A 115,343-nucleotide genomic window follows, 5' to 3' on the forward strand; every position below is an offset into this window, starting at 1 on the left:
GGTGCGGGGGTGCCCCTTTGTGGGCGCTTTCGCGGCCTTCTCCGGTGTCTTTCTTGAAAAGACCCAGTTCTGCGCCAGGATCAACCGGAGCCAAGAAGGAGCCATCACCATGGCCATCCCTGTCGTTACTATGAGCCAGATGTTCGAAGCTGGCGTCCATTTCGGTCATCATCCCCGCCGCTGGAATCCCAAAATGGCCCCCTATCTGTTCGGGGTTCGTAATGGCGTCCATCTGATGAATTTGGACCTAAGCTTGCCGATGCTGAATCAGGCCCTGCAAGCCGTGCGCGACGTGGCCGCCAAAGGCGGGCGCGTGTTGTTCGTGGGCACCAAGCACCAGGCGCGTGATCGCGTTGCCGCCGCCGCGCAGCGTTGCGGCCAGTATTATGTGAATGATCGTTGGTTGGGCGGCATGCTGACCAACTGGAAGACCGTCTCGCAATCCATCAAGCGCCTGCGCGACATCGAAGAGCGCCTGGCCAGCGACGATGCACAAAAACTGACCAAGAAAGAGCAGCTGCAAATCAGCCGCGAGCGCGATCGTCTGGAACGTTCCTTGGGCGGAATCAAGGAAATGGGCGGTCTGCCCGATATCATCTTGGTGATGGACACCAATAAAGAAGCCATCGCCCTTGCCGAAGCGCAGCGTTTGGGCATCCCCACCGTGGCCATTTTGGACAGCAATTCGAACCCCGACGGCGTCATCTGGCCGGTGCCGGGCAATGACGACGCCTCGCGCGCGTTGGACCTGTACTGCCAGTTGTTCGCGGATGCGGTGCTCGATGGCTTGCAGGCCGAGATCACGGCCAGCGGCGAGGATATCGGCTCGAACGCCGATCTGCCCGCCACCATGGGCAAGGACGCCTCGCCCAGCGCCGCGTAACTCGTTTTCCCTCTTTGCCGAAAGACATGAATGCCATGACTGAAATCTCAGCCACATTGGTCAAGACTCTGCGCGACCGCACCGGCGCAGGCATGATGGACTGTAAGAAGGCGCTGATCGAAACCAGCGGCGACCTGGAAGCGGCGATTGATTGGCTCCGTAAAAAGGGCCTGTCGGCTGCCGCCAAAAAAGCGGGTCGCGTGGCTGCCGAAGGGCTTGTGGCTCTGGCCGCAAGCGGCAAGGTGGGCGCGGTGATTGAGCTGAACGCCGAAACCGACTTTGTCGCGCGCAACGACCAGTTCCAGGCCTTGGCGCGCCAAGCGGCGCAGGCGGCCTTGGATAAGGGCGAGGATATGGAGGCCCTGCAGGCGGTTCTGGGTCCGGCCCTGACCAATCTGATTGCCACGGTGGGCGAGAACATGGCCTTGCGCCGTGTTCGGCGTCTAAGCGTGACCGAGGGCGTCGTGGCGGCCTATTGCCATGCCGCGATTTCGCCGGGTCTGGGGCGCATCGGCGTGTTGGTGGCTTTGGAGTCTAAGGCCGATCCCGCGCGACTGAACGAGCTGGGCCGTCAAATCGCCATGCACATCGCCGCCACCAAGCCCGAATCCGTCAGCAAAGACGCGATTCCCGCCGATCTGATCGAGCGTGAAAAGCAAATCCTGGCCGACCAGGCCCGCGCCAGCGGCAAGCCCGAAGACGTCATCGCCAAGATGGTCGAGGGTCGCTTGCGTAAGTATTACGAGGAAGTCGCCCTGCTGGAGCAGGTCTGGGTGCATGACGGCGAACGCAAAGTCAGCGTGATGTTGGAGCAACTGGGCAAGGAATGGGGCACTCCGGTCGTCGTGACCGGCTTTGCACGCTTCCATCTGGGCGAAGGCGTCGAAAAGGAACAGACCGACTTCGTGGCCGAAGTCGCCAAGATGGCCGCCGGCTGACATACAGGCAGACCCTGCATGTTGCGGGGAGGTTTAGATATCTTTATCGGGCGGGGGCTGAATGAACCGTGCGTACCGGGCGGCGTGTCTGCGCCGCCAGTCTCCGCCCGCCACGATTTCCATGTGCAGCTAAGCCTATCCCCGCCGCCACATCGTCTCTAGGCCTGAATCCTCCAGCTCCACACCGGCGGCGGCCAGTTGGGCGCGTAGGCGGTCGGCTTCGCCAAAGTCGCGGGCGGCGCGGGCGGCTTGGCGCGCGGCGATCAGGGCTTCGATGGCGGCGTTATCCAAGGCCGCACCACCCACGGGCTGCCAATGGAACCATGTATCGGGGTCTTGGCCCAACAGTCCCAACACCGCGCCGCTGCCCAGCAGCTTGGCCTTGGCGCTTGCCGCCTGGGCGGGGGTTTCGGCCTTATTCAATTCACCCGTCCATTCATGCATCAAGGCGATGGCGCGCGGCGTGTTGAGATCCTCGCCCAACGCGGCCTGCATCTCTTCGGGCAGGATGATCTCCTCCGCCGCGACCTCGATATCGCCGGCCTGGCGCAACGCGCCATACCAACGATCCAGCGACGCTTTGCACTGAGCCAATAGCGCGGCGGTATAGTCCAAGGGCTGGCGGTAATGGGATGACAGCAGGGCCAGGCGCAACGCCTCGCCCGGGGCCTGGGCCAAAATCTCGCGCAAGGTAAAGAAATTGCCCAAGGATTTGGACATTTTCTCGCCATTCACGGTCAGAAAGCCGTTATGCATCCAAAATCGGGCCATCGGCGCGCCGTCATGGGCGCATTGGCTTTGCGCGATCTCATTCTCATGATGCGGGAAGATCAAGTCCAGGCCGCCGGCATGAATGTCGAAAGTCGGACCCAGATGCTCCTGCGCCATGGCCGAGCATTCGATATGCCAACCGGGGCGACCGCGTCCCCACGGGCTGTCCCAACCGGGTTGTTCAGGCGAGCTGGGCTTCCACAGTACGAAATCGGCCGCGTCGCGCTTATACGGGGCCACCTCGACCCGCGCGCCGGCGATCAATTCGTCGCGGCTGTGGCGGGAAAGGCGTCCGTAATCGGGCATCGAGGGCACGTTGAACAACACATGACCTTGGGATTCATAGGCATGGCCCCGTTCGATCAGCTGCGCGATCATGGCCTGCATCTGAGGAATATAGGCCGTGGCCCAAGGCTCGATATCGGGCGGATTGACGCCCAATATCGCCATATCGGCGCGGTAATCGGCCCCGGTGCGGCGGGTGAGATCGGCAATCGACTCGCCGCTTTCTTGCGAACGGGCGATGATCTTGTCTTCGATATCCGTGATGTTGCTGACATGGGTGACGCGCGGAAAACTTGCCCGCAACAACCGCGCCAGAACATCAAACACCACCGCCGGACGAGCATTGCCGATATGCGCCAAGTCATAAACCGTGGGGCCGCACACATAGATGCGGATATTCGTGGGATCAAGAGGCCGAAAAGCTTCAACCTGGCGGGAAAGGGTGTTGTAGAAATGTAAAGTCATGAGCCCCTTGTATCAGAGGCTCGCGCATCTTGCCTAGCGGGAAAAGAAAATGATGCCAAGGCTTGGCTTGGAGGGTGTTTTGAAGGTAGAATGAATTTCAGCCATCCCATTTTTGGAAAGAAGCCCCGATGGATTCGCTGACTCCTCCTTTTATGGTGACATCATATGGCGTCCCTGCGCCATGGATGCCTTTGGGCTGGGCGGGGCTTGTCTTTTCCGTGCCTCTTGTTCTTGCTGTGCTGGCCTTCTTGGCTCTGATGGCCCTTATCCTCAGTGGTCGAACGCGGCGTCATCGGCGGATTTTCCTGTCTTGTCTTGCCGTCATGCTAATCGCGCCCTTATTGTCCCTAACGGCGGTAACATCTTATATGCGCGGGATACTGCTTGGTGGACAACAAGAAGCGCGCATGGCAGTGAACGACAATCTGTTGATCGGCTATGCCCACTTCCTTATAGACAGCATCGCCTATCCTCAGATGAAGGAATCGGGGCAATTGGCGTGCTTTCGAGAACAGTCGCTGCGTCTGGCGTCTTTGTCTTTGGCCGCCGCCGAAAAAACTCAACCGCGCTCGCCCGAACTATCCCGAACCGCCGGCCTTGCTCGAGTAAATGGGGAGATCGATCGCTTTTTTTCTGTGGCCGGTCGAACTTATCGGCATTGGCGCGTGTCGATGGGCATGATGCGCATGGCCTATGTCTTGGCCTTTGTGCGCGGCGCGGCCGGATCGCCAGGCTTAACTGTCCAAACGGTCGATCTGTCGCCGCAAGACACCTACAAATTGCTGCCGCAAATATCGATGTTGCAGGACATCTCCATGCGGATAGACCCGCAAATCATCCGCCTGCGCTTACATGGAGGGATGCTGGGCGAGGACGAATGTTCCGCGATGAACGCCGCGCTGATGGCCCAATTGGCGGTTTATGGATATCGGGCCAATAGCTGCCGCATCGTCAAGGCGTCGGATCAAGCCGCGACTTCCAAGACCGAGGAAGATTCCCAGCACATCGCGGAACTGGATTTCGAGCGCGTCTGGACCGCCCCGCCCGGAACGCACCCACAGGCCGACCCCAACAATATCGGGATCATGGACCTGGCCCAAACCTGCGGGATTTCCATACCAAATCCGGCCCCGCCATCATCTGCCGAGCAAGGACGCGCGCCATGAATGTCTTTGAGATACTCACGAACCAAGTCACACTTCTTTCAGAGATGAAGCCATCTGACGCCATCTGGTTGTTCCTTATTCCAGCGTCTCTGGCCGCATTGGAACTGTTTTTATTGATCTTTTCTAAATCCAAAGAAAAAATGGTGAGAGTAGACTTGGCACTCTCCTTGGTGGTTTTTTTTGTTTGTTATGCGATCCTGCTTTTGTCTGCCGGTCTCTGGCTTTTGGTCACCGATCAAAAGAGTTACGCCATGGAAAAACCGTCTCTGATTGCCGGCGCTGTCAATGGCTTCATAACGAAGCTGATGTATTCGGACGCGATGCAGTTTTCGCAAGCGCCAAACCCGCCCAGCATCTGGCCCGCACCGTGTCAGCCGCTGCTGGAGAATACGTTCCAGATGGCGGCGATGATGGTCATCAAAAACCGGGAGCAGGCCAGGTCCGAGCTGGCCGCCGCCGGTCAAACGCCGCCGACTTCCTTTGATCTTCCCGCCAAGGCCGATGCGTATGAGACGCGCGTTATTCAAAGAATGATCGAATTGTCCGAGCAACAACTGGCCACGCCCCAAGGCCTGGCCGAGCTTTGCGCGAAGTACGCTAAGCTATTATAGAGGCTGTTCATGAATCTAGATGAAACGGCGTCAATGGTTGTGGCTTGGGCGAAGAATCTGAGATTCAGTATCAGCGTAAGCGGCAGGTGATGGATGCCCGCATGCGCGAGCATGACTAAAAGAGAGGGTGGTTTTTATATGAATACGGCATGGCTTGTTGTGCGCCCCCCCCTCTCTTCATGAGTCACTCCCGCGAAGGCGGGAGTCCATCACCTGTCCTGGCCGATGGTGCGGGGGTTTAGAATGAAGCCACACCAGAAAGCATCAAGATTTCGGCGTCTTCCCATCGGCAACCATAATCCATACTTGATCCGGCCATGAGGGCGGGGCACTGTCGGGGCCAGCGTGGGACATCAAGGAACAACGAGTCATGGACAAATTATGCATTGAAGGCGGTGTGGCTTTAACAGGCGTCATTCCCGTCAGCGGAGCCAAGAATGCGGCCTTGCCGCTGCTGGTGGCCGGTTTGATGAGCGACGAGCCGCTGGTGTTAGAGAACGTGCCCGCCGTGGCAGATATCCTGACCATGCGGGCCTTGCTGGAACAGCACGGCGTGGGCGTGGAGCAAGAAGCCCCGGGCATATGGCGGTTACATGCGCGGCAGATCACCAACATCACCGCGCCTTACGACCTGGTGCGCAAAATGCGGGCCAGCATCTGGGTGCTGGGCGCGTTGATGGCCCGCTGCGGCAAGGCGCGGGTGTCCTTGCCCGGCGGCTGCTCGATCGGAACACGTCCCGTCGATTTGCATTTGCAGGGCCTGCGCGCCATGGGTGCCCAAATCGAGCTGAAAGACGGCTATATCGAGGCCCAGGCCCCCCAGGGACTGCGCGGGGCCGAGATCGTCTTCCCCTTCGTCTCGGTGGGCGCGACCATCAATCTGCTGATGGCCGCCAGCCTGGCCAAAGGCGAAACCACACTGATCAATGCCGCGCGTGAACCCGAAGTGTGCAATCTGGCCGAATGTCTGGTCGCCATGGGTGCCCAAATCACCGGCATCGGCGGCGACCGTTTGCATATCGTGGGCGTGGATCGGCTGCATGGCGCGCGCCATGGCGTGATCCCTGACCGCATTGAGGCCGGGACCTGGGCCGTGGCGGCGGCCATCACGGGCGGCGATTTGTTGCTGCAAGGCGCGCGCGCGGACCATCTGGAGGCCTTTACGCGCATCTTGAACTGCGCCGGCGTTCTGGTCACCGAAGAGGAAGGCGGTCTGCGCGTGCGTCGGGCCAATGGCGCGCTGACGGGCGCGGATGTGATGACCGAGCCTTATCCGGGCTATCCCACGGACTTGCAAGCGCAGATGATGGCCTTGATGACGGTGGCCCAGGGCGCGGCCTTGATCACCGAGACGATCTTTGAAAACCGCTTTATGCATGTGCCCGAACTGGCCCGCATGGGCGCGAACATCACCGTGCATACCGCCTCGGCCTTGGTGCGCGGCGTGCCGGTGCTAAAGGGCGCGCCCGTGATGGCGACCGATCTTCGCGCTTCGGTGTCTTTGGTATTAGCAGGGTTGGCGGCCCAGGGCCGCACCACGGTGCGGCGCGTCTATCACCTGGATCGGGGCTATGAACGCATCGAAGAAAAGCTCGTGGCTTGCGGTGCGCGTATCGAGCGTCTCAAAGGCGACGACGAGGAATAAAAGAACCCCGGACGGGGAAACACGGCCCCGCCCGGGATATCTTTGGGCCATCGCCCTACCTTACTGGCCCGCCGAAACGGTATGGATGTGTCCAGGCGGGCTGCCAGGGACCGACTCGAAGGCCTGATACGCCAAGTCGCGCACAAAGGCCCCCATATCGTCGCGGTACTCCGGCCCAATGGCATGAAAGCCATGGCTTTCAAAGAAAGACACACAGGGCAACCGCGAACGCACCAGTAGCCGCGCGGCATGATCCGTCAAGTCTTTCGTAATAAACGCCATCAGCGCCGTTCCGACACCATGGCCGCGATATTCGGGTAAGACCACCACACGCTCGATCTCGATCTCACCATTGGCCATATGACGCGCACGCGCCGTGCCCACCGGCTTACGGCCCCAGAATGCCAGATAGTGCCAGCAATCTTCATCGTCCAGACGATCCAGCTCTCGCCGGGCGGATAATCCGCCGCCATGGACCAGAACGTCCCGTCGGATATTGTAGGCGCTTTCCCGGTCCTCATCGCAACAGACGCACCGCACGGTGATGGCAGAAACCGCTTCATCCGCATGCGGCATTTTTTGACGGATATTCATATCGCACCCCCTTCTGGCGGACGAAAGCGTCCGCCAATCAATCTTGTTGGCCCTATGGAGGATGTAAGTTCGGCGTGGGGCTTTGCACAGGGGGTGCGTCAGAATGTCGCGGCATAAATTCATTAATAAATAACGATCGTTTTTAATATGGCTACATTCAGCAGGGATGTGGGGTCATATGCCCTGCGACAAGCGATCCGGGGGTATGTTCCACCCCAATAACGCCCATCCGCCGTTTTGCCAACGCAGATGCGCGGCATGACCTGTTTTGACCTTCAACAGGCTTTGTTCGATGGCGTTTTGAAAAGCGCCGGGAACAAGGCGCAAGAAAAAACGCAACGTGCCCGCGCTGCTGACGCCGATAACAGGGCCGTCCCCGGGCAAAGTGGCGACATATTCGGCGAAGGCGCGCGTGCGCGCGGCGACGATATCTTCCGACTCGCCCCATCCGTCTTGCAGTGGCCACAAGCCGCGCTTGTTCCACCCTTCCAGATGATCCGCGCCGAAACGCTGCGCGATTTGGGGATCCGTCAGGCCCGACCATGCGCCGTAATCCAGCTCGATCAGGCGGTCATCGGGCTGCGGGGCCAAATTCAACGCCTCGCCCAAAATCTGCGCGAAACGCCATGTCCGCTTCAGATGCGGGGCGTAAAGAGCCTGGGGCCTTTGCGCCAGTGCCACCAAAGCCTGCGCGCCAGCCTGGGCCTGGACCTCGCCCGAGGGAGTCATCGGCAGATCGTTGCGGCAGCCCAGCCGCGTGGGTTCTTGTCCGGCGTCAAAGGTGTTGCCGTGGCGGAAAAGGATAAGGTCACGCATGAGGGATCAATTCCCCTTCGCGGGCGATGATGGCTTCGACGATGCCGATATCTTCGGGATTGTCGATGGACCAATGGGTGCGGCCACGATAATCCACCTCGACCACGCGGATGGGGATGCCAGCCTCTAAGGCGCGCAATTGTTCCAAGGATTCGCTGCGCTCCAACGCGCTCATCGGTAAGGCCGCCAGGCGCATCAACGCCTCGCGCCGATAGCCGTATAGGCCGATATGGCGCATGATCTTGGGAAAGAAGACATCCGGCTCGCGCACGAAAGGCAGAACGGTCTTTGAGAAATACAGGGCGCGCCCTTGGGCGTCGCACACCACCGTCGTGCCGCTGGAGGGGGCCTGTTTCTTGGATTCGATGAATTCAAGCCAGCGCGCGCGATCCAGACATACGGCGGGAGTCACCATGGGTGAAATATCGTCGGCATGCATGGCATCGACCAAAGCCTGCACCACCCAAGGCGGGGTCAGCACCGCGTCGCCTTGAACATTGACGGCGGCGTCAATGCCGCTGCCCAGCGCCGTCAGCGCCGCCGCCGTGCGCTCGGTGCCGTTCTGGCAATCGACCGGCGTCATCACCACCTGCGCGCCAAAGCTGCGGGCATGATCGGCCACGCGCTCGTCATCGGTCGCCACCCATACCCCGGCGACATTCGAGATGCTTTGGCACATGCCCCATACGCGGTGCAAGAGAGAGCGCCCCGCGATCATCGCCATCGGTTTCGCCGGCACGCGCTTTGACCCATAGCGGGCAGGAATGATGATGGCTAGGCGTAAGGCGGAGGAAGTCATAGGCGCATCCCAAAAGAGTGAGACAGGATTTGCCCGATGCTATAGCCCCGGCCCCGTGCGCTGTCACGCGAAAAGAAAAGGGGCGGCCCCCGAACCGGCGACCGCCCCTTTCCCGATAAATGAAGACAGACTAGCGCTTACCAGCGGCCTTTTTTGCCGTCGGGATCGAGCCGCGCAGCTCTTCAATGCTATCGCTGACGCGCGCGCTGATCACTTCCACCGCCTCGTAATTCGACTTGGCCACCATCTCGGCCAATTCCTTCATGTTGGACAAGGCCTTTTCGAACGCCATCTTGCTCAAAGCCGCCGATTTGGCGACTTTCTCTTCGGGCGTGGTGACGGTCATCATCTGGCCCAGCATATCCGAGGCCTCTTGCACCGTCTGGCGCATGATCTCGCCTTGGCGGTGCCACACGGCTTGCAGGCCTTCGAAGGCCAATTGATTGGCGGCGCTGACGGCCTCGATATTGCGGCGCTGCGCGGCGACCAAAGTCTCCACATCCACGCCGGGCATTTTGTATTGGCTGAATGTCTTGGCGAAATCGCCGAATTGGGGAAATTCAGGGAAGAGAGGGTTGGTCTTGGTCATGACGGTCGGGTCCTTTCCGGTTGGCAGTGACGAAGGGCGGCATGTGTTTCGCTGCATTGCAGCATAATCCACTCTGCCGAACATAGCAAGGGGCAGCGGACAGTCTTCATTTTGGTTCCTGCCTCTCTCATTGACACCCGCGCCTCCGAATATAATTCGACAAGGCAACGAGAAAACCCGTAACGACAGGCACAACGAACACGCCGCACTATCTGACATGCAAGACGTGAAAGAAGACATAGGAGCCAACGGGTATTCGAGGATCAGCGTCGCTTACCCCGATTTTTGTACAGCACGTATGTTTGCCCTGATTATTGCTGCCGCAAGTATGATGATAACCATTGCCACCTGATGAATAGTAATCATATCCCTTCATTGCTAAAGGATTCCATCCAATAGGAGCATCCCCACTTTCCATTGTTACATCCACCATATCATTTATCTTTAAGCATAGTTCCTTCTTGATTCCAGGCAAAACAATAATGAGATCTCTACCTGTATTATCCCCAATAACCGTTTTTCCCATTCCATAGATCTCACTATATGTATGTATAAAATAATGCCTTATTCCTGCTGGCACTTCTGTTAAATCTACATCTGGTGGTGGCTCTTTGAATAGAATACCGCCGCCATTCACATCAAAGACATGACAGGACTTATCAGCAGGAGCGAGGGGATTTTCCGCATAACCACTATCAACGGAATTGGCGAGGCTGAATTCCGTATCCGGGCAGCGTGACATCACTCTATCCACGCCGATTTGCAATTCATTGACATAACCGAGAATGGCCGTTGCTTGGGCTTTGAGTTTAACCGCCGAAGTATCGCCATTGAACGAACCCGACGCCGCCGCAATGGCAGAGGCCAAGACGGCCAGAATCGCCACAACCCACAGGATCGGCCCAATGGCTATGCCTGATTCAGACGCCGATGACCAGCGGGGGGGGGGCGGTTTCAGTGCACACATCTGGCCTCTGTAGGCATCGATTCGATTCTAAGTCCTCAATCTATTCCACCTGATCTATGAGATCAATATGACCTTCTCGAACATGAGAGACAGACGCGAATTTGGTCCGCCCAAATTCCGGTTCATAGAAGTACCCTCGAAATGCCCACAACGAACACTCAGCCGATGGGCATGATTGCTTTCTCTGTGTGAATTGGTTCGCGCATCACATAAATGGCCGGAATCACCAAGACGGTTAGCGCCGTGGACGAGGCCAAGCCAAAGAGCAGGGAAATGGCCAGGCCTTGAAAGATGGGGTCGGCCAAGATGAAGGCCGCGCCGATCATGGCGGCCAGGGCCGTCAGCAGGATGGGCTTGAAACGCACGGAACCGGCTTGTAACAGCACATCGCGCAAATCTTGCCCCGAGTCTTGACGGTGGCGGATAAAGTCGATCAGCAAGATGGAGTTACGCACGATGATCCCGGCCAAAGCGATAAAGCCGATCATTGACGTGGCGGTAAACGGCGCGCCAAACAAAGCATGCCCCAGGACGATGCCGATAAGGGTAAGGGGCACCGGCACCAGCACCAATAAGGGCAGGCGGAATTCGCGGAACTGCGCGACGACAAGCAGATAGATTCCCAGCAAGGCGACGGCAAAGGCCGCGCCCATATCGCGGAAAGTCACATAGGTGATCTCCCATTCGCCGTCCCATAGCAGGAAAGGTTTGGACTCGTCGCGTGGTTGGCCGTGCAGGCCGATGGCGGGAGGTCCCGCCGCGCCCCAATCCTGTTTCCCGAGGGCCTTCTCGACATCGCGCATGGCGTAGATGGGGGCTTCGTAATCTCCGGCCAATTCGGCCATGACCATATGCGCGAAGCGTCCGTCACGACGGAAGATCGGCACCGAAGCCGCCTCGCGCGACACATGCACCACATCGCCCAGCTCCACGAATCCCTCGCGCGCGGGAACCGGCGTGGACAGAAGACGCTCGGTCGATCCCAAAGCCTCGCGCGGCAGGCGCAGCGCGATTTCGATCGGATGCACTTGCGGCCCTCGATGCGAATAACCGACAGATACGCCGCCCAATAATGTGGCCAAGGTGTCATACACATGCCCCTCCTCGACGCCGTAGAATTCCAGGCCGTCGTGATCCAGCACAAAGCGCAGACGCTGGCCGGGGGATGGCAAGGTGTCGTCCAGGTCTTTCACGGCATCGACTTGGGAAAAGGCCGCGCGAACCTTCCGAGCCGTTTGTTCGCGTGTGGCGGCGTCGGGGCCATAGATTTCCGCCAGCAAGGTCGCCAAGACGGGCGGCCCCGGCGGGACTTCAGCAACGCGCAAACGCGCGTTCTGGGGCAAGGCCAGATCGCGCAGACGCGAACGAATGTCTTGCGCGATGGCATGACTGCTGCGGTGACGCACGTCTTTGGGTTTCAGGTTGATCAGCAGATCGCCTTGGTGAGGCTGTTGACGCAGATAATAGTGGCGCACCAATCCATTAAAATTGAAAGGCGCGGCCGTGCCGATATAGGCCTGAATGGCCGTGATTTCCTGAATTCCGGCCAATGCCTGCGCGGCGGCAAGGAGCACGCGATCGGTCGTCTCCAGGCTGGCGCTGGGCGGCAGGTCCACAACCACTTGAATCTCGGACTTGTTATCGAAAGGCAGCAGCTTGACCGTCACCAATCCTAAGGGAAACAGCAGGCACGCGGCCACCGTTGCGCCTACCACGCTCCACACGAAACGTCGCGCCGCCTTGCGCGAGGCCAAGACGGGTCCCGCGACACGCCGATACAATCGGCCCAGCGCGCCGCCATCGGATTCTTCATGCCCCGCTTTCGCGCCCGCGCCATGTAATTTGACCATCAGCCATGGCGTCACGGCCACCGCGACCATGAACGAGAACAGCATCGCCGCCGAGGCATTGGCCGGAATGGGACTCATATAAGGTCCCATCAGGCCCGAGACGAACATCATCGGCAGCAAGGCCGCGACCACCGTCAATGTGGCGACCACCGTGGGGTTGCCGACCTCGGCCACCGCCTCGATGGCGGCTTGCATGCGGGTCCGTCCGTCCGGCATGGACCAATGACGGGTGATGTTCTCGATCACCACGATGGCGTCGTCCACCAGGATGCCGATGGAAAAGATAAGGGCGAATAGGCTGACGCGGTTCAACGTAAAGCCCATCAACCACGCCGCGAACAGGGTCAATAAGATCGTCACCGGTACCACCACCAGCACAACGACCCCGGCGCGCCAGCCCAGCGCCCAGGCGATCAAGACGGCGATGCTCAGCGCCGCGATGGCCAGATGCGCCAAAAGTTCATTGGACTTTTCAAGTGCGGAAGCGCCGTCGTTGCGCGTCACCGCCACCTCGATATCCTCGGGCAAGACATGGGCGCGGGCGATTTTCAACTGAGCGAGCAAGTCTTTTGAAACTGTCACCGCGTTCGCGCCTTGACGCTTGGCAAAGGCCATCGTCACGGCGGGGAGGCGGGAAAACCCTTTGCCTCCGTCGGGCAACATCTGCCAGACGCGCTTTTCATCCGTCCGCGCGCCCATCACCACGCGCGCGACATCCTTGACATAAACAGGCCGCCCGTCTTGCGTGGTCAGCAGCAGCATGCCGATATCGGGGATGCCTTGCATGGTGTGACCGGCGGCCACGGATAGGCTCTGGTTGTCTTGTGTTATCTGGCCCGCCAGGAACGAGCGATTGGCGGATTGCACTTTCTCCACCAGGTATTTCAAGGTCACGCCGTATAGAGATAAAAGTTCGGGGTCAGGCTCGACGCGAATTTGGTCGGGCGCGCCGCCGACGATATAGGTCAGCCCCACATTCTCAACTTTGCTCAGCTCGTGATGCAAGCGGTCGGCCAAAAGTCCCAGATCGTGGTCGCTCCAGCGCGAGGCGGCCTCTGGCTTTGGGTGCAATGTCAGAGTCAAGACGGCGACATCGTTGATGCCGCGCTTGACGATCAAAGGCTCGGGGACGCCGATGGGCATGCGGCTATAATTGGCGCGGACGCGCTCATGCACGCGCAAGATGGCGTCATCCTCGCGCGTGCCGACCACGAAACGCGCTGTGACCATGGCTTGGTCATCACTGGTTTGCGAATAGACATGCTCGACGCCGTCAATGCCGCGCAGAATGGATTCCAGGGGGCGAGTCACCAGCTCCACCGCGTCATCGGCCTTGAGGCCATTGGCGGTGACGTGGATATCGACCATCGGCACGCTGATTTGCGGTTCTTCCTCGCGCGGCAACGCCACCAGGCCCAATATTCCCACGGCCAGCGCCGCGACCAGCAGCAACGGTGTTAGGGGCGAGGCGATGAACGCGCGCGCCAGCCAACCGGATAACCCCAGCCGCGCGGTCATGGCTTCACCAGAATATCGCCAGCCTTTAGCCCGGATAGAATCTCGATACCCCCAGGCATGTCTTGGCCGGGCTGCACCACCACCTCGCCGATGGCCTTAACGCGCAGCAATGTCACTCCCATGCGCCGGACCAGGTAATCCCTTGGCACGACAAGACTCATGCGCGATCCCGTGTTGAGATAGACCTTTGCGCGTTCGCCGACAAAGAAATCGCCCAGTCCATCGGCCTCGACATCGGCGATCACGCGGCCTTGCTGCAATTCGGGATAGACCAGACGGATCACGCCGTCTCGATGCGCCGTATCGGCAGAGTCTTCTTGCGCGCCGCGCGCCCCTATCTTGACCGTGTCGCCGAGTTTGACGAAACGCGCGTGACGTTCGGGCAGACGCAAGCGCAAGATATAATTCTCGGTCGCGATCTCGGCCACGGTTTCGCCCGGACGCACCACAGAGCCGTTCACGGCCAACATCTTCAGGATGCGCCCCGAGGCCGGGGCCAAGACATCCGACTCGCTGTTTTGCTGGGCGATTACGCCGCGCTCGGCCTGCGCGGCGTCAAGCCCGCCCGAGACCTGTTCATAAGCGCTTTTCGCCTTGTCCAGGGCGGCTTGCGATACGGTGCCGCCGCCGCGCAGCTCTTGCATGCGTTTGAGTTCCGTACGCGCCAAGTCTTGGTCCGCGCGTAAGGATCGAATGCGCGCGTCCAACGCCTGCAATCGCAAAGACAGCTTGGCATCATAGATCTTTGCGATGGCCTGTCCGGCTTGGACATGGGCACCTTCGGCCAAGGCCAGACTCTCGATGGTGCCCTCCACCCGCGCGCGCGCAGGCGTGGTCTTGACGCTCTCCACCGTGCCGAACACGGCTTTCATGTCCTGCACCACCACCGGCTGCACGGTTATCTCTTCCGCCCAAGCCGCCATCGGCAGGCTCAGAAAGATCAGACATATTCCCCATCGCAACATGTTGTTCTTCCTTTTTGATCGCGGACTTGATCTTTATATCATGATTCTATAAATTAGCAATTATGAATATAAAGACGCAAGAACTCCACCATCTCGATGCCGCCGCGCAATCCGCAGCGCGCTTGTTAAAGGCCATGGCGCATCCCTGCCGTTTGCGGGTTCTGTGCGCCTTGGCCGAGCGGGAGTATTGCGTGGGCGATCTGCAAACGCGTGCCGGATTGTCCCAATCCGCTTTGTCGCAGCATTTAGCGCGTTTGCGTGCCCAGGGGTTGGTGACGACGCGCCGAGAATCGCAAACCGTCTATTATCGCATCCACAGCGCCGAGGCGTCCGCGATCGTCGCCGTCTTGGCGCGCCTGTTTTGTCCTTCCCCTTCGTCCTCCTCGAATTAGCCTTGCCGCGTACACATACACACATGGCATAGCGCTTTAAGCTGCCCAGACATGTCTATCAAACGGTCCTTTCGTCATGACGGTCATATCCTTTCCGGCTGACAGTCACGAAGAAGGATAGATGCATTGCTGCATAACCCAATCTTTCATCCGAGGCGCGTATCTGCCAGTTGGCCATAAAGGCACCGAGAAAAGCCTGATGCTTAGATAAAAGAAAAGGGGGCGGATGTCTCCGCCCCCTCGCTTGTCATTGAACGCGATCGCCGTCAGGTTAGAAGCGATAGACCGCGCTGGCCTGCATACGGTGACCGTAGCCATCCTGGCCGCTGTTCACTTCGCGGTGGCCATAGATGTACTCCGAACCGACATCCACGCTGGGCACCGGGCTCCAGATCAAGTTGACATGGACCGAGTCCAGTTCCTTGGTCGTTGTCACGCCGGGCAGGAAGGTGTGCGGACGAATGGTCGTGTGGCCATAGACCAACGAAGACCGCACGGTGTCTGTCCAGAAGTGCTGGCCACCCACATAACCGCCCCATGTGGCCTGCGTGCGCAAGTCGCCGGTGACGAGGTTAAGAGCCGTACCCAGATTGACGGCATCCGACAGATAACGGCCCATGCCCTCGCCGCCTTGGAACAGACCGAACACGCTGTCCTTGGCATGGAAAGGACCATTGGTGAAGTACGTCGCCGGGACAAAGCGGCCCGACAGAGCCAACCCATAGCCCCAAACATCATCACTTGCCCCGCCGAGGCTGCTGGGCACCTTGACGGCGACATTACGCAGCACGCCGCGCAGGCCGACATGACCCCATGTCGACTGGTACTTGTACGCCGCAGCCATATCGGGAACTTGGTTGATGCTGTTGGTGTTGGTCAGGCCAGCCGAAGTGGTGAAATCCGATTCGGGATTTTCCACAGACGCTGCCAGGGTGTGGCCGTTCTTGAAGTCATGCATGTAGCGGACCTGGGCCTGACGAACATTCGTCCAGCCGGTGGGGCCGTTGGCATCCAGGGTTTCGGGCACGATGGCCATGTCCTGGAACAAGGTGTTGGTTTGACCGGCCAGCCAGCCGCCGATGGTGCCATAGGCGTGACGCAGGCGAGGCTCATACGAGTTGGACAGCAAGCCGTTACCCGTCGGGGTACCGGACATAAAATCAAACTCGATCAATGTCGACACCAAGCCGTAGGAAGACGGCGTCGTGGTCGCCACGTTGATGCGCGACTGGCGCGCATGCAGACGGGTCTGGTTCTTGCGGTTATTCGCGCCGCCTGCCGAGTCGATGGGCAAAGCGGTGAAGTTAAACGAATCGGCGTTCGACGGCGTGGACGGCTTGCTGCCGAAATCATGGATCAAGTCCAGCTTGGCATAGCCACCCAGCTTGATGGTGGTGTCGGTGCCGGGAATGACGAACGCGCCTTTGTCATTCACCGTCACGGCCTTGTTGGCCTTGGCGGCGGCGACATCCGCCTTTTGAGACACAGTCGCGCCTTGGGCCTCGACGGCGTTCAAACGCGCGCTAAGGGCGGCGATCTGTTCGCGCAGCAACTGGACTTCGGTCTTGACGGGCTTGGCTGACGCCTTCTTGCTGGCTGCCAAAGCGGGCGAGGCCGCCAGCGGTATAGCCGCCAGAATGGTCGTCGCCAACAGGAACTTACGGAACGTCATGATGTGCCTCCAAAGTGACGGTTGCTTCGAACATCGACGCAACCTTGCGGTGCGCGAACGCTCACAAATCTGTCTTAATTGATGGTTAAAATCCACCCAATCCTACACCTAGATATCACACATGCCCGTCGTTATGACTTTTACGCAACAGTACATTTTGTATTTGGAATGAATGCCGTGTTGCCCCCCCCTGTGCTCCCCAAGGATATTTGCAACAGGATAACACCGGGGCGCGGCTCTCAAGGGGGCCGCGCTTTCGCATTTTAAGAGATAGTTAAGATGTGAAAGATAGAGCTATAATGAATTGACCTGCTTCCTCTCGCGATAAGGAATGGACGCCATGCTGAAAAAGACGATCATCGGTTTCATGCTGGCTTTGTTCGCAGGGCCTCTCTCCGCTCATGCAGAACTGCCCGGGCAACCCTGCACCGCCGCGCAAATCGGCACGACTAAAATGGCCGATGACAAGCAAAACATCATCGCTTGCCTCCTTACAGGCAAAACCAAGCCAGCAAACGTCCAGGAATGGAAGTCATTCACCAAAGGCAGTTTTGAGGAGACTTCATTGCAGGGAGGAATTTATACGGTCAATTTTTGGGATGGTAACACTTGCAGAAGTCTCAATCCATTAACAGGGGGATGTTCTTGTCCGAAGGGGTTCACGAGCTCTGTGACTTCTGAATTTTATAATCCTGCATGCTTAAATGGCTACTATGACGATAACGGATCACGTACTGTAAATTGCGGGGTTGTGCAGTATCAATGTGTCAACAGCAAACAAGTGGTGAGAGTGAAAGTAAATCCATAAGTGATCGGTCAATTTATTTAGTTCTGCATGGTAACTCTCAAGGCCGCATTCTCAGACCGCAAGACGGCTATCTCTCACCGTAGACCTTCGATTAACTCGCGCAACTCCAGGGAAATCTCCATCCCCCTTTGACTCATATCCAGCCTTCTAACACCAGAAAAATCAGCTCATTATCCGCTTGATCTTTAAACCTGTTGCCTTCCGGACTCACTCGGGGGCTTGGGAGTTACATATTTCCTTACCTCCTCCATTCTCGTGTCATGCCGATACATACGCGCCGCACGCGGCACGCCGCTCGTCACGACCCGGGGGCGGGGCTTAAAGCTGCCTTCTTCAATCCATTGAAAGCGCGCAGCATCCCGCGGGGAACAAAGATAGATTTCGGAGCCTGGGGATTATTATTATTTATTGTGTAAGCCCCGATGGCTTGATCCGCTATTGCGGCGTCTTCGATCCTTTGCCGAATGTTTTTGAAATGGCCGAACAGGGCATCGCCCACGCCCAACAAGGCACCGCCAAATGTCATAAACATAACCGACTCGGAACCCGTGACGGCGCACACGCCACCCACTACCCCGGCATATATCATGGCCTTACCCGCCATACGCAACAGAGACGGCCCATTTTCTTTTTCTCTCTTAACGGTCGCCCGGGCCTGGTCTCTGAACGCCATGGCCTTCTCACACGAATACCCATTCCTGACGGGGTTACGCATCTTTGTTTGTTTCTTAGATGGCGCGTTCCGATGCGTGCTGACTTGGATCATCGAGTGTGCATGGCTCATGCTTAATCCCTTTCTTATCTGTCATGTGGCCCACCCACATCATACAGTTACATTAGTGAAACTATTTAGCTTTACTTCTCACTTACAGCGGTGTCGTCCCCAGCCCTTCCGGTCCTTGGAAACATGGCCTAATCTCTCCCGACACTCCACGGGGCAGGCAACGGAAAAGGTGGCATCTTCCCTGCCAGGGCGGGAATATGCTAAACAGCGCGTCGCAAAAGCCACAAAAACCTATCGTCACAATAAGGAGTCTGGAGCATGACCGTGCGGGTTGCGATTAACGGCTTTGGCCGCATTGGGCGGTTGGTGTTGCGGGCGGCGGCGGAAGCCGGGCGCAAGGACGTGGAGTTCGTGGCCATCAACGACCTGACAGGCCCCGAGACTCATGCCTTTATGCTGGCTTACGACTCGGTGCATGGCCGCTTTCCCGGCACGGTCAGCCATGACGCCGACTCTTTGACCGTCAATGGCCAAAAGATCAAGACTCTGGCCGTGACCGATCCTGCCAGCCTGCCTTGGGGCGAGATGGGCGTGGATGTGGTCATGGAATGCTCGGGCCGCTTCACCAAGGCCCAGGACGCGCGCAAGCATCTGGATGCGGGCGCAAAGAAGGTATTGATCTCGGCCCCCGCCACGGATGAAGACATCACCGTGGTCTATGGCGTCAATCATGGCCAGCTTAAGCCCGAACATCGGATCATCTCCAACGCCTCATGCACCACGAATTGCTTGGCTCCCGTGGCCGCCGTGCTGCATGGATCGGTCGGGATCGTGCATGGCTTTATGACGACCATTCATTCCTACACGGGAGATCAGCGTCTTGTGGACGCCATCCATAGCGATCTACACCGTGCCCGCGCCGCCGCGCTGAATATGATCCCGACATCGACGGGTGCCGCCAAGGCCGTGGGCAAGGTGCTGCCCGAGCTGAAAGGTAAGCTGGACGGCACGGCCATCCGCGTGCCCACGCCCAATGTCTCGGTCGTGGACTTTAAGTTCACCGCCGCACGCGACACCAGCGTCGAAGAAATCAACGCCGCCATCAGCCAGGCGGCGGCTGCCGGTCCGCTTCAAGGCATTCTTGGCACTTACGAGCTGCCTTTGGTCTCGGGCGACTTCAACCATGATCCGCGTTCGTCGATCTTCGCCCTGAAGGAAACCAAGGTCATCGACAAGCGTTTCGTGCGCATCCTCAGCTGGTACGACAACGAATGGGGCTTCTCGAACCGTATGTCGGACACGGCTGTGGCGGCATGTGCCGCATAGGTCCTTTGCGGGAAGACAGCGACCGCCGCGCATGGGAAGGCCTGTGGCGGCCCTATCACGAGGGGTAGGCTTTGGTGGTTGGTTCTCAATCAGTGGGGGTGGCTGCTGTGGCCAGATCATGGGAAGGATTTGTCTTACCGGGCTTGCTTTGGAAAAAGTCATGAATAATTTTTCTTGTTTGAGGGGATATATTCAATTCTTTGAATTCATTTGAAAAAGGCGACACCATGAAATAGGCGTCATGCTCTTGCGGGGCCAAAGTCACATCGCTCGAATCCGACAAGACGGCAAAGTTCAGTTGGCGCGTTCTTTTTCCCGAGCCAGAAATATAATCGAAGCAGCCTATGTAGCTTTCTATGCTTGTAACACTCAATCCCGTTTCTTCTTTGCACTCCCTGATTAGGGCATCAAGAAACCCTTCATGGGCGTCAACGGTGCCGCTGGGCAGCTCAACCAGTCCACCCATAAAATCATCCGATACCCGACGCAAAAGTAACACCTTATCTTCAAAATAGAATAAAGCCCCCATGACAACCTTTTGAATGCCATCATTCATGATGGACTGCTTTAGATCTGCGGCAATCTTTTGTTGAGAGGCGTTTCTCATTTTGTCTCCGCAGATCTTGCGCATGATCCCAAGCGCCGAGTCTCCCCCTCGAGGATCCATCCCTTGTCCAGATATTGGCCTTGCAACACATCAAGGCGTTGATCCTGGGTACCTTGCGTCTAGGCTTTTTGGCCGATCAGGGACTGGGCCAGCTCCATCACCCCGGGTGCGGCATCGACGGCCATCATGCCGACGCTGTGATACCCGGCATCGATATGCAGCACTTCGCCCGTCACGCCGCCGCCCAGATCGCTCAGCAGATACAATGCGCCGCCGCCGACATCTTGCAGGCTGACATTGCGGCGTAAGGGGGCGTTCAGCTCGTTCCAGCGCATGATATAGCGGAAATCGCCGATGCCGCTGGCGGCCAAAGTACGGATGGGACCGGCCGAGATGGCGTTGACGCGAATGCCCTTTGGCCCCATATCCGCCGCCAGATAGCGCACGCTGGCCTCCAGCGCCGCCTTGGCCACGCCCATCACGTTGTAATGGGGCATAACGCGCTCGGCACCCAGATAGGTCAGCGTCAACAGACTGCCGCCCTCGCTCATCAGCGGCGCGGCATGGCGCGCCAGAGCGGTGAAGGAATAGCAAGAAATGTCCATCGTTCGCAGGAAATTGGCGCGGCTGGTGTTCAGATATTCGCCGTCCAATTCGTTCTTGTCGGAAAAGGCGATGGCATGCACCAGAAAGTCCAACCCGCCCCACACATTCTTAATCTCACCGAACAAGGCGTCCAGGCTGGCTTCGTCCGTGACGTCGCAAGGTTGGATCAGCTTGGCATCCACCGATTGCGCCAGGGGGATGACGCGCTTGGCCAAAGGCTCGCCCTGATAGGTAAAGGCCAATTGCGCGCCTTGCGCCGCCACCGCCTGAGCAATGCCCCAAGCGATCGAGCGATCATTGGCCACGCCCATAATCAAGCCGCGCTTGCCCGCCATCAGCGGCTTGCCAGTGGCATAGGGGGATTCGGACTCGGTCGGGACGGAAGATACGGTCGCATCAGTCATGGGTATGTCGGCTCTCTAAGTGTAGTCAGATAGGCCCACACTGTGCCGAAAACTGGGCTTGGGATCAAGCAGTGCCGTTCGCGGGGTGGTCTTATGAAGGGGTGTAGATGCTTCGCAGCTGTCCCAACGGTCCCACTTCGCCGATGACGGGGCGCAGTAGAACTTTCTTGTCCCGTTTGATCATCTGTGAGAGCGGGACTTTCAGGCCGCGCCTGGAGCCGTCTTGCGGCTGTGCCCATAGAATGAAACGGGGATCGTATCCTTCCGGGCCGTCATCAAGGATCACGCGATCCTCGCCCAGGGTTTCCGTAACGTTATCCAGTATGCGAAGGCGCACGCACGAGGTCAGTATGCTGTCGCGCGGCATGATGACGGCCAATGTATGGCTCTTGTTCTGGCCTTGGGGATGTTCAATGCTGCTTGTCGTGTCGCGCAGCATGACGCCGGACAGAACACTATAGCCGTAGTTCATAGTCTCATACGGACCTTGCCATAACTCATCGGCTAGACGGTAGATGCGGCCGACTTCATCGGCATTGGCGCGAAAACGGAACATCGGGCAATGCAATAAGCTTTGATGCTCTTTGGCAACTTTCTGGAGGCCATTGCTCAACGCCACCACCTGATACAGCGAGGCGCTTTGTTTATTCAGCCGACCGGACAGTCCCACCGCTCTGTGCTGAAACTGTGTGCCATTCGCACCGGGATTCTGTGTGAGGACCCAAGAGAATCCGTAGGGTTCAAGCTGCTGGCTCATGTTTCTTTCCTGTGTTTGTCATGGATACATGGATACGGATCATCATGGTCCGATGGAGGGCAGTCAATGCTTAATGCCAAAGGGATAGGCTAAGCGACCTGGCAGGCTTCCTCGAAGGTCAGGCGCGGCAGGCGCGGATGCAGGGTATCGCCGCCCTTCCCATAGCCCAGATTGCACAGGAAATTGGCCTTGATCCCGCCTTGCGGGAAAAAGGCGACCTCGGCTTTGTCCGCGTCAAAGCCCGACATGGGACCGCAATCCAGCCCCAAGGCGCGCGCGGCCAGCATCAAATAAGCGCCCTGCAGGCCGCCGTTGCGAAAGGCGGTGTCGGAGATCAGCGTGTCTTGCCCGACAAACCATGCGCGGGCGTCTGTATGCGGGAACAGGCGCGGCAGATTCTCGTAAAACGCCATATCGTGGCCGATCAGAACCGTGACGGGTGCCGTCATGGTCTTGTCCAGATTGCCCGGTGCCAAGCATGGCTTGAGGCGCTCTTTAGCCTCGGGCGTGCGAATAAAGACAAAGCGTCCCGGCTGACAATTGGCGCTGGTCGCGCCCAGGCATGCCAAATCATAGACCTGGCGCAAGGTGTCTTCCGTCACCGCCTTGTCCGTCCATACCGAATGCGTTCGCGCTTGCCGGAATAAAGTGTCGAGAGCGGCGGAGTTCAAAGGAGCGTTCATGATGCGGACCTCACTTCTTGGATTTCGGGGATGAAGTGGCGCAACAGATTCTCGATGCCTCCCTTGAGGGTGGCTTGAGAGCTGGGGCAACCGGCACAGGCTCCGCGCATATGCAGATACACCACGCCGTCTTGAAAGGATTGAAACTGAACGTCGCCGCCGTCTTGCGCGACGACGGGACGCACGCGCTGATCTAGAATCTCTTGGATTCTTTGAATGATGGGATCGTCCGAGCCATCTGCCGCTTGGGCCATCGGCGCGGACGCGTCGGCAAACAGTACAGGGGCGTCTTCCACGAAGTGATCCATGATCGCCGCCAGAACCACCGCTTTCATGGCAGGCCAGGCCATGTCGGGTGACTTGCTGACCGAGATGAAATCCGCGCCCAAGAACACGCCCTCGACCCCCTCGACCGCGAACAGGCGCGCGGCCAAGGGCGAGACTTCCGCCGCCGTCTGCGCATCGCGCAGATCAATCCCCGCCCGATCCCCCGCGACCATGCGGCCAGGAAGGAACTTTATGGTCGCCGGATTGGGAGTCTCTTCGGTTTGGATGAACATGATGGTTTCCTGGAAGCTGCCCTCTTGCCCAATATAGACGCTCTGGCGGCAATGCCAAGGGTGCTTTGGTGCGCTGACCTGATCCTTTAAAATCCAGGTTTCAAGAAATGTCCTTATGGATGACCAAAATGGTGCGGTCGAGAAGACTTGAACTTCCACGGGGTTTCCCCCACAGCGACCTCAACGCTGCGCGTCTACCGTTCCGCCACGACCGCGCCCGGTGTGAGACCTTAGCAAAGCCTGAACGCCTCCTGCAAGCAGAACCGGGATATGTGCGAGAGTTTCGGTCCGCAGGCGGCGCTTCGCTCCTTGGAGGCATGAAGGCGCAGGCCTGGTTCCTAAGCTGTCCGAGGGCCTTGAAACCCGTCCTCGCTTGCGCGGCCTGTGTGCGCTAAGATATTGGTATGAGAATTCTTATCGTCACCGATGCGTGGCATCCGCAAGTCAACGGCGTGGTCCGTAGTCTTGAGCGATTGCAGGATGAATTGGCCGCCTTAGGGCATGAGGTCGAGGTGTTTGGCCCGCGCCAGAGGCGTCTGTTGAGCTTTCCGATGCCAGGATACCCCGAAATTACCTTGGATTTTGGCGCACATAACGATCTGGCCGAGATTCTTGGCCGGTTTCGTCCCGCCATCATTCATGTAGCGACCGAAGGGCCCTTAGGCTGGACGGCGCGGCGGTTGGCGCGGCGATGGGGATTGCGCTTTACGACATGCTGGCATACGCGCTTCCCCGATTATCTGGCCTCGCGCGTGCCAGGATTCCTTGCGGGAATAGCCACGAAGGTCTCTTGGGCCGTGTTGCGGTACTTTCACCGGCCCAGCTCGGCGGTTCTGGTGCCCACGGCCAGTTTGGAAAAGGAGCTGGCCTTCCATGGATTTACCCATTTGCGACGCTGGGGGCGCGGGGTGGATACGGCCCTGTTCTCGCCCATTCATGGCCGCGATAGCTTGGACCTGCCGCGCCCGATTTTCTTATGTGTCGGCCGCGTGGCGGTGGAAAAGAACTTGCCCGCCTTTCTTGAACTGGATCTGCCCGGCAGCAAGGTCGTGGTGGGCGACGGGCCGGATATAGAACGTCTGAAGGCGCGCTTTCCACAGGCACATTTTCTGGGACAGAAAGAGGGCGTCGAGCTGGCGCGATGCTATGCGGCGGCCGATGTCTTCGTCTTTCCTTCGCGCACGGACACCTTCGGTTTGGTTTTGCTGGAATCCTTGGCCAGCGGCGTTCCGGTGGCGGCGTTTCGCGTTCCCGGTCCCGAAGACGTGTTGGCCGGATCGCATGGGATCGCCTGTTTGCATCAGGACTTGCGCCGCGCCGCACTGGCGGCTTTGGATCTGGCGGGCCAGCCGGAAACGGCGGCGCGCTGCCGGGAATTCGCCCAGCAACATTCTTGGAAAGCCAGCGCCCAGGTGTTTTGGGACCATCACGCCTTGATTCTACAAAAGCCCCGTAAGCCATGACGCTTTCGGCCTTTTTGTATCGCCATGCATTGATCGCGGCAACGCCGTTGATGCGCGTGGGATTGGCCTGGAGAATGTCCAAGGGCAAAGAAGACGGCACGCGCCTGGCCGAGCGACGCGGGATTGCCAGTCGCGCGCGTCCCGCGCAGCGTCCATTCATTTGGTGCCATGGTGCCAGCGTGGGCGAGTCGATGGCGCTGTTAAAGCTGATCCAGGCATTGACCGAGCGCGGTGCTTTCGTGCTGCTGACGACGGGCACGGTGACTTCGGCGCGTTTGGTGGCGGCGCGTCTGCCGCCCAATGCCATGCATCAATATCGGCCCAGCGATAACCCGCTTTGGGTGCGCCGTTTCCTCGATTATTGGCGTCCGGATTTGGTGATCGGCTCCGAGTCGGATTTCTGGCCCAATATGATGGCGGCGATTCATGCGCGCAGCATCCCGATGGTGATGGTCAATGCGCGTATCTCGCCGCGTTCTTGCCATCGGTGGCAACGCTTTGCCCGCAATTGGGCGCGCGAATTGTTGGCCCCCATCAAGATGACCTTGGCGCAAAGCCAAGAGGATGCCCGCCGTCTGCAAAGCCTGGGCGCGTCGCCGGTTCTGTGCGTGGGGAATCTGAAATTCGCCGCCGATCCGCCCTCGGCCGATCCGGCGGTGCTGGGCGAATTATCCGGCTTGATCGGTACGCGGCCCGTCTGGCTGATGGCTTCGACCCATCCGGGCGAGGACCAACTGGCCCTGCAGGCGCATCAGGCCTTGGTTCAGGAATTTCCCGATCTGTTGACGGTGATCGCGCCGCGCCATGCCGCGCGCGGCGGCGATATCGCGGTCCAGGCGACGCGCCAGGGTCTGTCTTGGGCGCGGCGCAGTCAGCAAGGCATGCCGCAATCGGGATGCTCCGTCTATATCGCCGACAGCATGGGCGAAATGGGCATTTGGTACCGCTTGGCCCCGGTCGCGTGCATCGGCGGGTCTTTCGTTCCCATGGGCGGACATAATCCGCTGGAGGCCGCAAGGCTGGGCTGCGCCATTTTGCACGGCCCGGATATGAGCAACGCCGTCGAGGCCACGGCGGCCTTGCATCAAGCAGGATCGGCGATGCGCGTGGAAGATGAACGCGGCTTGGCCCAGGCCTTGCGCGGCCTGTTGACCCAGCCTGCCCGCGCCCGTCAAATGGGTCAGGCGGCGCATGACGCAGCCTTGGCCCAGGCTGGCGTAGGGGATCGCGTGATGCAGGCTTTGGCCCCGATCTTGTCGCAGATCGGCCTGCCCCCCGCTCGGGGAGCGTTCGAACCGTGAGCCTGTCTTTGCATGCGCCGCGTTTTTGGTTCGGCCCGCCTTCTTGGCAATCCGCGCTGCTGACTCCGGCCAGTTGGATATGGCGCGCGGTCAGCGCATGGCGCGCACGAAGCGCACAGCCATGCCGGTTGGGCGCAAAAATGGTGGTCGTGGGCAATGCGGTGGCGGGCGGCGCGGGGAAAACCCCCATCGCCATGGCCGTGGCGGCGGCACTACGCGCGCGTGGGGTGAAGGCGCATATGGTCAGTGGCGGCTATGGCGGCACCTCGCGCGGGCCGCTGTTGGTCGATCCCGCCTATCACGGTTTTGATCGGGTAGGTGACGAAGCCCTCTTATTGGCCAAGGTCGCGCCCAGTTGGATCGCGCGCAAACGCGGCCAAGCGGCGCGCGCGGCCTGGGGCTGCGGGGCGCAAGCGGTGGTGTTGGACGATGGCTTGCAGCATCCCGGCTTGCGGCCCGATCTGGCCTTGATGGTCGTGGATGCGCGCCAGGGCTTGGGCAATGATCGCGTGATTCCGGCAGGTCCCTTGCGTGAGCCTTTCGACCAGGCATTGGCCCGTTGCCACGGCGTGGTTTTGCTGGGCGGCGACGCCACGCCCGCCTTGATGCGCCGCTTATCGGCGCGTCCCGTCCTTCGCGCGCATCTGGTCCCGTCCCATGACGCGCCCGATCTGCACGGATTGCGCGTGGTGGCCTTTGCCGGCATCGGGCGGCCCCAGAAATTCTTTGATACATGTCGTCAGATGGGCGCGGAGGTGGTCAAGGAATGTCCCTATCCCGACCATCACCCCTACACCGCGCATGATACTTTTGATCTGGCCAATCTGGCGGCGGATTTGGACGCGCAGCTTGTCACCACCGAGAAAGACGGCATACGCCTGACGCCAGATTTGCTCGACCAAGCCCTTGTCTTACCGATGACCGTCCGTTGGGAAGAACCGGAGGCCCTGGATCGTCTGTTGGATAGCCTGAGCCTTACTCGGTAATCCGTGCGCGGCGTGTGCCGTCATGGAAGGAGAGGGTCAGGGCATATTTGATCTCGTAGAATGGATAGAATAGATTGAGGACATCGAATGATGTTGATGGCCAGAGAGATCAGATGTGTCGGTTGAAACCGCCCCCCCCCGCTGGGTATCGTCACCTGAATCGGGCCTAGCTATTGGGCCGATTTTGTTCGTGGTAGCGATTCTGGCCGTATTGGCCTCTGCCATTGCGGCGGGGTCGAGCGCATTCAATGGCGATACTTCGGCCATCAGCGCCAAAGCCCAAGCGACAACGATCCTTGAACAAGCCGAAAGCATGAAGTTCGCCGTGGATAGGGTATTGGGACATGGTTGCACGGATACTCAAGTCAACTTTGATAATCCCATCGTCAGCGGCTATACCAATGCCACAGCTCCATCAGACCATAGTTGCGATGTGTTCCATCCCGATGGTGGGGGGCTGAGTTGGATAACCCCACCTGCCAATGCCTCGGGATTTGCCGATGGATATATTTATTCCGGCCATCTTGGTCTCGTAGGCACATCATCGCCCACTGGAGGGGTTAATCCCACACAGGACCTAGTCGCATTTCTTCCCGATGTATCTAAAAAACTGTGTGAGGAAATCAATCGACTGATTTTTTCAAGTCCTTCCATTCAAAGTCTAGATTCGTCGCAGACTTTTGGTTTTGTAGATGGCGTCAGATTTAGAGGTACCTATTGGTATGGATATACTATTATGAATTACCTCCCATTTTCAGCTTGTGTGAAGCTGGAACATACTCAATACAATCCACTAGGTAATCCTAGAGTAGAACTAAACCAATACCATTTCTATAAAGTTCTAATTAGTCACTAGAACCGATTGGACTATATCCTGTGTTCCTGAGAATGCGAGAAAAGCCCTTGTCTTACCGATGGCCGTCCGTTGGGAAGAACCGGAGGCCCTGGATCGTCTGTTGGATAGCCTGAGCCTTACTCGGTAATCCGTGCGCGGCGTGTGCCATCATGGAAAGTCAGGCTTAGGGCATCTCCTGCACAGGTTTCGGCGGCGCGGGTCACGACCTTGCCGCTGGAGTCGCGGGCCAGGACGAAGCCACGTTCCAAGACGCCTTGATAGGACAAGGATCCCAATAGACGCGCACAAGAATCGTAGCTTTGCCGCGAAATATGCAGGCGGTGGCGCGTGGCGCGGGTTAGGCGCGCGTGCTGGTCGTGCAGCCTTTGCCGTTCCAATGCGAGGTTACGGTTTAATAAACTGGGCGAGGGACGCCAGCGATCCAAGCGCGTGCGCGCCTGACGCCACGCGCCGGTCAAGCCCGTCGTAAGGCGTTGTCCCAGCGCGGCCAGATGCTCGGCGCGGGCGGGGGTGAAGCGGCGCAAGGCGGTGGCCAGACGCTCGGCCCAATCATCGACGCGGCGCTGCGATTCTTCGATACGTCGTCGCCAAACGCGCTGCATCTGCGCATTCGCGCCATGCAGCATGGCCAGCAATTCGGCGCGTACCGGCACGGCGCGTTCGGCGGCGGCGGTGGGGGTGGGGGCGCGGTGGTCGCTGGCGAAGTCGATCAGCGTCACATCGGTTTCGTGACCTACGGCGGAAATCAGGGGGATGAAGCTGGCAGCGGCGGCGCGCACCACGTTTTCCTCGTTAAAGGCCATCAGGTCCTCGACCGAGCCGCCGCCGCGCGCCACGATCAGAAGGTCCGGGCGTGGAATGCGGCCACCGGAAGGCAGGGCGTTGAAACCCTGGATCGCCGCCGCGATCTCTTGCGCCGCGCCCTCGCCTTGCACGCGCACCGGCCATAACAGGACATGGCAAGGGCAGCGTTCGTCCAGGCGATGCAAGATATCGTGCAAGACCGCGCCGGTGGGCGAGGTGATCACGCCGATCACGCGCGGCAAGAACGGCAAAGGCCTTTTACGATCCGGGTCGAACAGGCCCTCGGCGGCCAGACGGGCCTTGCGCTCTTGCAGCATCTTCAGCAAGGCACCCAGCCCCGCCGGTTCCATGCGTTCGAGAACCAATTGATATTGCGAGCGCGGCGCATAGGTGGTCAGGCGTCCGGTGGCGATGACCTCAAGCCCCTCTTCGGGCTTGAGGCCCAATTTGGCCACCTGGCCGCGCCAGCACACGGCCTCGACCACCGCCTCGCTATCTTTCAGGCTTAGATATAAATGGCCCGATGAGTGCAGCTTTGGCCGCGATATCTCGCCCCGCACACGCACGCGGCCAAAGGCTGTCTCTAGATTGGCCTTGATGGCGCGGGCCAGCTCGGCCACCTTCAATTCGGCGGAGGACGTGCCGGTGTCGTTTTCGGGCGCATCGGTCATGGACGCATCAATTCGTGGGCAAGTTGGCCGCCGTGCAGGACACGACCGCCTTTTGCTCATTCAAAAAGCAATAGCGGATGGCTCCCGTCTCGGTGTTCAGATGGAAGACGCCCGCGACGGCGTTGGTGTTGCTGTGCTGCATGATGATAAAGGGCGTGGATGACAGACGTTGCGCCTGTGCGCTCGGTCCGGCCAGCACGGCCAGGGCAACAACGGCGGATGTGGCCACGGACAAAGCGGCCACGGCCAAAAGACGGGGAAGGCGGATCATAGACGGACTCCTTGGTGCGAGAGAGGCAAGACGCAGAATCACTCTCAGTTTACCTCAGTCCAAGCGTTAGCCAAGATGGCGGCGCGGCCAGCAGGCATAAAAGATAGATCAAGGCCACGCCCAGCGGCAGCGCATAATCCAGCCACCCGCGCGGCGCACGGATCCGACGGGGCAGTTTCAAGCCGGGCAAAGCCTTATACAGCCGCCAAGTGGTCACTTTGGCCAGGGCCAAGACGGCCCCGCCCTCTAACACCCCCAGCAGCACCAGATCGACCAGCAAGCGCACAAATCCGGGCCAGTCCAGGGCCGAACGCGCCTCCATGGTAAACCAGCCGATGCCGATCAACCCCGTCGCCAGCCAAGCCGTCACGGCGGCTAAAAGCTGGACGCGCTGTGTCATGCGGCGCAGAGCCGCTTTCATTCCGTCCATAATCTCTTGCGCGACGGGCAAAGATAAGGCGGGCGCATAGGGGCGGCGTAAGGTCGTCGCCGTGCCGCCGCACAGGCTGATCCGCAAGGCGTCATGCATCACCCGTGCCGACAAGGCGCTTTCGATGGATGCCTGGCCGCGCGCGGCGGCGGCCAGTTTCTCTTGCGCGGGCTTGATAGCCTCGTCCAGGAAAGAGGGAATGTCCAACGGCACGGCATGCAGACCAAAGGCATAGGCCGTGACCTCGCGCTTGGCCAGGCGCAGATTCAGTTGCGCAAAGGGCAGTCGGGCGATGAAGGGCAAGACGGCCATGCCACCGCCGCGATCCTCGATCTCGCCCGCCTCGATCACGGCGTGGTTTTGTCGCGCCAGAGTCTCGGGGCCAAAGCGCTGTAGGGCTTGCTTCACGCGGCGCGGCAGCTCGACGCCCTCGCTGAGTTCACTGACAAAGCGGAATCCGACCTCGACGAAAACGCGAACGCCCACGCGCAGCCTGTGCGTGCCATGGCCTTTGCACAGATCGCACGATGTGCGGCCCTTGCCCTGACAGGCGCGACACAGGATTTGCCCGGTCGCCTTGCACAGACGGCAAGGCTCTCGGCCCTTGCCCTGGCAGTGCGGACAGGGTTCTTGCGGATTGCCGTTGGCGTGGCGCGTGCCGTGGCACCAGGTGCATTGTTCCTCTTTTTGGCCATGGCAGTCGGTACACAGCACATAGCGGCGACCTTGGCAAACGGGGCATGTTTGTCCGCCTTGGCCGCCACAGCGCGGACAAACCTCGTCGGCTTCGAACCAGGCGGCGGCCTCGTCCAGCGGCAGGGTGGCTTTTTGCGTGCCAAAGCCCATGCCCCAGCCATGCCCCGGCAAGGCGCGCAGGGCCGTTTGCGCGGCGGGTTGCCAGCGCGTGCCGACACGCCACTGGGCGGTATGGGCGGCAAGGGCCGCATCCATCTCGGCTCGATTGCGGAAATGTTCGGCGGAAGCCAGATTTTTGCTTTTTCGGTCGTCCGGCGCGGCTTCTATACGCAGCGCCAAGCTCAATTCGCCCCGCACGCGGCAAGGCATGTCCTTGACATCCAACACAAGAATTTGATCCGGCTCTAGGCCGTTTCCGTGCGCGATGCGGCGCAACCGATCTTGCAGCTTCTGGGCCATATCCGTGCCCGTAGGCAATTCAGCGGTCATGGGCTTTGTTGTCCTGGCAAGGCATGGGTTAAGCTGTTGTTAATGTCCTCCAGGCTAAGCCTGGAACCTTCAGGCATCTACTCTAGCAAGAGCGAAGGGAAATACCATGACCGATGTTGTCATCGTCTCGGCCGCCCGCACGGCCATCGGCACCTTCAACGGCACGCTGGCTCCCTTGGCCGCGCATGAACTGGGCGATGTGGTGATGCGCGAGGCGCTGACCCGCGCCAAGCTGTCCCCCGCCGATGTGGACGATGTGATCTTCGGTCAAGTGCTGACCGCCGGATGCGGCCAAAACCCCGCGCGCCAAGCCGCCATTCGCGCCGGGATTCCCGCCGAAAAGACGGCCATGACGATCAACCATGTCTGCGGTTCGGGCTTGCGCACGGTGATGCTGGCGGCCCAGGCGATCAAGGCGGGCGATGCCCGCGTCGTGATGGCGGGCGGACAGGAAAGCATGAGCCAATCGCCGCATGTCATCCATCTACGCAACGGCGTACGCATGGGATCGGGCGAATTGCGCGACACGATGATCTATGACGGCCTGACCGACATCTTCAACAACTACCATATGGGCGTCACGGCCGAGAACGTCGCCAAGCAATGGGGCATCACGCGCGAGGCGCAAGACGAATTGGCCCTGGCCTCGCAAAACAAGGCCGAAGCCGCGCAAAAGGAAGGCCGCTTTAAGGCCGAGATCGTGCCGGTGACCATCAAGACCCGCAAGGGCGACGTGGTTTTCGATGCGGACGAATTCATTCGCCTGGGCGCGACGCTCGACATGCTGCAAAAACTGAAGCCAGCCTTTAGCAAGGACGGCACGGTGACGGCGGGCAACGCATCGGGCATCAATGACGGCGCGGCGGCCTTGGTGGTGATGGCGGCGGACGAGGCGCAACGTCGGGGCTTGACGCCTCTGGCGCGTCTGGCCTCGGCGGCCATTGCCGGGGTAGACCCGGCCATCATGGGCAGCGGCCCCATTCCCGCCAGTCGCAAGGCTTTGGAAAAAGCGGGCTGGAAGGCCACCGATCTGGACTTAATCGAGGCCAACGAGGCCTTCGCGGCCCAGGCCTGCGCCGTCAATAAGGATATGGGTTGGGACATGGCGAAGGTGAACGTGAATGGCGGCGCCATCGCCTTGGGCCATCCCATCGGCGCATCGGGCGCACGCGTCTTGGTGACCTTGCTGCATGAAATGACCCGCCGCGACGTCAAAAAAGGGCTAGCCACCTTGTGCATCGGCGGCGGCATGGGCATCGCCCTATGCGTCGAACGCGGGTAAACGACGCGCATACGGGGCGATCGTTCTTGCAATATGCCAAGATCTATTCTTCCGTATGACGTCACTTCATCTTCCGCTCCTTATTGCCTCTCTAGGGGGGGCTGTGCGGACTCGACTTCATCTCGGATGGATTCTTAGTGAGCATGTCAAATTGGTAGCAGCGGAGGGATTTGAACCCCCGACCAAGGGATTATGATTCCCCTGCTCTACCGCTGAGCTACGCTGCCACCCATGGGGGTGCAGAATATCCAGATCGGGGGACCGTGCCAAGGGCTTCTCGCATTATCTTGCTACATCACGTAGGCATGGACGCGGTGGCCAAGCTTTTAAATTGACGTATGTGTCCAGTTACAACGATATGGCTTTGCTTTTTCGGCATCTCCGTTTGAACATGCGGCCTTTGTTCTCATATAGATACGGATCCTCGGCTTCTTGAACAACCGGAAGCCATGCCTGCGCCCAAGCCTTCGTTTTTCCTTACCCTTTAAGAACCATGGGGGAGGAAAAGCGATTCCAGTTGAAAATGGTGGAAAATGCCCCATACTTTACCGATAGGTCGCTCATGGTTCAACTTGGAGGTCGAAAAACATGACTGAGTCCCCCTTTGGTCGTTCAGCCGCGCAAACCGCGGGCACGCAGGTCACGTTTGACGAAGGTCTGCGCCGCCATATGCTGCGCGTGTACAATTACATGGCGGTCGGCCTGGGCGTCACCGGACTTATCGCCATGCTGGTCGCGTCCACGCCTGCTTTATACGGCGTGTTCTTTGCCGAGGCGGGCAAACCGACGCTTCTGGGCATCCTGGCCATGCTGGCTCCGCTGGGCTTTGTGTTCTTCATGAGCTTTAAGGCGAACAGCGTATCGGCCGCGCGGTTGCAAACGCTGTTCTGGGCCTTTTGCGCGATCATGGGCCTGTCGATGGCCAATATCTTCGCCGTCTTCACAGCCGACAGCATCGCGCGGGTGTTCTTTATCACCGGCGCGACCTTTGCAGGTGCGTCCTTGTGGGGCTACACGACCAAGCGGGACCTGACAGGCTTCGGCTCGTTCCTGTTTATGGGACTGATCGGCATCATCATCGCCTCGGTAGTGAATATCTTCCTAGGGTCCAGCATGCTGCAATTCATCGTCTCGATCGCGGGCGTGCTGATCTTCACGGGACTGACCGCCTGGGACTCGCAGCAAATCAAAGAGTCTTACGCCGAATCCTGGGGGGCGGAAGCCAACCAGAAGCTGGCCGTGATGGGCGCTTTGAGCCTCTATCTGAACTTCATCAATCTATTCCAAATGCTGCTGAGCTTGATGGGTAACCGGGAATAAGCCTAGGCTGGCACTTGCTGGGTCACAAACACAACGGCGTCCGCTATCAAAGCGGACGCCGTTTTCTGTTAAGGCAACTGGGCCATGCGAACTCCAGATATATGCTCGGTTTCGCTGAATTGGCGAGGAAAGCTTGTTGACAGGTTGGGGCGTGGTGGATTCGACGGTGTGCCATGGTTCCGCCGCCACTTTCTGGACAACGTCCACGATCACCATGCCCGTACTCTTTCTTTCGGGTTCTCTAGGGACAAGGGCATATCAGCGCGTTCCCCGTGACGCCTTATGACGGGAAGAGCCTTTAGCCCTGGGGCACGATCACGCCTGCCGCCGCCAAGTCTCAGAATCCCGCAAAACGCTTTGAAGCGATGATCGTGGAGGATGAATGATGAGATTCGAATGGAGGCATGCCTCGGAAATCGTGATGCAGGAATCCCAGGTGCGCGATTATATTCATCACGTCACTTTGGAGAGAATTAGGCCATGAGTCTTGTTGTTTTTGTTGGAGGAGTGCCAAATGCGGGGAAATCGACGATAGCAGCTGGTTTGGCCGGCGCTATTCCTCATACTGAATTTATTGATGGTGATTTTGTTTTCTCTGAGTCTGAAGAAGAAGCTTTTAAAGATTTTTCTCTACGCGATCAGTGGACGAAACAACTTGAAAAGATTGTCGTTGTTATCAATCAAAAGGTCGCCCTTAATCGGAATGTCGCTGTTGCATGGCCCCTGCTACAAAGCGGTTACGATTATGTCAAAAGCAACATTACCGACAAAGCGAGGATTTATTGTGTTTTTCTAAACCCTGACCTTGCGAGTCTTGGAAAAAATCGCTTAGCGCGACCCTTGAAAGAAAGTGATAAAGAGCGTGGGTATGACATGCATGCGGAAGGCTATCCAAAACAAAAATTTTGGGACCTTGTGTTGGACACGACAGAAATGCTTCCATTCGATACGGTACGCGTAATAACACAAGCAATAGAATGAGCTGTCTTTCAATATACCCTCGAAGATGCCTTTATTCGCTTGCGACTTCAATCAAAAGTAGAATATTTGACATATTCCAGCCTACGATATCGTTTATACTGCCGGACGAAGCCAAATCAAGAAAGGACACGACATGAACTACACAGGCAGTTGCCATTGCGGCCAGGTGCGCTTTGCGGTGGAGGCGGAGATTAAGGATGTCATGGCGTGCAATTGCTCGATTTGCTCGAAGAGAGGGTATTTGCTGATCTTCGTGCCCGAGGCGCAGTTTGCTTTGCATAGCGGCGATGCGGCTTTGAGCGATTATCAGTTTGGCGAACGGAGCATTCATCACCTTTTTTGCAAAACCTGCGGCGTGGGGGCGTTCGGCAAAGGCGCGGGGCCGGATGGCGCGGTGATGGTGGCTGTCAATGTCCGTTGTTTGGACGATGTGGATATCAGCGCGTTCCCCGTGACGCCTTTTGACGGGAAGAGCCTTTAGCCTTGGGGCACGATCGCGCCTTTGGGGCCGGCAAAGCAGGGCAAGGTGCTGGCGATCTTGGTCATGTTCAAGACCAGCGGCGTGGCACGGAGGATGGCCTCTTGCACATGCGGTAATTCCAGCGAGGCCAAATGGCTTTCCTGTTTGTCCCAAACTTCGCAGACCCAGATCATATCCGGCTCCACAATATCCAGCGCGATGACAAAGCTGATGCAGCCGGGCAGATCATGATTGCTTTGCTTCATGATCTCGATCAGCACGTCACGCTTGTCTGGCGCGGCTTGAAATTTAGCGATGAATCCATGCATGCGCGTTACTCTGCCTGGCTCGATTGTTTGCCAACACAGGAAAGATCATAGCCAGGGATGCTTAACAGATAAAAAATATCATATTTTATAATAGGCTATGATGATTCTGGCCGCTTTGGTCGGGGCTTGATACGTTCGAAAGATCATGACAACTCAAACGCAAGATTCGCCGATCCCGCAGTCTATCGGCACGGCCCGACCTTAGCTGGCAACCTACGGCACGCATGTTTCCCCTTGTGGAAGAGGGAAGCGGCCCCTTACTTCTCGTGCGATTCCAGCATCCAGGCGGCTTTGTCATGGGCGTGGATGCGGCCATTCATCAGGTCGCCGGTGGCGGTGTCGCCGTGCTCGTCGGCCAGAACGCGCAGCTCGGACGCCAAGGCCGCCATGGCGCGGTGGCCTTTGGCCAATAGGGCGATCATGCCGCTTTCGTCCAAAGCCGTCGTGGGGGCGTCCTCTATCGTCGAAAGCTTGGTGAATTCGGCGAAGCTGCCCGGTGCCAATTGGCCCAGAGCGCGCATACGTTCGGCGATCTCGTCAATGGCGGCTTGCAGTTCCTGATATTGCGCGCCGAACATTTCATGCAGAAAGTAAAAGCGCGGCCCGCGCACATTCCAATGACAGTTCTGGGTCTTCAAATACAGCGTATAGGTCGAAGCCAAAACACCGCCCAGTTTGGTGGCGACTTCGGATCGGGCATTGTGGTGCGGATGGGACATGTTTTGGTCTCCTGGAGGGGCATGGATAAGGAAAGATGAAAATTGATATAGGGCCCATATGCGGTGTTCCAAGCCCCTTTGCGGCTTCCCTGGCATTCGCGTGCGCCATGTGATAGAATGGCCTCGCCGCTCTCGGGCGGCTATGGCGATAAACGCACTGTGAAATAGACGCTACGGACCCGGGGGCAGTACCCGGCGCCTCCACCAAATCTCAGTCTTAGGGGGGCGATTCAGGCTCGACGTGCGTGATAAAGACAGACGCTTTTGCTCGGCATGGTACCACCGCATCGGGCCATACTCACAAATGCCAACGACAACGTTGAGCACGAGGTCCGCATGGCCGCCTAACCCTTCGAATGAAGGTAGTAAGTGGTAAGCGTAACTCGCGGTTCGGGGGGCACCGGGCAACAGAAGCCCCCCACTTTCTATCCCCGCCGCATCTGGCGGTTTTTTTATGACCGGGACGGCGGCGTATCCATGTGACCGATATCCGTGCAACCGGCGGCCTTGTGATGGCGAATGACCTCCGCGATCACGAATTTCAGGAATTGAGCGGCGAATTCGGGGTCCAGCCCGGATTCTTGGGCCAGTCGCTGGATGCGCTGGAATTGTTGGGCTTCCCGGTTCAGATCCGCCGGTGGCAGGTTCCTACAAGCCTTTAATGCCCCCACACGCTGAGTGCATTTAAAACGCTCGGCCAGCAGATGGATGATGGCCGCATCAATATTATCGATGCTTTGACGTAACTCCACCAATTCAGGGGGAATATCGGATGGATCAGCCATGGCTATATCCTTGGTTATAGGGGCTCTAAGCGGCCAGGAATCTCGGACAAGTGGTTCAAGACCACATGCGCCCCCGCCGCGCGTAGGCGTTGGGCATGGGAATCGCGGATATCGGGATAGGCGCATGTCACGCCCCAGACCTGCATCCCCGCCGCGCGGGCGGCTTGAACCCCGGCCACGCTGTCTTCGACGACCAAGCATGCGGCGGGAGCGTGGCCCATCTGTCGAGAGGCATGCAAGAAGACATCGGGGGCCGGCTTGGGATGCGCGACGTCATGCGCGGAGAAGATATGCTTTTGGTCAAATATGTCGAGCAATCCGGCACCGCGCAGGATGTTGGCCAGATAGTCGCGCGGCGAGTTCGACGCGATGCAGCGCGGTAGACGGATCGCGGCCAGCATCTCTGCGGCGCCTTCCAACAAAGGGACGTTCGCAACGCCATCTTCCAGCGCCTGGACCACGCGCGCAATGCATCGGGTGCCGAAATCATCGGGCAGAGGTCCACCGATGAGAGACTCGGTATCCGCACGCCAGTCTTTGAAATGCTTGCCAGAGGCTAAGCGCTGCATGTCGGCCAGGCTGATATTCAGCCCGTATTCATGGATCAAGTCGCGTTCATGGCGCGCCCAAAAAATCTCACTATCCACCAACGTGCCGTCGCAATCGAAAATAACAAGTTCCGTCATAAGAAATCTTTCAGGCCAAAACGATGGAAGCCGCATAACGGTGGGGAAATGCGGATGGCACGGCGCTGGATGCGGCCTCATCTTGCGGGATGCGCCAAGCGGCGGGTTGGGCGAACAGGGCGCGCAGCAAGCGGTTGTTCAGGGCATGGCCCGCGCGTTCGCCGCGATACAGGCCACGGATCGGCACACCCGCAAGCGCCAGATCACCCACGGCGTCGAGCAATTTGTGGCGGGCGAATTCATTGGGATAGCGCAGCCCTTCGGGATTCATGATCGCGCCTTGCGGACCGATGGCGATGGCGTTGTTCAGCGAGGCCCCAAGGGCCAGGCCGCGACCGCGCATGGCTTCGAGCTGTTCGAAAAAACCAAAGGTGCGGGCCGGGGCGACGGCTTCGCAAAAAGCGGCGTTGTCTTCCAAATTCAGCGTATGGCTTTGCGGGGCGATGGCCGCGCCATAGGCCACATGGACCTCGAAACGCGGCGCGTCTGCGGGCAGTAACGTGGCGCGCGCGCCGTGTTGATCCTCGACGTCAATGGGAGCCAAAATTTCCAGGCTCTTTCGAGCGGCGGCCTGGGCGCGGCGGCCGCCTTGGGCGATCAGTTCCACAAAAGGCGCGGCGCTGCCGTCCATGATCGGCACTTCGCCCGCGTCCAATTCGATCAAGGCGTTGTCGATGCCGCAGCCGGACAAAGCCGCCATCAGATGTTCGACCGTGGCCACGCCCGCGCCTTCCTCATTGGCCAGCACGGTGCATAATTCGGTGCGCGTCACCTTGTCCCACAAGGCCGGAACGATACGATCCCCGCGACGCAAATCGGTGCGTAAAAAGCGGATGCCATGATCGGCGGGGGCCGGACATAGGCGCAGACCCACCACCGTGCCGCCATGCAATCCGATGCCGCTGCAGGCCACTTCATGCGCCATGGTTTGTTGTGGATGCGAACCGGAGGCGGCCAGTTGCCGTTTTTTGAAGAAATCGGGAAAGATCACGCGCGGGCCTTGCAAGGTGACGAATCGGATTCTCGAGACTTTCAGAATAGGTCGAGGGACAAAAGGATGGGAATCATCTTTTGTTACCTCTTGTTACAAGGCGTCAGACGCTATAGGTACTAGGAACATGTCTGCATCCTCTTCCTCCGCCGCGATTCCCGCTTTCGATCGTCTGCACGATCTGGTGGCCCTTGCCCGTCGCCAAGGGGCGGACGAGGCCGAGGTCGTTTTGGATCATGGCGTTTCCCTGGACGTGTCCTGCCGGGGCGGCGTGCGCGAGAATCTGGAACAGGCCGATGGTCTGGATATCGGCCTGCGCGTCTTCATCGGTCGCCGCCAAGCGATGGTCACGGCGTCCCATCTGGATGCCGACAGCGTGCCGGCACTGGTCGGGCGGGCGCTGGACATGGCGCGTGTCGCGCCCGAAAACCCGCATTGCGGTTTGGCCGATCCGGAACAATTGGTGGGCACCCATCGACCGGATTTGGATATGTTCGATTCTGTGCCGGTGAATGTGGACGTCTTGACCCAAAGGGCGCGGCAGGCCGAAACGGCGGCGATGGCGGTGCGCGGCGTCACTCAGTGTGACAAGGCGCAGGCTTCGTGGTCGCATGGCGTTCGGCGCATCGTCTCCAGCAACGGCTTTGTGGGCGAGGTGCGACGCTCGATGCACCAATTGCGCGTGTCGGCGGTGGCCGGTATCGGCGGCGCGATGCAGCGCGATTACGCCTATGCCCAGGCCGTCTATGGCCGTGATTTGGAACGTCCCGAGATTACCGGCGCGCGTGCCGGAGGCCGCGCCATGCGCCGCCTGGGCGCGCGTGCCGTGGCCAATGCGCAATTGCCGGTGATGCTGGACCCGCGCGTTGGGCGCAGCTTGTTGGGACATCTGGCTTCGGCGATCAACGGTTCAGCCGTTGCACGAGAGGTCAGTTTCCTGCGCGAGGCGATGGGACAGCCCGTCTTTGCGCCCTCCATCACCATTCTCGACGATCCGCATCGGGCGCGGGGCATGCGTTCGCGTCCCTTTGATGCCGAAGGATTGGCCACCCATGCCATGCCGTTGATCGAGGCCGGGGTGCTGAAAAGCTGGATGCTAGACCTGGCCAGCGCCCGCCAATTGGGCCTATCGCCCACGGGGCACGCGGCACGCGCGGCGGGAGGGTTGCCGCATCCGGCAGCTTCCAATCTGTTCATCAAGCCGGGCGTGGCCTCGCCCACCGATATGATGGCGGATATCAAACAGGGCCTGTATGTCACGGATTTCCTGGGTTCGGGCGTCGATCTGGTCAGCGGCCATTTCAGCCAAGGATGCAGCGGTTTGTGGATCGAGAACGGCGTGGCCGCTTATCCGGTCGAGGGCCTGACCATCGCCGGGCATCTGCGCGACGTGTTTCGCGTCATGCAAGCGGCAAGCGATCTGGATTTGCGCTATGGTATCGACTCGCCGACTTTGCATATCGGCACCCTAACAATTGCCGGGAACGCCGCCTCATGACGCAACCGCCCCCTTTGCCGCCTCTTGATCCATCCTCGACGATCTCTCCCGTTGTGCTGCCTCAGGATGTGCGCGTCTATCGCACGATATGGATTTCCGATATCCATCTGGGCACGCGCGGTTGCCAGGCCGAGATGCTTTTGGATTTCCTGGCGCATACGCGCTCGGAATATCTGTATTTGGTGGGCGATATCGTCGATGGCTGGCGATTGAAGCGCCGTTGGTATTGGCCCGCCACGCATAACGAGGTCATGCATGCCATCTTGCGCCGCGTGCAAGATGGCACCCGAGTCTTCTATCTGCCCGGCAATCATGACGAGGCCGCCCGCGATTATCTGAATCTACGCTTTGGCGGCGTGTTGGTGATCGACAGCCTGACCCACGAAACCATGGACGGCAAACGCCTACTGGTTATTCATGGCGACCAATTCGACGCCGTGATGGGCTACAGCAAATGGCTGGGACATTTGGGAGATATTCTCTATACGCTGATCTTGTCGATCAACGGCGTGTTTAACAAGGCGCGGCGGCGGATGGGCTTTTCCTATTGGTCGTTGTCGGCCTATCTGAAGCGCAAAGTCAAAAACGCCGTGCAACTTATCACGGCCTACAAAAAGTTCTTGGTCTTAGAGGCGCGGCGTTCAGGGGCCGACGGCATCGTATGCGGCCATATCCATTTTGCCGAGATGAAGCAGATGGGCGCGCCAGGCGGGCCGGATATCTTGTACTGTAACGACGGCGATTGGGTCGAATCCTGCACGGCGCTGGTCGAACATGCCGATGGCCGGTTAGAGATATTGCGCTGGGGCGACGAGATGGCCAAGCGCGAGGGGCTTGTGGCCAAGCCACCGCGCCGCCGCCGCTGGCGCAAGGCACCGCCGCCCGAACAGAACGGGGCCTGACGGCCATGACCTACAGCTTGCGCCCGGCACGCTTGGCCGACTCACGCGCCATCTTGCAATGTCTGCACGAATCCGTTCATGGGGCCGATGGTGCCGCAGCGGCCTATGCGACCGAAATCCTTGATGCCTGGGCGCCGTCCGTGACCGACGAGACGGTGGCCAATTTCGAAGGCGCGGCGCGTTCCAGCCTGGGATCGGAGTGGCACGAGATTTGGGTGGCCGAGGCCTCCGGTCGAGTGATCGGCTTTTCCGAATTATGGCATAACGAATTGCTGGCCCTGTATGTCGCCCAAGGATTCGGCAAACAGGGCATCGGAACCGCCTTGCTGTCCGCCGCCGAGCACCGGGCGCGTGAGCGCGGGTTCCACGATATCGATACGCAATCCTCGCTCAATGCCCGGCCTTTCTATGCCGGCCACGGCTTCCATGTCATTCAGGAACAGGCCGAACTGGTTTGGTCCGAAGGCGTTCGCATGACCTGCGTGGTCATGCGCAAGCATCTGGGCGGGGCTGGCGGATAGATACTAACTCGTATTGGCTGGACGATCATGATTCAAGCGCAGTCCTATGAAACCGGCCATGAAGGCCCTAAACTTGCGTTTATGGGGGCTGTGCACGGCAACGAAATTTGCGGCACGCAAGCTATCCACCAGCTGATGACCGATATAGAGAACGGCGCAGTCAAACTGGCGCGCGGATCCCTTCTTCTTATTCCCGTGGCCAATCCCGAAGCGTGCCGCATGAATAGGCGTTTTGTGGACGAGAATCTCAATCGCGTATTCCTGAAATCCTCTCATCCAAAGTCCTATGAATCCCATATCGCCAACGAATTAACGGATATGCTTTCTTCTTGCGACATACTGGTCGATTTTCATTCAAACCATATGGCAGGCTGGCCATTCGCCCTGCATTTCGATTTCTTCTCAAAGCAGGAAGAAGACATGATCCGCGCGATGGGACTGGCTCATGTCGTTCAAGGTTGGGAAAGTGCCTATGCGCGTTCGTTTCCCCAGATGAATATGGGGCAAACAAGCCACAGTTCCGCTTTCATGCACAGCCAAGGCAAGATAGGAATGGGCGTTGAATGTGGCCAGCATGCCGACACCCAGTCGGTTGTCGTCGCGCGAAACATCATGGACCGAATGCTTGTCCATTCTGGAATCGTCAAAGGGGGTATTGACTATCCAGACGCACAAGCAATGATCGAGATACGAAGGGTCTATTTAAGGCGATCCGAGCATGACGGCTTTGAAAGTGAATTCACGCACGGACAACCCATTCAGAAAGGTCAGCAGATTGCCCGTTACGGCGATGGTGGGACCGTTCAGGCCGAAGAAGATGGCCTTATTTTGTTTCCTAGGCCCGACTGCCCCATTGGAGAAGAGTGGTTTTATACGGGAAGGAATTGTAAAATATCGCCCACAGGCTGATTTGATCATTCGGTGCATAATATTGTATAGGGATCTTTCCAGCCTGTTATTTGTGGATCCTGTTTATACGAAAGGAAATATGTGTCATGATTATATTCATGCGTCATGGGAAAATGCTTCCTCCATATGATAACTATGAATCTTTAACCTTGTTTGATCTTGATTCTTTGGGATTGCGCAGCGTTGACCCTGATGTGGACTCAGATTTTGTATGGTATGGTCTAAAACAGCAACCTGCAATGCGCCCATTGATAGAGAATTGTGATAGATTTATCTGTTCGGAATCGCGCAGGACAAGGCAAAGCTGTGAAATTATCATGAAGTGGGCTGGAATTAATGAAGCCGTAGCGCAAGATAGTCGATTGAACGAGATCATGTTCTTGCCAAGTGCATGGTGTGGCGATTATGTGGAAAGGCCATTGGAGAATTTGCGGCAAAATTTATACCAAGCGGTTGAATCAGAAAATCACAATGCCGAGCCCAGAAGTTCTGTTCTTGCTCGTCTTCAGGACTTTTTTAAAGAAAACGCACAGAGAAATGTATTCTGTGTCACGCATGGATTCTTAATGAACTATATGAAATTATATCTTAGCGATGTGCTGGGTATTAGCGTCAGTTCATGTTTATCTGCGGATGATCATGTCCCATACCTTGGAATTATGAATATCAACGTCGATAACCCTCGCAAGCCGAGTCCTGCAAGATCGCAGGACATTATGCCTCGGTTATCCGTAACTGGTCCTGCAGTGTCGTGATATCTTGTAGGGTCCCGCTGGCGCCGGATCGACCTATGCGACCGAAATTCTGGACGCTTGGGCGCCCGCCGTCACCGATATGACGGTGGCGACTTTCCAGGGCGCGGCGCGTTCCAGCCTGGGATCGGAGTGGCACGAGATATGGGTGGCCGAGGCGAAGGGGCGCGTGATCGGCTTTTCCGAATTATGGCATAACGAGCTGTTGGCCCTTTATGTCGCCCAAGGCTTTGGCAAGCAGGGCATCGGAACGGCGTTGCTGTCCGCCGCCCAACAACGGGCGCGTGAGCGCGGTTTTCACGATATCGACACGCAATCCTTGCTCAATGCCCGTTCCTTTTATGCCGCTCACGGGTTCCAGACCATCCAGGAACAGGCCGAACTGGTCTGGTCCGAAGGCGTTCGCATGAACTGCGTGGTCATGCGCAAGCATTTGGTGTCTATAGGGATATTCTGAAATTTTTGTAACTCCCACGCCGTTATTTTAGGCCGATAGGGCTTGGGTGAGGTTTTCTTGGGGTTTGGCGAGGGTTCTCAGGATAATTCCAACCCTGTTTTCTGGCGGTTGCTGCGCAATGTGCGCAGGTCGCCGCTCTATGTGTTTTGATGATGTCCGGCGTTTCCGTCCGCCTCTACGCTGCTCTTTTATCTAGACCGTGCCTTTGGGGACTCACTCGGGGGCTTGGGAGTTACGAATAAACTTGGGTCAAGTTCGCTGCCAAATAACGCCCACTTCGCCATTGATCCAAATGGGAAGGGCTGGCCTAGATAGTAAGGAACACTATGTAGGCCAGCCCTAGAAACATACGAGTTGGGCTTAGGCGTGTGCCTCTTCCGGGCTGGTCGATAGACCGGCGGCGATTTGACGGTTGATCTCGATCAGGCTGGTCAGCAGATCGGGGTTGTACTCGGCCGAGGCGCGCAGGCTGACCTTGTCCACGAACTTGCTTAGATTCAGCAAGGTGATCTTCAGATCCACCGGCAGCTGGTTGGTGGTTTCGGTGATCGTGCTTTGGAACAGGGTCCAAAGCTGCTGATTATGCCGGATGGCGTCGATATATTCATCGAAGTTGCCCTTGTCCTCTTGGGCCTTGCGCAGACGGTTGGCGCAGTTGGTCAACGCGCGCGCTTCGGTCTGACGGGGGCTTTCGCCATTTTGCTGGCTGAGCGAATAGGCTGATGTCCCCGAACGTTCAGTGGCTTTCTTGCTCATGATGTCCTGCTCCTTTGGGTGAGATGTTCTTGTCCTGTTTGATCTGTTCTTCCATCAGCCGGTGACCCAGCCTCAGGGCCTTGAAGGATTCCCCCGCCTCCAGGTGTTGGAGCATTTGACGCACCGTGCCATCAAGCTCCGGGAAGATCATGGCGAAGGAGCGCACTGTCTCCATCACCAATTTGTCCAATGGTTGACCTTTAGCCTTGAACAGGTAAAGAATCTGTAAAAGGAAATAGAGATGAGAGGCCTCGGAGTCATTTTGCCGATCAATATTCATCAAGTAGTTGTCGCGCAACACCGGGCTATCGGACAAAACAAGAAGATCGGCCGGGCGCGTGCCGACATTCTTCAGCACAGTATTGCCGATGGCTAATTTTTCTTCCGGCCGGACTCGTATTTTCAAAGGCATAGGTTTAGCTCCCCGCGACCTTGGTTAAGGATGCAAGGATCATGCCATGTCTGGTTTCGTGTCAGAAGAAATGACGTCAGGGCAAAAAGAAAGGCGGGGTGGTTGCCCACCCCGCCCATTTTTCATCAGACGAAGGATGATTAGAACAAACGCAGGATAGACTGGGCCTGCTGACCCGAGATACTCAAGCTGACCACGCCGAGCTGTTGGCGAGCCTGCAAGGCCTGCATGTTCGCGCCTTCTTCGTTGGTGTCTGCCAGGGTCAGATTGTCTGACGCCGTTTGCAGCGTGTTGACCAGCGAATTGGTGAAGGTCTGGCGCGTCTGGATCAGGGTTGAGTTGGTACCCAGCGTCGAGGCTGTCGAACGCAAGGTATTCAACGCAGCGCTTAGGGCCGTTGCCGAGGTGGTGATGTCAGCAGCGTCCGCCCAAGAACCGACGGCTCCGGCGACGCTCAGACCTGTTGACGTGGTGTCGATGCTCGAGATGGTCAGCGTGCTGGTGCTGCTCTCGTTAAAGTTCACCACGAGGTTCTGCGCCGTCGAGCTGAGCAAGTTCGTGCCGTTGAACACCGCGTCATCGACCATCGAGTCGATCTGGCTGCGCAAGTTGTCGAACTGCGTCGCGTAACTGCTGCGCAAAGCCGTGTCCGTGGTCTGCAGGGCCGATGTCGTCAAACCTTGCATCTGGCTGACGAGGTCGGTGATGCTGTCAATGGCGTTGGTCGCCGCCTTCACCGTCTGCAGGGCCGTCGCCATACTGTCTTTCAGGCGCGACAAGTCCGAAGCGCGGTTCAAGAAGCCTTGGCTGGCAAAGAAGGCGGTAGCGTTGTCAAGCGCCGAGTTGACCTTTTTACCAGACGCCAGTCGAGACTGGGTCGTGGCGAGCAGATCGGCCGTGTTTTGCAGCGAGGATAGATTCGCTCTCGCTGAAGATGTCAGTGATATTTTGGAAACCATAGGATGAACTCCTTTCCTAGGCGACGCGGACTCCTTCCGCAGAGGGGTATCAGTGACCCCGACACTACGCTGCAAAGGTAAACAATGGCTTAAGCCAACGAAATTTTTTCTTGATTCGATGGCAAAGCCTTATCCACCAACAGTTTGTGCCTGGAATTTCTTTTTCTTGGGGGGCTGTGGATGATGGGAACGAAAGGGGATAAGCCGACAAGATAAAGCCCGTCCTTCCCCTTGACAAGGTGCGTGGGCCTGGGACAATCGCTCTTGTTTCGCACGCGGTCTTTCCACATTTTTCTGCCTTGCTATACTATATATAGTGTGTTCTAATTCATTAACCACATCATATAGTGTCTTTAGGGGCGGGCCGATGCCGCGTTCTTGAAAGATGCTCTATCTCTATTCCTCTTGCCGCCGATTGGGGGTCCAACACTGATGAAGATCGAACGCCACTTTACCCATCCCGATGAATATCCCTATCCGACATTTTTTTCAACAAGTGGGCAGCGATATCCGAAGCCCGGATGGGCCGTTGGTGCTCTCTCGCCGGATTTTCCTACATAGGTAACGCTGCTTTGAGGCGCGGCTGGAAATGCCCGTCTTGTCCGCCGCGCGGTGTCTGAGTCAACTGAGTAAGGAGGAAAGCTAAACGACTAAAAAGAATTTCCCGTTGGGCCAGATGGGGCTTGCTGACGGGATATCCTGAGACGGAATTGGCAGTGGCAGTGGAGTGTAGACAAACATCTAGTGCCACGATTCGCCAATTTTGTCCAGGTGCCTTCGCCCCAGAAAGGTAGCCCATGAAAAGGCCACCATTAACACCGCTGCCTTCTGGCCAGAGGTACATATTCCGTCCATGGCGGATATGTCCGAAGACTGGAGAGCGGCTTTATGCCAAGGCCTATGGCCTGAAGGCATGGCCAATCGTTGTGTCGACTGAATAGGCGCGGCGATCTGGAGGCGGGGCATGGTGCCCTGCCTCCAGAGGCTATTTACTCAAATCACTCAGGAGAAAAAATATGGCAAGAAAAAGAAACGGTAACTCGACCATCGGAAGGAACGCGAGTAGTGGTCGGTTTATCACCGTTAAAGAGGCAAAGGCTCACCCGAGAACAACGGTGATTGAAACAATAAAGCCGGGCCCCAAGAAAGGGAAATGATCGGCCAAAAGTTTATGGGGCAGCGAGGTATTGCGCCTTGCTGCCCCTGAATGACGCCTTGCATATCAAACCTTTCGTGGCACAGTTTTGTCATACTGCTTGCCGTGCCTATGTCAGAGAGTTTCTTTAACGCAGCATTATTTTTGGGGATCCCCGGACCTGTGGATCATGGCGGCGAATGGGGATAAAGGGACAAGATAAAGTTCGCTCTTCCCCTTGACAGGGGGTATGGGCCTAGGAGAATCGCTCTTGTTGCATAGGCGGTCCTTCCACATTTTGTATGCTTGCCATACTATATATGGTGTGTTCTAATCCAAAAAACCACATCATATAGCGTTTTAGAGGGCAGGCCAAAGCCAAGCCATTGAAAGACGCTTCTTTTTCCGTCCCTCTTGCCGCCGATTGGGGGTCTCCACCCGATGAAGATTGAACGCCTCTTTACCCGTCCCGATGAGGATCCCTACGCTGATATTCCCTTTCATCAGGTGGACAGCGAGATCCGAAACCCCGATGGGTCGGTGGTGTTCTCTCATAAGGGAATCGAGGTTCCGCAAAGCTGGAGCCAGGTGGCCGTGGACGTCCTGGCGCAAAAATATTTCCGCAGAGCCGGCGTTCCTGTGGCTTTGAAAGCTGTAGAAGAGAACACGGTTCCCAGTTGGCTGTGGCGGCATACGGCAGATGACAAGAAGCTTGCCGGTCTGCCCGAAGGGCAGCGCCTCGGGCGCGAGACCAGCACCAAGCAGGTGATGGATCGTCTGGCGGGGACATGGACCTATTGGGGTTGGAAGGGTCGCTATTTCGACTCGGAATCCGATGCGCGCGCCTTCTTTGACGAGATGCGCTATATGCTGACCCAACAGATGGGTGCGCCCAATAGTCCGCAATGGTTCAATACCGGTTTGCATTGGGCCTATGGCATCGAAGGTCCGCCCCAGGGGCATTACTATGTTGATCCGGGCACGGATGAGGTGCGCCTCTCCGAAAACGCCTATGAACGTCCGCAGCCGCATGCCTGCTTTATCCAAAGCGTCGCCGATGATTTGGTCGGCGAAGGCGGCATCATGGATTTGTGGGTGCGGGAAGCGCGTCTGTTCAAATTCGGTTCGGGCACAGGCAGCAATTTTTCGAATCTGCGCGGCGATGGAGAAAAGCTTTCGGGCGGAGGACGTTCTTCCGGCCTGATGAGTTTCTTGAAGATCGGCGATCGCGCGGCCGGGGCCATTAAATCGGGCGGCACCACGCGCCGCGCGGCCAAGATGGTGATCGTGGATGTGGACCATCCCGATATCGAAGCCTTTGTCGAATGGAAAACGCTGGAAGAGCAGAAGGTGGCCGCCCTGGTCGCCGGCTCCAAGCTGATGAAAAAGCATCTGGAAGCCATCGTGGCCGCCTGCGCCGTCGAAGGCGTGGCGGATGCGCAGCGTCTTGATCCCGCGCATAATATGGTCTTGAAAAAGGCCATTCGTGACGCGCGGCGTTCGATGATCCCGGATTCCTACATCAAGCGCGTCTTGCAGATGGCGGCGCAAGGGACGCGCGTGATTGATGTGCGTACCTACACCACCGACTGGGATTCAGAAGCCTATTTGACCGTATCGGGCCAAAATTCCAACAATTCCGTGCGCGTTTCGGACGATTTTATGCGCGCCGTGGAGAATGACGAAGATTGGAATCTCATCCGCCGCACGGATGGTAAGTCGATCAAGACGTTGAAGGCCCGCGATCTGTGGGAAAAGATTACCAGCGCGGCTTGGGCCTGCGCGGATCCGGGCATTCAGTTCGACACCACGATCAATGATTGGCACACCTGCCCGGAATCGGGACGCATCAACGCCTCGAATCCGTGTTCGGAATACATGTTCCTGGACGACACGGCCTGCAATTTGGCTTCGCTGAATCTGATGCGCTTCCGTCGGGCCGATGGCAGCATCGACGTGGCCAGCTATACGCATGCCTGCCGTTTGTGGACCATGGTGTTGGAAATCTCGGTGGCGATGGCGCAGTTCCCTTCGCGTGAGATCGCCAAGCTGTCTTACGAGTTCCGCACCCTGGGGCTTGGCTATGCCAATCTGGGCGGTTTGTTGATGGCCTCGGGCATTCCGTATGACAGCGTGCAAGGCCGCGCTATCAGCGGGGCGTTGACGGCCATCATGACCGGCGTTTCCTATGCCACCTCGGCCGAGATGGCGGCAGAGCTTGGCGCGTTCCCGGGCTTTGCGCCCAATCGCGAGTCGATGCTGCGCGTCATTCGCAATCATCGCCGCGCCGCCTATGGCGAGACGGAAGGTTATGAGAAGCTTGCCACCTTGCCGGTGCCGTTGGTGATGGAGGAATGCCCGGATCTGCGCTTGGTCTCGGCCGCCCGCGCGGCGTGGGATCGCGCGCTGGAACTGGGCCATGCCTATGGCTATCGCAACGCCCAAACCACCGTGGTCGCGCCTACCGGCACGATCGGCCTGGTGATGGATTGCGAAACCACGGGTATCGAGCCTGACTTCGCCTTGGTCAAGTTCAAGAAGCTGGCAGGCGGCGGTTATTTCAAGATCATCAATGGCTGCGTGGCCGAGGCTTTGACCCGTCTTGGCTATGACGCCGAGCAGGTCGAGGCCATCAGCCGCCATGCCACGGGTCATGCCACCTTGCGCGGCGCGCCTTGCGTCAACCACGCCACCTTGCGGGCCAAGGGCTTTGACGATGCGTCGCTGACCAAGCTGGAATCTGCCTTGGCGGGGGCTTTTGACATCCGCTTTGCCTTCAACAAATGGACCTTGGGCGAGGAGTTTTGCGTCAAGACCTTGCGCGTGCCCGAGGATAAATTGAACGCCGTGGGGTTCGATCTGCTGGCCCATATGGGATTCAATAAGGCGGAGATCGAGGCGGCCAACACCTTCTGTTGTGGCGCGATGACCGTCGAGGGCGCGCCGCATTTGCAAGCCCAGCATTTGTCGGTCTTCGATTGCGCCAGCGTGTGCGGACGCACGGGGACGCGCTCGCTCTCTCCCGAAAGCCATGTGCGGATGTTGGCGGCGGCGCAGCCCTTTATCTCGGGCGCCATCTCCAAGACCGTCAACATGCCCAATAATTCGGCGGTCGAGGATTGCGCGAGACTCTATCAATTGTCATGGCGTTTGGGCGTCAAAGCCAACGCGCTGTATCGGGACGGTTCGAAACTAAGCCAGCCATTGGCCGCCCAATTGCTGGCAGATGATGAGGAGGAGGCCGAGGACGTGGCCGAGACCCTGGCCACCGCCCCCGCGCCAGAGCGCGTGGCGGTGGTCACCGAACGTGTGGTCGAGCGGATCGTCGAGCGCATCGCGCGCCAACGCATGCCGCATCGCCGCAAGGGCTATACCCAAAAAGCCAAGATCGGCGGCCACACCGTCTATCTGCGCACGGGCGAGTATGAAGACGGCCATCTGGGCGAAATGTTCATCGACATGCAAAAGGAAGGCGCGTCCTTCCGGTCGCTGATGAACTCCTTTGCCATCTCGGTCTCGATCGGCCTGCAATATGGCGTGCCGCTGGAAGAATATGTGGACGCCTTCACCTTCACCCGCTTCGAGCCTTCGGGCATGGTGCAAGGCAATGACGTGATCCGCATGGCCACCTCGGTGTTGGATTATATTTTCCGCGAATTGGCCATCTCTTATCTGGGGCGGCATGATTTGGCGCATGTCTCGCAACAGGACCTGTTGCCCGACACCATCGGCTCGGCCTCGCGCGAGGAACTGCCGCGCCATGCCAGCCGTGGCTATGTGCGCGGAAGCCTGCGTGTCCTGTCGGGCGGCGAAACACATGGCCGCGACCATGACCCTGAATTGGACTCGGATGCCGGCCTTCCCTTGCTGAATGCGCAACCTGCCGCCTCACGCGGTCATGCGGCGGTAGCCCAAACACCGTCGGTTGTGGCCGCACGTGGCATGTCGTCGGTCGCGGCGACGGGCGTTTCCTCCATGGCTATCATGGCGCGTGCCGCCACCGATGGTGCCAATGCGCTGAAACTGGTGCCTCAAGAGGAAGAAGAGGCACAGCCTCTGACTCAAGCCGATCGTCGAACGGAAGCGCGGTTAAAGGGCTTCGAGGCCGATTCCTGCCCCGAATGCGGCCATCTGACCCTAGTCCGTAACGGCACTTGCCTGAAATGCACCACCTGTGGATCGACCACCGGCTGCAGCTAAAGGGGACCTCTAACCCGCGCGGAGGCTTGCGTCGCCGCGCGGAGTTTTGCTGGCCGTGTAAGGCATATTGTCTTTAAATATGTGAATTGACACGGAACGTTCCAGACGCTATCTCTTCCGTCTCTTGATACGAGTGGGAGCAGGTCATGTTGGACGGCACGGTTACAAGCATGAAATCCAAGACGGAGAGAGACGTTCACCTCGATCTTCTAGACGAATATTGTATGCAAGTCGCCGCCATGCTCGATCTTCTAGACGAATATTGTATGCAAGTCGCCGCCATGCTCGGTCACAAAGCGGGACGGATGCCCCAAGAGGAAATTAAAGTTAAAGGGAGACCTGTTCCGGCCTTCTTTTTCGACTCGCCACACCCGCAGGTCCCTGCCGATTGGGCAAGCAACTGCATGATCGAGATTGCGCCCGCGTATAACGATCATCCCGATGTCGTGGTGCTGCGTTTTGGCGCGAACCAGTGGATGCTGGATCATAAGAAAACATCGATTCACACGGTGCATGATGATCGTGTGGCGATGTATTTCACGCGGCCCTGCCTGGAGGGACTGGGTATAACCCGTTTTCAAACCAATAGGTTGCCCCTGTTGACTGGACTGGAATCCGAGGATACCTGCCGCATCGTTCTGCCTCACCCGGCGCAGAAATATCGGGATTGCTCATCAATTGCCTTGTGGAAGCGGAGTGTTCTGGCGGCAATGCGTCGCCCAGCCTTTGAACGTGCGACCGGGATCAGGCTTCCTCCACACCCTTAATGGGGTTTGCCGATTTCTAAGGATATGATGAGACGGAAACGCACTTTGCTGCCTCCGCCCTTAAAACATTACCCATAGCCCGTTTGACCCTCAATCCTCTTTGCCGCCATGGGCGCGGGACCAGGTGATGGGGTCGCGCAGAAAGGACTCCACGGCGTCCAAGGTGGCAAGGTCAAAGCGTTTGTCCTCACGCGCCACGGCCAGCATGTCCCACCAGGTGGCCAGCGCATGCAAGCGCACGCCCAGTTCGTCCATGGTCTGCTGGCTTTTGGCAAAAATGCCGTAATGGAAGACCACGAAGATATGTTCGACGATGGCCCCGGCATCCCGTAGAGCCTGGCAAAAACGCACTTTGCTGCCGCCATCGGTGGCCAGGTCCTCGACCAACAAGACGCGCTGGCCTTCGCGCAATTCGCCCTCGATCTGGGCGTTGCGGCCATGGCCCTTGGGCTGTTTGCGCACATAGATCATCGGCAGGTCCATCTGTTCGGCCAAAAAGGCGGCATAGGGGATGCCCGCCGTCTCGCCGCCCGCCACAACGTCAAAAGCCTCGGCCCCGGCCTGGTCCAACAACATCTGCGCGCCCATCTCCATGATGGCGCGGCGCGTCCGCACGAAAGAGGGAATGCGCCGACAATCCACATAGACCGGGCTGGCGCGACCCGAGGTGAAGATAAAGGGCTTGTCCGCGTTGAACAAAACGGCGTTGATCTCGAACAACAACCGCGCGGTGCGGCGGGCATGGGGGGTCAATTCGGTCATCGGGGCAGTCCTATCCAAAAGGGCGGATGGCCCCGTATCTAGCACAGCCCGTCGCCTAAGGCTAACGCCCCCATTAGGCACGGTTCACAAAGGCCTATGAGGCGGCGTCAACCACTGTGATTGAGATGAAGAATCTGCGATTCAGCACAGGCACGAATGACAGGTGATGAATGCTCGCCTGCGCGAGCATGACCCGTCGAGAGAATGGGTTTCATATGAATAGGGCATGCCTTGTCGTGAGCCTCCCTCTCCATATGAGTCACTCCCGCGAAGGCGGGAGTCCATCTCCTAACCTGGCCGATGGTGCTGGATTCCAGAAAGGAGTCTGCGATTCAGCGTCAGCGCGAATGGCGGGTGGTAAGCTAACGCCCCAGAGGGTCTAGCCTCTCTTTTTCAGGATTGAGGCAAACCACCGATCGCCGTAAGGATGGGGAAAGATCATCTGCTCGCTGACGACCTTGTCTTTAAGCACCTCGGCCACGGCCATGCGTTGGCCTTGAGGCTGCCAGAACTCCAACCGACCTTGGCTGGCATCCATGTTCCACTGATGCAGGCCGTGATATTGGGCATGCTGGCCTTCGTTGATGCAACCGATCACCAAAACGTTCTTGCCGGGCTTGACCACGCTCAGCATCGAATCGACATAGGACAACGGATCATAGGAATGGTCGATGGAATTGCTGCTGGTGACCAGATCAAAGCTGTCGGGGGGAAAGCGGTCTTGAAGTCTTTCGCCCTCTGCAAAGCGGGTGCGGATCGTCGGGATGATTTTGCGTTCGTCGAGCAATTCGTTATAGGCATCGGCCAACGGATCAACCGCGACCAGGCGGATGCGCCTGCCATTCAAGGATTTGCCGACCGGGGTCAGCGGTCCGGCGCCGACATCCAGCACGCTGGGTATCTGGCCGGCATCCACGGGCCCCAGGGCCTGTTGATGCGCGTTATCCAGCTCGGTGGCCGGATCAAGCCGCCAATTGATTTCTCCGCTCAGCCTTTCCTTGCCGTCTAAAACGTCGCGCCAATACGAGACTTCTTCATCGATATTCTGCATCCAGACCAGCCGATTACGCTGGGCATCCGACTCGGTGGCGGCGTAGGTCTTGACAGTCATGGCATGCCCTCTCTTGATTTTCTCGGCCGATGTCGCGACACGCAGGCGCGGACACACGTCCTAAGCAATGGGTTGGCCAAGTAAAGAAAGGGTTAATGCTGGGGGCATTCGGTCGGTACGAAAGCATGTGAAACGTGTCATTAAACCCCAAAACCCGCCGATCCACGACGCGCGCGCTGGCGCAGTCTATCAGCCGCGAACATGGCTTTGTCCCGCACCGTCTGGCCGGCCTTGCGCCGAAGGCGCGTGAAGGAGGCCAGGTTTTGCAAACGCTGATCCAGGAAGCGCCATGTGGCATCGTGGTCGTCTGATGAATCGCGCAGCCAATACAGATGTGTCGCGGCGTAAATGCCCGCCAGAGATAGGCGTTTGGTGTAATAGCTGAAATCGACCGACTCGTCCCCTACCGCGCGCCAGATGGCGTTCACGGTGCGGTTGATTAAACGCAGCCCCAAAAAGGGATGAGGCGGCAGAGCCAGGAAATTCAGGGCCAGACGCTCGGCCTCGCGGTGCGGCGCAAGGGCCTCAAGCCGTAGGCGAACGGCCAGGGCGACACGCTCGCCCAGTTTCAACTTGGCCAAATTTTTGGTTTTCTCAAAGGCATGGGCCATGGATTCATCAGCCCAAGCGGCATAGGCGTCCAGCAGATCGGGCGCGCCGGCGGGGAAGGCCTCCATCGCCTCGGCCAAAGACACGCCGCATTCCGTCGCCGCCGCCATCAACGAGGCATGCGACCATCCTTCGAACGGCACCTGACGAAGCGCCGATTGAAGCAATCGGGCACGGATATCTTGCTCGGTCACGGGCGTTGCGGGGCTGGCCGGACGCGCCGCCTTTTTGCGGGGCTTGGCGGCAGCGGCTTTGGCGGCTTTCGGGCGGGTGGATTTGGCCATCTGTGATCCTCATCAACACGATATGTCCATGCTCGACCGAATCCCGCGACAGGTCAAGACACCGATCAACGCCGCGCCAGGGCGGTGCCAGGCTATTGGTTCATCGAGTCGAAGAAATCGCCGTTGGTCTTGGTGTGCTTCAGCTTGTCCATCAGGAATTCCACGGCGTCCGTGACGCCCATGGGCATCAGGATGCGGCGCAGGACCCACATCTTCGACAATGTGCCCTTATCCACCAGCAATTCCTCGCGCCGTGTGCCGGACTTGGTGATGTCGATGGCCGGGAAGATGCGCTTGTCGGAAATCTTGCGGTCTAGGATGATTTCGGAATTGCCGGTGCCCTTGAACTCTTCGAAGATCACCTCGTCCATGCGGCTGCCGGTATCGACAAGGGCGGTGGCGATGATGGTCAGACTGCCGCCTTCCTCGATATTACGCGCCGCGCCGAAAAAGCGTTTGGGACGCTGCAAGGCGTTGGCGTCCACGCCGCCGGTCAGCACCTTGCCCGAGCTGGGCACCACCGTGTTATAGGCGCGCGCCAGCCGCGTGATGCTGTCCAACAAGATCACCACGTCGCGCTTGTGTTCCACCAGGCGTTTGGCCTTTTCGATCACCATTTCCGCGACTTGGACATGACGCACCGCCGGTTCGTCAAAAGTCGAGCTGATCACCTCGCCCTTGACCGAGCGCGACATGTCGGTGACTTCCTCGGGGCGTTCATCGATCAGCAGGACGATCAGATAAATCTCGGGATGGTTCGAGGTGATGGAATGGGCGATGTTTTGCAGCATCACCGTCTTACCCGTGCGCGGCGGGGCGACGACCAGGCCGCGCTGGCCCTTACCTTGCGGGCAGATCAGATCGACGATCCGGCTGGTGAAGTTCTTTTTGGTGGGGTCCTCGACCTCAAGCTTGAGCATCTTGTCTGGATGCAGCGGGGTCAGATTGTCGAAATTGATGCGGTGGCGCAGGTTTTCTGGCTCTTCGAAATTCACGGTGTTGATTTTAAGCAGGCCAAAATAACGCTCGCCCTCCTTGGGAGCGCGAATCTGGCCCTCCACCGTGTCGCCGGTGCGCAACCCCAAGCGTCGCACTTGAACCGGCGAGACATAGATATCGTCAGGACCCGGCAGATAATTGGCCTCGGGCGAACGCAAAAATCCAAACCCGTCCATCTGGACCGAAAGCACGCCGCTGCCGGTGATGTCCGAACCGCGTTCGGCCAGGGTCTTTAAAATGCTGAACATCATGTCTTGCCGACGCAGCGCGCTGGCGTTCTCGATGCCCAGTTCCTCGGCTTGCGCCAAAAGCGCGGCGGGCGTCTTGGATTTCAGTTCCTGAAGATTCATTGTGTTGTGCGTCCTGAGGTGTTGGTGGGTAGGTTGCGTCTCGCTCGGGGAAAAACCCCATGCCGTTTTTTTACAAGATGTATCGGCGGGGGGAGCGGGCGTTTGCGCCAGAGAAGTCGGTGCGGAACAAACGGGCAAGATCAAAGCGACTGCCGCGATTCTATCGAATCCGTCTCGCGTTCGCCAGTCGTTTTTTCATGCCGTCCAATTGACCGCAATTGTTAACGGATTCGCGGCTTCGCGTCAAGCCATGGGGCCGCCCTGCGGCGGATTCCGCTCAAGAGCCGGAGCCGAGACCTTCGCCGCCCTCCGTTCTATAAAATCTCAACCGCCAGGAAACACGGCTGGAATAACCTGAGAAGCCTCGCCAAACCCCAAGGAAACCTTACCCAAACCCTATCGGCCTAAAATAACAGCTTGGAAGTTACGATTTTTTTTGGCTATTTATAATTCGTTTGTGAGGCACCGAACGCCACCATCGCCTATATTGCGACATTTAAAACCTGGTGTGAGCGGTCCTGTGTACGATGGCGCATTCACCACAATTCCATCTGCCGACAATCTATCTCTACAGCCTTTATCACAATGTGACATGAAGACAACAGGTCCGATCGATATTAAATTTGTCATGAGGTGTTCGAATGAATCATGACCACTGACCGTAATGACCCGGTTGCTTTGATCTTTTCTGAATCGAAGATTCAATCTATCGGTGGATCCGATACATCTTTTTAAGCTTTCGTATCCCTCATATAGTCCACCGCCATCACGTCCTAAAGTACAAGATACAAAAAAATGATTATTTGGTAACATCGGTGACATTCCGATATCCAAATGGCCGTAACGACGGCCATCCCGTTCTATCGGCACAACCTTATATTCCATTCCGGTGTGTTGATAAATCGCATCCTTCATGTCTTGGCGATCTTCTTCACTCGGGTAATAACGATAGCCCCAGAATAAATAATTCTCGACCGGATCAGTGATAATATCTCCCCCCTCAAAATCGATCTCGTTCAAAATGACGGGAGTGATTCCAGCAGCAGTTACAACTTTTACAATATCCTGATGGGCTTCTTTTATCTTCTGACGCAACTCATCGTTCATGAAATAATGATCTGCCATGACATCCGGGTCAGGGAAGAAAGCATGATTGCCAATTTTGAAGTAGAAATCACGCGGCCATACGCCGCGCGATCCGACTGAGCTCGGTAACATATGCGTATGTACTGGCACACCGCTACGTGTAAAACTTTCCCGCAATGCTGACCATTTCATGTAGTCGCGCAAGGACGATGTGGTGATGGCATATGCATCATTCCCTTCTCCGCGCCTCCCTGTATTGTAACTCATCAGCAATGGCCGTACATTTTCTCCAGGAACTGACGTGACAATGATAGGCGACGCATCGTACACTTCAACATGTTTGATGGCGCGGTCAATTGCCCGTTCGAGATCACTGCCTTTTGTAACCTGATTAAGATTAACCAAAGCTTGGTAAGCAATCTTACGATTCAAACGAACAACATCATCACCAACGCACAGGAAAGACGGGTCAACGTGAATTTTTAATTTAACTTCTGTTTCAATTTGTTCAGACATGCGCCACCCAATATTTTTATATGAAAAATATAATCAATTTTATCGGGTTATGCAATACAAGAATCCCCCCAAACCCTATCGGCCTAAAATAACGGCTTGGGGATTACGGTTTTTTTATTCGGTGGTGTGGGTAGGATAAAGAAGCGAACAATCAAATCATTTATAAACAATGGTATAATATGCATATATGGCGGTGGACACGAAACTCGCACGAGAATTGCTATACACCCAACAAGCTGATTATGCAGGAAATTTTCCCGTCGCGCGAATTGCTGGTTCGAATCCCATTTTCTCATTCGAATTGGTGGGGTTGAATTACATGGCTTGAGTTACGATCTTCTTTGTTAGGGGAAAGCAGAAAAATCCATCTGTCCCAAGGAAGGTCGTCTCATATGACAAAGGCTGTAAAGCTGCTAAAGCCATTATTCCTTGCTGCGCTTATGGCTGTCACTGGGTGCGCCCAGGGGCCTGTTGGCAGTCCTGCTGTGCCAGAACCGGCAAAGGCTGTTGATCTACAAAAATATCTTGGACGCTGGTATGAGATCGCCCGCTATGAAGCCAGCTTCCAAAAGGGCTGCGAGGCCGTTACGGCTGATTACAGCTTGCGCCCGGACGGCAAAATCAAAGTTCTCAATTCTTGTCGCAGAGAGCGGCTTGATGCTCCTGTTGAATCGGCAGAAGCCCAAGCCTACGTCGTGGACGGCAGCCAAAACGCAAAGCTGCGCGTGTCGTTCTTCTGGCCTTTCTATGGGAACTATTGGATTCTTGATCACGGCGAAGCTTACGATTGGTCGATTGTAGGCGAACCGTCCGGGCGTTATCTTTGGCTGCTCTTCAGGACGCCGCATCCAACCGACGCGATGGAGAAAACGGTCAAAGCCCGTGCGGCGGATATGGGATACGACCTTGGGCTGCTAAGATCGACAAAGCAGTAAGGTCGTCATTTAGGCCTGATCGGGCCTGACCGCTCGTTTTCGGCCACAAAAAGAAGGAAAATGGTTAATCCTTTCTTTCTAGGAATCACAAAGAAAGGAAGGCCATGTCCGGCAATCAAAGCCGCCTCGGCTCTTATGTACGGTGCAGTGTGGCAGCGGGAGAAAGCTATCAAGCCTTTTTGCCGCCTGCATTGCCGCCGCAACCGCCGCTGAACCTGTTGACTCAACAGTGCCGTACCGAGTCAACAGCTACCATAACTTTTAGAGAGTTTTGGCCTATCTGGCAATCAGATGGAGCCTAATTCTCACCAAAACCGCTTATTGGCAAAAGCCTTGCCGGAACCGGATTTGAGATAGTATTCGAATTCCTGTGCTTTGCGTTTATTGGCAAAGGCGTGATAGCTGACTAAATGCCAAGGCTTGTATTTTGACGTATGAACGGAGCCGCCGGCGTTGTGCGTTTTCAAGCGTTCTTTTAGATCGGTTGTGTATCCGACATAGCGTTGATCGGGAAAAGCATCGCTTTGAATGAGGTAGACGTAGAACATAGGATTGCCTGTCCTAACCAGCCCTCCTACGCCAAGGCTTCGAAGGGCAGCCTTCCCTTTTTTGTTTTGCTCCGTCTGGCGTAAGCCAGCCGAAGCCCTTCTTAGGGCGAAGGCTGGCGGTGTGCTGGCCATCAACACCTTGAGTCTTCTCTCGCAGAAGCCTGAAGTAGCCAGAACAAGCCCTGAACTCAGGCATTAATGCTACGGCATCCGCAGACGATCATCCAGACAGTTTTATGCGCCGCTCCATTCTGGTGGACTTTCCGCGAACATGAAGCATTCATACCATGAAAAGGAGAATAGTCATGGCAAGTACAATCCTGATGACTCAATCCCAGCTTGGCGAACGCTGGCACCTCAGTCCGCGCACCTTGGAGCGTTGGCGGTGGGAAGGCATTGGGCCTGTCCACCTCAAGATCGGCGGGCGGGTTCTTTACAGGCTTGAAGACATTGAAGCGTATGAGCGCGGGCAGATGAGAACCGAAACCACCAAGGACGAAGGCACCCTCTTGGGAGAAGAGATGAGGTTATGACTGAAGATGCCTTTTTAACCTCAATGCAGCTCAGTCAACGTTGGTGTATAAGCTCAAGCACACTGGAGCGTTGGCGGTGGCTGGGTGTTGGCCTCCCCTATATCAAAGTCGGAGGACGAATTCGTTACAGGCTCGCGGACATCAAGGCTTACGAGCAAAAGGAGTTAAGGTTGGCTCCCATCAAAACGGGCGAATTGCGGGGCTGATTGGCCGGAAACGGGTGTAAATGGGTGTGTTTTTGGATCTTGTTGAAAAATGCCTCCCCACCTGAATAAGGGCTTTCATATTAAGGCATCTTAGCCTAAACCTAAACAACGCTTTCTTGTATTCAGGGTAGGATTTGCCTGAAAGCGGGGCTTTTGGGAGCGGACGAGAATGGCAAAAACGGCCACGAATACACGACTTGGAACCTACGTTTCCCGCAGCACGGCTGGAGAGGCTTACAAGTCCTATGTTCCGGCGGCGCTTCCCCCGCAGCCTGCCATCGACATGGATCGCCTTTATAAGCCCCTTGACCAGGCCATGAAAGCCTTGGGCGGGATCGACGCGTTGGTCAAACTGCTGCCGGACATCAGCCTGTTCCTTTATATGTACGTCCGCAAAGAGGCGTTAGTTTCCTCCCAGATCGAGGGGACGCAATCCTCGCTATCCGACCTTCTGCTGTTCGAGAACGAAGAAAACCCCTCCGTCCCCGTGGATGATGTGGAGGAAGTTTCTAATTACATCGCCGCCCTGAACCATGGGCTGGAGCGCATGCGGAAAGGCTTTCCGCTTTCCATGCGCCTGATCCGCGAGATGCACAAAATTCTGCTGCGCGGCGGGCGCGGTGCCAACAAAGACCCAGGCGAGTTTCGCCGCTCACAGAACTGGATCGGCGGCATCCGTCCTGGCAAGGCGCGGTATGTTCCGCCGCCGCCGGAAATGGTCGGAGACCTCATGAGCGATCTGGAGAAATTCGCGCATGACGAAGACCAGAAACTCCCCGCGCTGGTCAAAGCTGCGCTGATCCACGTCCAGTTTGAGACCATCCACCCGTTCCTCGATGGCAATGGCCGTCTGGGTCGTTTGCTGATCACGCTTCTGCTGTGCGCCGATGGCGTGCTGGTGCAGCCGATCCTTTATCTCAGCTTGCATTTCAAGGAACACCGTCAGCTTTACTACGATCTGCTGCAGGACGTTCGGCTCAAAGGCGACTGGGAACGCTGGTGTGACTTCTTCCTTGATGGTGTGACGGCGACGGCCACGCAGGCCGCCGATGATGCCAAAAAAATCATTGACCTTCTGGAGCGCGACCGTGTGCGTATCAGCCAGATCGGAAAGGCATCAAAAAGCGCGCTCAAAATCCACGAGTACCTGCTCAAAAAGCCTTACCTTTCGATCACGAAGGTCGCGGCGGAGCTGGATATCTCTGTACCAAGCACAACCAGCACAGTGCAGAAGCTGGTTGATATCGGCGTGTTGAAAGAAATGACCGGAAAATCCCGCAACCGTATTTTCGCATACGAAGCTTATCTGGACATTCTGGCTGCGGGAACGGAGCCGATAAGATGAACATCATCGACAATATAAACGCCCTGCTTGGCGATGATCTTAAGACATCGATTATACCTAAGTCCAAGGTCAAGATCGCGGCATCGTGTTTTTCGATCTATGCCTATGAAGCCTTGAAGGCCGAATTGTCCAAAGTTAAATCTTTCGAATTCATTTTCACCGCACCAACCTTTGTTGCCGACGAGGTCACGGACAAGGTTCGCAAGGAACGTCGTGAATTTTTTATCCCTAGAGCAAACCGTGAGAGCAGCCTTTATGGTTCCGAGTTTGAAATCCAGCTTCGCAACAAGCTGACCCAACGGGCGATTGCCAGGGAATGCGCGGAGTGGATACGCGAAAAAGCTGCCTTCCGCTCGAACAAAACAAAATTCCAGATGCAGCAATTTATCGGCATCGCCGATGATGCCCAACAAACAGCCTATGCGCCCCTGCATGGATTTACCGCCGTGGATTTAGGTTACCAGCCAGGCGATGCTGTTTCCAATATCGTCAACCGTTTTGGCGACAGCGCACACACCGCCACATACCTCCAGCTTTTCGACCGGATTTGGAATGACCCTGCCAAATTACAGGACGTCACCAATGCTATCTGCGACCATATCGAGTCAGTGTACCAAGAGAACGCGCCAGAGCGCATTTACTTCCTGATGCTCTACAACATCTTCAAGGAATTTCTTGAGGACATTAACGAGGACGTTCTTCCGAACGACCGCACAGGGTATCAAGACAGTTTGGTCTGGAAAAAGTTGTTCAATTACCAGCGTGATGCTGCTGTTGGCATCATCAACAAGCTGGAAACCTATAATGGGTGCATCCTCGCCGACAGCGTGGGGTTGGGTAAAACCTTCACGGCCCTGGCAGTCGTCAAATATTACGAGCTTCGCAACAAGTCTGTGCTGGTGTTGTGTCCGAAAAAGCTGGCGGACAACTGGCTCAATTACAACAAGAACCTCAAGACCAATATCTTCGCCCAGGATCGCTTCGGCTATGAGGTGCTATGCCATACCGACCTGTCACGCACATCGGGAGAATCTTTCGGTACTCCGCTCAATCGCGTGAATTGGGGCAATTACGATTTGGTGGTCATCGACGAATCCCATAACTTCCGAAACAACGAGGTCTTTAAGGAACGAGAGACCCGTTACCAGAAACTGATGAACAAGGTTATCCGCGAAGGCGTGAAGACCAAAGTGTTGATGCTTTCGGCCACCCCCGTCAATAACCGCTTCAACGATCTGAAGAACCAGCTTGCGCTGGCCTATGAAGGCGAGTCCAACCACCTAAACGAAAAGCTGAAAACCAAGCGCAGTATTGAGGATATTTTCCGCCGCGCACAATCTGCTTTTAACGCCTGGTCGGAATTGCCACCTGAAGAGCGCACGGCACGCGCCATTCTTGACAAGCTGGACTTCGACTTCTTTGAAGTGTTGGACAGTGTAACCATCGCCCGCTCGCGCAAGCATATCGAGACGTTCTACGATACAACAGACATCGGCAAATTCCCCGAACGCCGCAAGCCCATCTCTATCCATTGCCCGCTAACCCAGCGCACAGACGTGATGGGCTTCAACGATATTTTTGGCCAGCTCTCGCTGCTAAAACTCGCCGTCTACGCGCCGATCAGTTATATCCTGCCCAGCCGTCTCAAGAAATATGAGGAAATTTATGATACGGAATTGACGCGCGGGAAATTCCGCCAGGCCGACCGCGAAAGTGCGTTGCAAGCGCTCATGACCACCAATCTGCTCAAGCGGCTGGAAAGCTCGGTGGAATCCTTCCGCCTGACGCTGGAGATGCTGGAAGGCAAACTCACCAATACGCTGACTACCATCGCCAGATTTGAATCGGGACAGGATATCAGCGTTACCGACTTCACCGAAGGGATGGAAGAACGTCTGGAAGGTGATGAGGACAATATCGATGAGTTGGACGACGGCAATAGCGTCGGCGGCAAGGTCAGAATTAGCCTGTCCGACATGGACGTGCCGCGCTGGAAAGGCGACCTTAACGGTGACCTGCACCTGATCCAAGCGCTGCTGGAATCCATGCGCAAAATCACGCCAGAGGACGATGCCAAGCTCCAAGACCTTAAAACGCGGATCGCGGGCAAGATCGCCAACCCTATCAACAGCGGTAACAAGAAGATTTTGATTTTTACAGCCTTCGCCGATACCGCTCAGTACCTCTATAAAAACATCGCGGGTATCCAAGGCGGCATCAATGTTGCCATGGTAACGGGGCAAGGCTCGCCGAAATCAACACTGGGTACGGGATATGACTTCCAGGCTGTCCTGACGCTCTTTTCTCCGCGCGCGAAGGAAAAGGCGTTGATCATGCCCGAAGTAAAGGGCGAATTGGACATTCTGATCGGCACGGATTGCATCTCCGAAGGCCAGAACCTTCAGGACTGCGATTATTTGATCAACTACGACATTCACTGGAACCCCGTGCGGATTATCCAGCGTTTTGGGCGTATTGACCGTATCGGCTCCCCCAACGCCAGCATCCAGCTGGTCAATTACTGGCCGGATATCTCGCTCGACGAATATATCAACCTGAAAGAGCGCGTCGAAAACCGCATGATTATTGCCGACGTGACGGCCACGGGCGACGATAACGTCCTGACCGCCAAGAGCAGCGAAGTCGCTTACCGCAAGGAACAGCTCCGCCGCCTGCAGGAAGAAGTGATCGAGCTGGAAGACCTGAAAACAGGTGTTTCCATCACCGACCTTGGCCTCAACGACTTCCGTATGGATTTGATCAACTACGTCAAACAGCACGGCGATCTGGAAGATGCTCCCAAGGGCATGCACGCCGTTGTGCCTGCGCAGCCCGATCTTGGTCTCAGTCCTGGCGTCATTTTTGCGCTGCGCAACCGCAATGACGGCGTGAATATCAACCAGCAGAACCGTCTGCATCCGTATTATCTGGTTTATATCGCCAAGGATGGTCAGATCATTGCCAACCATACCGAGGCCAAAAAGCTGCTCGACCTCGTGCGTAGCAGCAGCAAGGGGTATGACGAGCCTATCGCCGCCGTATGCCGTCTGTTCAACAAGGAAACGGACGACGGGCGGAACATGAAGCCGTATTCTGACCTTTTGGGAATGGCGATCCGCTCGATGATCGAAGTGAAGGAAGAAAAAGACCTCGACAGCCTTTTCAGTGGTGGCAAGACGACTGCCCTCGTCAATGCCATTTCCGGCCTTGATGATTTTGAGCTGATCGCCTTTCTGGTTATTCAGGGGGGCAAGACATGACGCTCTTCGCTTATCCGCAGAAAGCCGCCTTTGGGCGCGTTCTGCCTAAAACAAAAATCTACCAATATGCTGGCCCCAGCACAGCGATGAAGGATTTGTTTGTTCGTCAGGTGGATCAAATCGCATGGGCGTATAAGCTGGCACCGGAGACGATCAACATCAAAGCCACAAAGGCCGTACCGGAAATTCAGGTTTTTACCATCGCCCTCAAGACGGGAGAGCTGAAAGAAGATGTTCTGCGCTGTATCGACAAAGCCATACCGTTTCCCATCCTCTTCGAGCTTGCCTATGACGGCAAGGTCAAAGCCGTGGCGTGCTACAAACGACCGAATGAGGCCGACAGCGCGAAATGGGTTTTAAGCGGTTATTTTGAAACGCCGTGGCTGGCGGCAGATGCGCCGCGCGCGGCTCTGCCCATCATGCTTGATCTGGCCGCCCTGTATGCCGAATTGCTGCGAGCGATCATTCCCCATCCGGCAAAACACGGGGAAAGCCTATCCGATCATATCGCGCGGGTCGATACGATCCGCACACGCCAGCAAGAAGTCGCCAAGGCCGAGGCGCGACTGGGCAAGGAAAAACAGTTTAACCGCAAGGTTGAAATCAATGCCAATATCCGCACGATACAGCAAGAAATCGCGGATTTGACGGGCAAGACATTAAGGAGCGAATGAACCCATGGAAAAACTGAAAATGCACACGCCAGACCTGACGCAGGATCATATTGCCCGTATCCGCGAACTCTTCCCCAATTGCGTGACCGAGGCACGGGATGAAAGCGGCAAGCTGAAACTGGCCGTGGATTTTGACCAGCTCAAGCAGGAGCTGAGCGATTCCATCGTGGAAGGGTCGCAGGAACGCTATCATCTCAATTGGCCAGGCAAGCGCGAAGCCTTGCTGACCGCCAACGCGCCTATCGCCAAAACGCTTCGCCCCGCGCGCGACGAAAGCGTCAATTTCGATACCACCAAGAACCTGTTCATCGAGGGCGATAACCTCGAAGCCCTCAAGCTTTTGCAGGAAACCTATCTCGGTAAGATCAAGATGATCTATATCGACCCGCCGTATAATACGGGGAACGATTTTATCTATGAAGACGATTTTTCTGATGATGTTGAATCATATTTAATAAAATCAAATCAGAAAAGTGATGAAGGGCTTCCACTAGTTGCAAATCCTGAATCAAATGGTCGGTTTCACTCCGACTGGTTATCATTTCTATATCCAAGACTTAAACTTTGCAAAAACTTACTCTCCGAAGATGGTCTAATCTTTATTTCTATAGACCAAGGAGAAACGCATAATCTACGTTCAATTTGTAATGAAATTTTTGGTTCTGAAAATTTTATTTCTCAAATTGCACTTATAACTGGAGCAAATCAATCCGGAGATGGGGTTAGGATTCAAAGCAATGCGGAATATTGTTTGGTTTACTCTAAAGATAAACTGAAAGTCGTCGTAAACAGGGTTGATGAAGTCGAAGACAGTCTAAGAAATTTGAATGATGCGCCAACTCCGTTAGAAACCCGCACCGATATGGGATATACGATATATTTCAATCCCAAGAGCAAAGATCTCATTCCCTTGGCCGACTATGATAAATCCAGAATACATCTTAACGAAGTCGAGCAAGTATACGAAGACAACAAAGAACTCTTGCATAAAGGCTATATACCTATAAGGCCGGGCTTCAGAAACAAAAAGCTACATCGTTGGCGCTGGGGCCTTGATATGTTCTTGGCTCGCAAATCAGAGGTCGTTGCTGTTCCTAATAAGGATGGAACTTATACTCTTAAATTCCAACAAAGCGGCTATAACGCCCCTAAAAACGTTATGAATTTTGGTGGCGGAGCCGCTGAGCTGAAAGAAATATTTGATGGGGATAAACTTTTTGAGTTTCCCAAATCAACTGCGTACATAAGAAGACTTCTAATGCTTGGGTCAAACCGAGACTCTACTATATTAGATTTTTTCTCTGGCTCAGCGACAACCGCGCACGCTGTTTTGGCGCAGAACTCTGAGGATGGCGGGAACCGTAAATTCATCATGGTTCAGTTGCCGGAAGAATGTGACCCTAAGTCTGAGGCATTCAAGGCGGGATACAAAACCATTGCCGAAATTTCTAAAGAACGAATCCGCCGCGCTGGAAGAAAAATTGCTGAACAACAGTATGTAAATTGCATATCAAATACACTTGTCGACCGGCTTGGGGGCGGCGATAAAGTGCCTGAACACCCAACCCTCGACATCGGCTTCCGCGTGTTGAAAATCGACACCTCGAACATGGCTGACATTTATTATGTGCCGGATGCCGTGAAGCAGAGCGATCTGCTGAAGTCCGTGGACAACATCAAACCCGACCGCGCCAATGCCGAAGACCTTCTGTTCCAGGTATTGCTGGACTGGGGCGTGGATTTGACCTTGCCCATCGCCCGCGAAAAACTGGCGGGTAAGCAGGTCTATTTTGTGGATGGCAACGCGCTGGCCGCCTGTTTTGATACGGATATCTCCGAAGACTTTGTGAAGGAGCTGGCCTCGCGCAAGCCGCTGCGGGTGGTTTTCCGCGACAACGGCTTTACCAGCGATGCTGTGAAGATCAATGTCGATCAAATCTTCAAGCAGCTTTCCTCCGCCACCGAAGTGAAATCGATTTAAGGAGGAAGCATGGATCAGGCAGCGCTACAAAACTTACTTAACACCTTGATTGCCACATGGGAAAACGAAGTGGTGGAATTCAAGGAGGTTGGCAATGATTATGATACCGATAAAATCGGGAAATATTTTTCTGCCTTGTCGAACGAAGCCAATTTGCGAGGCCTTAAAAATGCGTGGCTTGTTTTTGGTATTGATGATGAAACTCGCCAAGTTATAGGCACGGAATATCGTACGGACATTGACCGCTTACAAAGCACTAAAGTACAAATAGCAAATGAGGTTGACCCCAGAGGCACTACATTCACAAATATTTATGAATTAATATCGCCTGATGGTCGCGTTGTTCTGTTTGAAATTCCGGCCGGGCCACGGGGAATTATTATAGGATGGAAAGGATTTAATTATTCTAGAGCTGGTGAGAGTTTAATGCCTCTTGCGCGTGATAAAGAAGATGCCATCCGTAACCAGACACTTACTACAGATTGGTCTGCACAAATTGTTCCTAATGCGACAATGAACGATCTGGATGAAACCGCCGTTCAGAAAGCTCGTGAGTCTTTTGCCAAAAAATACGCCAATCGTCCCTTCGCCGAGGAAATGGAGCATTGGTCGCTGCAAACTTTTCTGGATCGCGCAAAAATCACGCAAGGCGGCAAGATTACACGCGCGGCCCTTTTGCTTCTTGGCAAGTCGGAGTCGGCCTATCTGCTTTCCCCCCATCCGGCGCAAATGATCTGGAAGCTGGAAGGCACTGAGAACGCCTATGAGCATTTTGGTACACCATTCTTGTTCACAACCACACAGCTTTACCAAAAGATCCGCAATATCCAGATTCGTCTGCTTCCCAGCTGGCAGCTGGTACCATATGAAATATCGAAGTACGACCAGAAGATTGTTCTGGAAGCTTTGCATAACTGTATTGCCCATCAGGACTACATCCGAAACGGACGCATCAACGTCATCGAGCGTTCCGACAAGCTGATTTTCGAGAATGAGGGGGCTTTCTACGAAGGCCAACCTGACGACTATGTTCTTGGAGAGAAAACCCCGCGTCGCTACCGCAATCCGTTTCTTGTGCAGGCGATGGTTGAACTGGGCATGATCGACACGATGGGGTCTGGCATTCACAGAATGAACAAGGGCCAGGCCAAACGCTATTTTCCTCTCCCTGATTATGATCTTTCAGAACAGACTGCGGTTCGGATGACCATCTATGGCGGCGTTGTCGATCCCGCCTATAGCCAGATGTTGATGCAAAAGACAGATCTATCGCTCGCGGATGTGTTGGCACTGGACAGGGTTCAGAAGAAGCTTCCAATTCGAGATGAAGAAATCCGACACTTGAAGCAATCAAAACTGATTGAAGGGCGGAAGCCTCACTTTCACGTCTCAGCTGTCGTGGCGGCTGCAACGAATAAGAAGCTCGAGTACATTCGCACGAGGGCAGTGGATACAGCCTTCATGGAAGAGCGCGTTATCCATTGGCTCACCAAGTTTGGAGAGGCCTCGCGTAAGGATATTGACGAGATGCTGCTGCCAAATATGGGTGAAGCTTTAAGCGAAGAGCAAAAAAGGAATAAGGTTGGCAATATTCTTAGTCAGATGAGAATAAAGAGAATAATACATAATGCCGGATCAAGAATGTCTCCTATATGGAGAATAACAAGCACAGACAGCGAACATTCTAAGAAAGAAAATAAGAAAGCTAAGAAAGCTTTTAAAGAAAGAGAAGGATGATATACCTTGAATGTCAATAGGTTAAGCGCCGCATGCCGTGCAAGGAAAGATCTCTATGAAGCTCAAATTTAAAGTCCAGCCCTATCAGACCAATGCCGTGGAATCCGTGGTGGATTGCTTTGCGGGGCAGCCCCTTGTGACAGTCGCGTCCTATCGCATTGACCCAGGCATCATAAAGAAAGGCGAGCATTACCGGCCAGAGTCCGAATATGAAGGCTTTCGCAACGCCGATCTGCGTTTGACCGATACGCAACTGATCCAGAACATCCATGCCGTGCAGAAACGCCAGAATCTGCCTCTGTCCGACCAGCTTGCGGTCAGTGCCGGATGCAAGATCAATCTGGACGTCGAAATGGAGACAGGCACAGGCAAAACTTACTGCTACATCAAATCCATCTTTGAGATGAACAAGCGGTATGGCTGGAACAAATTCATTATCATGGTTCCCAGCATCGCTATCCGCGAAGGGGTTTATAAATCATTCGAGATTACCGCCGATCACTTCACGGAAAGCTACGGCAAGAAGGCGCGGTTCTTTATCTATAATTCCAAGCAGCTGCACCATCTGGAGAGTTTCTCTTCCGATGCGGGCATCAATGTCATGATCATCAATATTCAGGCTTTTGCCGCGCGCGGGGCAGATAACCGCCGTATTTATGAGGAATTGGACGACTTCCAATCCCGCAAGCCGATTGACGTTATTTCCAGCAACCGCCCGATCCTGATCCTTGACGAACCGCAGAAGATGGGCGGTGCGGCAACCATGGAGGCTCTGCCGAAATTCAAACCGCTCATGATCCTGCGCTATTCCGCTACGCATAAGGTTGCCCACAACAAGGTGCATCGCCTGGACGCGCTCGATGCCTATAACCAGAAGCTGGTCAAGAAAATCGCGGTGCGGGGTATTACCGTGAAGGGGTTGGCAGGGACGAAAGCGTTCCTTTATCTGGAATCCATCCAAATCTCTAAAAACGCGCCGCCTGTCGCCAAGGTGGAAATGGAAATTAAGCAGGCAAGCGGTATCAAGCGGGTCGTCAAACGCCTGAACAAGGGCGACAACCTTTACGACCTCTCAGGCGGCCTTGACCAATATAGAGGCTTTGTCATCTCGCAAATCGACTACACGCAAGACACTGTTGAATTTACAAACGGCGAAGTCCTGACGGTTGGCGATGCTACGGGCGACGTAACCGAAGCTGCCATCCGCCGCATTCAAATCCGCGAAACGATTAAAGCGCACCTTGAGAAAGAAGCCGCGCTGTTCGCGCAGGGGATCAAGGTTTTGTCGCTGTTTTTCATCGACGAAGTTGTGAAATACCGCGACTACAGCCGCGAGGATGAAAAAGGCGAATACGCCCGCATTTTCGAGGAAGAATACGAAAACGCAAAACAGGAATATCTGGGTACGCTGGCGCTGGATCATCACGATTGGCGCAAGCATCTTGAGGGTATCGACCCAGCATCAACGCATGCGGGATATTTTTCTATCGATAAGAAAACCAAGCGCGATGTTGATCCTGATGTTGAAACCCGTGGCGAAAACGCAGGCTTGTCCAGCGATGTGGATGCCTATGACCTTATCTTGAAGAAAAAAGAGCAGCTCTTATCGTTTGAAGAGCCTGTGCGCTTTATCTTCTCTCACTCCGCCCTGCGGGAGGGCTGGGATAACCCTAACGTTTTTGTCATGTGCATGCTTAAGCACAGCGACAACACCATCTCCCGCCGTCAGGAAGTCGGGCGCGGGCTGCGCCTTTCCGTGAACCAGAACGGCGACCGCATGGATCATCCGGTCACCGTCCACGATATTAACATTCTTACCGTTGTGGCCAGCGAGAGCTACAAGGACTTCGTGGGCAATCTTCAGAAGGAAATCAGCGACTCTCTCTCAGCTCGCCCGCACAAGGCCGACGAGGACTATTTCATTGGCAAGGTTATTCCGACCACCGACGGAGGCACGCTGGAAATCACGCCTGCGCTGGCGAAGCAGATTTATCGCTACCTTGTTAAAAACGACTACACGGACGACAGCGACAAGATCAGCGATACCTACCACAAGGCCAAGGAAGAAGGCACGCTGGCTGCATTGCCGGAGGAGATAGCCCCCCATGCCGATGGTATTTACCGCCTGATCGACAGCGTGTTCAGCGAATCCCAGTTGCCCCAGCCTGGCGATGACCGCAAACCGAAGCCCAACCCGCTCAACGACAATTTCAATAAGAAAGAATTTCAGGAGTTGTGGGCGCGGATCAACAAGCGCGCCGTCTACCGTGTTGATTTTGACTCCGCCGAGCTTATCGGGAAATGCATCTCCACCCTGAACAGCGAGCTTAAGGTCTCGCCGCTTCAATACACCATCCATGCGGGTATTCAGGGCGACCAGATCACTGACACGCAGCTGGCCGATGGCGAGGGCTTTACGCTGAAAAATACAGAGACGGGCGTGTTAAACGCCTCTATCGCTTCATCGGTTAAATATGACCTACTGGGCAAAATCGCCGAGAATGTTCACCTGACCAGAAAAACGCTGGCGGATATTCTGGGCGGCATAGAAAAGGTTGTTTTTGACCAGTTCAAACAGAACCCCGAACATTTTATCGCCGAAGCCTCGCGTCTGATCAACGAGCAAAAGGCGACGATCATCATCGAGAAGCTCGCCTATGACGAGGTGGCGGGAACCTATGACGCCAGCATCTTTACGGCAGGGCAAAGCCGTCAGGACTTCACCAAGGCCAGCGAAAAGCTCAAGAAGCACATCTACGACTACGTCATCACAGATTCCAAAAACGAACGCACCTTTGTGCGCGAATTGGATACCAGTGCCGAGGTCGTCGTCTATGCCAAACTCCCGCGCGGCTTCCTGATCCCCACGCCCGTGGGTGACTATAACCCCGACTGGGCCATTTCCTTTACTGAGGGCAAGGTCAAATACATCTACTTCGTCGCCGAGACGAAGGGCAGCATGTCGTCCATGGAGTTGCGTGAGATTGAAAAAAGAAAGATCGAATGCGCCCGCAAATTCTTCGACAAGATCAACGTGAAGATTGAGAAGGAAAAGGTTAAGTACGACGTGGTCGACAGCTTCAGCAAGCTGATGGACGTGGTTGGAATCAAGGTGAAGTCTTAACCTTTCTAGAAAAATAAGGAGGGAAGTTCTTCAACGGCCATCCTGCCTATGCGACCTGTAACTCAGAATCCGGTGCGCGTCTGGGCGTGCAGGATCGGTTGGTTCGCAGCAAATACTGCCGCATGGGTGTATGGTGCTGCCAATGCCCGACAATATCAAAGCCGATGCGGGCCGCGCGCAATGCGAACACTCCAAGTTGACAGCTTCTCTTCAGGCCCTACACTGCACGAGTGGATCTCACCTCCGCTCTGGATTCTGCCATGCACACATCCGATCCCATCGATGATCTTGCTCTGCATTTGGGAGCGGCGGTCGATCTGCCGGGCATTCCACGCTCGACGGTGGTGGGGGTAGACAGTTACCGTCTGCAGAACTTCGCTGACCAGATATTGGAGTGGAAGAGCTTCACATTGACGTCCGACGCGAACGGAGATTTCGCCCGTTGGTGGATAACCGATCTCGCCCCCGATGGCCTGCGGGCATGGATTGACCTGGGGGCAAGGCCGATACCGCCAGATACATCCTTGGTGGAGGAGCGCAGCGGCATCGCCACCATCGCCTTCGAAGGCAATTCCGGTCCCTCCACTCCAAGCGCGGCGTTGGTGGTGTTGCAAGGGAAGGATGGGCAGTTCTATGGGCTGGAAAAATTCAGCGACGGCGTCACGATGCGCTTCTGGTCATGCGCACTCGGGCTATTGCCGACATGCGCCGGTTCTCAAAAGCCCTGAACCGAACAAATCAGCCCTCTGTCCCGCTGCGGCTTTCTTCGCTGATTCTCATGGTGTCTGTCGGCTCTGGTGGCACGGTCGCGCGATCCCAAACAAAATTAAACAGACGCCTGTAGCTTTCGGCGTAATGAGGATTGTCGATGACGATGATCTTGTCGGCTGGCTTGCGGGTAACCATCGCCAGCTTGGAACCGTAGAGCTTGATCGGGAAAGGATTAAAGTATTTGGGCTTGATCCAGCGGTGCCAAAACCAGGGGGCTATGAAATGGTCGTCGCCTTCTTTGAGGAGCACCCGCTCACGAATTCCCGCCTTGATGAGACGGCGAATATGCGTTCGAACGACATCAATCTCGGCCAGACTGAGTTGAGCGCCGTCCTCGACTCCAGCAATCAGAACCTCGCCTCCCTGATCACGCAAGGTCCGGTAGATATCCTCGGCCAGCTGCGCTTGCGCATCAGGTCCTTGCCAAACATGCAAGGTCGCGTCCCGTATCCGAACACCGTTGCCGGAAGTGAACTCAATCCCGGCCTTTTCCAGCGCAGCCTGAAGATCGGTGATTGTTTTTAGGCGCGGCGATGTGAGGCTGGTTTCAATATTTTTGATTGCAGCTTTGGAGACACTGGCGACCTTGGAGAGATCGTCCTGACTCCACTCCAGCAAGGCGCGTGCGGCGCGGATCTGCTTTGCTGTGATCATCGTCGTTTTATGCCGTTCCAGCTGCTTGATTGCAAAAACATTCAATTGCCTCGCCGAGAGCGGAGCAAAGGACGACCGCCATCCGCATCACGAACCGTGGCGGGCAGGTTTATGTGAGACAGCGGATGATACCGGATGTCGATGGAGCACAAAGGATAACTATGGGCGGGCTTAAATTTACGTTTGAACCAATCCAACCCGGAGGTTTCCGAGCCTCCGAGATTAAGCAATCCCACGCCTTGTCGGGCAAGAGTCGCGCACATTTTGTTGTATTGATAATCAGATAACCCAGATATCGCTGGATTATGAAGTGTTGCCAGGCCCGTTGCCATGCCCCGGCTGTTTTTCGGAGGGTCCCAAACACAGAAAGCTTCGACCTTGCCGTCAATAAGAACGGCCTGTCCTTGCAGACCCAAGCTTTGGTCAAAGACCATAGTCGCCAATTTTTGATATGGATCGATCAACTCTTCGATCCTGTGCGGATCGCGCATATACGCCCAGCGCCTGGCCAGATGTATCAGCATGTCGGGATGGCCGATATTCTGCAAACCAACCACTTCAGGCTTGAGTGAGGCCAATCGATTGACGTTATTGCGCACCCCTTTAAGGCAACTTCGCTTTGCTTCAGCCACAAGGCGCGTGTCAATGACATGGGCCGGATAAAGCCAATCCAGAATATCTTCGGGCTGTAGACTGGCTTTGCCTTTCCACACTGGGAGCGCATCGCTGAGAAAGCGTATAGCGTCGGGCGCGTTCTGAGGCTTGATCCGCGCGAGCTGCGCTCCCGCTGGAGGAGGAGGCATCTCTTGCACCAAAGACTCAATCAGATTGGGTTGCTGATTCCCCAGTTGCGGGAAGATAAGAATCCGCCCGCGCAAGTTAGGATGCCAGCTTACCAAAACCAACGATTCCACTCCTCCATATCCCCATAATCCATCTCTCCCGGTAAAAAGGTAATAAGCAAGCGATGTAAGATAACTGTCTTCTTCATCCTTGGCAGACTCCAGAATCTCCTTTACGTACCGGATATCTGGTGAAAAGCGATTAACACGAAAGACATTGGGGAGATTCTCGAATTCCTCCTCCCATGACAAAAGCGATGCGTCATGAGTTTTATTTTTCTTAGAACGACTGATCATGGGGATAGTGTTGTTCATCGGATTCAAACCTCGGATGGAGGTCTTGGAGTTTCAGCGTGATCCCACACAAAATTAAATAAGCAGCGATAGCTTTCTGCTAATGCCTCATTTTGAATAATGATGGCTTTATCAGGCGTCTCCCAGCCAATCATCGCAACCTTATCGGCATAGATCAGAAAGCCAAAAGGATTGAAATATTGATCCGATATATGTCGGTATTTTGTGATTGGAGAGTCAAGTTGACTTGCCCCTTCGCAGATCAAAATGCGCTCACTGATATTTGCCTGCGCAAGACGCTCTAAATGGTCTTTGACAAATGATTCGTCAATTTCAGCGCCAGCCTTATCTTCATCAACACCTGTGATAAGAACATCGCCCCCTTGATCGCGCATTGTCTGATATACGTCATCCAACAATTTTTGACCGGCATCTTTCCCTTCAATTATCATTAGGTTTTCATCACGCAGACGAACGCCTGGGCCCGCCAAGAATTCAATTCCCGCGCGACAGAAAGTATCTTCAAGAGCGGCCAGTATGTCGGAGCGCGGCGTTGCCTTGCCGCCCTCAATGTTTTTGAGAGAATGGCGGCTGACGCCTGATAAGCCGCTAAGCACGGCGACATCCCAGCCGAGCAGCCCCCGAGCAGCGCGAATCTGACGAGCTTCGATCATGGTTAAATTCATAATGAAGATAAACTAAAACATCAATATATGATTTGCATCACCATAAAGAATACTAACAAGCCCATAGGGCTTCTTTATGCATTTTTTTAACGGTTTATTAACTTCCATCTGCCATTCTGCATACACGCCAAAGCATCCGGATTGCGCTTACAGGCACAGCGGAAACGCCTTTGGACACGAAAAACAGGAAGAGGGTCATCCGATGCGCACAGCTCAAACGATTAGAAATTCCCTGCAAGCGTGGTCTTTTGAGGACTACGGCAACGGATTTCACCGACCGAAAGTTGACTGCAATAAGCGGTCTTCTTTTGTTTCGGACAGCGGTGACGCATTGCTCCGTTTCTACCCGATTCTGGCCGAAGGGCTGGGCAGCGCGATGGCTGCGCGGTTGCATGTGACCATAGGCGAGCACGATGCCAAACCGGCATCGATCACTGGCTTGCTCACCTTCCTGGAATCTCTGGCAGAGAGGGCGCGGCGCGAATGGTGGCTGCGGATCGACAACAGCTATGTCAACCGCGAGATGGGGCCGGCGCGCGAGGATTACATCCAAATTCTGAAGCGGCGTTTCGACGATGCCGACGCGCTGTTCCAATCCGTTCTGTCCTTGGCCGAAGAGCTGGAACATGGCCGGGCGAAGGACACCACGAGCATGCAAATCCCCCCCTTAAAAACAGCCGCCAGCGCGGCACGCTGATTCCGCATCACGACCCCTTGCACAAGAAAGGTTTCGAGATATGAAGATGGAAACGCTGCAAACCCAATACGGCCCTTCCCTTGCCAGCTTGCTGGCGCGGCATTTGACGCCAAGCGAACAGGCGGCGCTGGGTCCCAAGACCTTGCTGCCTTATCTGCAAGCGCGAACCAAGATCGCGCAGAATCGTTGGCAAATGGCGGTGCAAGACGCCTGTTATGCGTGCGAGACTGTGGGTAAGACTCCCGCGCGCTTGCCCGATGCGCCGTGCCCGAGCGCGACGGAGTCTCGCGTTGAAACCGGCCTTGCCATAGCCACACAGGCCATCGGCGAGATTCTAACCTCGCTTCAAGAATCCAGCGATCCCGTCCATGCCGATATCGCCTGGTTGCGCGCGGCGTATCTGGAATGCGAATTGCTGTATGTGCTGGTGCGGCATATGACCCCCGCCGCCGATGTGATGGACATCTTCCCCCAAGATCGAGCGGCGACATCGGATCAGCCCAACGCACAGGGTCACCGTCACCTCAATGAGCTGTTGGACTGGGCCGGCGGCGCGCAGAATCTGATGCAGGCCAGCGATGAAAGCCTGGCCGATATGTGTCTGCATATGCGCGCCGAAATGGCGCGACTGGCAGGTGAAGGGGACTCAAAGCGCGACGCCCTCGAATCCCTGGCCGCACCCAGCCTGGAATGGCCCGTCATGCGCCGGTTTCAATCTTAGAAAGACCGCAGAAGATCATTTTAAGGGGAAACATCATGAACGCTATTCCATTCATGCCCAGGACCGTTTTTGAAGATGGTGACGATGAAGAGATGCAGGAGGTTCTGGAATCCCGCCTATGCGCAGGTATCGCGGAATTGGCGGCTCATGGTCACGCCTGGCCGGAATTGCGCCGCGCATTGATGGCCGTGACGGCCAAAGCGGCCATCTTGGGCTTCCCAAGCCCATCGGACGAATCCCGCGCGCCCGATATCGCGTCACCTGATATCGCGCAGGGGTTCGGCGATCTGGTCCTCATCGGAGTCTTATGCGCCGTGGGCAGGAAAACCGGCACAGAAAGAGATATCGACGACGACCTTATCACAGACGCCGCAACCCTGATGCGCCACCGCCAAATCACCCAGATGGCCCAAGCCCTGATGGACCGCATCCCCGAGATCGGCAACCTGACCGGCACCGACGCCGCGATCTGGTATGACGCCTTCGTCGATCGCTCTCTGGAAGCCCTGCTGGCCGAATACGGAATCGAATGGATGCACCGGCACCTTGACCTGCTGCGTGCGGAGATCAGCGAGAAAGTGAGGGAAAACGCCGTTAACCATAGATTGTGCTTGACTCGTCGATAACCCAGATTTATATCGATGCCAGAAAAACATCGGGGGCAGACTGTAGTGAAGAGGCAAGAACTCTCAACTTGTGCGACCTGTATACATGTTTGCCTCGGGTGCCCTTAAGCAACAAGACCGGGTACAAGCCACAGTATCCGAGCAAATGGCTCGGCTTTATGAGAAATTCACGTCATAGAAGGAGGAGAAGCAAGAATGAAAAATATTTGGACCATTGCTGAGCTTGATCCGAGCAAGCTTTTTGAAGTAATTCGAAACCGTGACCCGGAAACATCCATGCGTTTCAGTCTGCCAATACCTAACTGGCTTGATGAAGCTGGCGGCATGAAATTCGAACATCCCCAAATTGCCGATGTTCCTCAGAAAGGAAAGCGTTTTGGCTTTCATAATGGTGAGGACGATTGTTATCAATATGCAAAAATTGATGGCAACGGTGTCATTATATTTACGTCGCCAACTCCTGGCCAAGTCATCGCATTACGATCAATCATTCAGGAATATGCTGAGAATGTCGCCAATTTAAAACCTGAAGACGTACACAATATCATGCTGCGTGCCTATGATGAACTTGGCATTATGGATGTATTTAATGGCAATAGAGATGAGATAGTATCTGGCATGGATTTGATCGGGCAACAGGATGTCGATCCAGCTTATGGATCATTTGTATACAAACCTGATGTTTCTTCCTGCATTTTCCTTGCTGGGAATGGTGAGTTTCTTGACGGCCCAGCAGCGACGCCACAGATCATAGAAAACGGCGGCTTTGTAACATTCTCTGGACAGTCCAAAGAAAATGTTGCGGCATTCATTGAGGAGACGATTACAGGAAATGTATCAAAGAAGCTGAAGGGAAAAATTGTCTCAAAGGTTCAGTTCCTTAAATCACGCCGTCTCGCGAACGGCCATCCCATAAGTTTATCGAAGATTCCCGTCCAAGAAGCCCCTCTTAAGAGGATATACACGCCAAAACCTATTAGCGGCTTTCCCGAGTGGACACCAGAAATCCGGGATATTGAGCGCCAATGGCTAGAGGCTGTCGCCGAAATCTTCGAGCGTTATGGATTTGTGAATATCGAAACTCCTGCGGCTGAAGAAATTGCCGTTCTTGCAGATAAGGGTGAGGAGATCGAAAGAGACGTTTATGAAATGAAGCGCATGAATGCTGAGGATGATAAAGATCCCAAGATAGCACTGCATTATGATCTTACCGTTCCGATGGCGAGATACGTTGCACAACATTACAATGAGTTATCTTTTCCATTCAAGCGCTACCAGATACAAAAAGTATGGCGCGGGAGCCGTCCGCAAAAAGGAAAGTTCAGGGAGTTCATACAGTGCGATATCGATGTGGTTGACCACTGCCCCTTGTCAATGGAATTTGATGCGGACTTTCCCGTCATTTTATACAATCTCGTCAAGAGACTCGACATCGGCAATATTGCCATTAGCGTGAATAACCGTAAAATCCTTGAGGGATTCTATCGAGGACTGGGTATTGACGACCCGCAGATACTCAGAGCTATTCATGTGGTCGACAAGATCCAAAAGGTTGGGGAAGAAGGTGTTCGCGCACGCCTTTCTGAAGAGCTTGGATTGTCCACTCCAAAAATCAGTAAGTGCATTGCTTTAGCAGAAATAAGATCGACAGATGCATGCATCAAAGATCGGGTTATGGAGCTCGGCATCGATACGCCTTTGTTGCGAGAAGGTATTAAAGAGCTTGATTTTGTAATGAATAGACTTCGTTGTTTGCCTGAAGGCGCAGTTGTCGCGGATTTGTCTATTGCCCGTGGTTTTGACTATTACACCGGCACAGTTTACGAGGGGCGTTTTGTCGATTATCCGGATCATCCCCCCATACTGGTTGGTGGTCGTTATGACAATCTTGTTGGCAAATTTATGGAGCAACAGTTGCCTGGGGTAGGGATATCTTTGGAACTCACCTCCATTTTTACCAAACTGGTGAAAGAAGGTCAGATTCAACCTGGCCGGAAAACTCCGACCCAGGCACTTGTCGCCATGCCGGACATGTCTTCTAGAGAGATCGCGCGTCAGATTGCTGATCAACTGAGAGAACGTGGCCTCTCTGTTGAGGTTTATCATGAACCAATTGACATTGATAAGCAGAAAGCTTACGCGATAGAAAAAGGTATCCCGTATCTTATCACGCCGAGCGCAGGAAACACTCGCGAGCATTGCGTGCGAGATATGAGATCAGGGATACAAAAGAAAATCCCCTCATTGAGGCATTGGCAGCCCAATTAATCTGAAAGGAAAACAAATGTCGAAAAAGAAAATAGGTTCCGTCAGTGGTTTCCCGGAATGGCTGCCTCAGCAGCGCGAGGTCGAGCTTGAATGGCTGCGTAAGATCGAAAGGGTCTATCGCAGCTATGGATACGCATCTCTTGAAACGCGAGCCATCGAACCTGTATCTGTTCTTCTGAAACAAGGGGACACGGATAAAGAAATATATGCCATCAACCGTCTCGCAGCTGATCCACAAGCAAGAGACGAAGAAGGTCTGGCGCTACATTACGATCTGACCGTTCCTTTCGCTCGTTATACTGCGCAGAACCTCAATGAATTGACACTTCCATTCAAGCGCTACCAAATGCAAAAGGTCTGGCGCGGAGAGCGTCCGCAAGGTGGAAGATTTCGTGAGTTCTATCAATGCGATATCGATGTAGTCGATCGCGAGAAAATTTCTCTCTTTTACGATTATGAAGTGGCTTCAGCCGCATTGGAAGCTTTATCTGCTTTGGATATTGGCCCTCTTGTTCTTAGAGTCAATAATCGAAAAATTCTTGAAGGTTTCTATCGTGGGCTTGGAACCGAAGACACAGTGAATGTGCTTCGGATCATGGATAAAACCGAGAAGATTGGCGTAGATGGTGTTTCCACAATGTTGCGTGACGAAATACATCTTAGCGATGACGCCATTGCTAAATGCATTGATATTAGTAAAGTGAATGGAGTTGGCGAAGACGTTCTTCGTCAAGTGCAAGCCTTGGGCGTCAAGCATGTTCTGCTGGATGAAGGGCTTGAGGAATTAGCGCAGCTTAGTCGTAATTTGGGTGACGTTCCGGCCAACACACGTGTCCATTTGGACATGTCCATCACGCGCGGATTAGCTTACTATACTGGCAACGTTTTTGAGACGGAATTGGAACGCGGCACAATTAAGGCCAGCGTTTGCTCCGGCGGACGTTATGAGAATCTTGTTGGCGATATGGTAAATGCGAAGCTTCCCGGCGTTGGCATCTCAATTGGCTTATCTCGACTTATGGCCATCATGATCGCCGCCGACCTCTTGCCTAAACGCGCCCCAACGCCAACACAGGTGATGGTCGCCTACACGCCCGGCATTACCCAGCAGATGCAGATTGCCGCATCTCAAATGCTGCGTCGCCAAGGCATGAACGCTGAGATATATCCAGAACCCGTAAAGCTAGCCAAGCAAATGCAGTATGCTAGCAAGAAGGGAATCCCCTATGTCTATTTCATCGGCACAGATGGGTCAGAGGACGCAGTTAAGGATATGCGTAACTCCGTACAGGTTCCTGCATCAAGCATGAGATGGGGGCCAGCTTAAGGAATAACCTTATTGACTTGGGAAACTGTTTCATCGTATTAGAACAGTATGATTGCGCATGTGGCATCCACCAGCCTTAAAAAGGCAAAAGCGAACGCGACGAAAGACAGCCTCTTTCCGCTGGAGAATGCTTTTCTGACTCTGCGTAAGCCGGACGATGTTACGCGGTTTCTGCTTGATCTGTGCACCCCTGCAGAGATCAATGCTTTCCGAGAGAGGTGGGAAATCGCACAGCTGGTCGATCAGGGGCTCTCGTACCGTGAGGTTGCCGTGATCACAGGCGCAAGCACAACAACAGTAACGCGTGTTGCGCGCTTTTTACAGCTTGAGCGACATTGTGGATATCGGCGTGCTCTGGAAGAGCTCGGTGATGGGAAAAAGTGAACTTGTATTTTTTAGAAGAGGAGAAATCATGCTTACGAATGGCAAACGTCAAAAGGAAATGGTTGACCAGCCCCCTTACGTCGTCTCTTCAGATTTGGCTGCAATATTTTGCGAGTGGGGAGAAGCCTGTAATATCTTAGTCCCAGATCCCGGGTACTTCTCAGATAGAGTCAAAGATATAGTTGGTGTGCTTGGAACTATTTTCTCTGATGTTCGCATCCCAGATAATCACAGTATCACAAGCCTATTTCGTCAGGTCAGTGAGGAGGCCACTTCGCCGATCCTTTCGATTGATAAAATCTATATGTCGAGTGTCTTGGACCAAGGTTTCTCTGGATATCTAAGCATCACGCGTGCTGTTGATCCTGAAATGAATGCGGTTGGGCTGGTATCCCGACCTGTAAGCTGGGATGCAGAGAACGTGCCGCTTTATTCCCTCGAGAATGCCGTATCGAAGATCGCACAAGAATATCGTCAGAAAAATATTACGCTTGTCGATGATGTTATTTTCTCTGGGGGCACAATATCACAAATTGTGGACGTTCTTCAGGAGCATGAAATTGAGGTCAATTCGGTTGTAGCCGGAATATCTATAGGCGAAGCTAAGGAAAAATTGGCATCAAGAGGTATTCAGTTGCGCTCGGCCCATCACTATCCTGACGTCATCGACGAAATATGCTGTCGTGATTTTATCATAGGATCTCCCTATGGTGGACGCACGGTGATAGCAAGTTACCAGGTAAATGGCGCGGAAGGCACTTTATCCAGCATACAATATGCGCCCTACATTCTTTCTCTAGGCAATCCAGTAAAATGGGCAACCATCCCAAAGGAAAGGGTTAGAGATTTTTCAATCTGCATGATGGACATTTCCACTAAAATCTGGAGCGATATTCAGGATCTAAACCATAGATATTTCTCAACCAGTGATCTAGGCTGCCGCGTTTACCGCCTTCCCGAAAGACCATCAGTTGTCGATGCCATTCAAGATGTAAGGGGAAGATTGTCTCCATGAAACTGATGTCTAGAAAACTGATCCACGATTGCGACCCGGGGCAGGACGATGCTATTGCTCTAATGTCAACTCTCGCCTCTCCCGATTGGAATATCATCGGCGTGACCGTTGTCGGTGGCAATGTTGATGTTAAGAAGTGTGCCGTTAACGCACGTAGAATTCTTTCTTTGTGTGGGAAGCCCGACATTCCTGTTTATGAGGGGGCACCCCAGCCACTCAAAAGGAAGCTTGTGACCCTTGAACATGTGTTTGGCGAATCTGGGCTGGCTGGGGGGGATGATTTACCCGACACAGGCATATCGTCACCTAAACACGCTGTTGATTTTCTCGTTGAAACTTTGTCAACCGCACAAGATCGCATTTATATCTGCGCCACAGCGCCGCTGACCAACTTGGCTTTGGCTTTGCAGCGTTGTCCAAGCATTGCTGATTCTATTGAGCATCTTGTGATCATGGGTGGTTCTGTCTTCCCTGAGCCTATTCGCGGAGAAATGGGAAACATTGCTGTCAAAGGCACAAATGGCAAGGCTGAATATAACTTCGCGATGGATCCAGAAGCAGCGTCAATTGTTTTTTCCTCCGACATCAAAAGAATTTCGATGATCGGCCTGAATGTCACCAGGAAGGTTTTGTTTAACGCCAAATGGCAAAAAACGTTTTACGGATTGCCCAATAAAGTAGCCCACAAAGCGGCAGATATCCTGTCTGTTGTTGGCGAGGAAGATAAAGAAGAGTATGGGCATCTTCGCCAGACACCGGATGACCCCGTCCGCGCCGTTCACGATGTTGTGGCGTCTCTTTATATGGATACCCCGGGGCTTTTCAAATCACAAAAGATCTATGTCAAAATTGTCACGGACGCCCCCCCATCTGTCGCTGGACAAAGCCTAAAATCAGAACAGGGAGAAAATGGAGCAAGTGCTTATCCCATTAATGTTATTACAGACTGTGACTCACATGAGGTTTTCTCACTGCTCACACGGAAGCTAGCAATGTTTGGAGGCTAGATATGCCAATGAATATCTCTGATATGGATGTCGTACGCGCTATGAAGTTGGCCGCTTTTGAGGCCGGAAAATATTTAAGCGGCGTCTTTACCCATCAAAGGTCTCTTAGACTATCTGGAACGGTGGTTTTTGAGGCTACAGAGAAAGGTCATGACGATGTTCCGGATTTCGTAACACAGCATGATGTATATGCAGAAAAACTTGTGCGCGATATCATCCGTACTTATGCTCCGAACTTAGAAGTTGTTGGCGAAGAGGGAGAAAAGAACTCGAGCCAGAACACATTCGTTCTTGTTGATCCTTGTGATGGAACAAAGAATTTTGCCCTCGGAATACCTTACTTTGCCGTATCTATCGCCTATATCAAGGATGGGCAAATCGTTTCCGGTGTTGTATGCGATCCCATGAATGGGGATATTTATTGGGCGGCAAAAGGGCAAGGTGCTTTTCTGGAACGAATAGAAATACAGGAAAAGGTTCAGATCAAAGCAGCGCAGGGAATCAATCCAAGAAATATTCTCCTTGTTACGGAGGAATCGTACGGAGAGGCTATGACACAGAGTGACGCTGTGGACAGGTTGGTCGCGCTTTCTCCCATTTTCGCGGGCATCAGAAAATTTGGTTCTACTGCGCTTGATCTGACAAGATTGGCATCGGGGCAACTGATTGCTGTCGTCTCTTCCGGAATCAAGAGTTGGGATTTTGCTGCTGGGGGCATTATTGCCCAAGAGGCGGGGGCTTGCCTGTCTGATCTCAGGGGGAGGCCTGTTGTCTTGACTTCCGGCAATCTGATAGCCTCGCCAACATGGCTGATACAAGACGCCATCCTATCTTGTACATGTGGTGAAGTCAGTCGTAAAAAGCAAAATGAGGAGGGACACAAAGATGAGTAACGTTTGGGTTCTTGGCAGCATTAACGCCGATTTGGTCGTAGTGTCGGATCGCTTCCCAACAAAAGGCGAAACTGTACTAGGAAAGACGTTCTCCCAGAATCCGGGAGGAAAGGGAGCCAATCAAGCAGTTGCTGCTGCGCGACTGGGGGCAAACGTTTTTCTGATAGGCGCTGTTGGTCAAGATGCACAAGGCGTTGAGCTTAGGAAATTTCTGGAAGATCAAGGTGTTTGTGTCGACAATGTGTGTGAGAAAACGAACTTTGCTACTGGCGTTGCATTGATTGCCGTCGCAGAAAAAGACAATATGATCATTGTTGTCCCGGGCGCGAATATGGCCATCACTCCGGCATCTTTGGAGAATCTTGACATTAAGAAAGGAGATATCTGCGTTGCACAGATGGAGGTTCCATCTGATGTTATTCAGGCATTCTTCCTTAAGGCGAGGAAGCTTGGGGCTACCTCTATTTTAAATCTATCGCCGGCATCTTTGCAGGCGGCAGATATTATTAAGAGTGCAGATATACTTATTCTGAATGAAACAGAGCTTGGACTTCTTGTTTCGAAAAGACTGGAGGAATTTGCTTCTTTGGACCAATTATCGGCCCATGTTTCCGATCTTAACATCCTGCCACAACAGACGTTAATCCTGACACTAGGAAAAAGGGGAGCAGTTAGTTACAACGGAAGCAGTCCAGAATATTGCGAGGTTCCAGCCGTTAAGATAGATGCCGTTATTGATACGACCGGAGCTGGCGATTGCTTCTGTGGGGCTTTTGCTTGTTTTATGAGCCAGGGAGTAACGATTGAGGAGGCTTTGCATAGTGCTAATTGTGCCGCGTCACTATCGGTACAGAAATTCGGCGCAGCAAGTTCGATGCCTACAATTTCTGAATTGCGTCGGCATATTTTAGGTGCCGAGCAATGACTGCGTGCACCGCCGCTATCATCTGCACAAATTTCTGGAAATCAACAGGAGAGAACCATGGAAGACCCCTTGAATAAATTTCTCGAACAAAAATTTCTGTCCTATGCAGACCTAACTTCTGTCAATGTATGCGAGAATGGTGAGCCAATGGTTTGCCTTGGAGATGATCACGGCGTTTCTGTTTATGCTTTCGATGAACGAATGGAGCCATACACAGGAAAGTCCATTTATGTCCGAGAAGGGGTAGCGCATAAACTGCAAGGAGCGCAGAAGTTTCTTGCATCCATACTGCCTCATGGGCAACTGGAAATTGTTTATGGATATCGGCATCTCAACATTCAGAAGACAATTTATGACAAAATTCATGCAGAGGTTTGCGCAAAACACCCGCATCTTCCTGAAGAAGAAGTCAAAGAAAGAGTCCATTTCTACATAGCGGTCCCAGAAGTGTCCGGTCATCCAACGGGTGGAGCCGTGGACGTCAGGGTTCGCATTGGCGAACGCCTCGTGGACATGGGAACAGAAGCGCACGACTTTGTTCCTGAGAGCTACGCCTTGTCTCCGTTTATCAGCAAGGATGCTTGGCATAATCGACAGTTGCTCAGGATTGCGATGACAAGTGTTGGTTTTGCCCCTTTTGATGGAGAATGGTGGCACTTCTCATACGGAGATCGCGAATGGGCAAAATATTATGGCCGTTCACATGCCATATATAGTCAGATTGCTTTCAGCTCGACACCTTCGCCCTGTCGCCCTGATTCTAGTCGAACGCAATCACGTCTGGTACCTTCCCCAACACCTGCGAAAGGCATAGGATAAGAACGCAGGAGCGTAGCCAAGGGGGGATCTCACCCCAAGTTTCCTTGTCGGGCGGCTCTCCCATCACGATGGGGAAGAACTTCTGCGTCGAGGGGTAGCAAAAGGCTTTGCGCCTTTACTGCAGACGGCTTCACAGCCCATAAAGTCCCGGGCCCCTATCCGCCGTTATGTGGCCTATACAGATCAATTCTTTGGGGTGCAAGTACCTACAGCAGCTCTGATACTCCGCCTAGATATAGGTTCTGGACGAACGCTACGCGAGGTAGTTTCTCCCAAAAGAAAGGCTTCTGCGCCAATAATGTCGCGGTCATGAGCGAAGAGGATAAAGCTTTCCCGCTCAGTTGAGAGAAGTTCATTCCCATCAGTTCCGATCTCCGTGTTCGCAGGGAGAACCTCAAAATTCGCAAACTCACGACACAATGTAAATTTATCAGTCTTGGTCAAATATGCCTGATACATTTTCATGTGCGTTTGTGCTTGTGGCTCTAAGTCATTGGGTAAGTGTCCGAGCGCCTTAAGAAACGCTATAGCCCCCAATTCAGCAGCCTGTGTTGACTTCGGATCGCGGAAATAGCCGCACTCGATGCAAATACCAGGTTTCCCTAGACTGTTCATGTAATAATCGGTTCCTCCTGGCTCCAAAGTATCAAAACCAGAAATTACGGTATCGAATGGAAGATATTGGACGATGGAATGCGAAATTGGCTCACAAATGACAAAAGGACGACTATCCTTTACCGTGCTGGCGTGTATATCAAGCAAAGCATCGGCCTGATGCAAATAGGGCTTCAGAAATTGCGCACGCGCATATTCATAACTGCCGCGTTCTTTGTCACTTAGCATATTGTCGGGCTTGAACATCCGATTCAAATTAGCCTCAGTAAATCGGACATTGGCTTCAATAGCCCGAGGATTTGCATATACGAAGACGACACGTCCAGCATCGATTTCGATCTGAGGCAATATCTTGTTGAAAAGCTCAACGCCGCAAACCTCATTCCCATGCACGCCTGCAAAAATAACACTGGACGGGCCAGTCCTTTTGCCTAAGATTTCTATAACTTCCTGCATATTCTTATTTCCTCCATGATAGTTGTTTAGGGGATTATTTGGGTGATGGTGATGTTCTTTCTGTGCTGCCGTCAAACGGCTAACAACATCTGGCCTTGCCAGCGAACTCAACATACATGGCACCATTCGCCTTAAAGGTATCTTCGATCATCTCGATTAAAGGCACTGTGAGGTATTGCGGCGTGGTATCGACAGATACAATACGCTCCAAGATCTGAATTGCTCTGTTAAGTGGGCTTACCATTTCTCTTCCTTTCTTAGTTCTAAATCTGCCTTCCGGCATTCCTACGGAAACGGGTTACATTGAGCTGAGCCCCCCCAAAATGTGGTGTCATATTAGACTCATGTCGCACCTGGATTCAAGATTCAGAATGGAGAATTTTACTTCCAGTCAATTTTCAAGGTTATTCATAGGGATCGTGTTAACAAGACAGAGTCGGGAGAATCTTGGGAATAGCCGTACCAACATAGCCAGCCAGTTATGATCTCTATCACACGCTTCCCCCGGCACAGTTTGACCTTATTTTGTTCAAGCTCTTGCAAATAGGCGGTTGTCAGGGCCGTTTTTCCTACCTTGCGACTTTTTTGATTTTCTCGAAGGTGCGCAGGCCGCCAAGGCCGAGCATGGCCAGGACGAGTTCGAAGAGATTGTCTGTGGGCAGATGCGGTAGGGACGTGCCGGGAGACCAGAGGGTCAGGGTCCAGGCTAGAAGCGGGACGAGGAGATAGGTATAGGCCAGGGCCGCGCCGCACACCCAGCCGATGAAGGGCCGCCAGCCGGAGACGAAGCGGTCGGGGGATTGGGCCTCGATTTTATCGATCTCGACCTGCTGGGCGTCTTGAATTTGCGCGGCGGCGAGCAGTTGGGAGATGGCCTCGGCGCGCGCTTTTTCCCGGGCCTGCGGGTCCGGGATCATGGCCACCAGCTTCTCGACCACGGGACCGAGGATAGGGAGCAGGGCTTGCAGCATCAGCGAGTCTCCTGAAGCTTCGAGGGATCGGAGGCGGGATCGCGCGAGATGTCGGGCGTCTTCCACAGATCGGCCTCGGCCCGGCGGCGGGCCACGAGGCCGGGCATGTCCTTGCCAGCCGCCTTGGTCCAGCGCAGCAATTGGGCGGGGACCTGTTCATACCAGCCGCGATTGAGATGCTTGAGCAGCGTGGAGTCGGCGAAGGCCCCGGCACCGATATTGAACACGAAGCATGCCAGGGCGGCGCATTGATTGCCGGTCAGAGAAACCCTCACCCGCTTCCCGACAGTCTCCATCGCCTGGCGCAGATCGGCTTCCAGCAGAGCTTCGGCCTGCGCGGCGGTGACGGCCTTCCCTTCCCACACATCCGCGCCGGTATGGCCATAGCCGATGGTCCATTGACCTGCGGGGCAGCGATAGGCGCGAAGGCGCAACCCCTCGTATCGGCGCAACAATGCCAGAGCGGCTTCGGGCGGGATGGTCATATCTGCCTCCATTGTTTGGAATCAAAAAAGCCGCTGACGTTTTGCGGCAGCGGCTTGGTGGTGGGAAGTTTGGGCGATTACCCGGGATCGAGCATGCCAAAGAGTCTCAACTTCTTTCCCTCGGCCTCGAAGATGCCAATCCACTGCTCGGCCCCGGCATGGGGGTATTTCTCCATGGTGAGGGTGAAGGCACCGAGGTCGCGCTTCTTGGCGTAGTCCGAATCCTCCAGGTGGTACCAGCCCTTGCGCAGCGAGGTGCAGGCCATTTCCCGCATGCGGCTCTCGAAAATATCGCACAGCATCTCCACCTCGCTTTCGTCGCAGCCCTCGTTCTGGAGGTCGTCGATGCCGGGTTTCCAGTCCCATTTGCTTCTCATTTCCGTCTCCGCTTGCCTGTTGCCCATGTGTCCATGAACGCTCTTCTTGTGGAACTTATCCAGGGAATAACGATCATGAGCCGCGCTTTTCTCGCGGGACGTTTTGTCGCGCGGCGGGGCCGTCGGCGGACAGATGGGCCTCGATGCGGATCAGCACCTGCATCTGCGCCTCGGCCCGCTCCTCGATGCGCGCGAGGCGGTCGATGACCTTGATCTGGGCATCGGCGGATTTGGCGATGCCGTCCTCCAGCGCGGCGATGCGGCGGTCGCGGTGACGGTCCTCGGCGTCCTTGGTCGAGGCCCACCACACGGCCCCCGCCGCCTGCAGCAGCAAGGTAACGATCAGGGCAATGGGCACGCGCTTGTCCAGATGCCATTGGCCCTGGCGCTTGAGGATGGCCGGATCGTTCAAGGGACAGTCTTCGGGAAGCTGGGTCATGGGCATAACCTTTCGTCTGGGTCTGGGATGTTTCAGCACGACACCACGAACACAAAGCCCTGCGCCGTGGCGGCGGGACCGTTGCGGCGCAAGGCCTCGATCACCGTCTGACTGGTCAGAATGCGGGACGTGGCGGGGCGGCGCAGGACCTCGGCGGTGGTCTGGGTCAGGCGAAGCCCCGGCGCGGCGGGACGGTGCAGAACCTCGCCAGTCTGCTGGGTAAGGAATATCTCGGTCACAAGGCGGTCTCCCTAGGCGGTGATCTTGCACCCGGCTTCCAGGGCATTGATCTGGCCCTGAGTCCAGGCGGTGCCGGTTGCGGGGTTGGTCTCCCAAATCTGGCGATGGAAACGATAATCGGTGCCCGGGGCCAGAAGGGCCGCGCCCTCGTCATCCGCGCCGCCGCTGCGCAGCAAGCCCCTCATCATTCTTGATCCGGCATCGTCCTTGCGTGCGCATAGGGACAGCTGCAGGCCAAAGACGGGACCGGCGACGGCGGGGCATGCCAAGATCACCAAACGCCTCATCGACGACGCCGTGCCACGGGCATCGGAATACTTCCTGTGGGATGACGAGTTGCGCGGCTTCGGGGTGCGGGTACCGCCCAGCGGACGTAAGGTCTATGTCGTCCAAATACCGGGTTGGTCGGCGTCCCCGGCGCATGAGCCTGGGACCGCACGGCGTGCTGACCCCGGAAGAGGCCCTCCACCGCCATCTGCTGGCGCGTTACATCCTGCCCCGCTTCGGGCGCATGGCCATCACCGAGATCACCCACGCCGACATCGCCTATGGCGCTGAGGGTGGGCCGCAACCGCCGCCTCGCCAAAGACTGGGAAAAAACCATCGCCTCATCACAGGCATGGCCCCTCCTCGCCTCTATACGCCGTTCCCTTCGTTTCATAAAAAAACACACAATATCAAAAACTTGGCTTTGAGTCAGGCTCTAAGTGATTACTCCTGGGGAATCTCCCTAATAGCGCTTTTTCAAGTCTTCCCAGAAATGTTCTATGGTTTTAATCCTAGGATTAAACCAAGCTCCTTTATAATCGTCAGTGCGAAGATCCTCATAATAGTTCAAGACATCCCGGAATGCCTCACGGAAACGTTTTTCATTAGGATTAAAAGGGTCTGAAGGTCTGTTTTTGTCCGCAAGCACCATGGAACGGGCTTTGCTTTCACCTTTATATACAAAGCCGTCTCGAACAAGATCACCAAGGAAAACCCAAGTTAGTTTGGGGAGGCCTCTAGCGGATTTGGTCCGTTCCCAAGTTAGAACCCAACGCCCTATGGAAAGATGTCTCTCATCTTCTTTTCCTTCGACTTCAATTGAATTCTCGACACTCCATTCATCGTAAACGCCAACCGCCCTTTTGATCGCCTTCTTATCCGCTTCCCAATCCGAATTGCCGTACCATGTCACAAGAGGCATGTCGTCAAATGACTCCCATCTGAAATCCGCAAATGATACCGATGGCTTGCCGCGCTTGTGCTTCTTCCAATTCTCTTTAGCTTCTCGGATATCCTTATCCGTTATCTCCCGGGCCTCCTCCCATTCTTTCTTAAACCATTCGGTTACGATCTTGTCGACGGGATCCAAAAGTACGCCTGCCTCGACCCACTTGGCTTGCTCACTGCCTTCCAGGCCCAGACCATTTGCGGATGCGTTGGCAGAGGCCACAACGGCACGATCTTTGCCGATGTACACCTTCGCGTGCAGCGTATCACACTGCTTGACATCAAGCCCTTTCCGCTTCCTCAAGACATCAATGACAGCGGGATTCGTGCCGCCCGATTTGAGGTTGCAGATGATCCGCGCTTCTTGGGTGGCTTCGAACATTTTCTCGGCACCAAAGCCCCAAAAGGCAACAGCGCAGCGAATCTGCGGCTCTTTCAGAAGGGTTTTGATGGCCTCATCAAGGTGGGGCCGGGTCAGAAAGAGGCTTTGGGGTTTGAGGGTTTGAGCCATTTCCGATCCTCCTGAGATTATTCATTGTGAGGTTGCGCCGTCTTGATTGATTCGGCAATACCATGCCCAAGCCCAGAAAGAAAAGGGAGGTGAAGATGATCGCTCCCTGCCTCTCTCACCCGCCTTCCGTCACCCACCGCCACAACTCGGCCCACAAGAGTGCGTCGGCTTCGGCGCGGTGGCGGCGGGCGTGTTCGGCCTGTTCGCGGGCCTGGCGGTAGCGGTCAAGGTCCAGACCGCGAGCTGCCACCATCTGGGCAAGCAGGATGTCGGCGTCCATGCGCCGGAAGACAAAGGCGGGTTCCACATCGGCCGCCTCGAAAATCTGCCGCGCCCACGCCTCGTCGTAGGGGCTGTCGGAGAAAAGCTCCCGCCCCTCCAGTTCCCGGTTCATGCGCGCGGCGATTGTCTCCACCGCAAGGCCTTGGTGGCGGACCTGCTCCAGCGAAAGGCCGTGCAGCTCCTCGGCGTTGGTGTCCCAGCTGTCCTCGATCTCCCAAGCGGCCGGGGGTCGCACGAGGCAGGCGGCGGAGACGATCTGCGGCTGCTGGGGACGAACGAACGCCCAACCGATCTCGATGACGTAGCCGTCCAGACCCGAGGCTTCGCAGTCGTAAAAGACGGGGGCGGTAGGGATCATGGCGGGCTTGTTCTCCTTCTTGTGTTGGCGGAGGCCTTCGGCTGCGCTTGCATTCTTCCTTTATCCCTTCGGTCGCTTTCAGTCCATCTCGTAAGGAAGCTCCCGATTCCACACTTGCCATACCATGATGTGCAACGATGCGTGCTTAGACGCGTGCTTACGGCTTCGGTCTGGGTCAGGCGAAGCCCCGGCGCGGCGGGACGGTGCAGAATCTCGCCAGTCTGCTGGGTGAGGAGTATCTCGGTCACAAGGCAATCTCCTTAGGCGGTGATCTTGCACCCGGCTTCGAGGGCATTGATCTGGCCCTGAGTCCAGGCGGTGCCGGTTGCGGGGTTGGTCTCCCAAATCTGGCGGTGGAAACGATAATCGGTGCCCGGGGCCAGAATGGCCGCGCCCTCGTCATCCGCGCCGCCGCTGCGCAGCAAGCCCCTCATCATTCTTGATCCAGCATCGTCCTTGCGCGCGCATAGGGACAGCTGCAGGCCAAAGACGGGACCGGCGACGGCGGGAAGGTCCGCCAGCGCGTAACTGTCCCGCGCGCCGATGGCGGCGGCGTGGTTATAGGTGGCGTCGCTATCGGGCGCGGCATCGTTGACATTGTCCCAATTGGCGGCCACGCCCTGGGGCGTCCATTCGGCATAGGTCCCAGGACCGGTGGGCAACAGGGCGTCCACACGGCAATCGCCCAGATAGGCATTATTGGCCGCGCCCGTGCCGTCGCAGATATACAGATCGTCGAAGGCGATCTTGCCGCTGCGGCCTTGCAGCTGGATGCGGCTGACACCGGCTTGGCCGGTCTGTTTGGTATCGCCGGTGAAGCTGGCGATCACCTGTTCATTGAGCCGCGCCTCGAACACGCCGCCGGCATCGGCCACGCTCAGGCGGAACTCCAGATAGTTCCACGAGCCCGTGGGCACCGGGGACGCGGCGGCGGCGACGGGCGTCGCGCCCCGATACAGGCGGATCATCCCCGAACTATTGAGATCGGCGGCGGCCTGCAACGCGCCGTCGCCGTCATAAAAGCGGATCACGTCTTGGGTGTCGTTGCCCGAGAGCTGACAGGCGAAGCCCAGGATCCAAATCGGCTGGCTGTCGAGGGTCAAGGAGACGTAATCCGTGTAATAGCGGATCCACAAGGCGTTGGACCCTGCCCTGCGCCCCGATGTCAGCGTCATGCCCGATGCGCTGCCGATGTCGTTATGGGCGGTCCATTTCTTGCCGATATCGGCGGGGATGGCGTAGTGGTCAAAGCCGTCCAGGAAGCGTAGAGCCATGGTTTCCTCCTTAAAGTCTGATGCCCGCCAGCGCAAAGCCGATATCGGCCAGACTGCTGTCGGCGGGGTTTGGGGCGATGATGGTCAGCACGTCGCCCGCCGCGAAATCCGTGGCCGTGACTGCCGTGAAAGTCGGCGTGGTCACGCCAGCGGCAAATTGCATGCTGGCGAATGACGTGCCGTTTTTGCGGAGAGAGAATGTGGCGGTCGCGCCGGAGGCCGTTCCCGCCACGCCGCGACTATTGGCCATGCCAGTGGGAAAGCGCACCGCGCGCGGCACGGGATAGCGCAAGACGACCGATCCGCCCGTGGGAACACCCGCCAGCGTCCCGCCGATATCGTAGGGAATGGTCGCGCCCATAGCGGTCTCGGCCACGATCTGGAAGGTCGTGCCGTCGCAATAAAGCAATTTGCGCTCGCCCGCATTGATCGTGATGGTCGTGCCGGAGGGCGTCTTCACCAGAAGCGTAAACCCGCCCATGGTGGCGTTCTCCACCATCAACAGCTTCGGCTTGGCGGGGATAGTGATGGTGCGTCCCGCCGTCAACATGCCTGTGAATGTCATCGACAAGGAACCGAGCATCTGCGCGTCGGTCAGCGTGGCGTCCACATCCGCGATGGCGATGCTGGTCAGCTGGCACAAAGCCTTGTCCAGCGCGTCGAAGGCAGCGTTGGCCGTGACTTCCTTCTGCGCCTGATTAGCGGCGATATGGTTGATGAGCAGGTTTGGGGTTGTTGGCATGGCTTTGTTCTTAAATCGTGGCTTGTTGAGGCTGACCGCGTCCGACCACGGCGTTGAGCTGATAAACGGCGACCGTCACCGCGCTTTGCGCCGCGCCGAAATCCACCACCTGTTCGGCGGCGGGATAAACGATGCTCGGCGTGTTGGCTGTCAGCGTGCGTTTCACCGTGGTGACAGACAGGATGTCAATCTCGTAATTCTCGCTGGCCTCGAACAAAGGCACCTCCGTGCCATCCTGCCATTCGCCGTACCAGCGCGTGCGCCGTTTCCATGTCACGGTCAGGTTGCCGGAGCCGTCGCGGGTGCCAGCGACCTGCACGGGCGAGAAGCAGCGCAGACTGTTGCCATTGAACACGAAGGGATTGGACGGCGCATCGTCCCAGTTGCCGCCATCTGGAATGCCTTTGTAATAGGCCGTTCGGTTGATCTCCGTCATCGGCAGCGGCGCGCGATACACGCCGTCATGGGTCAGCAGGATGAAACGCTCCCCCGTCGCATGCGAGGTCATGGCGCTTTCCGTGCCGCGCCGACCGCGCAACAGGCCGGACAATTCATAAATCCCGCTGGCCAACACATTGGCGTTGCGCCATTGGATGATCTCGTCTCCCAGCAACGCCACATTCGCCCAATTCAGGACTTCCAGCGCCGTCTTGCTGTCGAGGCTGCCTTGCGTGAGGGCAACCTGAACCTTGCTGGTTTCATCCCATGTCCACGGGCTGGCAACGTTGGGCAGAACGGTGGCCGCCCAGCCGAAGCTGGGGCCGTCATTGCCCGTGCCGAGGACTTCCCAAGCCAGCTCGTCCGGTGAGCGATACATAGACGCGCCCGTGACGCTGCCGTCGCGGAAGCCGAAAGCGTAATACATGCCCAGCGTGTCGTCCTCATAGCGCAGCATGGGCAAATCCATGAGGAAGAGCGGCGTTGGCCCCGCAAGGCCGATGGGTTTGGGTGGGAGATTGCCGCCGGAACCCGTGGCCGTGGAGAGATAAACAATCTCGTCTTCCGCCACCGCTTCGCAAGACACGACGTTGTTGCCGCCGAAATCCACCTTGTTCAGGCGGAGTTTCAGCGACACATCATCAATATTGACGGTCACCACATCGGACGGATCGAGCCGCAGCCATTTGGGTGGCAGGCTGAATGTATACTGGTTGCGCTCGACCCAGGCGTTATAGAGCGTGCGCTCCGCGATCTGCTTGGCCTCGTCCGGTGTGAGCGAGATCGATATCTCTCTGGTCTGCTTTTCCCGTGTGATGATCGCGTCGGTGATGCGAGAAGCGTGCTGGGTGTTGGGCTGGTGGTCGCGGGTCGGATCGACATGCACGATATCGAGGCGTTGCGGCAATTCCACATCCTGCACACGGGTTTCCGAAAGTCTGGTCTGGCTGTCCGTGCCGCCGCTATCGTCCGCGCCGAGGTCGTCCTTGCCGATGCTGGCCACGCTCGACCCGCCGCGCGGGATAAAGCGCAACACGCCGTCCGTCTCCACCGCATCGATGAAGAAAGAACCCAAGAGCGGCTCCAGCGCCTCGCGGGCAGCCATGCGCCGACTGACGACATAGCCGCGCAAGGGCTGGCTGACGGCGCTTGTCACGATGTTGGTCGGCACCATGCCCGCCTTCTGGCAAATGTCGGACAGCACATGCGCCAGCGGCACTGTATCCGCGCCATAGCGTTCAAGGGGATATTTGATCTGGCCCGCATCGGTCATGATGACGACGCTGTGCGTGAGCTTTTCATAGCATCCGCCAAAATGCGTGGCCGTCACCGGCAGGAACGGCGCAAGATCGACGGTCTTTTCCAGCCGCATGGGAACCAGATCAATCAGCGTCGCGGTGACGCCCGCCGCCGCCCATAACTTGCCATGGACCGGCATGTTGCCGTCCGACTGAATGCCAGAACCCGCCGGAATGGCAACGCCGTCCACATATCCGGCGAAGCCGTCATCGGGATGCCATTTGACGATCCGGCCTGCCAGCCCCAGCGTGAAATAAAGATGGCCGGTGGTGTCGTCCCAGAATAGGGCGCGAGGGGACTCGCCGCCCGTCCATGCCGAGACGGTCCATTCCGTAAGCTTGCCATCGTAGCGGCGGATTTCACTGGAATCCACCTGCCAGTAGTTGCCGAACGGATCATCGCATAGGGGCGATCCGGGCGCGCCGTGCGACGGGAACACGGCGGATAGATCGGCAATCTCGACAAGATCGGAATTGTAGACGCGCCGCGAGTAGTGGCAGAACAGCTTGTCCCGCCGCACCGCGCCGCCGGGGCTGAACGGCACGTTGACCGGTGTTTGCGCCACGATCGCCAGCGAATCCGGATGCCGCTTCACGAGAGTCATGCCAACGCCGAGAATATCGGCGGCATGGTAGTAATAGCCTCGGCTGTCGATGCCGCACAGGGTTCCATACAGATGATAGGACGGCACCGCCACATTCAGCAGCAGCCGGTTGTTGACGAGATCATATTTGAAGATGTGGTTCGCGCCTTGGCCGATCAGAACGCCCCGCGCCGGATCGACCCAACCGCCTTCGCGGAACATGTCCTCGAGAGGTGGAAGGATGACGGCTTCGCAGCGCAGCCCGCCCGCGCCCACCACCTCGGCACTGATATTCGGGATGCGGTTGGCAAAGTCGGCCAGTTGCAGATCGGTCAAGACCAGAATGCACCGCCCCCGATAGGCCGGAACATTGCCAACGCCCAGAGCCATTTCGATGGTGCTGTCGGGAAGCTGGTTCTCGTCGCCCGTGTAAATCCGCACCACGCCGGGATATCTCTCCATCGCCTGCGTGTTGCTGGAGGCGGCGTCATAGATCAGTTTGGTGTCCGCCCAGATGCGCCGCACGGTCGAAACCGGCCCGACGCAAAGCCCGACCGCGAAGGACACGGAATAGCTGTAGGTGGTCTGCGATGACTTCTTGCCACCGCCTTTACCACCGCTGCTTTTCTTGACATTGCGGGTTTCCTTGAGCGGTGTCGACCAGATCACGTTGCCGGAAATCCGCATAGTGCCATAGAGCAGCGGGATCGGCGCGCCGTAGGTGGAGGTCTGCACGGACAAATCGTCAATGCGCGGCCCTTCGATATTTTGCCCTTTGCCGCCACCGAACAACAGATTGCCGAGCAGCACCCCGCCCAGCCATCCAGCGGACGCGCCGATCCCGATGGCCGAGGTCAGTCCCGCGCCAGCAAGTCCAAGAGCCAGAATGGCCATTAAGCGTCCTTAAAAGCCGGATAACGATAAGCCGCCGCGATGCGTTGCCGCCAGCGATCATCAAGGCTGTGTTCCACGACTTTGCCGACGCCCGAATAGCTGTGAATGATCCCGTGGTCGGTGATCAGCGCGACATGCTGCGGTTCACGGCCCCAGGCCATGAACAGGATGTCGGCGGGCAAGGCAGAGTCCACGGGGATCGGCACCAGCCACCTCGCCAGCCCTTGGCGCATGCGCTTGCTGTCCGGCATCATCGAATAATTGGCGTAGGACAGCGCTTCCGGTGAGACCGGATCGTAATCCACCAGCCCAAGCGCCATCCCCACGCCTTTGACAAGGCCGATGCAATCGCAAGCCACGCCCTTGAGCGCGCCTTGGTGCAGAAATGGCGTGCCGAGCCAGGTGCGGGCTTCGGTCACAGCGTCATCACGGGTTACGTTCACATGCATGATGCTCTCTGAATAAAAAAAGCCGCCCAGAATTTCTCTGGGCGGCAAAAAAGTGTGAGGTTGGAATTTTTAGGTCTTGCTTTTTGCTGGCTTCAGTAATTCGGCAATTGTGGCCTTCGTGGCTTTTCTGTATCCATTCATAACGTCACTTTCGATTACGGAGTAGCCATCTTCAAGTTCAGTCACAATTAATCCTTCCTCGTACGCACCATTGATAATTTCCGTTTTTATGCTGTCCTCGATTCGTTTCCTTCCTGCTATATCCTTGAATAATTCCGTCGAAATAAAGTATCGACTGTTCTTTTTTCCACCGAATTCCTTCGAATACAGTATTTTCAATAGATCAATAATTTCTTTCACACTTCTCATCACAGCCTCCTGTGTTATGATGATATGGCCGCTATTGGCATTTGCATCAAACAACTTTTTCACATCTCCAGTCAATACTTTTATTTCTATGGCTAATGAATACGCATCTATAGGTAAATATCGTTTATTTGCCATCGGGATAAGCCAGAACCTGATCACTGCCAGGGACGTTCGGTTCGCCCCTGAAGTTACGCAGGTTGCTGTACCTGTCTTTGCAGGTGGAGAATTTCTTGTCGCAGCCAGGGCGCAAGCTGTAATTGTCGCCCACCGCCACTTCGCTCGGCATCGGCAAAAACAGCGTGAACGCGCCGCCGCTGGCGAAGGCTTTGACCTCCATCTTGCGACCAACATTTGCGCCACTCGTCCAGGTCAGCAAACCGCCATTCCAATGGTTGACGGATTCCCCACGCGCGTTGTCGGCAAAGCTCCGCCGATCTGTCACCGCCGTGATTGCACCCGTGACAGTGAGTGTTGCCAGATTGACCTTGCAGCGGGTATCGCCCAGATCAGCACGGCAATCCGGCGTATAAAGCTCGACGATCTGCTGGGAAAGCGCTTGCGACAGGCCACGCAATTCGGCGCGGAACACCGTGTCCTTCAACTCCACGTCGCCGATGGTGCCGCGCTTGAGGATGATCTTGCCGTTGGCAAGGTTCGCCCAATTGACGAGAAAAATCTCTACCATCGCACCATCCCACACACCCGCACGCAAATCGGCGGCGCTTAGGGTTTCGCTGTCAATCGCGCTTTCGATGTCGAGATTGTCCACCGCGAGGTTGGCGATGGTGTGAATGGCCGAGCGCGTATAGCCGGAGCGCGCCTGATACAGCAGACTGTCCACCGTCAAATCCTTGTCGAAATCCGTGAAGCCGAAGATCGCGCCATCGCGGCGCGTGACATTCCAGCATGTCGCAAGAGTGGTCGTTTCCCCTGCGATATGCGTGGCCAGCGGTGAACCTGCGGTCTTCATACGCGGATCTCCACAATCGGAATGCCCGACCATTGGTGAAGGTTGATGTGTTCGATGGTGACGGCCATGCGGTCGGTGTCGAACCGGACAGGCACGTCGAATTCATAATCAGCCGACACAGCCACGCCGTTAGCGGGCGGGGTCGAAAAGGTAATCACGCCCGTGGTCGTATTCACCGACCAGCCGGACGCCTGCAACACACCCGCGAGATAGACCTTCACCGTTCCAGCCACGGGCTTGGTGATCGTCCGCAGGTCCACGCTGCCGCCCGATGAATAGGTGCGGATCATCTGGAACGTGGTGACCGTACCGTTGCCCGTACCCAGCGCCTGCGCACTCGCCTTGTAATCCGTCCAGTCCTTGAACCGGAACCCATGGGCGCGACCTTTGCGCGCACGGAAGAAGGCGATCAGCGTATCGAGCTGCGTTTGCTTTTTAAGACCGGACGCCACATCCCACCGCCCGCGCGCCGCCGACCAGTTGATATTGCGCTGCTCGTAGCCGGATGCCGTGGCGACGACGGACGTGGCAAACTCCGGCCCGCCCGTCGCCCCATAGGCGATGTCGGGCGGGAACTGGATTTCGTGGAAGGCCATTACAGATTTCTTCAGGTTTTTGGATTGATCGGGCGGGATCAGCCGCCGATGATTTCTTCGTATTGATCCGCGAGGCGATAGGTGCGGGATTTGCGGGATAGATCGGCGATCTCAAGGAAGCCTTCGTCCACCCACTTCCGACACAACGCCGCCGCCGACCGCGCCTTGAAGCCGAACAGTTCGCCGATGTCCTTGGCGGTTACTTCACGCGATGTCTCGAACAAAATGAGGGCTTTTCGCTGCCTTGCATCAAGATCGCGCAAGGCTTTCGACCGGTCTTTGCCGCCCTGTCCCGCTTCGGCCAAGGCTTGATCACGCACCTTCTCGAAGGAATGCGCCATGCCGTCGATGAAGTAGGCAACCCATTTCGTGATGTCGGATTCCGCACGGCCTTCGTAGTAGTTATGCGAAGGGCCGATGGTCAGCGCCTCGTAATAATCGCTAAGATTGCGGGCGTAGTATTCTTCCAGCGCATACAGCCCTTTAAGGTCGTATCCTCCAAGGTGCAGAACCAGCGTGGTCAAAAGCCGTGCTGTGCGCCCGTTGCCGTCGTAATAAGGATGGATCGTCGCGTATTGATAATGCGCGATGGCGGCGCGGATCGGGACAGGCCAGTCCCTCTCGTTATTGACCCAGGCGACCAGCGCCTTCATCAGCTTCGGCACGTCCTTCGCCTCCGGAGGCATATAGACGATGCCTTTGGAGCGGCTGTCGCGGATGACGTTCTGCCCATCTCGATAAGGTGTTGGCTTGGCGCGTGTCTTTCCACCCGCCATGACCAGAGCGTGGAGTTTTTGAACCTGCGCCTCGGCAATTTTCTCCTTGGCTTTGACGAGGCGTTCCACCTCGTCCAGCGCGGCATAATATCCCTTCACCTCGGCCTGATCGCGCTCCCGCCCTGGGAAGTGTTGATCGGCCTCGATCACCTGCGCGACCTGATCTTGCGTCAGGCGGTTACCCTCGATCTGCGTGGAATAGTGTGTAGAAAACAGCCGTGCCGTTTCCCGCAGATGCGCCAGCACGCGGGGCGTGATGGGTAGACGGATCATCGTCTCCTTCACGGCTTCGATCCGCATCAACGCCTTGGCAATGTCCGGCGTGACGGTAAAGCGGGGCTGGAAGGTCTGGGTCATGGAAAATGCCGATATTCTGTTTTTAACATGTCTTTATTATGCCGATAAACTGCCGATAAAGCAAGAGCCGACCTCACGGTTTCCCATTGATAAATCATAAATTCCTCGTCGCGTGCTGGATGCCGCGCGCCGCTTCCGCCGCGATTTGCGACTGGCTTTTGCGGAAACTGCTGGCATCCGGCGTGCTGATATTCATGACGACGTTGACGGGTGATCCCATGCGGGTGCCGTCCTTGGGCAGAACAACCTCGCCACGCTCCAGAATGGCAGGAATTTCCCCAGGTTTGAGACCCGCCACGCCGCCCGTGTGATAACGGGGCGCGCTGGCATAGACGTAAGCCGGAAGCCTTCGCGTCGGCGCGGAACCGCCGACTTCGCCGCCCTCATGAAAGATGCTGCCGAAAATGCTGTCCAGAAACCCGCCGCCGCTTCCGCCAAGACTGCTGCCGAGCATGTCGAATAACGGTCCCGTGACGGATTTCTGCACCGCCATGCGGGTGATGTCGGCCACGATGGAATTGGCGAGATCACCCAGCGATTGCAGGCTTTTGCCGCCGGAGGTGACGAAATCCACAATCGCGTCTTCGGTCGCCTTCATGCCCTCGGTGAAGGCTTTCTCGACCGCCGATGCCGCATCCTCGGCCTGTTCGCGGTAGTTGCGGAAGGCGCGCAAGGCTCCGGCCTCGGCATCCTTACGCGCATCAAGCTGCTGCTTTTCAGCATTAGCGACCGCGCGGTTGTAGGTGTCCTGACTGATCGCGCCCGCATCAAGCATGTTTTTAAGACGCTCTAATTCTGCAGCATAGGATTCCGTCGCCGTGCGCGTGGCACCCGTGACTTGTTCGCCTTCCTGTTTGAGCTTGTTCAGTTTTTGCTGGGCTTCGCCCTGATCGTAGAGGGCGGCGGCCAGTTTCTCGACTTCGGCGCGCTGTGCGGAGGTGGCGTTATCCGACAAGCGGTGGGCGGCATCCTGAATAAACGCAGATCGTTTGTCGGTCAGGCGTTCAAGCTGTTTATTCAAATCCTCAACGACCTTCTGCGCCTCGGAATACGCCTGACTGTCGAAAAGCTGCGCCGCCAGCTTGCGCGTCTGGTCGCGTTGCGCGTCGCTGGAAAGACGACCCACCGCTTGTTCGATGAAGGCTTGGCGCTTATCGGCCAGACCCAGCATCTGACGTTGGAGGTCTTCAACGACCTTGGTATTGGCCTCCATGACACGCGTGGCGGCTTCGCGCGCGGGCTTTTCAATCGCATCGATTTGACGGCGGGCGAGTTCTTCCGCTTGTTTCAGCGCTGCATCCACCGCGCCCGCATTGCTGCCGTCTTTTTCGCGTAAGGCTTCAATTCTTGTGCGTGTGGTCTCCAGATCCTTGTTGACTCTTGCTATGCGGTCGGCAGGATCGGTCGCCAGTTTATCGACGGCATCGTCCAGTTTTTTGCGCTGTTCGCTCAAGAGATCGGCGCGGCGGTCGCGTGCGGCTTGTTCCTGCGCCGCCTGCAGCTTTTTCTGTTCTGCTTCGTATTCCTGCGCTTCCTGGCGGGCCTGCGCTGCGAGTTTGTTCACTTCCTCGCGGATTTTTTCAACGCGCGCTTCCTGCCGCTCGATCATCGGACTCATATCCGTGAACGGCGTGATCGGCTTATAGTCTTGGATGCGTTTCAGCCGTTCTTCCTGTTCGGCCAAATCCTGCTGCGCATCCATCAGCTGCTTACCGATGGGATCGTCCTTCATCAGGTTGCGCAGACCTTCGACGACATAGGACAGGCCGGAAAGCGCACCTTCAGCGGCACCCGCTATAACACGGGTCTGGCCGATATCTTCCAGCAAATTGCCCCAGGCATCGGACAGGCGGTTGGTGGCACCCGTCAATCCCGTGGCCTCGCCTGCGCCAGCGCCGCCGACCTTGGACTCCAGAACGTCGAGAATAACCTTCTGCGCCTCGGCCTGTTTGCCCATGTCGACCAGAGATTGGATCAACTCCTTCTGGCTGTCGGTAAACAGGATCCCGATCCGGCGCAGCGCCGTCAGACCCTCGGCGGGATTTTCCAGAGCCTTGCCAAGCTGGGTGACGCTGCCGCGCAGATCGGTGCCGAATACGGCGGACATATCTTGCGCAAGCCGCATCGCACGGGTGAAGGTTTCGCCCGTGACGGAGCGGAACGTGGCCATAACGCCCGCCGCATCCTGCACCTGTTCGGCGGTGGCCAGCGTCGAGGATTCGATCTGATCGGCAAAAGCCGCGATCTGTTTGCCGGACAGGCCCGTGGTGTTGCCCGTGGCGCGCAGAACGGCCTGCAGGCGGCCCATGGACTGTTCGGCCTCGGCGGCGTGTTCAAAGGCGGCTTTCAGGCCCAGCGTGACAACGGCCAGCGCCGCGCCAACAGCAAGGCCCACGGGGCCAATAGCACCCAACGCCGATCCCAGCGGGCCAAGGTTGCCCGTCAGGCCGACAACCGAGCCTTTGACGTCATTGGCGGCGGCATTGAGCGCGAGGAGCGATTTCGAGGCAGGCTGTCCGGCCAGCTCAATTTTCTTGAGCGACTTTTCGCCCGTCTCGCCGACCTCGCGCAGCTCCGCCTTGACCTTGCCGCCGTCCAGCACCGTCAATCGAATGGCAAGGTTACGTTCGGCCATGGGTCTTCATCTCACTGCTGAGTTTTTCGTTAAAGGCGGTTGTCGTTCCGGTTTCGATGGCAGGCAGAAATTCCGCCGTGGCGTTTGCGTCATGGCCGAGAGCCGCAGCCATGTGCAGCGCCGCCGAGAAATCCATGCCGATGGCGACCATCTGGCTGAGGCGCATTTGCCGGCCGCAGCGGAGCGCCAAATCCCACGCTTGCCAGCCTTCAAAACTTTGTGGTTCATGCTGCCGATAGGGACAAAGCTCGCCTTCGGCGTTGGCTTCACCGCAGGCGCAGGGAAGACCCGCTTGGGCGCATCCGGCGCAATAATCCGGCCCGCCGCCAAAATGCCAGCGGCAACGAGCCGTCAGACGTTTTTTTCCTGTTCCAGCAACAGCGCGGGGCCGAGGTAAAGACGCTCGAAGGCTTCGGCAATCGGCCACAAATCCATGAGAGCAAACACACCCTCCGGCGTGACCGGAAGAGCTTTGCCGTCTTCGCCGCCGACACCATCCCATTCCACGATGGCCAGTTGCGCCAGATGCTTGATGAGTGCGGTGCTGCGGGCGGCGGGTTCGGCTTCTGCTTTCAAGGCTTCGACGCGCGCGGCCATGACAAGGGCGGTGGACGCCGGACGCACATGCACGCGCACGCCGTCGATCAGATCAAGCCAGAAGTTTTCTCGTTTTAGATTCAAGGTGATCATGCGTAGCTCTCCACATCGTTTTCCAAAGTGACGGTCAGCATGCGCCCGGTCAGGGCCGAGCGGGCCGCCTGCCAGTCAAAGCTGGCCTGCACGCCGCCAGGGCCGGAGATCGCCAGTTTGGGTTTGGGCAGATAAACCTCATGTGCCGTGAAGGTCAGCGATTTATCGGCGTCGATGGTATAGGCGAAAGCCAGTTCAAGCGGCGTATTGTCGGTGGCCGCGTCGATCAGCGTGGTATCGGCAAACCGGACTTCGATATTACCCGTCAGCGCGGCGATGGTGGGATCGGCTCCGTCGATCTTGCCGTCCGAACGGATGGTTTCGATGCGCTCCAGATTGTTGGTGTAGGTCAGCTGCGCGCCCGTGACGTTACCGAGCTGCACGCCGTCCTTCTTGATGGATGCCTGAAACTGGTTGAAGCGCGTGAAGGATGCCACGGTCGGCGTGCTGCCGCCTGTAACGCCCGCATCCGTCTCTCCCTGCGCGATGCAGTTGAGCGTGGCGTTGGCCGCCCCCGAACGCGAGAAGCTCAATTGCGCCGAATTCACACGCACGCCAGCCTCCGTGAAGTAAATCGGCACGTCCGGCATGCCGACTTCCAGCGCGATGCTGGGCAGGCTCGCCGCGCCGGACGCAAAGGTGTGCGTATAAGGCCCTGTGCCTGTGGTGGTGGGTGCGCCCAAGAGTGCCTTCAGCCAATGGCCAAAATTGCGCAGGTCAACAGGTACCACCACGTTACCTTCCACGCGGATGACATCGCGGATCGGCTGGGACGGGTCGCGGCCCTGGCCGAGCAGATCGGATGCGATCAAACCCTGTTCGGAGCCAAGATCGGACGATACGAACGGAAACTTGATGTAATTTCCGGTCGGCGGCGTGCCGTAGACCGTTTCGAATTGACCCAATAGCTGGGTATTGGCGCCGTATGCACGAGCCATGGTTACCTCCTTTTGTTATTGCTGGATTTAATCTTTCTCGCGCACATGCTAGAAGTGGCGGGAAAATCTAGGTAATGGGGAGTAAAATGGGAAAGCAGCTAGACTTATATCGCAAGTGGAAAAAAGCAAAATCTCAGCTTGAAGAAATTGCTACGTCCGCTGAAACAGCCGTTGTTATTCATTATTCATGCGAAAGCTTTTACGATCGAACAGTGCCAGAGTCTCCCAGAATAACCTCTATAGCTGTACGTAATCTCGATACAGGGCAGACAAAATCTTTTTCAATCCATCTAATGGCAGAACGGCAAAATAAGTTAACCTCCATTGAAGAACATTATAACTCTCTCGAACGCTCAATGCTTGAAGAATTCTATGAGCATGCAAAAACATTACAACATTATAAGTGGATACATTGGAATATGAGAGACGCTAACTACGGTTTTGAAGCACTCGAACATCGCCTTAAAGTTTTAGGTGGAGTTCCTTTCCACATTGACGAACGAAACAGATTTGATCTTTCAAGAATATTGGTCAGTTTATTTGGTGTCGGCTATATCGGCCACCCACGCTTAGAAAAACTAATCAACCTCAACAAGATAACAAGCCAAAATATTCTCACTGGAAAAGAGGAAGCAGAAGCCTTCGTTCAGAAACAGTTCGTTAGATTACATCAATCAACACTTCGAAAAGTTGATGTTTTAGCAAATATTACAGACCGCACTCATCACAACGAACTCAAGACCCTAGCAACTTGGTGGGCGCAACATGGTCGATCATTTAAAGCTATCATTGAATGGCTAAAAGAACATTGGCTAATTTCGGCCATCTCTGTTCTCACAACCACAGGAATCATAATGTTTAAGGCTTGGAACCTGCTTGGCTTATTTGTTCATTCATGATGCAAGCTGGTCGGTGGTGACGTAGATGAGTTCGATGGGGATGACCGCGCCCTTGATTTGCGGCGATCCCTCGACCACCAGCACATTGCTGTCCGGCGCTTGCGGCGTAACACGGTCGCAGCGTCCACTCAGGGTGCGGTTTGCCGCGATAGCGAGGGAAATTCTGCGGTATAGGTTATCAAGCGCGAGATCGCGCGCGGCCTGATCGCCTTTTTGTACAACTGCTTCAACCAGTGCGCGGTGCTGCCAATAATAGGACAGCGGCGACAGCAGCGTTTCCGGCTCCCCAGGGTCGCCGTCGCGCAGGATGATCAACCCGCCGTCGGGGATGCGTTCCGGCAAAACCTCGTTGCGCAGCACTTTGGCATCGCTGATCGTTTGTAAAAGCGCGAACAGCGCCTGCAGGATGGCTTCTCTATCGGTCATTTGGTTTCCTTTTCGTCGGGCCAGCTTGCCGTGACGAGCGACGGCAGGCGGTCGATCCAATTTTTGGCAACGCTGTCGATATCGAAGCGTTTCTTGAGTTGCGCCTGCGGCACGAGAATGAACATGACCACGGTCGCCAAACCGCGTCCGGTCTTTCTCGCGCGGTCGCTGGCAACACGCGCCTTGCCTTTGCTGGTGATGCGGAAATCGTCCGCGACCAGCAATCCCACGCGCCTGTTCCCCTGCGGCGGGACGTAGCGCAGTGGAATGCCAGCCTCGGCAAAATCGGCGGGCGTGATCTTCTTGTTCTGGCGGCGTGTGACGTATTGCGTGGGGATCGCAAGAAATCGGCCATGCTTGCTGCGGATGGTCACGCCATACGCAAAAGCGCCGATGATCTGCGGCGCTTTGGTATAGACAAACCCTGCGGCGTTGATGCTGATGCCGCCCTTGGGATAAAGCTCGCCGCGCCAGCTTTTGGCGAGACGCTCCCCAAGCCCAGCACCCGTCACCTGGCCGCGCAACTCGTTCTTTAAACCATCCGTGGCCTGCCGTATGCCACCGCTGACCGCCTTTTCCGCCGCTTTGACTTCGGCGGCCATGATGCGGCGCAGATCGCCTTGCAGAGCGGCGAGAATCCTCATGTTCTTGTCATGCCTCCGGCCCTCCATGCCTCTTACCTCATTCGGGCCTCGTGTTCAGCGTCCAGATCAGGCGGGCGGCATCGGCCAAAGGCTCGGATTGCACAACATAGATCGCGCCGTCGATCTCCAGCCTGTCGCCGGGCCGGGGCGCGGCGATGTCTGTTGCGCGAATCTCCACCACCATGCTTGTCGTGGCAACCCTTCCCTCGCCAAAGCCCGTCACCAGGTCGGGATTGCGCAAGACGGCCCGAAGATTGAGGGCTGCGCCGCCGCCGATAGGATGCCAGGCGATGGTCGTGGCGAGATGGGGATCGGCGAACAGATCGCCCAGAGCTGCCTCCAGAACGCCGCCTGTCATCAGTTGCCGCTGAACAGGCGCACGGCCAATCGTGGACGCTTATTGACCGGCAGGATCGAGGCCTCGGTGCGCACCTCGATCGCGCCGCCATCCGGACGCGCCAGCTGACGCGCGTAGATCGGCAGGCCCATCGTGTTGACGGTCTCCAGCAGATTGGCGGGCGCGCCGTAGGTGACGAAGGTGTCGAGCGTACCCAGCGGAAACGCGACGCCTTCTCCGGCGGGGAGCAGGGTTTCGGTGGCCCCGGTGGAGAGCGTGACCGTGCCGGCATATTCCTCGAACACCATCCCCGCGAAGGGAAAACGGCGGCGGGCATCCTCGCGCAAAGGCTGGATGCCGGTGGCGTAGAATTTGTAGGCGTCCTCCACCTTGGGATGGCCGATCAGCTTGTCGAAGAACTCCGGGCTGACGAGCGCCAGAACCGAGGTCATGCTTTCGCCCTTGAGTTCGGTCTCGATCTTGCGCAGCACGTCGCGCACTTTGGCTTGCACATTGGTGGTCGCCGTGCCGAGGGCATAGTCCGTCGAGAGCCGCGTCAATCCAAACTCGCCAAAATAGTCATAAAGCGTCGCGCCGGAGCCGTCGCGGACGGTGCCGCGCAAGGCGTTGACCTCCATGAACTCGCGGGTCTGCGCGTGCTTGGCGCGCATGCGGGTGAGCTTGCGCTCCATGACGGTGCCCAGCGGATCGGCGGCGTCGGGAATACCCCCAGCGCGCACGCCCTGGATATCCTGCGGCGTGATGACGTCGTCATGCGGGATCCACGGCACCGAGAAGGAACGCATGGAGCGCAGATCGCGGTTGGCCACGGTCGAAGCCCCGCCCAGAGGCACGCTGGGCAACAGGTTGAGCACGCCTTCCGACTGTTCGATCAGAACGGAACGCTGCGTCACCCCCTCGAAGCGGAACAGGCCGAGCTGGCCCAGGCGCGTATAGATGTTGGGCAGGATATTGATGGCTTGGGTCATATCCGCAAGGCCGTAGCCACCGGCGTCGAAGGGATTGATCATGACGGTCATGAGTTTTCTCCTGATTTAATTGGCAAGAGGGAGCTTTGGTTGTGATTTACGCCGTGTCGCGTGCCACAAGATCGTGAGCGGCAAGCTGGGCGATCTTCGCCGCCTTTTCGGACGGCTGATCGACACTGGGGTCATAGGAGAGCAGCGCCTTGGCCAGCAGAACCGGTCCCCGCGCGGCCACCAGCCCGACAGCGTCGGCGCTTACGGCATCCACGGCTTCCAGCAGCACGGCGCAGGCATCCTGCGCGCCTTCGTCGCCGGCGATCTCGGCCATGGGCGAGAGGCGGTATATGCCGCTGGCCGTGATTTTGCCCAGCACCGCGCCCAGCGCATAGACGGCCCCGGCCTTGAGCGTGACAAGCTCGCGCGAGTAACGCGGCTCCAACTCGTATTTGAGAAGATCGCCAAGCGTCGGGGATTGAACCAGAGCGGTCATGGGATTTCCTTTCTGTGTCAGTGGGGGTTAGGCCTTGATCTTGGCGGCGGCCTGCTGCGCCGCCGCGCGGGCGCGGCGCAAGATGGGACTGTCCACGACCGAGGAAGCAGGCGGTGCCGCCGCGACCACCGCCGTGGCGTTGGAACGCGCCGCCAGTTCGTCAAGCACGGCGCGGCGCAGGGCATCGGCTTTGACGCCGCGCGCCATGGTGTCGGCGACATCCAGCGTTACGCCAAGACGCGCTGCCTGCGCGGCGAGCCGGGCCAGTTCGGCGTAATCGTCGCGCAGACGCTGCGCCAGGCCAGCTTCAAGCGCGGCAGGATCGGGCGGCCCTGCCGCCGCCGCGATGGGAACCGGCGGCACGGGATCGGGATTGGGCATCTCTACGCCTTGGGTTTGAAGATTGGGGGTTTGAAGATTGGGGTTTTGAGGAAGTTGAGCTTGGCTGGTCATGGAAGCCTCCTTTCGAGGGCTTGGGGTGATCAAGGCAAAGGGACGAGGGAGAGAGGCGGCCAGATGGGCCAGGGCCGCCTCGCGGCTCATGACGGCATCGGCAAGGCCCGCCGCGACGGCGCGCTCGCCGCGATAGATGGAAGCCTCGGTGCCGCGCACCGCGTCTTCAGAGATGGCGCGGTTCCGGGCGACCCGCGCCACCAACCGCGCATACAGAGCGTCCAGATCGGCCTGAATATCGGCGCGGGCGCGGGTCGAGAGCGGCTCATGCGCGTTGGCGTCGATCTTGCGGTCTCCGGCAAAGATGAAGCTCCAGGCAAGGCCAGCTTGTTCGTCAGCGCCGCTTTCATCGACATGCACGGCGACCACGCCGATGGAGCCGGCCTCCGCCGTCTGCGTGAGCAAGAGCCTGTCGGCGCAACTGGCCACGGCATAGGCCGCCGAGAGGGCGTTTTCATGCGCCAAGGCCCAAAGCGGTTTGCCGCTGGCTTGTCTCAACGCCTTGATCCGGTCGCACAGGTCGAACAACCCGCCGACCTCGCCGCCGGGACTGTCGATCTCCAGCAGCACAGCGCGAATAGCGGGATTGGTCAGTGCCGCTTCGATGGTGTCGCTAAGAGCGCCATAGCTCACGAGGCCGCTGGCGGCGGCCAGATATCCCGAGCGCGTGACCAACGTCCCCATCACCGGCACGACGGCGATGCCTTCGGGCGTGACCGCCAGGGCTGGCGTCGCATCGCCCTCACGCGGCGCCTCGCCCGACAGCGCCGGCATGTCGAGACCGACCAGGCGCGGACCCAGCACCGTGAGCAGAATATCCAGCTTGGGCCTGGCCAGCATCAAGGGCGCGCCGAACAATCGCGCAGCGATATGGGGGCGCAGGATCATGGAAGCAGTTCATCCGTGGTGTTCGCATCGGGCGGCGCGGCATCGTTTGCACCGTCCAGCGTCAGGTTCTGCGGCAGGATCGTCTGCTGAAACGCGATCCCAAGCTCGGACTCGCGTTGCCGCTCTGCGGCGATCTGCGCGTCCACCTGCGCGATGTCATAGCCGCGCTCGGCGATGGCCTGCGTCCGGCTCTTGAGGCCGGAGGAGATCTGCTCGATCTCGGCCCGCGCGTCCTTGAGCGGATCGACCCAATCCCATTTCGGCGGCAGCCAGTCGCAAGCCAGATAATCGGCGCGTTTGACGTCATAGCCGCGCAGGGTCAAGGCACCCGCCAGCACGGCCATATCCATCCAGCGTTCCCAAACGCGCCGGCACATCTGAAACGCCATGACGGCGTGCTGCCAAGCCTCGACGCGGCGGCGAAACTCCAGCAAGGCCAGCCTCGAGTTGGAATAATTGGCCTTGAGCATGTCGCCTGAGACATAGGCATAGGGCACGCCCGTCGCGGCGGCGATTTGCAAGATCGTGCGGTACTGGAACGGCTCATAAGTCAGGCCGACATCGGCGGGGCTGGAGGTCTGCACCTGTTCACCCGGCTCGAGCATCATGATCTGGCCGGGCTGCACATCCATCACGCGCTCGCCATTGGGCGCTGTTTCCTCGGCACTGTCGAACGGTTCCGCCGGCGCAGGCGTCGTGATGAACAAGGCATGCATCGCCGCGACCTTCTTGCGGTCAAGCTCGGCATCGTCATATTGGTCGAGCAGGAAGAGCTTGACGATGGCCGGAGCCAGACGCGACACGCCGCGCAATTGTCCGGCCTCGGCTGCATCCAGCAGATGAATGACATCCGATGCGGGCACACGCACCGTTTCCAGCGTCGGATTAGCCTGAGTCAGATTGGCTTGCGTCACATCGCCCGGATGGCGCGGCAGGAAGTGATAGGCGACGCGCTGGCCTTGCGCGTCGAACTCGATGCCGCAGCGGATGACGCCGCCTTTGGGCAGAGCCTCGTTCTTCGAAAGCGGCAGCATCTCGCCAGGCACAAGCTGCAGTTGCAGCGGAACCGGCAATCCCGAGGCCGCCGGACGCGCCCGGAAGAGCAGAAAGGCTTCGCCGGCGATGAACATCTCCCGCGCCGCGCGGCGTTGCAGGCCGAAGAAATCCGTCATTCCTTCGGCATCGGCGACATCCGTCCAACGCCCCCATACTTCCATGAGTTTGGATTTGAGGCGCGCATCGGCGATATGGCTCGACGGATTGATCCCCGCGCCGACGGCATTGCCTGCCCAGCTCTCCACGGCGTTCGCGGCATAGCCGTTGTTGCGTACCAGATACCGCGCCCGCGCCGTGATGTCGGGCCCCGCCGCCAGCAACAGGCTGTTAAGATGCAGGCGCGAGGGCTGGAACGTCCGCAAACGCCGATTGCCCTGCGCCGCCTCGAACCCGCCCGCGAAGCCGCCCAGCGCGCCGCGCCACAGGCGGGATAGGGTTTGCCCAAGCGCCATGGTTACAGCCCCTTGCTGCCGCTGGTCAGGATGCGGCGGCGTGGCCGACCGCTGGCCAACACGGCGATGCGCCGTTCCAGATCGGACAAAGCGGCGGCCATCTCGGCATCCGTCGCATAGGTGATGCGCCGCCCCTCGATCTCCACCACGCGCACGCCGCGATACCGCGCCGCCAGCAGCGCCTCGCGCCGGGCATTCATCTCGTCGATGGTCATGGGATCAGCTCAGGTAAGAGGAACGAAAGGTCTTGCGCCGCGATGGCATCTTTCGGCGCAGGACGCCCGCGATGCGTTCTGATGGCGGAGCGGAAGCCGTTTCTGATTCTTGCATATTCACGCCGACTTGCCGTTCAAGCTCGCGCCAGCGTCGTTCGCCGAATTGGTCGATGCCGATTTGCGCCGCTGCGGCGCGGGCATAGACGCGGCAGTCCAGCGCCTCGTTGCGTTCGCGCATTTTGCGCCATTCGCGGCGCGGAAAGCCGTTCTTGTCCTTGACCGTCACCAGCCGTTCGGCGGTGAGTTGCTTGAAATATTCCTCGTCATATTTGGGGAAGTGGCAAAACCCAGGCGGGTAAGGCTCTCCGGCTTCGATCCGCCCGTCCGTCGGCCTGTCTTTGCGCAGATTGCCGTAAAGCTCGGTCTTGCAAAAGGACGCGCCCACCGGCCAGACCAGAAGACCGCGCCGCTTGCGTTTGCCGCCCATCGTGACATCGGTTTTGCCGGGCAGGCCCAAAGCGGCCCCCAGCCCCCGCATTCCCTTGATCGCCATGATCCGGTCGTTCTTTTTGCGCCGCGCCCAGTCATAGACCTCGGGCGTGTAATGGCCGCCGGTATCGATCGCCAGCTTGGCGATCGACAGCCACGCGCCGCTGTCATGCTTGAATCCCTCGCCAAGAATGAAGTCAAGCTTGTCCCAGACATCCGCATGAGCGGGGCATCCCGTCAAGACACGGTAATCCACCGACCAGCATTCGCGGTCGCGGCCCCAGGCGGCGATCTCGATCTCCAAGCGATCGTCTTGCACATCCACGCCGGCGGTCAGGAACAACCCGCCCATAGGGACAGTGCCAAGGCGATAATCCTCGCGGCGGTCGTAAAGCCGCTGCCATTCCGGCGCTTCGCCGGATTCCGTCCATGTCCGCGCCTCGATGGTGTTGACATAGACCTTCATCGCCGCATCGTCCTTGGCCGCGATCTTGCGTTCCGCGATCTGCGCCCATGTCAGCCACGGGCTGTTGAGGCCGGACAGATGAAATCCCGCAGCTTTTCCGACACCAGGGGCATCGGCGCGCCATTGCCCGCGCGCGTTCATCCATGCCTTGCGATGGCTGGGGATGGCGGCGTTGCAATGGACGCAGAAATAAGCGGCTTCCTCCGGCCTGTCCTTTGGCCATTGCAGGCGCTTTTCCTCCAGCACCTGATATGCGCCGCATTCGGGACACGGCACCCACCAGCGGCGGCGGTCGGATTGTTCATATTCCAGCTCGATCCGGCTCAGGCCCTGGATCGTGGGCGTAGACACCAGAAAGATTTTCCGGTTGGCGAAGGTGATCGTGCGCTGGCTGGCCAGACTGACCGGATCGCCTTCCCCGTCCACGTCGAAATCATAGGCGTCCACCTCGTCCAGGAACAGATACCGCACCGGCATGGAGCGCAGGCCCACCGCGCTATTGGCTCCCGTCATCACCAGAATGCCGCCGGGAAACTCTTTGCTCTGCACCGTGTTGCCGCTGTCCCGTGATCGCGCTTCCTTGACGCGCTCGCGCAACACAGGCGTGCCGTCGATCAGGGACGCCACGCGCTGCTTGCTCCAGCGTTTGGCCATCTCCACGGTCGGCTGCACCGCCAGCATCGGGCCTGGCGCATGGTGCATGACGTATCCGATCCAATTATTGCCCGCTTCCGTGCCCCCGGTCTGCGCCCCTTTCATCATCACAATCTTCTCGACAGGACAGCTGGGCGACAGGCAATCCATGATTTCTTTCAGATATGGCGTGCGCTCCGTCCGCCACGGGCCGGGTTCACCCGATGCCGTCTGCGACAAATGCCGATGCGCGTCCGCCCATTCCGACACCGACAGACGTGGGTCGGGCCGCAGCGCGAGGGCGGCATGCGCGAGGCATTCTTGCAGAGCATCCATTAGGAGATGGGCGCGTTCAGGTTGGCAGTGTCGTCGGCGGCATCGGTCAGGATTTGGCGCAGCTGTGCGTCCAACAAATCCCGAACGCGCCTTGGGTCTGTCTCTGCCGCCAGCAGCGGCGCGAGGCGATCCGGCAAATTCAAGGCGCGATCGCGCAGGACGCGCAGCGTGTTGAACCACGCGACCTTGACGGCATCGGTGCGCACCAATGCGCCGGACTTTTCCTCATATTCCAGCTTGGCCAGGCGCGCGTTATAGGCTTCCTTGATCGCGCGGCTTTGCGCGTAACTGGGGCCGCCAACAATAGGCGCATGCGCATCGGCGGGGCGTTCGATCTTGCCGGTGTTTTCCTTGGCCGGTTTGCGCCGCTGCGCGGGGCTGGTGTTGCGCCCCCATGCGGCGTCGGCCTTGACCGGATCAATCGTGCCGTCGGCATCTTTGGCGATGCGCCCGGCCTTGATAGCCTTCAGCACCGCGACATGGCTCACGCCCCTATGCCGCGCATAGGCGGAGACATTGATTCCCATCACGGATCGCACGGCTCAAACGCAAGTGCGCCGCGCCGCCTTCATTCGATGCGATAGACCGTCTCGCCCGAGGCCATGCGGGTACGCATCACCCGCAGCCCCATCTTCTTGCGCGCCACGCGCGAGATCATGGCACGGGCGGTGTGGGCCTGCCAGCCCGTGGCGGTCCTCATCTCGTCCAACGTGGCACCTTCGGGACGGCGCATCATATCCAATAAGCGGGCCTGCTTGCCGCTTGGACCCGGGAGCGGGTTTATCTTGGCCCGCCCCGCATCGCTTGAGGACTCTGCCGAGGCGGCCCGCATCGCCGTCTCGGTCAGCACGAACACGCCGTGATACGAGCCTTCAGGACATATCCGGTCGCGCGGCGCGATCAAGCCTTGATCGATCAGGGGCTTGAGCACCCGGTTTGCGGCACCGCCCTTGACCTGAGCGGGCAGCTCGATGACGCGATCCGGTCGCCGTGCGGCCGCGTCCAGCAAACGGCGTTGCAGCTCGGTCAGAGGACGAAAGCGAGTTTGAGGCATAGGTGTTCTCCCTTGGGTTTCCGGGACGCGCCGGATAGGGGCCTCCCTACCACCCCAAGCCCCGCTCGGAATCATCCCGGCGGAGCGAACCACGACATCGTCGCTTCAAGGGCGGCGCATCCGCCCTCTGACGCCTTCCATGAAGGCTCTGTTCACGCCGGATATCAAGTCAATCCGGCATCATGACGGCACTTTATTAGACTTGACTTCAGGGGTCGCGTTTTGCGCCTTCTTGCCCGTAAAATCCTCCCAACGCTTGACAATCACATCGCAGTATTTGGGATCAAGCTCGATCAGCCTCGCCTGCCGCCCCAGTTTCTCACACGCGATCAGCGTGGTGCCCGAGCCGCCGAAGCAATCCAGCACGATGTCGCGGCTCTTG

At 56.7% G+C, this 115,343-nt stretch carries 112 protein-coding genes, 2 tRNA genes, 1 other RNA gene and 1 pseudogene (1 of these 116 cut by a window edge); 46 read left to right on the plus strand and 70 right to left on the minus strand.

From position 1 onward, the window contains the following. Positions 1-109: 109 nt before the first annotated feature. Positions 110-883 carry a 30S ribosomal protein S2 gene (rpsB, locus tag IPI58_05390; protein ID QQR68294.1) on the plus strand — a complete coding sequence of 258 codons (774 nt, stop codon included), beginning with the start codon at positions 110-112 and terminating at the stop codon, positions 881-883. Positions 884-918: 35 nt separating this feature from the next. Then, positions 919-1,821, plus strand: coding sequence for an elongation factor Ts (locus tag IPI58_05395; protein QQR68295.1), 903 nt, complete (start codon positions 919-921; stop codon positions 1,819-1,821). A 135-nt stretch (positions 1,822-1,956) separates the two neighbouring features. Here the strand turns inward: IPI58_05395 and IPI58_05400 are convergent, their stop codons facing one another. Then, entirely contained in the window at positions 1,957-3,342 is a 1,386-nt protein-coding gene (locus IPI58_05400; protein ID QQR68296.1) for a cysteine--tRNA ligase, read from the minus strand. Between the two features lie 128 nt (positions 3,343-3,470). Between IPI58_05400 and IPI58_05405 the strand changes: the two genes are divergently transcribed. The 3 genes from IPI58_05405 (at position 3,471) to murA (ending at position 6,764) form a co-directional block, all read left to right on the plus strand. Continuing rightward, positions 3,471-4,508, plus strand: coding sequence for a hypothetical protein (locus IPI58_05405; GenBank protein QQR68297.1), 1,038 nt, complete (start codon positions 3,471-3,473; stop codon positions 4,506-4,508). Then, positions 4,505-5,119: a hypothetical protein gene (locus tag IPI58_05410; GenBank protein ID QQR68298.1), complete on the plus strand. Its 615-nt coding sequence runs from the start codon at positions 4,505-4,507 to the stop codon at positions 5,117-5,119. Before IPI58_05405 ends, IPI58_05410 begins: the two co-directional genes overlap by 4 nt. A 370-nt stretch (positions 5,120-5,489) precedes the next feature. Continuing rightward, entirely contained in the window at positions 5,490-6,764 is a 1,275-nt protein-coding gene (gene murA, locus IPI58_05415) for a UDP-N-acetylglucosamine 1-carboxyvinyltransferase (protein ID QQR68299.1), read from the plus strand. A gap of 60 nt (positions 6,765-6,824) precedes the next feature. On the opposite strand, the gene IPI58_05420 is transcribed toward murA, so the two are convergent. From IPI58_05420 to IPI58_05450, 7 genes are all read right to left on the minus strand, one after another. Further along, positions 6,825-7,358, minus strand: a complete 534-nt coding sequence (locus IPI58_05420; protein ID QQR68300.1) for a GNAT family N-acetyltransferase — start codon at positions 7,356-7,358, stop codon at positions 6,825-6,827. 174 nt (positions 7,359-7,532) lie between these two features. After that, positions 7,533-8,174: a histidine phosphatase family protein gene (locus tag IPI58_05425; GenBank protein QQR68301.1), complete on the minus strand. Its 642-nt coding sequence runs from the start codon at positions 8,172-8,174 to the stop codon at positions 7,533-7,535. After that, complete coding sequence (locus IPI58_05430) at positions 8,167-8,973, minus strand: 3-deoxy-manno-octulosonate cytidylyltransferase (protein QQR68302.1); 807 nt, start codon at positions 8,971-8,973, stop codon at positions 8,167-8,169. Before IPI58_05430 ends, IPI58_05425 begins: the two co-directional genes overlap by 8 nt. Positions 8,974-9,103: 130 nt before the next feature. Then, the gene (locus IPI58_05435) at positions 9,104-9,562 is read right to left on the minus strand and encodes a phasin family protein (GenBank protein QQR68303.1); all 459 of its coding nucleotides are present in this window, start codon (positions 9,560-9,562) and stop codon (positions 9,104-9,106) included. Positions 9,563-9,770: 208 nt separating this feature from the next. Then, positions 9,771-10,448: a hypothetical protein gene (locus tag IPI58_05440; protein ID QQR68304.1), complete on the minus strand. Its 678-nt coding sequence runs from the start codon at positions 10,446-10,448 to the stop codon at positions 9,771-9,773. Between the two features lie 239 nt (positions 10,449-10,687). Next, a complete protein-coding gene (locus tag IPI58_05445) occupies positions 10,688-13,897 on the minus strand; it encodes an efflux RND transporter permease subunit (protein QQR68305.1) in 3,210 nt (1,069 codons plus the stop codon). Beyond that, a complete protein-coding gene (locus tag IPI58_05450) occupies positions 13,894-14,862 on the minus strand; it encodes an efflux RND transporter periplasmic adaptor subunit (protein ID QQR68306.1) in 969 nt (322 codons plus the stop codon). The genes IPI58_05445 and IPI58_05450 overlap by 4 nt, the downstream gene beginning before the upstream one ends. A 62-nt stretch (positions 14,863-14,924) precedes the next feature. Here IPI58_05450 and IPI58_05455 point away from each other — a divergent pair, with 62 nt between their 5' ends. Then, positions 14,925-15,254 (plus strand): winged helix-turn-helix transcriptional regulator, encoded by a 330-nt coding sequence (locus IPI58_05455; protein QQR68307.1) that lies wholly within the window; start codon positions 14,925-14,927, stop codon positions 15,252-15,254. A gap of 271 nt (positions 15,255-15,525) precedes the next feature. Here the strand turns inward: IPI58_05455 and IPI58_05460 are convergent, their stop codons facing one another. Next, a complete protein-coding gene (locus IPI58_05460; protein QQR68308.1) occupies positions 15,526-16,926 on the minus strand; it encodes a porin in 1,401 nt (466 codons plus the stop codon). 340 nt (positions 16,927-17,266) lie between these two features. Here IPI58_05460 and IPI58_05465 point away from each other — a divergent pair, with 340 nt between their 5' ends. After that, positions 17,267-17,734, plus strand: coding sequence for a hypothetical protein (locus IPI58_05465; GenBank protein ID QQR68309.1), 468 nt, complete (start codon positions 17,267-17,269; stop codon positions 17,732-17,734). A gap of 298 nt (positions 17,735-18,032) precedes the next feature. On the opposite strand, the gene IPI58_05470 is transcribed toward IPI58_05465, so the two are convergent. After that, on the minus strand, positions 18,033-18,518 hold the full coding sequence (locus IPI58_05470; protein ID QQR68310.1) for a hypothetical protein: 486 nt from the start codon (positions 18,516-18,518) through the stop codon (positions 18,033-18,035). Positions 18,519-18,776: 258 nt separating this feature from the next. Between IPI58_05470 and gap the strand changes: the two genes are divergently transcribed. Continuing rightward, positions 18,777-19,784 carry a type I glyceraldehyde-3-phosphate dehydrogenase gene (gene gap, locus IPI58_05475; GenBank protein QQR68311.1) on the plus strand — a complete coding sequence of 336 codons (1,008 nt, stop codon included), beginning with the start codon at positions 18,777-18,779 and terminating at the stop codon, positions 19,782-19,784. A gap of 85 nt (positions 19,785-19,869) precedes the next feature. Here gap and IPI58_05480 read toward each other — a convergent pair whose 3' ends face one another. From IPI58_05480 to IPI58_05505, 6 genes are all read right to left on the minus strand, one after another. Next, on the minus strand, positions 19,870-20,340 hold the full coding sequence (locus IPI58_05480) for an NUDIX hydrolase (protein ID QQR70053.1): 471 nt from the start codon (positions 20,338-20,340) through the stop codon (positions 19,870-19,872). A gap of 170 nt (positions 20,341-20,510) precedes the next feature. Next, complete coding sequence (gene fabI / locus IPI58_05485) at positions 20,511-21,332, minus strand: enoyl-ACP reductase FabI (protein ID QQR70054.1); 822 nt, start codon at positions 21,330-21,332, stop codon at positions 20,511-20,513. A gap of 160 nt (positions 21,333-21,492) precedes the next feature. Next, positions 21,493-22,158, minus strand: a complete 666-nt coding sequence (locus IPI58_05490) for a hypothetical protein (protein ID QQR68312.1) — start codon at positions 22,156-22,158, stop codon at positions 21,493-21,495. Between the two features lie 89 nt (positions 22,159-22,247). Next, the gene (locus tag IPI58_05495; GenBank protein ID QQR68313.1) at positions 22,248-22,841 is read right to left on the minus strand and encodes a malonic semialdehyde reductase; all 594 of its coding nucleotides are present in this window, start codon (positions 22,839-22,841) and stop codon (positions 22,248-22,250) included. Then, the gene (locus IPI58_05500) at positions 22,838-23,401 is read right to left on the minus strand and encodes a NifU family protein (protein ID QQR68314.1); all 564 of its coding nucleotides are present in this window, start codon (positions 23,399-23,401) and stop codon (positions 22,838-22,840) included. Before IPI58_05500 ends, IPI58_05495 begins: the two co-directional genes overlap by 4 nt. A 129-nt stretch (positions 23,402-23,530) precedes the next feature. Next, a tRNA-Leu gene (locus IPI58_05505) sits at positions 23,531-23,616 on the minus strand. 189 nt (positions 23,617-23,805) lie between these two features. Between IPI58_05505 and IPI58_05510 the strand changes: the two genes are divergently transcribed. The 4 genes from IPI58_05510 (at position 23,806) to IPI58_05525 (ending at position 28,007) form a co-directional block, all read left to right on the plus strand. After that, positions 23,806-24,864: a glycosyltransferase family 1 protein gene (locus IPI58_05510; GenBank protein QQR68315.1), complete on the plus strand. Its 1,059-nt coding sequence runs from the start codon at positions 23,806-23,808 to the stop codon at positions 24,862-24,864. Continuing rightward, positions 24,861-26,165, plus strand: a complete 1,305-nt coding sequence (locus IPI58_05515; protein QQR68316.1) for a 3-deoxy-D-manno-octulosonic acid transferase — start codon at positions 24,861-24,863, stop codon at positions 26,163-26,165. Before IPI58_05510 ends, IPI58_05515 begins: the two co-directional genes overlap by 4 nt. Continuing rightward, the gene (lpxK, locus tag IPI58_05520) at positions 26,162-27,151 is read left to right on the plus strand and encodes a tetraacyldisaccharide 4'-kinase (GenBank protein ID QQR68317.1); all 990 of its coding nucleotides are present in this window, start codon (positions 26,162-26,164) and stop codon (positions 27,149-27,151) included. Before IPI58_05515 ends, lpxK begins: the two co-directional genes overlap by 4 nt. Before the next feature lie 115 nt (positions 27,152-27,266). After that, the gene (locus IPI58_05525; protein QQR68318.1) at positions 27,267-28,007 is read left to right on the plus strand and encodes a hypothetical protein; all 741 of its coding nucleotides are present in this window, start codon (positions 27,267-27,269) and stop codon (positions 28,005-28,007) included. A 116-nt stretch (positions 28,008-28,123) separates the two neighbouring features. On the opposite strand, the gene IPI58_05530 is transcribed toward IPI58_05525, so the two are convergent. From IPI58_05530 to IPI58_05540, 3 genes are read right to left on the minus strand one after another with little or no spacing between them, the layout of a single operon-like run. Next, positions 28,124-29,482 (minus strand): exodeoxyribonuclease VII large subunit, encoded by a 1,359-nt coding sequence (locus IPI58_05530; protein ID QQR68319.1) that lies wholly within the window; start codon positions 29,480-29,482, stop codon positions 28,124-28,126. 7 nt (positions 29,483-29,489) lie between these two features. Beyond that, the gene (locus IPI58_05535) at positions 29,490-29,753 is read right to left on the minus strand and encodes a hypothetical protein (GenBank protein ID QQR68320.1); all 264 of its coding nucleotides are present in this window, start codon (positions 29,751-29,753) and stop codon (positions 29,490-29,492) included. A gap of 49 nt (positions 29,754-29,802) precedes the next feature. Then, complete coding sequence (locus IPI58_05540) at positions 29,803-31,368, minus strand: hypothetical protein (protein QQR68321.1); 1,566 nt, start codon at positions 31,366-31,368, stop codon at positions 29,803-29,805. Positions 31,369-31,474: 106 nt separating this feature from the next. Between IPI58_05540 and IPI58_05545 the strand changes: the two genes are divergently transcribed. Continuing rightward, positions 31,475-32,650: an acetyl-CoA C-acetyltransferase gene (locus IPI58_05545; GenBank protein QQR68322.1), complete on the plus strand. Its 1,176-nt coding sequence runs from the start codon at positions 31,475-31,477 to the stop codon at positions 32,648-32,650. Positions 32,651-32,802: 152 nt separating this feature from the next. Here IPI58_05545 and IPI58_05550 read toward each other — a convergent pair. Next, positions 32,803-32,877: transfer RNA gene (locus IPI58_05550), tRNA-Met, on the minus strand. Between the two features lie 361 nt (positions 32,878-33,238). Between IPI58_05550 and IPI58_05555 the strand changes: the two genes are divergently transcribed. The 3 genes from IPI58_05555 (at position 33,239) to IPI58_05565 (ending at position 35,432) form a co-directional block, all read left to right on the plus strand. Continuing rightward, positions 33,239-33,970: a Bax inhibitor-1/YccA family protein gene (locus IPI58_05555; protein ID QQR68323.1), complete on the plus strand. Its 732-nt coding sequence runs from the start codon at positions 33,239-33,241 to the stop codon at positions 33,968-33,970. Between the two features lie 480 nt (positions 33,971-34,450). After that, the gene (locus IPI58_05560; protein QQR68324.1) at positions 34,451-34,951 is read left to right on the plus strand and encodes a hypothetical protein; all 501 of its coding nucleotides are present in this window, start codon (positions 34,451-34,453) and stop codon (positions 34,949-34,951) included. Between the two features lie 133 nt (positions 34,952-35,084). Beyond that, positions 35,085-35,432 carry a GFA family protein gene (locus IPI58_05565; protein ID QQR68325.1) on the plus strand — a complete coding sequence of 116 codons (348 nt, stop codon included), beginning with the start codon at positions 35,085-35,087 and terminating at the stop codon, positions 35,430-35,432. Here IPI58_05565 and IPI58_05570 read toward each other — a convergent pair. Continuing rightward, the gene (locus IPI58_05570; GenBank protein QQR68326.1) at positions 35,429-35,740 is read right to left on the minus strand and encodes an antibiotic biosynthesis monooxygenase; all 312 of its coding nucleotides are present in this window, start codon (positions 35,738-35,740) and stop codon (positions 35,429-35,431) included. The genes IPI58_05565 and IPI58_05570 overlap by 4 nt on opposite strands. Positions 35,741-35,997: 257 nt before the next feature. After that, positions 35,998-36,459: a DNA starvation/stationary phase protection protein gene (locus tag IPI58_05575; protein ID QQR68327.1), complete on the minus strand. Its 462-nt coding sequence runs from the start codon at positions 36,457-36,459 to the stop codon at positions 35,998-36,000. Positions 36,460-36,545: 86 nt separating this feature from the next. Between IPI58_05575 and ssrA the strand changes: the two genes are divergently transcribed. Further along, positions 36,546-36,882: a transfer-messenger RNA gene (gene ssrA, locus IPI58_05580) on the plus strand. A 29-nt stretch (positions 36,883-36,911) separates the two neighbouring features. Here the strand turns inward: ssrA and IPI58_05585 are convergent. From IPI58_05585 to lpxC, 3 genes are read right to left on the minus strand one after another with little or no spacing between them, the layout of a single operon-like run. After that, positions 36,912-37,244 carry a chorismate mutase gene (locus tag IPI58_05585; protein ID QQR68328.1) on the minus strand — a complete coding sequence of 111 codons (333 nt, stop codon included), beginning with the start codon at positions 37,242-37,244 and terminating at the stop codon, positions 36,912-36,914. 14 nt (positions 37,245-37,258) lie between these two features. Continuing rightward, a complete protein-coding gene (locus IPI58_05590) occupies positions 37,259-37,930 on the minus strand; it encodes an HAD family phosphatase (protein QQR68329.1) in 672 nt (223 codons plus the stop codon). Positions 37,931-37,940: 10 nt separating this feature from the next. Next, positions 37,941-38,921 (minus strand): UDP-3-O-[3-hydroxymyristoyl] N-acetylglucosamine deacetylase, encoded by a 981-nt coding sequence (gene lpxC / locus IPI58_05595; GenBank protein QQR68330.1) that lies wholly within the window; start codon positions 38,919-38,921, stop codon positions 37,941-37,943. 127 nt (positions 38,922-39,048) lie between these two features. Here lpxC and IPI58_05600 point away from each other — a divergent pair, with 127 nt between their 5' ends. The 6 genes from IPI58_05600 (at position 39,049) to IPI58_05625 (ending at position 43,960) form a co-directional block, all read left to right on the plus strand. Further along, positions 39,049-40,419, plus strand: coding sequence for a TldD/PmbA family protein (locus IPI58_05600; GenBank protein QQR68331.1), 1,371 nt, complete (start codon positions 39,049-39,051; stop codon positions 40,417-40,419). After that, complete coding sequence (locus IPI58_05605) at positions 40,416-41,321, plus strand: UDP-2,3-diacylglucosamine diphosphatase (GenBank protein ID QQR68332.1); 906 nt, start codon at positions 40,416-40,418, stop codon at positions 41,319-41,321. Before IPI58_05600 ends, IPI58_05605 begins: the two co-directional genes overlap by 4 nt. A gap of 5 nt (positions 41,322-41,326) precedes the next feature. Then, complete coding sequence (locus tag IPI58_05610) at positions 41,327-41,842, plus strand: GNAT family N-acetyltransferase (protein ID QQR68333.1); 516 nt, start codon at positions 41,327-41,329, stop codon at positions 41,840-41,842. A gap of 27 nt (positions 41,843-41,869) precedes the next feature. After that, positions 41,870-42,751 carry a succinylglutamate desuccinylase/aspartoacylase family protein gene (locus IPI58_05615; protein ID QQR68334.1) on the plus strand — a complete coding sequence of 294 codons (882 nt, stop codon included), beginning with the start codon at positions 41,870-41,872 and terminating at the stop codon, positions 42,749-42,751. Between the two features lie 86 nt (positions 42,752-42,837). Further along, positions 42,838-43,506 (plus strand): histidine phosphatase family protein, encoded by a 669-nt coding sequence (locus tag IPI58_05620; protein ID QQR68335.1) that lies wholly within the window; start codon positions 42,838-42,840, stop codon positions 43,504-43,506. Positions 43,507-43,591: 85 nt separating this feature from the next. Next, entirely contained in the window at positions 43,592-43,960 is a 369-nt protein-coding gene (locus tag IPI58_05625; GenBank protein QQR68336.1) for a GNAT family N-acetyltransferase, read from the plus strand. A 360-nt stretch (positions 43,961-44,320) separates the two neighbouring features. On the opposite strand, the gene flaF is transcribed toward IPI58_05625, so the two are convergent. From flaF to IPI58_05640, 3 genes are all read right to left on the minus strand, one after another. Further along, the gene (gene flaF / locus IPI58_05630; GenBank protein QQR68337.1) at positions 44,321-44,716 is read right to left on the minus strand and encodes a flagellar biosynthesis regulator FlaF; all 396 of its coding nucleotides are present in this window, start codon (positions 44,714-44,716) and stop codon (positions 44,321-44,323) included. Then, positions 44,697-45,128 carry a hypothetical protein gene (locus IPI58_05635; protein ID QQR68338.1) on the minus strand — a complete coding sequence of 144 codons (432 nt, stop codon included), beginning with the start codon at positions 45,126-45,128 and terminating at the stop codon, positions 44,697-44,699. Before IPI58_05635 ends, flaF begins: the two co-directional genes overlap by 20 nt. Before the next feature lie 140 nt (positions 45,129-45,268). Then, positions 45,269-46,087 (minus strand): flagellin, encoded by an 819-nt coding sequence (locus tag IPI58_05640; GenBank protein ID QQR68339.1) that lies wholly within the window; start codon positions 46,085-46,087, stop codon positions 45,269-45,271. 1,576 nt (positions 46,088-47,663) lie between these two features. On the opposite strand from IPI58_05640, the gene IPI58_05645 reads away from it, so the two are divergent. Next, positions 47,664-51,422, plus strand: coding sequence for a vitamin B12-dependent ribonucleotide reductase (locus IPI58_05645; GenBank protein QQR68340.1), 3,759 nt, complete (start codon positions 47,664-47,666; stop codon positions 51,420-51,422). Positions 51,423-51,592: 170 nt separating this feature from the next. After that, a complete protein-coding gene (locus IPI58_05650; GenBank protein QQR68341.1) occupies positions 51,593-52,189 on the plus strand; it encodes a hypothetical protein in 597 nt (198 codons plus the stop codon). A gap of 90 nt (positions 52,190-52,279) precedes the next feature. Here the strand turns inward: IPI58_05650 and IPI58_05655 are convergent, their stop codons facing one another. The 5 genes from IPI58_05655 to IPI58_05675 form a co-directional block, all read right to left on the minus strand. Beyond that, positions 52,280-52,951, minus strand: a complete 672-nt coding sequence (locus IPI58_05655) for an orotate phosphoribosyltransferase (GenBank protein QQR68342.1) — start codon at positions 52,949-52,951, stop codon at positions 52,280-52,282. A gap of 379 nt (positions 52,952-53,330) precedes the next feature. Continuing rightward, positions 53,331-54,062, minus strand: coding sequence for a methyltransferase domain-containing protein (locus tag IPI58_05660; protein QQR68343.1), 732 nt, complete (start codon positions 54,060-54,062; stop codon positions 53,331-53,333). Between the two features lie 140 nt (positions 54,063-54,202). Beyond that, on the minus strand, positions 54,203-54,955 hold the full coding sequence (locus IPI58_05665) for a COQ9 family protein (GenBank protein QQR68344.1): 753 nt from the start codon (positions 54,953-54,955) through the stop codon (positions 54,203-54,205). A 92-nt stretch (positions 54,956-55,047) separates the two neighbouring features. After that, positions 55,048-56,304: a transcription termination factor Rho gene (rho, locus tag IPI58_05670; protein QQR68345.1), complete on the minus strand. Its 1,257-nt coding sequence runs from the start codon at positions 56,302-56,304 to the stop codon at positions 55,048-55,050. Between the two features lie 444 nt (positions 56,305-56,748). Then, complete coding sequence (locus tag IPI58_05675; protein QQR68346.1) at positions 56,749-57,906, minus strand: hypothetical protein; 1,158 nt, start codon at positions 57,904-57,906, stop codon at positions 56,749-56,751. Positions 57,907-58,298: 392 nt separating this feature from the next. Between IPI58_05675 and IPI58_05680 the strand changes: the two genes are divergently transcribed. After that, positions 58,299-58,841 (plus strand): lipocalin family protein, encoded by a 543-nt coding sequence (locus tag IPI58_05680; protein ID QQR68347.1) that lies wholly within the window; start codon positions 58,299-58,301, stop codon positions 58,839-58,841. A 305-nt stretch (positions 58,842-59,146) separates the two neighbouring features. On the opposite strand, the gene IPI58_05685 is transcribed toward IPI58_05680, so the two are convergent. After that, positions 59,147-59,389, minus strand: a complete 243-nt coding sequence (locus tag IPI58_05685) for a GIY-YIG nuclease family protein (GenBank protein ID QQR70055.1) — start codon at positions 59,387-59,389, stop codon at positions 59,147-59,149. Positions 59,390-59,694: 305 nt separating this feature from the next. Between IPI58_05685 and IPI58_05690 the strand changes: the two genes are divergently transcribed. From IPI58_05690 to IPI58_05725, 8 genes are all read left to right on the plus strand, one after another. Further along, a complete protein-coding gene (locus tag IPI58_05690) occupies positions 59,695-59,922 on the plus strand; it encodes a helix-turn-helix domain-containing protein (GenBank protein QQR68348.1) in 228 nt (75 codons plus the stop codon). A gap of 375 nt (positions 59,923-60,297) precedes the next feature. Further along, positions 60,298-61,473, plus strand: a complete 1,176-nt coding sequence (locus IPI58_05695; GenBank protein QQR68349.1) for a Fic family protein — start codon at positions 60,298-60,300, stop codon at positions 61,471-61,473. Further along, on the plus strand, positions 61,470-64,733 hold the full coding sequence (locus tag IPI58_05700) for a DEAD/DEAH box helicase family protein (GenBank protein ID QQR68350.1): 3,264 nt from the start codon (positions 61,470-61,472) through the stop codon (positions 64,731-64,733). The genes IPI58_05695 and IPI58_05700 overlap by 4 nt, the downstream gene beginning before the upstream one ends. Next, on the plus strand, positions 64,730-65,407 hold the full coding sequence (locus tag IPI58_05705) for a DUF4391 domain-containing protein (protein QQR68351.1): 678 nt from the start codon (positions 64,730-64,732) through the stop codon (positions 65,405-65,407). The genes IPI58_05700 and IPI58_05705 overlap by 4 nt, the downstream gene beginning before the upstream one ends. Positions 65,408-65,411: 4 nt before the next feature. Then, the gene (locus IPI58_05710) at positions 65,412-67,388 is read left to right on the plus strand and encodes a site-specific DNA-methyltransferase (protein QQR68352.1); all 1,977 of its coding nucleotides are present in this window, start codon (positions 65,412-65,414) and stop codon (positions 67,386-67,388) included. A 9-nt stretch (positions 67,389-67,397) separates the two neighbouring features. Beyond that, positions 67,398-69,125, plus strand: a complete 1,728-nt coding sequence (locus IPI58_05715; protein ID QQR68353.1) for a putative DNA binding domain-containing protein — start codon at positions 67,398-67,400, stop codon at positions 69,123-69,125. A gap of 55 nt (positions 69,126-69,180) precedes the next feature. Next, on the plus strand, positions 69,181-72,249 hold the full coding sequence (locus IPI58_05720) for a DEAD/DEAH box helicase family protein (protein ID QQR68354.1): 3,069 nt from the start codon (positions 69,181-69,183) through the stop codon (positions 72,247-72,249). Between the two features lie 260 nt (positions 72,250-72,509). Next, the gene (locus tag IPI58_05725; protein ID QQR68355.1) at positions 72,510-72,977 is read left to right on the plus strand and encodes a hypothetical protein; all 468 of its coding nucleotides are present in this window, start codon (positions 72,510-72,512) and stop codon (positions 72,975-72,977) included. 10 nt (positions 72,978-72,987) lie between these two features. On the opposite strand, the gene IPI58_05730 is transcribed toward IPI58_05725, so the two are convergent. The 3 genes from IPI58_05730 to IPI58_05740 are packed head-to-tail and all read right to left on the minus strand — an operon-like array spanning position 72,988 to position 75,484. Next, positions 72,988-73,674, minus strand: a complete 687-nt coding sequence (locus tag IPI58_05730; GenBank protein QQR70056.1) for a helix-turn-helix domain-containing protein — start codon at positions 73,672-73,674, stop codon at positions 72,988-72,990. A 41-nt stretch (positions 73,675-73,715) separates the two neighbouring features. Further along, a complete protein-coding gene (locus IPI58_05735) occupies positions 73,716-74,831 on the minus strand; it encodes a hypothetical protein (protein ID QQR68356.1) in 1,116 nt (371 codons plus the stop codon). A 5-nt stretch (positions 74,832-74,836) separates the two neighbouring features. Then, a complete protein-coding gene (locus tag IPI58_05740) occupies positions 74,837-75,484 on the minus strand; it encodes a hypothetical protein (protein ID QQR68357.1) in 648 nt (215 codons plus the stop codon). 88 nt (positions 75,485-75,572) lie between these two features. Between IPI58_05740 and IPI58_05745 the strand changes: the two genes are divergently transcribed. From IPI58_05745 to IPI58_05795, 11 genes are all read left to right on the plus strand, one after another. Then, positions 75,573-76,193 (plus strand): hypothetical protein, encoded by a 621-nt coding sequence (locus tag IPI58_05745; GenBank protein ID QQR68358.1) that lies wholly within the window; start codon positions 75,573-75,575, stop codon positions 76,191-76,193. 40 nt (positions 76,194-76,233) lie between these two features. Then, positions 76,234-76,914, plus strand: coding sequence for a hypothetical protein (locus tag IPI58_05750; GenBank protein QQR68359.1), 681 nt, complete (start codon positions 76,234-76,236; stop codon positions 76,912-76,914). A gap of 35 nt (positions 76,915-76,949) precedes the next feature. Next, on the plus strand, positions 76,950-77,540 hold the full coding sequence (locus IPI58_05755; GenBank protein QQR68360.1) for a hypothetical protein: 591 nt from the start codon (positions 76,950-76,952) through the stop codon (positions 77,538-77,540). 618 nt (positions 77,541-78,158) lie between these two features. After that, entirely contained in the window at positions 78,159-79,808 is a 1,650-nt protein-coding gene (hisS, locus tag IPI58_05760; GenBank protein QQR70057.1) for a histidine--tRNA ligase, read from the plus strand. 16 nt (positions 79,809-79,824) lie between these two features. After that, a complete protein-coding gene (hisS, locus tag IPI58_05765; protein QQR68361.1) occupies positions 79,825-81,135 on the plus strand; it encodes a histidine--tRNA ligase in 1,311 nt (436 codons plus the stop codon). Positions 81,136-81,183: 48 nt separating this feature from the next. Then, a complete protein-coding gene (locus tag IPI58_05770; protein QQR68362.1) occupies positions 81,184-81,519 on the plus strand; it encodes a helix-turn-helix domain-containing protein in 336 nt (111 codons plus the stop codon). Further along, positions 81,503-82,534 (plus strand): hypothetical protein, encoded by a 1,032-nt coding sequence (locus tag IPI58_05775; GenBank protein QQR68363.1) that lies wholly within the window; start codon positions 81,503-81,505, stop codon positions 82,532-82,534. Before IPI58_05770 ends, IPI58_05775 begins: the two co-directional genes overlap by 17 nt. Next, entirely contained in the window at positions 82,531-83,541 is a 1,011-nt protein-coding gene (locus IPI58_05780; protein ID QQR68364.1) for a nucleoside hydrolase, read from the plus strand. The genes IPI58_05775 and IPI58_05780 overlap by 4 nt, the downstream gene beginning before the upstream one ends. A gap of 2 nt (positions 83,542-83,543) precedes the next feature. Further along, a complete protein-coding gene (locus tag IPI58_05785) occupies positions 83,544-84,434 on the plus strand; it encodes an inositol monophosphatase (protein ID QQR68365.1) in 891 nt (296 codons plus the stop codon). Further along, positions 84,427-85,359, plus strand: a complete 933-nt coding sequence (locus IPI58_05790) for a ribokinase (GenBank protein QQR68366.1) — start codon at positions 84,427-84,429, stop codon at positions 85,357-85,359. The genes IPI58_05785 and IPI58_05790 overlap by 8 nt, the downstream gene beginning before the upstream one ends. 57 nt (positions 85,360-85,416) lie before the next feature. Then, on the plus strand, positions 85,417-86,178 hold the full coding sequence (locus IPI58_05795; GenBank protein ID QQR68367.1) for a D-alanyl-D-alanine carboxypeptidase family protein: 762 nt from the start codon (positions 85,417-85,419) through the stop codon (positions 86,176-86,178). A gap of 183 nt (positions 86,179-86,361) precedes the next feature. Here the strand turns inward: IPI58_05795 and IPI58_05800 are convergent, their stop codons facing one another. The 21 genes from IPI58_05800 to IPI58_05900 form a co-directional block, all read right to left on the minus strand. Next, entirely contained in the window at positions 86,362-87,363 is a 1,002-nt protein-coding gene (locus IPI58_05800; protein QQR68368.1) for a succinylglutamate desuccinylase/aspartoacylase family protein, read from the minus strand. Between the two features lie 455 nt (positions 87,364-87,818). Continuing rightward, positions 87,819-88,220, minus strand: coding sequence for a hypothetical protein (locus IPI58_05805; protein QQR68369.1), 402 nt, complete (start codon positions 88,218-88,220; stop codon positions 87,819-87,821). Further along, on the minus strand, positions 88,220-88,717 hold the full coding sequence (locus IPI58_05810; GenBank protein QQR68370.1) for a lysozyme: 498 nt from the start codon (positions 88,715-88,717) through the stop codon (positions 88,220-88,222). Before IPI58_05810 ends, IPI58_05805 begins: the two co-directional genes overlap by 1 nt. Positions 88,718-88,782: 65 nt before the next feature. Continuing rightward, a complete protein-coding gene (locus IPI58_05815) occupies positions 88,783-89,109 on the minus strand; it encodes a hypothetical protein (GenBank protein ID QQR68371.1) in 327 nt (108 codons plus the stop codon). Between the two features lie 46 nt (positions 89,110-89,155). After that, complete coding sequence (locus tag IPI58_05820; protein QQR68372.1) at positions 89,156-89,521, minus strand: hypothetical protein; 366 nt, start codon at positions 89,519-89,521, stop codon at positions 89,156-89,158. A 32-nt stretch (positions 89,522-89,553) separates the two neighbouring features. After that, positions 89,554-89,760, minus strand: coding sequence for a hypothetical protein (locus tag IPI58_05825; protein ID QQR68373.1), 207 nt, complete (start codon positions 89,758-89,760; stop codon positions 89,554-89,556). Between the two features lie 12 nt (positions 89,761-89,772). Beyond that, on the minus strand, positions 89,773-90,048 hold the full coding sequence (locus IPI58_05830; protein ID QQR68374.1) for a hypothetical protein: 276 nt from the start codon (positions 90,046-90,048) through the stop codon (positions 89,773-89,775). A 443-nt stretch (positions 90,049-90,491) separates the two neighbouring features. Beyond that, positions 90,492-91,487: a phospholipase D family protein gene (locus IPI58_05835; protein QQR68375.1), complete on the minus strand. Its 996-nt coding sequence runs from the start codon at positions 91,485-91,487 to the stop codon at positions 90,492-90,494. A gap of 115 nt (positions 91,488-91,602) precedes the next feature. After that, on the minus strand, positions 91,603-92,127 hold the full coding sequence (locus tag IPI58_05840) for a hypothetical protein (protein ID QQR68376.1): 525 nt from the start codon (positions 92,125-92,127) through the stop codon (positions 91,603-91,605). 260 nt (positions 92,128-92,387) lie between these two features. Then, the gene (locus tag IPI58_05845) at positions 92,388-93,401 is read right to left on the minus strand and encodes a hypothetical protein (protein ID QQR68377.1); all 1,014 of its coding nucleotides are present in this window, start codon (positions 93,399-93,401) and stop codon (positions 92,388-92,390) included. A gap of 10 nt (positions 93,402-93,411) precedes the next feature. Then, the gene (locus IPI58_05850; GenBank protein QQR68378.1) at positions 93,412-94,143 is read right to left on the minus strand and encodes a hypothetical protein; all 732 of its coding nucleotides are present in this window, start codon (positions 94,141-94,143) and stop codon (positions 93,412-93,414) included. Between the two features lie 10 nt (positions 94,144-94,153). After that, a complete protein-coding gene (locus IPI58_05855) occupies positions 94,154-97,357 on the minus strand; it encodes a phage tail protein (protein QQR68379.1) in 3,204 nt (1,067 codons plus the stop codon). Next, the gene (locus IPI58_05860) at positions 97,357-97,800 is read right to left on the minus strand and encodes a peptidase P60 (GenBank protein QQR68380.1); all 444 of its coding nucleotides are present in this window, start codon (positions 97,798-97,800) and stop codon (positions 97,357-97,359) included. The genes IPI58_05855 and IPI58_05860 overlap by 1 nt, the downstream gene beginning before the upstream one ends. Before the next feature lie 75 nt (positions 97,801-97,875). Next, a complete protein-coding gene (locus tag IPI58_05865; protein QQR68381.1) occupies positions 97,876-98,310 on the minus strand; it encodes a hypothetical protein in 435 nt (144 codons plus the stop codon). Then, positions 98,300-99,145: a DUF2163 domain-containing protein gene (locus IPI58_05870; protein QQR68382.1), complete on the minus strand. Its 846-nt coding sequence runs from the start codon at positions 99,143-99,145 to the stop codon at positions 98,300-98,302. The genes IPI58_05865 and IPI58_05870 overlap by 11 nt, the downstream gene beginning before the upstream one ends. Next, on the minus strand, positions 99,142-99,741 hold the full coding sequence (locus IPI58_05875; protein QQR68383.1) for a DUF2460 domain-containing protein: 600 nt from the start codon (positions 99,739-99,741) through the stop codon (positions 99,142-99,144). The genes IPI58_05870 and IPI58_05875 overlap by 4 nt, the downstream gene beginning before the upstream one ends. A gap of 38 nt (positions 99,742-99,779) precedes the next feature. After that, positions 99,780-100,874, minus strand: a complete 1,095-nt coding sequence (locus tag IPI58_05880) for a Fic family protein (GenBank protein ID QQR68384.1) — start codon at positions 100,872-100,874, stop codon at positions 99,780-99,782. 94 nt (positions 100,875-100,968) lie between these two features. After that, positions 100,969-103,509 (minus strand): phage tail length tape measure family protein, encoded by a 2,541-nt coding sequence (locus IPI58_05885; protein QQR68385.1) that lies wholly within the window; start codon positions 103,507-103,509, stop codon positions 100,969-100,971. Beyond that, positions 103,496-103,936: a hypothetical protein gene (locus IPI58_05890; protein QQR68386.1), complete on the minus strand. Its 441-nt coding sequence runs from the start codon at positions 103,934-103,936 to the stop codon at positions 103,496-103,498. Before IPI58_05890 ends, IPI58_05885 begins: the two co-directional genes overlap by 14 nt. Further along, complete coding sequence (locus IPI58_05895) at positions 103,861-104,199, minus strand: hypothetical protein (GenBank protein QQR68387.1); 339 nt, start codon at positions 104,197-104,199, stop codon at positions 103,861-103,863. Before IPI58_05895 ends, IPI58_05890 begins: the two co-directional genes overlap by 76 nt. Further along, on the minus strand, positions 104,196-105,137 hold the full coding sequence (locus IPI58_05900; protein QQR68388.1) for a hypothetical protein: 942 nt from the start codon (positions 105,135-105,137) through the stop codon (positions 104,196-104,198). The genes IPI58_05895 and IPI58_05900 overlap by 4 nt, the downstream gene beginning before the upstream one ends. Before the next feature lie 86 nt (positions 105,138-105,223). On the opposite strand from IPI58_05900, the gene IPI58_05905 reads away from it, so the two are divergent. Beyond that, entirely contained in the window at positions 105,224-106,036 is an 813-nt protein-coding gene (locus IPI58_05905; GenBank protein QQR68389.1) for a hypothetical protein, read from the plus strand. On the opposite strand, the gene IPI58_05910 is transcribed toward IPI58_05905, so the two are convergent. From IPI58_05910 to IPI58_05965, 12 genes and pseudogenes are all read right to left on the minus strand, one after another. Beyond that, the gene (locus tag IPI58_05910) at positions 106,031-106,462 is read right to left on the minus strand and encodes an acyl-CoA transferase (protein QQR68390.1); all 432 of its coding nucleotides are present in this window, start codon (positions 106,460-106,462) and stop codon (positions 106,031-106,033) included. The genes IPI58_05905 and IPI58_05910 overlap by 6 nt on opposite strands. Beyond that, a complete protein-coding gene (locus IPI58_05915) occupies positions 106,459-107,106 on the minus strand; it encodes a hypothetical protein (GenBank protein ID QQR68391.1) in 648 nt (215 codons plus the stop codon). Before IPI58_05915 ends, IPI58_05910 begins: the two co-directional genes overlap by 4 nt. 37 nt (positions 107,107-107,143) lie before the next feature. Then, entirely contained in the window at positions 107,144-107,464 is a 321-nt protein-coding gene (locus tag IPI58_05920; GenBank protein QQR68392.1) for a hypothetical protein, read from the minus strand. Beyond that, entirely contained in the window at positions 107,464-108,483 is a 1,020-nt protein-coding gene (locus IPI58_05925; GenBank protein ID QQR68393.1) for a major capsid protein, read from the minus strand. Before IPI58_05925 ends, IPI58_05920 begins: the two co-directional genes overlap by 1 nt. Before the next feature lie 46 nt (positions 108,484-108,529). Continuing rightward, positions 108,530-108,919: a head decoration protein gene (locus IPI58_05930; GenBank protein QQR68394.1), complete on the minus strand. Its 390-nt coding sequence runs from the start codon at positions 108,917-108,919 to the stop codon at positions 108,530-108,532. A gap of 27 nt (positions 108,920-108,946) precedes the next feature. Then, positions 108,947-110,260: a S49 family peptidase gene (locus IPI58_05935; GenBank protein ID QQR68395.1), complete on the minus strand. Its 1,314-nt coding sequence runs from the start codon at positions 110,258-110,260 to the stop codon at positions 108,947-108,949. Beyond that, positions 110,257-111,768: a phage portal protein gene (locus IPI58_05940; protein ID QQR68396.1), complete on the minus strand. Its 1,512-nt coding sequence runs from the start codon at positions 111,766-111,768 to the stop codon at positions 110,257-110,259. The genes IPI58_05935 and IPI58_05940 overlap by 4 nt, the downstream gene beginning before the upstream one ends. Before the next feature lie 2 nt (positions 111,769-111,770). Continuing rightward, entirely contained in the window at positions 111,771-111,983 is a 213-nt protein-coding gene (locus IPI58_05945) for a hypothetical protein (protein ID QQR68397.1), read from the minus strand. Positions 111,984-111,987: 4 nt separating this feature from the next. Beyond that, positions 111,988-113,907 (minus strand): phage terminase large subunit family protein, encoded by a 1,920-nt coding sequence (locus IPI58_05950; GenBank protein ID QQR68398.1) that lies wholly within the window; start codon positions 113,905-113,907, stop codon positions 111,988-111,990. Next, positions 113,907-114,434 carry a hypothetical protein gene (locus tag IPI58_05955; GenBank protein QQR68399.1) on the minus strand — a complete coding sequence of 176 codons (528 nt, stop codon included), beginning with the start codon at positions 114,432-114,434 and terminating at the stop codon, positions 113,907-113,909. The genes IPI58_05950 and IPI58_05955 overlap by 1 nt, the downstream gene beginning before the upstream one ends. Before the next feature lie 41 nt (positions 114,435-114,475). Continuing rightward, on the minus strand, positions 114,476-114,961 hold the full coding sequence (locus IPI58_05960; GenBank protein QQR68400.1) for a DUF3489 domain-containing protein: 486 nt from the start codon (positions 114,959-114,961) through the stop codon (positions 114,476-114,478). A 180-nt stretch (positions 114,962-115,141) separates the two neighbouring features. Continuing rightward, a pseudogene (locus tag IPI58_05965) lies at positions 115,142-115,343 on the minus strand (site-specific DNA-methyltransferase) (it continues 104 nt past the right edge of the window).

The organism is Alphaproteobacteria bacterium (assembly GCA_016699305.1).
In the GTDB taxonomy this organism is placed as follows: domain Bacteria; phylum Pseudomonadota; class Alphaproteobacteria.

Coding starts and splice junctions, on each gene's coding strand:
- rpsB (QQR68294.1), top strand. CDS start 110: ATGGCCATCCCTGTCGTTACTATGAGCCAGATGTTCGAAGCTGGCGTC.
- IPI58_05395 (QQR68295.1), top strand. CDS start 919: ATGACTGAAATCTCAGCCACATTGGTCAAGACTCTGCGCGACCGCACC.
- IPI58_05400 (QQR68296.1), bottom strand. CDS start 3,342: ATGACTTTACATTTCTACAACACCCTTTCCCGCCAGGTTGAAGCTTTT.
- IPI58_05405 (QQR68297.1), top strand. CDS start 3,471: ATGGATTCGCTGACTCCTCCTTTTATGGTGACATCATATGGCGTCCCT.
- IPI58_05410 (QQR68298.1), top strand. CDS start 4,505: ATGAATGTCTTTGAGATACTCACGAACCAAGTCACACTTCTTTCAGAG.
- murA (QQR68299.1), top strand. CDS start 5,490: ATGGACAAATTATGCATTGAAGGCGGTGTGGCTTTAACAGGCGTCATT.
- IPI58_05420 (QQR68300.1), bottom strand. CDS start 7,358: ATGAATATCCGTCAAAAAATGCCGCATGCGGATGAAGCGGTTTCTGCC.
- IPI58_05425 (QQR68301.1), bottom strand. CDS start 8,174: ATGCGTGACCTTATCCTTTTCCGCCACGGCAACACCTTTGACGCCGGA.
- IPI58_05430 (QQR68302.1), bottom strand. CDS start 8,973: ATGACTTCCTCCGCCTTACGCCTAGCCATCATCATTCCTGCCCGCTAT.
- IPI58_05435 (QQR68303.1), bottom strand. CDS start 9,562: ATGACCAAGACCAACCCTCTCTTCCCTGAATTTCCCCAATTCGGCGAT.
- IPI58_05445 (QQR68305.1), bottom strand. CDS start 13,897: ATGACCGCGCGGCTGGGGTTATCCGGTTGGCTGGCGCGCGCGTTCATC.
- IPI58_05450 (QQR68306.1), bottom strand. CDS start 14,862: ATGTTGCGATGGGGAATATGTCTGATCTTTCTGAGCCTGCCGATGGCG.
- IPI58_05455 (QQR68307.1), top strand. CDS start 14,925: ATGAATATAAAGACGCAAGAACTCCACCATCTCGATGCCGCCGCGCAA.
- IPI58_05460 (QQR68308.1), bottom strand. CDS start 16,926: ATGACGTTCCGTAAGTTCCTGTTGGCGACGACCATTCTGGCGGCTATA.
- IPI58_05465 (QQR68309.1), top strand. CDS start 17,267: ATGCTGAAAAAGACGATCATCGGTTTCATGCTGGCTTTGTTCGCAGGG.
- IPI58_05470 (QQR68310.1), bottom strand. CDS start 18,518: ATGAGCCATGCACACTCGATGATCCAAGTCAGCACGCATCGGAACGCG.
- gap (QQR68311.1), top strand. CDS start 18,777: ATGACCGTGCGGGTTGCGATTAACGGCTTTGGCCGCATTGGGCGGTTG.
- IPI58_05480 (QQR70053.1), bottom strand. CDS start 20,340: ATGAATGATGGCATTCAAAAGGTTGTCATGGGGGCTTTATTCTATTTT.
- fabI (QQR70054.1), bottom strand. CDS start 21,332: ATGGCGGGCAAGCGCGGCTTGATTATGGGCGTGGCCAATGATCGCTCG.
- IPI58_05490 (QQR68312.1), bottom strand. CDS start 22,158: ATGAGCCAGCAGCTTGAACCCTACGGATTCTCTTGGGTCCTCACACAG.
- IPI58_05495 (QQR68313.1), bottom strand. CDS start 22,841: ATGAACGCTCCTTTGAACTCCGCCGCTCTCGACACTTTATTCCGGCAA.
- IPI58_05500 (QQR68314.1), bottom strand. CDS start 23,401: ATGTTCATCCAAACCGAAGAGACTCCCAATCCGGCGACCATAAAGTTC.
- IPI58_05510 (QQR68315.1), top strand. CDS start 23,806: ATGAGAATTCTTATCGTCACCGATGCGTGGCATCCGCAAGTCAACGGC.
- IPI58_05515 (QQR68316.1), top strand. CDS start 24,861: ATGACGCTTTCGGCCTTTTTGTATCGCCATGCATTGATCGCGGCAACG.
- IPI58_05530 (QQR68319.1), bottom strand. CDS start 29,482: ATGACCGATGCGCCCGAAAACGACACCGGCACGTCCTCCGCCGAATTG.
- IPI58_05535 (QQR68320.1), bottom strand. CDS start 29,753: ATGATCCGCCTTCCCCGTCTTTTGGCCGTGGCCGCTTTGTCCGTGGCC.
- IPI58_05540 (QQR68321.1), bottom strand. CDS start 31,368: ATGACCGCTGAATTGCCTACGGGCACGGATATGGCCCAGAAGCTGCAA.
- IPI58_05545 (QQR68322.1), top strand. CDS start 31,475: ATGACCGATGTTGTCATCGTCTCGGCCGCCCGCACGGCCATCGGCACC.
- IPI58_05555 (QQR68323.1), top strand. CDS start 33,239: ATGACTGAGTCCCCCTTTGGTCGTTCAGCCGCGCAAACCGCGGGCACG.
- IPI58_05560 (QQR68324.1), top strand. CDS start 34,451: ATGAGTCTTGTTGTTTTTGTTGGAGGAGTGCCAAATGCGGGGAAATCG.
- IPI58_05565 (QQR68325.1), top strand. CDS start 35,085: ATGAACTACACAGGCAGTTGCCATTGCGGCCAGGTGCGCTTTGCGGTG.
- IPI58_05570 (QQR68326.1), bottom strand. CDS start 35,740: ATGCATGGATTCATCGCTAAATTTCAAGCCGCGCCAGACAAGCGTGAC.
- IPI58_05575 (QQR68327.1), bottom strand. CDS start 36,459: ATGTCCCATCCGCACCACAATGCCCGATCCGAAGTCGCCACCAAACTG.
- IPI58_05585 (QQR68328.1), bottom strand. CDS start 37,244: ATGGCTGATCCATCCGATATTCCCCCTGAATTGGTGGAGTTACGTCAA.
- IPI58_05590 (QQR68329.1), bottom strand. CDS start 37,930: ATGACGGAACTTGTTATTTTCGATTGCGACGGCACGTTGGTGGATAGT.
- IPI58_05600 (QQR68331.1), top strand. CDS start 39,049: ATGTCTGCATCCTCTTCCTCCGCCGCGATTCCCGCTTTCGATCGTCTG.
- IPI58_05605 (QQR68332.1), top strand. CDS start 40,416: ATGACGCAACCGCCCCCTTTGCCGCCTCTTGATCCATCCTCGACGATC.
- IPI58_05610 (QQR68333.1), top strand. CDS start 41,327: ATGACCTACAGCTTGCGCCCGGCACGCTTGGCCGACTCACGCGCCATC.
- IPI58_05615 (QQR68334.1), top strand. CDS start 41,870: ATGATTCAAGCGCAGTCCTATGAAACCGGCCATGAAGGCCCTAAACTT.
- IPI58_05620 (QQR68335.1), top strand. CDS start 42,838: ATGATTATATTCATGCGTCATGGGAAAATGCTTCCTCCATATGATAAC.
- flaF (QQR68337.1), bottom strand. CDS start 44,716: ATGAGCAAGAAAGCCACTGAACGTTCGGGGACATCAGCCTATTCGCTC.
- IPI58_05635 (QQR68338.1), bottom strand. CDS start 45,128: ATGCCTTTGAAAATACGAGTCCGGCCGGAAGAAAAATTAGCCATCGGC.
- IPI58_05640 (QQR68339.1), bottom strand. CDS start 46,087: ATGGTTTCCAAAATATCACTGACATCTTCAGCGAGAGCGAATCTATCC.
- IPI58_05645 (QQR68340.1), top strand. CDS start 47,664: ATGAAGATTGAACGCCTCTTTACCCGTCCCGATGAGGATCCCTACGCT.
- IPI58_05650 (QQR68341.1), top strand. CDS start 51,593: ATGAAATCCAAGACGGAGAGAGACGTTCACCTCGATCTTCTAGACGAA.
- IPI58_05655 (QQR68342.1), bottom strand. CDS start 52,951: ATGACCGAATTGACCCCCCATGCCCGCCGCACCGCGCGGTTGTTGTTC.
- IPI58_05660 (QQR68343.1), bottom strand. CDS start 54,062: ATGACTGTCAAGACCTACGCCGCCACCGAGTCGGATGCCCAGCGTAAT.
- IPI58_05665 (QQR68344.1), bottom strand. CDS start 54,955: ATGGCCAAATCCACCCGCCCGAAAGCCGCCAAAGCCGCTGCCGCCAAG.
- rho (QQR68345.1), bottom strand. CDS start 56,304: ATGAATCTTCAGGAACTGAAATCCAAGACGCCCGCCGCGCTTTTGGCG.
- IPI58_05675 (QQR68346.1), bottom strand. CDS start 57,906: ATGTCTGAACAAATTGAAACAGAAGTTAAATTAAAAATTCACGTTGAC.
- IPI58_05680 (QQR68347.1), top strand. CDS start 58,299: ATGACAAAGGCTGTAAAGCTGCTAAAGCCATTATTCCTTGCTGCGCTT.
- IPI58_05685 (QQR70055.1), bottom strand. CDS start 59,389: ATGTTCTACGTCTACCTCATTCAAAGCGATGCTTTTCCCGATCAACGC.
- IPI58_05690 (QQR68348.1), top strand. CDS start 59,695: ATGGCAAGTACAATCCTGATGACTCAATCCCAGCTTGGCGAACGCTGG.
- IPI58_05695 (QQR68349.1), top strand. CDS start 60,298: ATGGCAAAAACGGCCACGAATACACGACTTGGAACCTACGTTTCCCGC.
- IPI58_05700 (QQR68350.1), top strand. CDS start 61,470: ATGAACATCATCGACAATATAAACGCCCTGCTTGGCGATGATCTTAAG.
- IPI58_05705 (QQR68351.1), top strand. CDS start 64,730: ATGACGCTCTTCGCTTATCCGCAGAAAGCCGCCTTTGGGCGCGTTCTG.
- IPI58_05710 (QQR68352.1), top strand. CDS start 65,412: ATGGAAAAACTGAAAATGCACACGCCAGACCTGACGCAGGATCATATT.
- IPI58_05715 (QQR68353.1), top strand. CDS start 67,398: ATGGATCAGGCAGCGCTACAAAACTTACTTAACACCTTGATTGCCACA.
- IPI58_05720 (QQR68354.1), top strand. CDS start 69,181: ATGAAGCTCAAATTTAAAGTCCAGCCCTATCAGACCAATGCCGTGGAA.
- IPI58_05725 (QQR68355.1), top strand. CDS start 72,510: ATGCACACATCCGATCCCATCGATGATCTTGCTCTGCATTTGGGAGCG.
- IPI58_05730 (QQR70056.1), bottom strand. CDS start 73,674: ATGATCACAGCAAAGCAGATCCGCGCCGCACGCGCCTTGCTGGAGTGG.
- IPI58_05735 (QQR68356.1), bottom strand. CDS start 74,831: ATGAACAACACTATCCCCATGATCAGTCGTTCTAAGAAAAATAAAACT.
- IPI58_05740 (QQR68357.1), bottom strand. CDS start 75,484: ATGATCGAAGCTCGTCAGATTCGCGCTGCTCGGGGGCTGCTCGGCTGG.
- IPI58_05745 (QQR68358.1), top strand. CDS start 75,573: ATGCATTTTTTTAACGGTTTATTAACTTCCATCTGCCATTCTGCATAC.
- IPI58_05750 (QQR68359.1), top strand. CDS start 76,234: ATGAAGATGGAAACGCTGCAAACCCAATACGGCCCTTCCCTTGCCAGC.
- IPI58_05755 (QQR68360.1), top strand. CDS start 76,950: ATGAACGCTATTCCATTCATGCCCAGGACCGTTTTTGAAGATGGTGAC.
- hisS (QQR70057.1), top strand. CDS start 78,159: ATGGATTTGATCGGGCAACAGGATGTCGATCCAGCTTATGGATCATTT.
- hisS (QQR68361.1), top strand. CDS start 79,825: ATGTCGAAAAAGAAAATAGGTTCCGTCAGTGGTTTCCCGGAATGGCTG.
- IPI58_05770 (QQR68362.1), top strand. CDS start 81,184: ATGATTGCGCATGTGGCATCCACCAGCCTTAAAAAGGCAAAAGCGAAC.
- IPI58_05780 (QQR68364.1), top strand. CDS start 82,531: ATGAAACTGATGTCTAGAAAACTGATCCACGATTGCGACCCGGGGCAG.
- IPI58_05785 (QQR68365.1), top strand. CDS start 83,544: ATGCCAATGAATATCTCTGATATGGATGTCGTACGCGCTATGAAGTTG.
- IPI58_05790 (QQR68366.1), top strand. CDS start 84,427: ATGAGTAACGTTTGGGTTCTTGGCAGCATTAACGCCGATTTGGTCGTA.
- IPI58_05795 (QQR68367.1), top strand. CDS start 85,417: ATGGAAGACCCCTTGAATAAATTTCTCGAACAAAAATTTCTGTCCTAT.
- IPI58_05800 (QQR68368.1), bottom strand. CDS start 87,363: ATGTTGAGTTCGCTGGCAAGGCCAGATGTTGTTAGCCGTTTGACGGCA.
- IPI58_05805 (QQR68369.1), bottom strand. CDS start 88,220: ATGCTGCAAGCCCTGCTCCCTATCCTCGGTCCCGTGGTCGAGAAGCTG.
- IPI58_05810 (QQR68370.1), bottom strand. CDS start 88,717: ATGGAGGCAGATATGACCATCCCGCCCGAAGCCGCTCTGGCATTGTTG.
- IPI58_05815 (QQR68371.1), bottom strand. CDS start 89,109: ATGGGCAACAGGCAAGCGGAGACGGAAATGAGAAGCAAATGGGACTGG.
- IPI58_05820 (QQR68372.1), bottom strand. CDS start 89,521: ATGACCCAGCTTCCCGAAGACTGTCCCTTGAACGATCCGGCCATCCTC.
- IPI58_05830 (QQR68374.1), bottom strand. CDS start 90,048: ATGAGGCGTTTGGTGATCTTGGCATGCCCCGCCGTCGCCGGTCCCGTC.
- IPI58_05835 (QQR68375.1), bottom strand. CDS start 91,487: ATGGCTCAAACCCTCAAACCCCAAAGCCTCTTTCTGACCCGGCCCCAC.
- IPI58_05840 (QQR68376.1), bottom strand. CDS start 92,127: ATGATCCCTACCGCCCCCGTCTTTTACGACTGCGAAGCCTCGGGTCTG.
- IPI58_05845 (QQR68377.1), bottom strand. CDS start 93,401: ATGGCTCTACGCTTCCTGGACGGCTTTGACCACTACGCCATCCCCGCC.
- IPI58_05850 (QQR68378.1), bottom strand. CDS start 94,143: ATGCCAACAACCCCAAACCTGCTCATCAACCATATCGCCGCTAATCAG.
- IPI58_05855 (QQR68379.1), bottom strand. CDS start 97,357: ATGGCCATTCTGGCTCTTGGACTTGCTGGCGCGGGACTGACCTCGGCC.
- IPI58_05865 (QQR68381.1), bottom strand. CDS start 98,310: ATGGCAAATAAACGATATTTACCTATAGATGCGTATTCATTAGCCATA.
- IPI58_05870 (QQR68382.1), bottom strand. CDS start 99,145: ATGAAGACCGCAGGTTCACCGCTGGCCACGCATATCGCAGGGGAAACG.
- IPI58_05875 (QQR68383.1), bottom strand. CDS start 99,741: ATGGCCTTCCACGAAATCCAGTTCCCGCCCGACATCGCCTATGGGGCG.
- IPI58_05880 (QQR68384.1), bottom strand. CDS start 100,874: ATGACCCAGACCTTCCAGCCCCGCTTTACCGTCACGCCGGACATTGCC.
- IPI58_05885 (QQR68385.1), bottom strand. CDS start 103,509: ATGGCCGAACGTAACCTTGCCATTCGATTGACGGTGCTGGACGGCGGC.
- IPI58_05895 (QQR68387.1), bottom strand. CDS start 104,199: ATGATCACCTTGAATCTAAAACGAGAAAACTTCTGGCTTGATCTGATC.
- IPI58_05900 (QQR68388.1), bottom strand. CDS start 105,137: ATGGCTCGTGCATACGGCGCCAATACCCAGCTATTGGGTCAATTCGAA.
- IPI58_05905 (QQR68389.1), top strand. CDS start 105,224: ATGGGAAAGCAGCTAGACTTATATCGCAAGTGGAAAAAAGCAAAATCT.
- IPI58_05910 (QQR68390.1), bottom strand. CDS start 106,462: ATGACCGATAGAGAAGCCATCCTGCAGGCGCTGTTCGCGCTTTTACAA.
- IPI58_05915 (QQR68391.1), bottom strand. CDS start 107,106: ATGAGGATTCTCGCCGCTCTGCAAGGCGATCTGCGCCGCATCATGGCC.
- IPI58_05920 (QQR68392.1), bottom strand. CDS start 107,464: ATGACAGGCGGCGTTCTGGAGGCAGCTCTGGGCGATCTGTTCGCCGAT.
- IPI58_05925 (QQR68393.1), bottom strand. CDS start 108,483: ATGACCGTCATGATCAATCCCTTCGACGCCGGTGGCTACGGCCTTGCG.
- IPI58_05930 (QQR68394.1), bottom strand. CDS start 108,919: ATGACCGCTCTGGTTCAATCCCCGACGCTTGGCGATCTTCTCAAATAC.
- IPI58_05935 (QQR68395.1), bottom strand. CDS start 110,260: ATGATCCTGCGCCCCCATATCGCTGCGCGATTGTTCGGCGCGCCCTTG.
- IPI58_05940 (QQR68396.1), bottom strand. CDS start 111,768: ATGGCGCTTGGGCAAACCCTATCCCGCCTGTGGCGCGGCGCGCTGGGC.
- IPI58_05945 (QQR68397.1), bottom strand. CDS start 111,983: ATGACCATCGACGAGATGAATGCCCGGCGCGAGGCGCTGCTGGCGGCG.
- IPI58_05950 (QQR68398.1), bottom strand. CDS start 113,907: ATGGATGCTCTGCAAGAATGCCTCGCGCATGCCGCCCTCGCGCTGCGG.
- IPI58_05955 (QQR68399.1), bottom strand. CDS start 114,434: ATGGGAATCAATGTCTCCGCCTATGCGCGGCATAGGGGCGTGAGCCAT.
- IPI58_05960 (QQR68400.1), bottom strand. CDS start 114,961: ATGCCTCAAACTCGCTTTCGTCCTCTGACCGAGCTGCAACGCCGTTTG.